This window comes from Paenibacillus ginsengarvi (assembly GCF_003626695.1).
Lineage (GTDB): Bacteria > Bacillota > Bacilli > Paenibacillales > NBRC-103111 > Paenibacillus_AB > Paenibacillus_AB ginsengarvi.
The window spans coordinates 1-114,435 of the sequence record NZ_RBAH01000004.1; the positions used below are offsets into that span (position 1 = coordinate 1).

109 protein-coding genes, 1 tRNA gene and 2 other annotated features (1 of these 112 only partly in view) are annotated in these 114,435 nt (G+C 54.6%); of the genes, 44 read left to right on the plus strand and 66 right to left on the minus strand.

The window, feature by feature from the left end:
- The first annotated feature begins 200 nt into the window (after positions 1-200).
- From D7M11_RS06760 to D7M11_RS06790, 7 genes are all read left to right on the plus strand, one after another.
- Positions 201-1,097, plus strand: coding sequence for a carbohydrate ABC transporter permease (locus D7M11_RS06760; RefSeq protein ID WP_120746416.1), 897 nt, complete (start codon positions 201-203; stop codon positions 1,095-1,097).
- Positions 1,098-1,241: 144 nt separating this feature from the next.
- The gene (locus tag D7M11_RS06765) at positions 1,242-2,024 is read left to right on the plus strand and encodes a carbohydrate ABC transporter permease (protein ID WP_240041006.1); all 783 of its coding nucleotides are present in this window, start codon (positions 1,242-1,244) and stop codon (positions 2,022-2,024) included.
- Between the two features lie 485 nt (positions 2,025-2,509).
- Positions 2,510-3,574 carry a sulfate ABC transporter substrate-binding protein gene (locus D7M11_RS06770; protein WP_120746418.1) on the plus strand — a complete coding sequence of 355 codons (1,065 nt, stop codon included), beginning with the start codon at positions 2,510-2,512 and terminating at the stop codon, positions 3,572-3,574.
- A 206-nt stretch (positions 3,575-3,780) separates the two neighbouring features.
- Entirely contained in the window at positions 3,781-4,641 is an 861-nt protein-coding gene (gene cysT / locus D7M11_RS06775; RefSeq protein WP_120746706.1) for a sulfate ABC transporter permease subunit CysT, read from the plus strand.
- Between the two features lie 12 nt (positions 4,642-4,653).
- On the plus strand, positions 4,654-5,565 hold the full coding sequence (gene cysW / locus D7M11_RS06780; protein WP_120746419.1) for a sulfate ABC transporter permease subunit CysW: 912 nt from the start codon (positions 4,654-4,656) through the stop codon (positions 5,563-5,565).
- A gap of 77 nt (positions 5,566-5,642) precedes the next feature.
- Positions 5,643-6,701 carry a sulfate/molybdate ABC transporter ATP-binding protein gene (locus D7M11_RS06785; RefSeq protein WP_120746420.1) on the plus strand — a complete coding sequence of 353 codons (1,059 nt, stop codon included), beginning with the start codon at positions 5,643-5,645 and terminating at the stop codon, positions 6,699-6,701.
- Between the two features lie 203 nt (positions 6,702-6,904).
- Positions 6,905-7,102, plus strand: a complete 198-nt coding sequence (locus tag D7M11_RS06790; protein WP_120746421.1) for a YezD family protein — start codon at positions 6,905-6,907, stop codon at positions 7,100-7,102.
- A gap of 20 nt (positions 7,103-7,122) precedes the next feature.
- Here D7M11_RS06790 and D7M11_RS06795 read toward each other — a convergent pair whose 3' ends face one another.
- Entirely contained in the window at positions 7,123-8,412 is a 1,290-nt protein-coding gene (locus D7M11_RS06795; protein WP_158606487.1) for a TolB-like translocation protein, read from the minus strand.
- Positions 8,413-8,551: 139 nt separating this feature from the next.
- Positions 8,552-8,805 (plus strand) — a binding site (T-box leader).
- An 80-nt stretch (positions 8,806-8,885) separates the two neighbouring features.
- On the opposite strand from D7M11_RS06795, the gene D7M11_RS06800 reads away from it, so the two are divergent.
- Together D7M11_RS06800 and D7M11_RS06805 are read left to right on the plus strand one after the other, a co-directional pair.
- A complete protein-coding gene (locus tag D7M11_RS06800) occupies positions 8,886-10,559 on the plus strand; it encodes a glutamine--tRNA ligase/YqeY domain fusion protein (protein WP_120746423.1) in 1,674 nt (557 codons plus the stop codon).
- Between the two features lie 127 nt (positions 10,560-10,686).
- On the plus strand, positions 10,687-11,166 hold the full coding sequence (locus D7M11_RS06805) for a DUF6530 family protein (protein WP_120746424.1): 480 nt from the start codon (positions 10,687-10,689) through the stop codon (positions 11,164-11,166).
- 74 nt (positions 11,167-11,240) lie between these two features.
- On the opposite strand, the gene D7M11_RS06810 is transcribed toward D7M11_RS06805, so the two are convergent.
- The 3 genes from D7M11_RS06810 to D7M11_RS06820 are packed head-to-tail and all read right to left on the minus strand — an operon-like array spanning position 11,241 to position 14,812.
- A complete protein-coding gene (locus D7M11_RS06810) occupies positions 11,241-12,314 on the minus strand; it encodes an alpha/beta hydrolase family protein (RefSeq protein WP_120746425.1) in 1,074 nt (357 codons plus the stop codon).
- A gap of 42 nt (positions 12,315-12,356) precedes the next feature.
- A complete protein-coding gene (locus D7M11_RS06815; RefSeq protein ID WP_158606488.1) occupies positions 12,357-13,736 on the minus strand; it encodes an aminoglycoside phosphotransferase family protein in 1,380 nt (459 codons plus the stop codon).
- On the minus strand, positions 13,733-14,812 hold the full coding sequence (locus tag D7M11_RS06820; protein WP_120746427.1) for a nucleotidyltransferase domain-containing protein: 1,080 nt from the start codon (positions 14,810-14,812) through the stop codon (positions 13,733-13,735). Before D7M11_RS06820 ends, D7M11_RS06815 begins: the two co-directional genes overlap by 4 nt.
- Positions 14,813-14,989: 177 nt before the next feature.
- On the opposite strand from D7M11_RS06820, the gene D7M11_RS06825 reads away from it, so the two are divergent.
- Positions 14,990-15,190 (plus strand): YezD family protein, encoded by a 201-nt coding sequence (locus D7M11_RS06825; RefSeq protein WP_120746428.1) that lies wholly within the window; start codon positions 14,990-14,992, stop codon positions 15,188-15,190.
- Between the two features lie 105 nt (positions 15,191-15,295).
- Here D7M11_RS06825 and D7M11_RS06830 read toward each other — a convergent pair whose 3' ends face one another.
- Positions 15,296-16,438, minus strand: coding sequence for a glycine-rich domain-containing protein (locus D7M11_RS06830; protein WP_120746429.1), 1,143 nt, complete (start codon positions 16,436-16,438; stop codon positions 15,296-15,298).
- Positions 16,439-16,588: 150 nt separating this feature from the next.
- On the opposite strand from D7M11_RS06830, the gene D7M11_RS06835 reads away from it, so the two are divergent.
- The gene (locus tag D7M11_RS06835; protein WP_120746430.1) at positions 16,589-16,825 is read left to right on the plus strand and encodes a hypothetical protein; all 237 of its coding nucleotides are present in this window, start codon (positions 16,589-16,591) and stop codon (positions 16,823-16,825) included.
- Between the two features lie 71 nt (positions 16,826-16,896).
- Here the strand turns inward: D7M11_RS06835 and D7M11_RS06840 are convergent, their stop codons facing one another.
- Positions 16,897-17,118, minus strand: a complete 222-nt coding sequence (locus tag D7M11_RS06840) for a YuzB family protein (protein ID WP_120746431.1) — start codon at positions 17,116-17,118, stop codon at positions 16,897-16,899.
- A gap of 29 nt (positions 17,119-17,147) precedes the next feature.
- Positions 17,148-17,450: an iron-sulfur cluster assembly accessory protein gene (locus D7M11_RS06845; protein ID WP_120746432.1), complete on the minus strand. Its 303-nt coding sequence runs from the start codon at positions 17,448-17,450 to the stop codon at positions 17,148-17,150.
- Positions 17,451-17,590: 140 nt separating this feature from the next.
- Here D7M11_RS06845 and ytvI point away from each other — a divergent pair, with 140 nt between their 5' ends.
- On the plus strand, positions 17,591-18,688 hold the full coding sequence (gene ytvI / locus D7M11_RS06850; RefSeq protein ID WP_120746433.1) for a sporulation integral membrane protein YtvI: 1,098 nt from the start codon (positions 17,591-17,593) through the stop codon (positions 18,686-18,688).
- A gap of 25 nt (positions 18,689-18,713) precedes the next feature.
- Here ytvI and D7M11_RS06855 read toward each other — a convergent pair whose 3' ends face one another.
- Positions 18,714-18,977 carry a hypothetical protein gene (locus tag D7M11_RS06855; protein ID WP_120746434.1) on the minus strand — a complete coding sequence of 88 codons (264 nt, stop codon included), beginning with the start codon at positions 18,975-18,977 and terminating at the stop codon, positions 18,714-18,716.
- 64 nt (positions 18,978-19,041) lie between these two features.
- Here D7M11_RS06855 and D7M11_RS06860 point away from each other — a divergent pair, with 64 nt between their 5' ends.
- Complete coding sequence (locus D7M11_RS06860; protein ID WP_120746435.1) at positions 19,042-19,428, plus strand: DUF3054 domain-containing protein; 387 nt, start codon at positions 19,042-19,044, stop codon at positions 19,426-19,428.
- 94 nt (positions 19,429-19,522) lie between these two features.
- Here D7M11_RS06860 and D7M11_RS06865 read toward each other — a convergent pair whose 3' ends face one another.
- On the minus strand, positions 19,523-20,425 hold the full coding sequence (locus D7M11_RS06865) for an amidoligase family protein (RefSeq protein ID WP_120746436.1): 903 nt from the start codon (positions 20,423-20,425) through the stop codon (positions 19,523-19,525).
- Between the two features lie 282 nt (positions 20,426-20,707).
- Between D7M11_RS06865 and D7M11_RS06870 the strand changes: the two genes are divergently transcribed.
- Positions 20,708-21,466, plus strand: coding sequence for an SDR family oxidoreductase (locus D7M11_RS06870; RefSeq protein ID WP_120746437.1), 759 nt, complete (start codon positions 20,708-20,710; stop codon positions 21,464-21,466).
- A gap of 62 nt (positions 21,467-21,528) precedes the next feature.
- On the opposite strand, the gene racE is transcribed toward D7M11_RS06870, so the two are convergent.
- The 3 genes from racE to D7M11_RS06885 form a co-directional block, all read right to left on the minus strand.
- Positions 21,529-22,341: a glutamate racemase gene (gene racE, locus D7M11_RS06875; protein ID WP_120746438.1), complete on the minus strand. Its 813-nt coding sequence runs from the start codon at positions 22,339-22,341 to the stop codon at positions 21,529-21,531.
- Positions 22,342-22,452: 111 nt separating this feature from the next.
- Positions 22,453-23,445 (minus strand): polysaccharide deacetylase family protein, encoded by a 993-nt coding sequence (locus tag D7M11_RS06880; protein ID WP_120746439.1) that lies wholly within the window; start codon positions 23,443-23,445, stop codon positions 22,453-22,455.
- Positions 23,446-23,520: 75 nt separating this feature from the next.
- Complete coding sequence (locus tag D7M11_RS06885; protein WP_240040984.1) at positions 23,521-23,949, minus strand: disulfide oxidoreductase; 429 nt, start codon at positions 23,947-23,949, stop codon at positions 23,521-23,523.
- Between the two features lie 203 nt (positions 23,950-24,152).
- Here D7M11_RS06885 and D7M11_RS06890 point away from each other — a divergent pair, with 203 nt between their 5' ends.
- Positions 24,153-25,274 carry a phosphodiester glycosidase family protein gene (locus D7M11_RS06890; RefSeq protein ID WP_120746440.1) on the plus strand — a complete coding sequence of 374 codons (1,122 nt, stop codon included), beginning with the start codon at positions 24,153-24,155 and terminating at the stop codon, positions 25,272-25,274.
- 76 nt (positions 25,275-25,350) lie between these two features.
- Here the strand turns inward: D7M11_RS06890 and D7M11_RS06895 are convergent, their stop codons facing one another.
- Together D7M11_RS06895 and D7M11_RS06900 are read right to left on the minus strand one after the other, a co-directional pair.
- On the minus strand, positions 25,351-25,722 hold the full coding sequence (locus tag D7M11_RS06895) for a YtxH domain-containing protein (protein ID WP_120746441.1): 372 nt from the start codon (positions 25,720-25,722) through the stop codon (positions 25,351-25,353).
- The gene (locus D7M11_RS06900; protein ID WP_120746442.1) at positions 25,715-26,200 is read right to left on the minus strand and encodes a DUF948 domain-containing protein; all 486 of its coding nucleotides are present in this window, start codon (positions 26,198-26,200) and stop codon (positions 25,715-25,717) included. The genes D7M11_RS06895 and D7M11_RS06900 overlap by 8 nt, the downstream gene beginning before the upstream one ends.
- 309 nt (positions 26,201-26,509) lie before the next feature.
- Here D7M11_RS06900 and D7M11_RS06905 point away from each other — a divergent pair, with 309 nt between their 5' ends.
- Complete coding sequence (locus D7M11_RS06905; protein WP_120746443.1) at positions 26,510-27,145, plus strand: bifunctional 4-hydroxy-2-oxoglutarate aldolase/2-dehydro-3-deoxy-phosphogluconate aldolase; 636 nt, start codon at positions 26,510-26,512, stop codon at positions 27,143-27,145.
- 125 nt (positions 27,146-27,270) lie between these two features.
- Here D7M11_RS06905 and D7M11_RS06910 read toward each other — a convergent pair whose 3' ends face one another.
- From D7M11_RS06910 to D7M11_RS36325, 3 genes are all read right to left on the minus strand, one after another.
- Positions 27,271-27,900, minus strand: a complete 630-nt coding sequence (locus D7M11_RS06910; protein WP_420817769.1) for a helix-turn-helix transcriptional regulator — start codon at positions 27,898-27,900, stop codon at positions 27,271-27,273.
- 185 nt (positions 27,901-28,085) lie between these two features.
- On the minus strand, positions 28,086-28,517 hold the full coding sequence (locus D7M11_RS06915; RefSeq protein WP_120746444.1) for a DUF86 domain-containing protein: 432 nt from the start codon (positions 28,515-28,517) through the stop codon (positions 28,086-28,088).
- 9 nt (positions 28,518-28,526) lie between these two features.
- Positions 28,527-28,667 carry a hypothetical protein gene (locus D7M11_RS36325; RefSeq protein WP_158606489.1) on the minus strand — a complete coding sequence of 47 codons (141 nt, stop codon included), beginning with the start codon at positions 28,665-28,667 and terminating at the stop codon, positions 28,527-28,529.
- A gap of 443 nt (positions 28,668-29,110) precedes the next feature.
- Here D7M11_RS36325 and D7M11_RS06920 point away from each other — a divergent pair, with 443 nt between their 5' ends.
- Positions 29,111-29,548 carry a LytTR family DNA-binding domain-containing protein gene (locus tag D7M11_RS06920; protein WP_120746445.1) on the plus strand — a complete coding sequence of 146 codons (438 nt, stop codon included), beginning with the start codon at positions 29,111-29,113 and terminating at the stop codon, positions 29,546-29,548.
- Positions 29,549-29,622: 74 nt separating this feature from the next.
- On the opposite strand, the gene D7M11_RS36330 is transcribed toward D7M11_RS06920, so the two are convergent.
- Together D7M11_RS36330 and D7M11_RS06925 are read right to left on the minus strand one after the other, a co-directional pair.
- Positions 29,623-29,799, minus strand: a complete 177-nt coding sequence (locus D7M11_RS36330) for a hypothetical protein (protein ID WP_158606490.1) — start codon at positions 29,797-29,799, stop codon at positions 29,623-29,625.
- 191 nt (positions 29,800-29,990) lie between these two features.
- Positions 29,991-30,389, minus strand: a complete 399-nt coding sequence (locus D7M11_RS06925; RefSeq protein WP_120746446.1) for a phage holin family protein — start codon at positions 30,387-30,389, stop codon at positions 29,991-29,993.
- Positions 30,390-30,712: 323 nt separating this feature from the next.
- On the opposite strand from D7M11_RS06925, the gene ilvD reads away from it, so the two are divergent.
- From ilvD to D7M11_RS06945, 4 genes are all read left to right on the plus strand, one after another.
- Entirely contained in the window at positions 30,713-32,398 is a 1,686-nt protein-coding gene (ilvD, locus tag D7M11_RS06930; protein WP_120746447.1) for a dihydroxy-acid dehydratase, read from the plus strand.
- A gap of 175 nt (positions 32,399-32,573) precedes the next feature.
- A tRNA-Ala gene (locus tag D7M11_RS06935) sits at positions 32,574-32,646 on the plus strand.
- Positions 32,647-32,995: 349 nt separating this feature from the next.
- Positions 32,996-33,583: a TetR/AcrR family transcriptional regulator gene (locus tag D7M11_RS06940; protein ID WP_120746448.1), complete on the plus strand. Its 588-nt coding sequence runs from the start codon at positions 32,996-32,998 to the stop codon at positions 33,581-33,583.
- A 70-nt stretch (positions 33,584-33,653) separates the two neighbouring features.
- Entirely contained in the window at positions 33,654-35,495 is a 1,842-nt protein-coding gene (locus D7M11_RS06945) for an alpha/beta fold hydrolase (protein ID WP_240040985.1), read from the plus strand.
- A gap of 336 nt (positions 35,496-35,831) precedes the next feature.
- Here the strand turns inward: D7M11_RS06945 and D7M11_RS06950 are convergent, their stop codons facing one another.
- Together D7M11_RS06950 and D7M11_RS06955 are read right to left on the minus strand one after the other, a co-directional pair.
- Positions 35,832-36,488: a transcriptional regulator gene (locus D7M11_RS06950; protein WP_120746450.1), complete on the minus strand. Its 657-nt coding sequence runs from the start codon at positions 36,486-36,488 to the stop codon at positions 35,832-35,834.
- A gap of 214 nt (positions 36,489-36,702) precedes the next feature.
- Positions 36,703-37,902 (minus strand): MFS transporter, encoded by a 1,200-nt coding sequence (locus D7M11_RS06955; RefSeq protein ID WP_120746451.1) that lies wholly within the window; start codon positions 37,900-37,902, stop codon positions 36,703-36,705.
- 132 nt (positions 37,903-38,034) lie between these two features.
- Here D7M11_RS06955 and D7M11_RS06960 point away from each other — a divergent pair, with 132 nt between their 5' ends.
- Positions 38,035-38,403: a winged helix-turn-helix transcriptional regulator gene (locus D7M11_RS06960; RefSeq protein WP_120746452.1), complete on the plus strand. Its 369-nt coding sequence runs from the start codon at positions 38,035-38,037 to the stop codon at positions 38,401-38,403.
- 76 nt (positions 38,404-38,479) lie between these two features.
- On the opposite strand, the gene D7M11_RS06965 is transcribed toward D7M11_RS06960, so the two are convergent.
- The 4 genes from D7M11_RS06965 to D7M11_RS06980 all read right to left on the minus strand — a co-directional run bounded on the left by D7M11_RS06965 (position 38,480) and on the right by D7M11_RS06980 (position 41,018).
- Positions 38,480-38,968, minus strand: coding sequence for a DinB family protein (locus D7M11_RS06965; protein WP_120746453.1), 489 nt, complete (start codon positions 38,966-38,968; stop codon positions 38,480-38,482).
- Positions 38,969-39,069: 101 nt separating this feature from the next.
- Positions 39,070-39,753 (minus strand): hypothetical protein, encoded by a 684-nt coding sequence (locus tag D7M11_RS06970; protein WP_120746454.1) that lies wholly within the window; start codon positions 39,751-39,753, stop codon positions 39,070-39,072.
- Between the two features lies 1 nt (position 39,754).
- Positions 39,755-40,624 carry an ATP-binding cassette domain-containing protein gene (locus tag D7M11_RS06975; protein ID WP_120746455.1) on the minus strand — a complete coding sequence of 290 codons (870 nt, stop codon included), beginning with the start codon at positions 40,622-40,624 and terminating at the stop codon, positions 39,755-39,757.
- A gap of 7 nt (positions 40,625-40,631) precedes the next feature.
- A complete protein-coding gene (locus tag D7M11_RS06980) occupies positions 40,632-41,018 on the minus strand; it encodes a GntR family transcriptional regulator (protein ID WP_120746456.1) in 387 nt (128 codons plus the stop codon).
- A gap of 160 nt (positions 41,019-41,178) precedes the next feature.
- Here D7M11_RS06980 and D7M11_RS06985 point away from each other — a divergent pair, with 160 nt between their 5' ends.
- Entirely contained in the window at positions 41,179-41,883 is a 705-nt protein-coding gene (locus tag D7M11_RS06985; RefSeq protein ID WP_120746457.1) for an ABC transporter ATP-binding protein, read from the plus strand.
- Positions 41,884-41,885: 2 nt separating this feature from the next.
- Entirely contained in the window at positions 41,886-44,216 is a 2,331-nt protein-coding gene (locus D7M11_RS06990; RefSeq protein ID WP_120746709.1) for an ABC transporter permease, read from the plus strand.
- A gap of 37 nt (positions 44,217-44,253) precedes the next feature.
- Here D7M11_RS06990 and D7M11_RS06995 read toward each other — a convergent pair whose 3' ends face one another.
- On the minus strand, positions 44,254-45,456 hold the full coding sequence (locus D7M11_RS06995; RefSeq protein WP_120746458.1) for an MFS transporter: 1,203 nt from the start codon (positions 45,454-45,456) through the stop codon (positions 44,254-44,256).
- 170 nt (positions 45,457-45,626) lie between these two features.
- On the opposite strand from D7M11_RS06995, the gene D7M11_RS07000 reads away from it, so the two are divergent.
- Positions 45,627-46,205 (plus strand): TetR/AcrR family transcriptional regulator, encoded by a 579-nt coding sequence (locus D7M11_RS07000; RefSeq protein WP_120746459.1) that lies wholly within the window; start codon positions 45,627-45,629, stop codon positions 46,203-46,205.
- Positions 46,206-46,286: 81 nt separating this feature from the next.
- Here D7M11_RS07000 and D7M11_RS07005 read toward each other — a convergent pair whose 3' ends face one another.
- The 3 genes from D7M11_RS07005 to D7M11_RS07015 form a co-directional block, all read right to left on the minus strand.
- Entirely contained in the window at positions 46,287-47,039 is a 753-nt protein-coding gene (locus D7M11_RS07005) for a MerR family transcriptional regulator (protein WP_120746460.1), read from the minus strand.
- Positions 47,040-47,275: 236 nt separating this feature from the next.
- Complete coding sequence (locus tag D7M11_RS07010; protein ID WP_120746461.1) at positions 47,276-48,310, minus strand: HD-GYP domain-containing protein; 1,035 nt, start codon at positions 48,308-48,310, stop codon at positions 47,276-47,278.
- Positions 48,311-48,364: 54 nt separating this feature from the next.
- Positions 48,365-50,725 (minus strand): hybrid sensor histidine kinase/response regulator, encoded by a 2,361-nt coding sequence (locus tag D7M11_RS07015; RefSeq protein ID WP_120746462.1) that lies wholly within the window; start codon positions 50,723-50,725, stop codon positions 48,365-48,367.
- A 222-nt stretch (positions 50,726-50,947) separates the two neighbouring features.
- Between D7M11_RS07015 and D7M11_RS07020 the strand changes: the two genes are divergently transcribed.
- Positions 50,948-51,472, plus strand: a complete 525-nt coding sequence (locus D7M11_RS07020) for an RNA polymerase sigma factor (protein WP_120746463.1) — start codon at positions 50,948-50,950, stop codon at positions 51,470-51,472.
- Positions 51,469-52,617 carry a hypothetical protein gene (locus D7M11_RS07025; RefSeq protein WP_120746464.1) on the plus strand — a complete coding sequence of 383 codons (1,149 nt, stop codon included), beginning with the start codon at positions 51,469-51,471 and terminating at the stop codon, positions 52,615-52,617. Before D7M11_RS07020 ends, D7M11_RS07025 begins: the two co-directional genes overlap by 4 nt.
- A gap of 64 nt (positions 52,618-52,681) precedes the next feature.
- Here the strand turns inward: D7M11_RS07025 and D7M11_RS07030 are convergent, their stop codons facing one another.
- Positions 52,682-53,272 carry a TetR/AcrR family transcriptional regulator gene (locus tag D7M11_RS07030; protein WP_120746465.1) on the minus strand — a complete coding sequence of 197 codons (591 nt, stop codon included), beginning with the start codon at positions 53,270-53,272 and terminating at the stop codon, positions 52,682-52,684.
- A 245-nt stretch (positions 53,273-53,517) separates the two neighbouring features.
- Between D7M11_RS07030 and D7M11_RS07035 the strand changes: the two genes are divergently transcribed.
- The 7 genes from D7M11_RS07035 (at position 53,518) to D7M11_RS07065 (ending at position 62,147) form a co-directional block, all read left to right on the plus strand.
- On the plus strand, positions 53,518-54,771 hold the full coding sequence (locus tag D7M11_RS07035) for an MFS transporter (RefSeq protein WP_120746466.1): 1,254 nt from the start codon (positions 53,518-53,520) through the stop codon (positions 54,769-54,771).
- Positions 54,772-54,968: 197 nt separating this feature from the next.
- The gene (locus tag D7M11_RS07040) at positions 54,969-55,994 is read left to right on the plus strand and encodes an ATP-binding cassette domain-containing protein (protein WP_120746467.1); all 1,026 of its coding nucleotides are present in this window, start codon (positions 54,969-54,971) and stop codon (positions 55,992-55,994) included.
- A complete protein-coding gene (locus D7M11_RS07045; protein WP_120746468.1) occupies positions 55,991-56,806 on the plus strand; it encodes an ABC transporter permease in 816 nt (271 codons plus the stop codon). Before D7M11_RS07040 ends, D7M11_RS07045 begins: the two co-directional genes overlap by 4 nt.
- A 245-nt stretch (positions 56,807-57,051) precedes the next feature.
- The gene (locus D7M11_RS07050; RefSeq protein WP_120746469.1) at positions 57,052-58,404 is read left to right on the plus strand and encodes an MFS transporter; all 1,353 of its coding nucleotides are present in this window, start codon (positions 57,052-57,054) and stop codon (positions 58,402-58,404) included.
- A 266-nt stretch (positions 58,405-58,670) separates the two neighbouring features.
- Positions 58,671-59,588 (plus strand): SDR family oxidoreductase, encoded by a 918-nt coding sequence (locus tag D7M11_RS07055; protein WP_120746470.1) that lies wholly within the window; start codon positions 58,671-58,673, stop codon positions 59,586-59,588.
- A gap of 50 nt (positions 59,589-59,638) precedes the next feature.
- Complete coding sequence (locus D7M11_RS07060) at positions 59,639-60,226, plus strand: TetR/AcrR family transcriptional regulator (RefSeq protein WP_120746471.1); 588 nt, start codon at positions 59,639-59,641, stop codon at positions 60,224-60,226.
- Between the two features lie 60 nt (positions 60,227-60,286).
- Positions 60,287-60,521, plus strand: a binding site (T-box leader).
- 93 nt (positions 60,522-60,614) lie between these two features.
- The gene (locus tag D7M11_RS07065; protein WP_120746472.1) at positions 60,615-62,147 is read left to right on the plus strand and encodes a 2-isopropylmalate synthase; all 1,533 of its coding nucleotides are present in this window, start codon (positions 60,615-60,617) and stop codon (positions 62,145-62,147) included.
- Positions 62,148-62,236: 89 nt separating this feature from the next.
- On the opposite strand, the gene D7M11_RS07070 is transcribed toward D7M11_RS07065, so the two are convergent.
- The 6 genes from D7M11_RS07070 to D7M11_RS07095 form a co-directional block, all read right to left on the minus strand.
- Positions 62,237-63,013, minus strand: coding sequence for a Cof-type HAD-IIB family hydrolase (locus tag D7M11_RS07070; protein WP_120746710.1), 777 nt, complete (start codon positions 63,011-63,013; stop codon positions 62,237-62,239).
- 131 nt (positions 63,014-63,144) lie between these two features.
- A complete protein-coding gene (locus D7M11_RS07075; protein WP_193556132.1) occupies positions 63,145-63,369 on the minus strand; it encodes a CLC_0170 family protein in 225 nt (74 codons plus the stop codon).
- 33 nt (positions 63,370-63,402) lie between these two features.
- On the minus strand, positions 63,403-64,674 hold the full coding sequence (locus tag D7M11_RS07080) for a Ger(x)C family spore germination protein (protein ID WP_240040986.1): 1,272 nt from the start codon (positions 64,672-64,674) through the stop codon (positions 63,403-63,405).
- Positions 64,613-65,764 carry a GerAB/ArcD/ProY family transporter gene (locus tag D7M11_RS07085; protein WP_120746475.1) on the minus strand — a complete coding sequence of 384 codons (1,152 nt, stop codon included), beginning with the start codon at positions 65,762-65,764 and terminating at the stop codon, positions 64,613-64,615. The genes D7M11_RS07080 and D7M11_RS07085 overlap by 62 nt, the downstream gene beginning before the upstream one ends.
- The gene (locus D7M11_RS07090) at positions 65,712-67,415 is read right to left on the minus strand and encodes a spore germination protein (RefSeq protein ID WP_120746476.1); all 1,704 of its coding nucleotides are present in this window, start codon (positions 67,413-67,415) and stop codon (positions 65,712-65,714) included. Before D7M11_RS07090 ends, D7M11_RS07085 begins: the two co-directional genes overlap by 53 nt.
- A gap of 173 nt (positions 67,416-67,588) precedes the next feature.
- Positions 67,589-68,596, minus strand: a complete 1,008-nt coding sequence (locus tag D7M11_RS07095) for a CobW family GTP-binding protein (protein WP_120746477.1) — start codon at positions 68,594-68,596, stop codon at positions 67,589-67,591.
- A 106-nt stretch (positions 68,597-68,702) separates the two neighbouring features.
- Here D7M11_RS07095 and D7M11_RS07100 point away from each other — a divergent pair, with 106 nt between their 5' ends.
- Positions 68,703-68,897 carry a hypothetical protein gene (locus D7M11_RS07100; protein WP_120746478.1) on the plus strand — a complete coding sequence of 65 codons (195 nt, stop codon included), beginning with the start codon at positions 68,703-68,705 and terminating at the stop codon, positions 68,895-68,897.
- 112 nt (positions 68,898-69,009) lie between these two features.
- Here the strand turns inward: D7M11_RS07100 and nrdR are convergent, their stop codons facing one another.
- Positions 69,010-69,480: a transcriptional regulator NrdR gene (nrdR, locus tag D7M11_RS07105; protein ID WP_120746479.1), complete on the minus strand. Its 471-nt coding sequence runs from the start codon at positions 69,478-69,480 to the stop codon at positions 69,010-69,012.
- A 175-nt stretch (positions 69,481-69,655) separates the two neighbouring features.
- On the opposite strand from nrdR, the gene D7M11_RS07110 reads away from it, so the two are divergent.
- Positions 69,656-69,880 (plus strand): alpha/beta-type small acid-soluble spore protein, encoded by a 225-nt coding sequence (locus tag D7M11_RS07110; protein WP_120746480.1) that lies wholly within the window; start codon positions 69,656-69,658, stop codon positions 69,878-69,880.
- Positions 69,881-69,954: 74 nt separating this feature from the next.
- On the opposite strand, the gene D7M11_RS07115 is transcribed toward D7M11_RS07110, so the two are convergent.
- The 5 genes from D7M11_RS07115 to polA all read right to left on the minus strand — a co-directional run bounded on the left by D7M11_RS07115 (position 69,955) and on the right by polA (position 75,511).
- The gene (locus D7M11_RS07115; RefSeq protein WP_120746481.1) at positions 69,955-70,542 is read right to left on the minus strand and encodes a lytic transglycosylase domain-containing protein; all 588 of its coding nucleotides are present in this window, start codon (positions 70,540-70,542) and stop codon (positions 69,955-69,957) included.
- Entirely contained in the window at positions 70,539-71,135 is a 597-nt protein-coding gene (coaE, locus tag D7M11_RS07120) for a dephospho-CoA kinase (protein WP_120746482.1), read from the minus strand. Before coaE ends, D7M11_RS07115 begins: the two co-directional genes overlap by 4 nt.
- A gap of 14 nt (positions 71,136-71,149) precedes the next feature.
- A complete protein-coding gene (ytaF, locus tag D7M11_RS07125; protein WP_120746483.1) occupies positions 71,150-71,848 on the minus strand; it encodes a sporulation membrane protein YtaF in 699 nt (232 codons plus the stop codon).
- 104 nt (positions 71,849-71,952) lie between these two features.
- Positions 71,953-72,807, minus strand: a complete 855-nt coding sequence (gene mutM, locus D7M11_RS07130) for a DNA-formamidopyrimidine glycosylase (RefSeq protein WP_120746484.1) — start codon at positions 72,805-72,807, stop codon at positions 71,953-71,955.
- Between the two features lie 52 nt (positions 72,808-72,859).
- A complete protein-coding gene (gene polA / locus D7M11_RS07135; protein WP_120746711.1) occupies positions 72,860-75,511 on the minus strand; it encodes a DNA polymerase I in 2,652 nt (883 codons plus the stop codon).
- Between the two features lie 113 nt (positions 75,512-75,624).
- Between polA and D7M11_RS07140 the strand changes: the two genes are divergently transcribed.
- Positions 75,625-76,377 (plus strand): HAD family hydrolase, encoded by a 753-nt coding sequence (locus D7M11_RS07140; RefSeq protein ID WP_120746485.1) that lies wholly within the window; start codon positions 75,625-75,627, stop codon positions 76,375-76,377.
- A 56-nt stretch (positions 76,378-76,433) separates the two neighbouring features.
- Here the strand turns inward: D7M11_RS07140 and D7M11_RS07145 are convergent, their stop codons facing one another.
- The 6 genes from D7M11_RS07145 to D7M11_RS07170 form a co-directional block, all read right to left on the minus strand.
- Entirely contained in the window at positions 76,434-78,668 is a 2,235-nt protein-coding gene (locus D7M11_RS07145; protein ID WP_120746486.1) for a GGDEF domain-containing protein, read from the minus strand.
- A gap of 32 nt (positions 78,669-78,700) precedes the next feature.
- Positions 78,701-79,360, minus strand: a complete 660-nt coding sequence (phoU, locus tag D7M11_RS07150; RefSeq protein ID WP_120746712.1) for a phosphate signaling complex protein PhoU — start codon at positions 79,358-79,360, stop codon at positions 78,701-78,703.
- Positions 79,361-79,380: 20 nt separating this feature from the next.
- A complete protein-coding gene (gene pstB, locus D7M11_RS07155) occupies positions 79,381-80,133 on the minus strand; it encodes a phosphate ABC transporter ATP-binding protein PstB (RefSeq protein WP_120746487.1) in 753 nt (250 codons plus the stop codon).
- A gap of 24 nt (positions 80,134-80,157) precedes the next feature.
- Positions 80,158-81,018 (minus strand): phosphate ABC transporter permease PstA, encoded by an 861-nt coding sequence (gene pstA / locus D7M11_RS07160; RefSeq protein WP_120746488.1) that lies wholly within the window; start codon positions 81,016-81,018, stop codon positions 80,158-80,160.
- Positions 81,015-81,944 carry a phosphate ABC transporter permease subunit PstC gene (gene pstC / locus D7M11_RS07165; protein WP_120746489.1) on the minus strand — a complete coding sequence of 310 codons (930 nt, stop codon included), beginning with the start codon at positions 81,942-81,944 and terminating at the stop codon, positions 81,015-81,017. Before pstC ends, pstA begins: the two co-directional genes overlap by 4 nt.
- A gap of 233 nt (positions 81,945-82,177) precedes the next feature.
- A complete protein-coding gene (locus tag D7M11_RS07170) occupies positions 82,178-83,044 on the minus strand; it encodes a PstS family phosphate ABC transporter substrate-binding protein (protein WP_338042481.1) in 867 nt (288 codons plus the stop codon).
- A gap of 332 nt (positions 83,045-83,376) precedes the next feature.
- Here D7M11_RS07170 and D7M11_RS07175 point away from each other — a divergent pair, with 332 nt between their 5' ends.
- Positions 83,377-85,182, plus strand: coding sequence for a methyl-accepting chemotaxis protein (locus D7M11_RS07175; RefSeq protein WP_120746491.1), 1,806 nt, complete (start codon positions 83,377-83,379; stop codon positions 85,180-85,182).
- A gap of 39 nt (positions 85,183-85,221) precedes the next feature.
- Here D7M11_RS07175 and mobA read toward each other — a convergent pair whose 3' ends face one another.
- From mobA to D7M11_RS07195, 4 genes are all read right to left on the minus strand, one after another.
- Positions 85,222-85,857 (minus strand): molybdenum cofactor guanylyltransferase, encoded by a 636-nt coding sequence (mobA, locus tag D7M11_RS07180; protein ID WP_120746492.1) that lies wholly within the window; start codon positions 85,855-85,857, stop codon positions 85,222-85,224.
- A 306-nt stretch (positions 85,858-86,163) separates the two neighbouring features.
- The gene (locus D7M11_RS07185; protein ID WP_420817791.1) at positions 86,164-87,834 is read right to left on the minus strand and encodes a b(o/a)3-type cytochrome-c oxidase subunit 1; all 1,671 of its coding nucleotides are present in this window, start codon (positions 87,832-87,834) and stop codon (positions 86,164-86,166) included.
- Between the two features lie 16 nt (positions 87,835-87,850).
- Positions 87,851-88,321, minus strand: a complete 471-nt coding sequence (locus D7M11_RS07190; RefSeq protein ID WP_120746493.1) for a cytochrome c oxidase subunit II — start codon at positions 88,319-88,321, stop codon at positions 87,851-87,853.
- A 31-nt stretch (positions 88,322-88,352) separates the two neighbouring features.
- Complete coding sequence (locus tag D7M11_RS07195) at positions 88,353-88,478, minus strand: cytochrome c oxidase subunit 2A (protein WP_120746494.1); 126 nt, start codon at positions 88,476-88,478, stop codon at positions 88,353-88,355.
- 225 nt (positions 88,479-88,703) lie between these two features.
- Between D7M11_RS07195 and D7M11_RS07200 the strand changes: the two genes are divergently transcribed.
- Positions 88,704-89,420, plus strand: a complete 717-nt coding sequence (locus D7M11_RS07200; protein WP_120746495.1) for a Crp/Fnr family transcriptional regulator — start codon at positions 88,704-88,706, stop codon at positions 89,418-89,420.
- 243 nt (positions 89,421-89,663) lie between these two features.
- Here D7M11_RS07200 and D7M11_RS07205 read toward each other — a convergent pair whose 3' ends face one another.
- Both D7M11_RS07205 and D7M11_RS07210 read right to left on the minus strand, forming a co-directional pair.
- The gene (locus tag D7M11_RS07205; RefSeq protein ID WP_120746496.1) at positions 89,664-90,029 is read right to left on the minus strand and encodes a cupredoxin domain-containing protein; all 366 of its coding nucleotides are present in this window, start codon (positions 90,027-90,029) and stop codon (positions 89,664-89,666) included.
- A gap of 93 nt (positions 90,030-90,122) precedes the next feature.
- Positions 90,123-91,016 (minus strand): SDR family oxidoreductase, encoded by an 894-nt coding sequence (locus D7M11_RS07210; RefSeq protein ID WP_120746497.1) that lies wholly within the window; start codon positions 91,014-91,016, stop codon positions 90,123-90,125.
- Positions 91,017-91,139: 123 nt separating this feature from the next.
- Here D7M11_RS07210 and D7M11_RS07215 point away from each other — a divergent pair, with 123 nt between their 5' ends.
- Entirely contained in the window at positions 91,140-92,171 is a 1,032-nt protein-coding gene (locus D7M11_RS07215; RefSeq protein ID WP_120746498.1) for a helix-turn-helix transcriptional regulator, read from the plus strand.
- Positions 92,172-92,226: 55 nt separating this feature from the next.
- A complete protein-coding gene (locus tag D7M11_RS07220; protein ID WP_240041009.1) occupies positions 92,227-93,384 on the plus strand; it encodes a DUF3626 domain-containing protein in 1,158 nt (385 codons plus the stop codon).
- 291 nt (positions 93,385-93,675) lie between these two features.
- On the opposite strand, the gene D7M11_RS07225 is transcribed toward D7M11_RS07220, so the two are convergent.
- Positions 93,676-94,614: a hypothetical protein gene (locus D7M11_RS07225; protein ID WP_120746499.1), complete on the minus strand. Its 939-nt coding sequence runs from the start codon at positions 94,612-94,614 to the stop codon at positions 93,676-93,678.
- Between the two features lie 129 nt (positions 94,615-94,743).
- On the opposite strand from D7M11_RS07225, the gene D7M11_RS36335 reads away from it, so the two are divergent.
- Positions 94,744-94,908: a hypothetical protein gene (locus D7M11_RS36335; RefSeq protein WP_158606492.1), complete on the plus strand. Its 165-nt coding sequence runs from the start codon at positions 94,744-94,746 to the stop codon at positions 94,906-94,908.
- Between the two features lie 103 nt (positions 94,909-95,011).
- Here the strand turns inward: D7M11_RS36335 and D7M11_RS07230 are convergent, their stop codons facing one another.
- The 6 genes from D7M11_RS07230 to D7M11_RS07255 all read right to left on the minus strand — a co-directional run bounded on the left by D7M11_RS07230 (position 95,012) and on the right by D7M11_RS07255 (position 102,059).
- Complete coding sequence (locus D7M11_RS07230) at positions 95,012-95,899, minus strand: methyltransferase domain-containing protein (RefSeq protein ID WP_120746500.1); 888 nt, start codon at positions 95,897-95,899, stop codon at positions 95,012-95,014.
- A 66-nt stretch (positions 95,900-95,965) separates the two neighbouring features.
- Entirely contained in the window at positions 95,966-96,439 is a 474-nt protein-coding gene (locus D7M11_RS07235) for a ferritin-like domain-containing protein (RefSeq protein WP_240040987.1), read from the minus strand.
- Between the two features lie 203 nt (positions 96,440-96,642).
- Entirely contained in the window at positions 96,643-97,359 is a 717-nt protein-coding gene (locus D7M11_RS07240) for a response regulator transcription factor (RefSeq protein ID WP_120746501.1), read from the minus strand.
- Positions 97,360-97,525: 166 nt separating this feature from the next.
- Positions 97,526-99,322, minus strand: a complete 1,797-nt coding sequence (pnpS, locus tag D7M11_RS07245; protein ID WP_120746502.1) for a two-component system histidine kinase PnpS — start codon at positions 99,320-99,322, stop codon at positions 97,526-97,528.
- Positions 99,323-99,510: 188 nt separating this feature from the next.
- Positions 99,511-100,497, minus strand: a complete 987-nt coding sequence (locus tag D7M11_RS07250) for a bile acid:sodium symporter family protein (RefSeq protein ID WP_240040988.1) — start codon at positions 100,495-100,497, stop codon at positions 99,511-99,513.
- A gap of 29 nt (positions 100,498-100,526) precedes the next feature.
- Complete coding sequence (locus D7M11_RS07255) at positions 100,527-102,059, minus strand: fumarate hydratase (protein ID WP_120746503.1); 1,533 nt, start codon at positions 102,057-102,059, stop codon at positions 100,527-100,529.
- Positions 102,060-102,297: 238 nt separating this feature from the next.
- Here D7M11_RS07255 and D7M11_RS07260 point away from each other — a divergent pair, with 238 nt between their 5' ends.
- Together D7M11_RS07260 and yfbR are read left to right on the plus strand one after the other, a co-directional pair.
- Positions 102,298-103,158 (plus strand): polysaccharide deacetylase family protein, encoded by an 861-nt coding sequence (locus D7M11_RS07260; protein WP_120746504.1) that lies wholly within the window; start codon positions 102,298-102,300, stop codon positions 103,156-103,158.
- A 16-nt stretch (positions 103,159-103,174) separates the two neighbouring features.
- Positions 103,175-103,768 carry a 5'-deoxynucleotidase gene (yfbR, locus tag D7M11_RS07265; protein ID WP_120746505.1) on the plus strand — a complete coding sequence of 198 codons (594 nt, stop codon included), beginning with the start codon at positions 103,175-103,177 and terminating at the stop codon, positions 103,766-103,768.
- Positions 103,769-103,874: 106 nt separating this feature from the next.
- Here yfbR and D7M11_RS07270 read toward each other — a convergent pair whose 3' ends face one another.
- The 5 genes from D7M11_RS07270 to D7M11_RS07290 all read right to left on the minus strand — a co-directional run.
- Complete coding sequence (locus tag D7M11_RS07270; protein ID WP_120746506.1) at positions 103,875-105,464, minus strand: type 2 periplasmic-binding domain-containing protein; 1,590 nt, start codon at positions 105,462-105,464, stop codon at positions 103,875-103,877.
- A 19-nt stretch (positions 105,465-105,483) separates the two neighbouring features.
- Positions 105,484-107,727, minus strand: coding sequence for a helix-turn-helix domain-containing protein (locus tag D7M11_RS07275; protein ID WP_120746507.1), 2,244 nt, complete (start codon positions 107,725-107,727; stop codon positions 105,484-105,486).
- Between the two features lie 183 nt (positions 107,728-107,910).
- A complete protein-coding gene (locus D7M11_RS07280) occupies positions 107,911-109,185 on the minus strand; it encodes an ABC transporter substrate-binding protein (protein ID WP_120746508.1) in 1,275 nt (424 codons plus the stop codon).
- A gap of 38 nt (positions 109,186-109,223) precedes the next feature.
- On the minus strand, positions 109,224-110,600 hold the full coding sequence (locus tag D7M11_RS07285) for a sulfatase family protein (protein ID WP_120746509.1): 1,377 nt from the start codon (positions 110,598-110,600) through the stop codon (positions 109,224-109,226).
- 205 nt (positions 110,601-110,805) lie between these two features.
- Positions 110,806-114,435, minus strand: the end of a protein-coding gene (locus tag D7M11_RS07290) for an S-layer homology domain-containing protein (RefSeq protein ID WP_240040989.1). The gene runs 4,095 nt beyond the window's last position; 3,630 of the gene's 7,725 nt are visible here — the last part of the coding sequence; its start codon lies off the right edge, out of view; its stop codon occupies positions 110,806-110,808.

Sequence of the window (114,435 nt, forward strand, 5' to 3'; positions counted from 1 at the left end):
GGCTTCCGTTCTAGTGGCAAGAGGTTTTTCAGTTTTTCCCATTGATCGTCACGTATCTCGTATCTTCTTCTCATGTGAGAAGTTTACCAAATTATAGGGCCTTTTGATAGTTTGAATACACGCCCTAGTTCGGCAGGGCGTAGGGTCAGAATTGGCTTCTGACCCTTTGTCGTATTTTCGGGGAAAGGTTCGTGGGACCCATGAAACAATGGAGAACGAATGCGGCGGGTGCTTTCTTCACCTTGCCCAGTCTTCTCTTGACGCTTGTGTTTACGGTTTATCCGATCTTCTGGGTATTCCGGTATATGTTTTATGATTACAAAGGGTACGGAACGCCGCGTTTCATCGGCCTGGACAACTTCCGCACCTTATGGACGGATCATTTGCTGTGGAATTCCGTCGTCCAAACATTCGTTTATGCGGGCGGGAAGCTGATTCTAACGCTGCCGCTGGCGCTCTTGCTAGCGGTCATCCTTAATCGTGCGATCAAAGGGCGACAGCTTTTGCGGGCGATTTACTTCTTGCCGACGATTATCAGCTCTGCGGTCATTTCCGTTGTGTTTTTCATCATATTCAACTCGTACAATGGGGTTTTGAACCAGTTTCTAATCAAGCTCGGCATCACCGACAAAGGCATTGAATGGCTCGGTCCGAAATACGCCATGCTGACGGTCATTCTCATCGCGGTATGGGGAGCGGTCGGCAACTATATGATTTTGTTCATCGCCGGTTTGCAGAACATTCCGCATGAGGTTCATGAAAGCGCGGATTTGGATGGCGCGGGCGTTTGGCAAAAGTTTTGGTATATCACGGTGCCGATGCTCGGTCCGGTGCTGCAGATGGTCATCATGCTGGCGATCATCAACTCGCTCAAAAGCTATGAAAGCATCATGGTGCTGACCGACGGCGGGCCGATTGGCAAAACCGAAGTCATGTTTCTGTACCTGTATCGTCTCCTGTTCCCGACGCCATCGGCCAGCAGTGTGCTGGAGCAGCAAATCGGCTATGGCAGCGCGGTCGGTTTCGTGACGGCGGTCATCGTCGGCGGCGTGACAGCCTTGTACTTTTATTTGTCCAGAAAATTAAATCAAATGTAATCCCGTTTATCTACCGTTTTTTTCTTGGAGGAATGGATCATGCAGCAAGCAACTGCGGGAAAGCCCAAGCCGAGCGCTTCGAGCGGCGTCCTTCCCGTCTTTCTACGTCCCGGAACGATCTTTTTATGGATCTTTTTGCTGGTCATGGCGTTTCTCACGCTATTTCCGGTGCTCGTGGCGATCCTCGGTTCGTTCAAATCGAACGCCGAGTTGACCGCCGGCGCTACCATACTGCCGAAGACTTGGCACTTCTCCAACTATGTGGAGGCATGGAAGACGGCCAATTTTTCCCGTTATACGTGGAACAGCTTGTTTATCAGTATAGGCACGACAGTGGGAACGCTGCTCGTCGCTTCGATGGCAGCCTATGGGGTGGATCGGCTGCGATTCGTGGGCAGACGGACGTATATTTTCATTCAAGCGGCCACGATGTTTATCTCTGTCGGTCCGCTGGTGCTGCATCCGCAATTCCGAATCATGGTCACACTGCACTTGCAAACTTCGCTGTGGGGCGTCGTTATTTTGCTGGTCAGCGCCCACGCAGCCACTTACTTTATCCTGTATAGCTTCGTCAGGGCCATCCCGCGGGAGCTGGACGAGGCCGCCAAAATCGACGGCAGCTCGATGCTGGGCACGTATTGGCGGATCATCCTGCCTTTGCTTGGGCCGGGTCTGGGGGTTTCGGCGCTGTTTACGTTCCGTGCCGCCTGGAATGAATACATTATGCCGCTTGTGTTCACGATGAGCCAGCCGAAATTGCAGCCGCTCACGGTAGGCTTGTCCAACTTGCGCTACGGCGCTTCTGCGGCAGCGCAAACGCACTATATGATGGCCGGCGCCTGTCTGTCGATCCTGCCCATACTCATCGTTTACATTTTTGCCAACAAATCGTTTATGCAGATGACGGCCGGTTCGCTCAAAGGATAATACGGTTTTCATACAAGCATTCAAGCCAGCCCTCGCTCTCGCGGGGGCTGTTTTCGCTGTCTGTCCGCAATTTGCCGCCAAGATGGCCAAGCTGTCCAAAAGGAACCGGAAAAGCACCAAACGGCTGTTTCTCACATATTGTAAACATCGAAAAACGGCAATCTTGCGAATCGGATTCGCAGGAACGAGCAGCTCTCGCCCATTTATTACTTTTTCTTATCGACTTGCAAAAAGTTCATTATGAACGGAAGGTGACAGGAATCTCGCGGAAATCCAGCCCTAGTTCCCTGAAACTTCTGGAAAAACGGTCGTCCACAACCCGACTTTCAACCAAAATAACATAATGTTTCAGCTGTATTGACAGCTTTCACCAGCGGTGTTACCATTGCACTCAACATAATACCAACTATGCTCATAGGATTAATTGGTCAACCGGACAGCCGGAGACTTTCGAACACAAACTAAAAAAAGGGAGTTTACATCGCATGAAAAAACCGATCCTGCTGTCCGTCTTATCCGCCATCCTGCTTATGGGCGTTACCGCTTGCGGAGGAGGAGCCGCATCCGGCACCGATAAATCCGCCGCCCCCGCCGGGGGAGCCGCAGCAAAACCTCCCGTGGAGCTGCTCAACGTCTCCTACGATCCTACTCGCGAATTATACGAAGCCTACAACAAAGCATTCGCTAAATATTGGGAAACGAAAGCCAATCAAAAAGTGACGATTAAGCAGTCGCACGGCGGCTCCGGCAGCCAAGGACGCTCGGTCATCGACGGCATCCAGGCCGATGTCGTAACACTCGCGCTCGCCTATGACATCGATGCCATCCAGGAGAAGGGACTGATTAACGCCGATTGGCAAAAGCGCCTGAAGGACAACAGCTCGCCTTATACGTCCACGATCGTGTTCCTCGTCCGCAAAGGCAATCCGAAAGGAATCAAAGACTGGAACGATCTGATCAAGCCGGGGGTCAGCGTCATCACCCCGAATCCGAAAACATCGGGCGGCGCGCGCTGGAACTACTTGGCCGCTTGGGGTTACGCGCTGAAGCATAACAACAACGACGAAACCGCCGCCAAAGATTTCGTGACGAAGCTGTTCAAAAACGTGCCGGTTCTCGATTCCGGCGCACGCGGCTCGACCACTACATTCGTCGAACGCGGCATCGGCGACGTGCTGCTTGCCTGGGAGAACGAAGCGTTCCTGTCGCTTAAGGAATTCGGCGAAGGCAAATTCGAGATTGTCGTTCCATCGCTGAGCATTTTGGCAGAGCCTCCGGTTTCCGTCGTCGACAAGGTCGCCGACAAAAAAGGCACGCGCGAAGTCGCGCAAGCTTATCTCGAGTATCTTTACACCGAGGAAGGCCAGGAAATCGCGGCCCAAAACTTTTATCGTCCCCGTCTCGAATCGGTTGCCAAAAAGTATGAGAAGCAGTTTCCAAAAATCGAGCTGCTGACGATCGATAAAAATTTCGGCGGCTGGCAAAAGGCGCAAACCACTCATTTTGCCGACGGCGGCACGTTCGACCAAATTTACAAACCGAGCAAATAAAGCGGCTTTCCGGAAACAAGCACCACTGCCACGCAGATAGGGCTCTGCCCTCTCGGAGCTTTGTCTGCAAGGCGGCGAATAGTTCGAAAAACGCCCAAGCACGATCATCCTATTAAAGGTGACAGGAGTGACCTGAGCCGATGGCTTCCTCCAATACCCCCCGCGAACCGCAAACGTCCCTCGGGACAACAGCGGAACAAACGACGATGGGGAACCCCGAGAGCAATAAACGCGGCAAAAGCCGCAAAAGACGTTCCGTCCTGCCGGGCTTCGGCTTGTCGATGGGCTTTACGATCACGTACCTCAGTCTCGTCGTGTTGTTCCCGCTCGCTGGTATCATTCTGAAATCGACGCAGCAAAGCTGGAGCAAGTTTTGGGAGACGGCGACCGACCCGCGCGTCATCGCTTCCATCGAGGTCAGCATGATGACCTCATTAGTCGCCGCAGTCGTGAATGCCGTATTCGGCCTCATCGTAGCCTGGGTGCTCGTCCGTTACAACTTTCCGGGCAAACGGCTCATCGACGGGCTGGTCGATCTGCCGTTCGCACTCCCGACCGCAGTCGCCGGTATCGCACTGACCGCGATTTACTCGCAAAACGGACTGCTCGGCAGCTTTTTCGCCAAGTTCGACATCAAAACGGCTTACTCGCCGCTCGGCATTACGATTGCGCTGCTGTTCATCGGCCTGCCGTTCGTCGTGCGGACGATCCAGCCGGTGCTGGAGGATTTGGAGAAGGACGTGGAGGAAGCGGCGGCCTCGCTCGGCGCCTCTCGCTGGCGCACGTTTCGCCGCGTTATTTTTCCGGCCGTGCTGCCTTCGCTGCTGACCGGCTTCGCGCTCGCTTTCGCCCGCGGCCTCGGCGAATACGGCTCCGTCGTCTTCATCTCCGGCAATATGCCGATGAAGACCGAGATCGCTCCGCTGCTGATCCGTACGAAGCTGGAGCAATACGACTACACCGGGGCCACGACGATCGCTTTGCTTATGCTGATCATCTCGTTCGTCCTGCTGTTCGTCATCAATCTGCTGCAATGGCGCGCAAGCCGGCGCACGATCGGCGCATAAGGAGGAAGATTCATGGCAGGAACCGTCACAGCACGCACATCCATGCCGCCATCGGCCGGCCCTCGCCCTATGCCCGCCGTAACGAGCGAATCGGCCGGCGTCAAATGGCTGCTTATCGCCATCGCACTGCTGTTCATCGGGCTGGTGCTCATATTGCCGCTTATTACCGTGTTTACCCAAGCGTTCAAGAAAGGCGCCGAAGTGTACTTCGCCGCCATAACCGAGAAGGAAGCGCTGTCCGCCATCCGGCTGACGCTCATTACCGCCATCATAGCCGTTCCGCTCAATACGCTGTTCGGCGTAGCGGCCGCCTGGGCGATCGCCAAGTTCAGTTTTCGCGGCAAACAGCTGCTGACGACGCTGATCGATTTGCCGTTCGCCATTTCCCCGGTCATCTCCGGGCTCATCTTCGTACTCCTGTTCGGGGCTCAAGGGTGGTTCGGGCCTTATCTCATCGAGCACGGCGTACCGATCATATTCGCCCTGCCCGGTATCGTCATCGCCACGATGTTCGTCACGTTTCCGTTCGTCGCCCGCGAGCTGATTCCGCTCATGCAGGCGCAGGGCAGTCAGGAAGAGGAAGCGGCCGTCAGCCTCGGCGCCGGCGGCTGGACCGTATTTTGGCGGGTGACGCTGCCGAATATCAAGTGGGGGCTGCTGTACGGCATTATCCTCTGTAACGCCCGCGCGATGGGCGAGTTCGGAGCGGTCTCCGTCGTTTCCGGACATATACGCGGCGAAACGAACACGATGCCGCTGCACGTCGAAATTTTGTACAACGAATACCAGTTTGCCGCTTCGTTCGCGGTCGCCTCGCTGCTCGTGCTGCTCGCGCTCGTCACCTTGATCGTGAAAAGCATAGTCGAACGGAAGCAGCATCAGGCTGCCGTCCAACCGGCCGTTCAAACGGTCTCGGGCGAGTAAGATGCCTGTACGACCTGCCCGTTCAGCTATAACACACGGCTTCGCTTTTGGGTTGATTACAAGGAGGGAACAAAGCCATGTATTTGGAAGTGAAGCAGCTCGTCAAAACGTTCGGCGGTTACACCGCCTCCGACCGCGTAAGCTTCGGCATCGAAAAAGGGCGGCTGATCGGACTGCTCGGCCCGAGCGGCGGCGGCAAAACGACGATTCTCCGCATGCTGGCGGGACTGGAGACGCCGGATTCGGGCGAAATTTACATCGACGGCAAGTTGGTTAACAACGTGCCCGCCCAGCGCAGGGGCATCGGCTTCGTGTTTCAAAGCTATGCATTGTTTCGCCATATGACCGTTTATGACAATATCGCCTTCGGTCTTACGATTCAGAAACGATCGAAGCGCGAAATTCAAGCCCGCGTGTCCGAGCTGATCGAGCTGACCGGCCTGAACGGCCTCGAGAAGCGTTATCCGAATCAGTTGTCCGGCGGGCAGCGCCAGCGCGTCGCCTTTGCGCGCGCCCTCGCCCCCGAGCCTCATCTGCTGCTGCTCGACGAGCCGTTCGCGGCGATCGACGCCAAGGTGCGCAAGGAGCTGCGTTCCTGGCTGCGGGCGACGATCGAGCGAATCGGCATCACCACGATATTCGTCACGCACGATCAGGATGAGGCCGTTGAGGTCGCCGACGAAATTATGATCGTAAACGGCGGGAGACTCGAGCAGAAAGGGACCCCGATCGATATATACAAAAACCCGCTTACGCCGTTTGTCGCCGGGTTTATCGGCGAATCGAGCCGGCTGGATCATCCGGCGAGCTTGAAAGGCTTCGAAGACGAGCTGCCGGACGCGAAAGCGATAATTCGACCGGAATTTGTAGAGATCGGAGCTTACGGCGAAATTTCAACGCCGCTGGCGGCGGAAGTCGGCTTCGTGCGCGACGTCTTTTTCCGCGGCAACAGCTGGCAGATCGAGGCGCAGATTGGCTCGCAATCGGTATCCGCCTACCGTTCTCTGGAGAAGACGCCGCTTAAGGCCGGGGACAAAGTCCAGGTGCTCATCCACCGGCTGATCCTGTTTAACGACAAACAGTCGCGTATCGTCGAAAACGGCATGAAAACCGACCCGATGCCGGTTAATATTTAAGGCAAAAAGTACTCGGAATATGCTACAACGCTTCACTTCACTTTTTGGGGTTCTTTTTTCGGGGCTCCCCGAAAAGTAACAGGAATAAGCTACAACGCTTCGCTTCACTTTTTGGGGTTCTTTTTCGGGGCTCCCCGAAAAGTACTCGGAATATGCTACAACGCTTCGCTTCACTTTTTGGGGAACATAAGGGAGGGATACGAATGAGCAACTCGGTGAACTTGGACGACACGTGGGCGGAACGCATCCTAAGCAGCGTGGCCGGTCTGGAGTATGGCAGCGTGCAAATTATCGTACACGACGGCAAAATCGTGCAAATCGAACGGACCGAGCGGAAACGGTTCGACACTCCCCTGCGCAATCAAAACGAACAGCCTCAGCAGCGAAGGAAAACGATATAAGGTGTGCAAAACAAGCGAGGTCATCGCCCCGGCTCATACCAGGCGATGACCTCTTCCCAGTTAAACGCTTCGTAATACGAGGCGGCTACGTCAAGCCCCTCAATGACCGGCTTCCCAAAGCCGCCTGCCGCCCCCGCGCCTGTGCCGCCTGTAGATCCGGCATCCGCCATCCATGCGGACGCATGCTCACGGTCGGTACGCACCCAAGCCAGCTTCCCGCTTCGCGGTAAATACACCGGATCGAAATCGCCGTTACGCGCTGGCGGGTTCGACAATTGCCTCGTTTCATTGCTGCCGATATCGACGCGAGTCAAGGCAGGCAGCGGCCGCGCAGCCGGTTCGTTCGACCATTCGGCCTCCTTCGATCGGGATACAACGATGAACCGGTCGTTCTCCCAGACGAAGTCCCGATCGGCGTACCCTTTCGGCGTATAAGGAACCCGGCGAATGACGGGAAATTCCTTAACCTGAAGCCGTTTGTTCTGGATGGCGAACCGCCCTTCCCCTTCGATATACCCGAGCAGGTTTTGCGAAGGCGCCCACCTTTGCCATTCGTTTCTGCGAATCATCGTCGCAACCGTCCGGAACGTCTTGCCATCGGCGGACAGCACGCACAGCGTATCGGCGTCGGCCGATAGCGATGCCGTCGGAACAGCGAGAAACGAGATCCACTTTCCGTCCGGCGACCATTTGAAGCTGCTCGTGCCTACGGCAAAAAAGCGATCCGACTGTGCAGGAAGCGTAAACAGCTTTTTTGCCTTTGCCGGGTCCATCCCTGCATCGACCGGTACCTTGAACAGCTCGACTCGGGACCAGCCGTCCGGCAGCAGCTCCGCCAAAGAAGAGACGAGGAAGCCTTTTCCGTTTTGCAGCCACGAATAATTGCCGACGCCTCCGGTCACATTTTGGAACGGCTGAATGCCTTGGGGGCCGACTTCCGCCACATTCAGGATCGTATCGATCGCGAAGGCGAGCGTATTGCGGTCCGGCGCCCACTCGTAAAAAGTCCCTCCGCTGTATACCGGAAACGTTCTGTCGCTATCCAGCGCATACACCGAAATATCCGTTCCATCCTCGCCGCCCGCGAACGCGATGAATCGGCCGTCGGCCGACCATTTGGGCGCCCGCACGTGGCCGCCCTTCGTAATTTGCCGCTCATCCGCTCCGCTTCTCTTCAGCCACAACTCGCCGCCGCGAACGAAAGCCGCCTGCCACGCCTCAGCCGGAGCAGGTTCCGCATAGCCGCCAGAAGCCGTCAAGGCGCACAGCACCACGGCCAGCAGCGCCCCGATCATCCTCTGCATAAACATAAGATTCCCCCTCCGAATAGCCACACCATGTATTATTTTCCAATCGCCCATCCGTTATGCATGTTTTTCCGCATTTCTCCGAGCCCCGCTGCAATTTACATCCGGCGGTTCTTTTGTTATCCTTTTGCTATAAGATCAATCAAGCGTTATGACGAGAAGAGTACAGGAAAACGATCCCGCACAGAGAGCTCCGGCAGCTGAAAAGGAGCCGGGAACGTTTCCTCGAAACAAGCCTCCGAGCGGCATGTCGGACCTTTCACGAGCGATGGCATGACGGGTGCTCCCGTTACAGGGCTAGAGTATAAGCATTCGTAGGAATGCCGTACTTGAAGAGATTAATATGGCGACATATTAATGAAGCTGGGGTGGCACCGCGAAAATTTCGTCCCCAAGACCAACGTCTTGGAGGTGAAATTTTTTTTATTTGCATTTCAAACGCGAACACTCATCACGCTCATTAGGAGGAGCCAACTATGGAAATAACGAATGACCATTTTTTATACGATCTAATCGCCAAGGAACTGGAGGCGAACCCGTTCGGCAGACCTATGTGCACCCGATTCCCACCCGAACCGAACGGCTATCTGCATATCGGAAGCGCCTATGCGATCCACACGAATTATATGCTGGCGCACAAGTACGGCGGCGCCTTTCACCTGCGTTTTGACGATACGAATCCGCTGAAGGAAGATATTGAATATGTGAACGCGATTATCGAGGACCTGAAATGGCTCGGGTACGATCCAGGGGAGTGCATCTTCTACGGATCGGACTATTCGGAGACGAATTATAACGCGGCCATCAAGCTGATCGAGCGCGGTAAAGCGTACGTATGCTACTTGTCGCCGGAGCAAATGACCTCCTATCGCGGAACGCTAACGGAGCCGGGAACGAACAGCCCGTACCGGGACCGGTCCGTAGAGGAAAACCTGGAGCTGTTCGGGAAAATGAAAAACGGCGACTTTCCGACCGCCTCCAAAGTGCTCCGCGCCAAAATCGACATGAGCTCGCCGAATATGAATATGCGGGACCCGGTCCTGTACCGGATCATTCATGCGGAGCATTACAGAACGGGCAGCGACTGGTGCATCTACCCGATGTACGACTTCGCTCATCCGATCCAGGACGCGATCGAAGGCATTACGTATTCGCTGTGTTCGATCGAATTTAAAGATCACCGCCCGCTGTACGAATGGGTGCTCCGGGAGCTGGAGCTTGAAGAACCTCCGCGTCAGCGGGAGTTTGGCCGGTTAAACTTGACGGGAGTCGTGACGAGCAAACGTTTTTTGCGGGAGCTGGTGGCGGGCGGTTATGTGGACGGCTGGGACGATCCGAGGCTGCCGACCATACGCGGGCTGCGGAGAAGAGGCTTCACGCCGGAAAGCATCCGCAGCTTCATAGCGGACATCGGCGGCATTCGGACCCAGGCAACCGTAGATATTGCGATGCTGGAGCATTCGCTGAGGCAGGATCTTAAAGCGAAAACGGCAAGCGTCATGGCGGTGCTCCGTCCGCTCAAGGTCGTCATTACGAACTATCCGGACGATACGGTCGAGCTGCTGCCGATTGAGAACAACAGCGAGAACGAAGCGCTCGGGAAACGGGAAGTCCCGTTCTCGAAAACGATCTACATCGAGCGCGACGATTATATGGAGCAACCCCCCGGCGATTTTCACCGGTTGGCGCCGGGAAAGGAAGTCCGGCTTAAGGGAGCGTACTTTATCCGCTGCGAAGAAGCGGTCAAGGACCCGGACACCGGCGAAATTACGGAGCTTCGCTGCACGTACGACCCGCTGACGAAAAGCGGCAGCGGCTTTACGGGGCGCAAGGTGAAGGGCACGATTCACTGGGTATCCGCAGCGCACGCGGTGCGGGCCGACGTATTTTTGTATGAGCCGCTCTTGCTGCATCAGGACGTGCCCTCGGACGAAGACGGCGACTGGAGCGGCTCGATCAATCCCGACTCGCTCGTCGTCGTATACGATTGCCTGCTCGAGGCGTTTGCGGGAACGCTAAAGCCGGAACAAAAGGTACAGTTTTTCCGCCATGGCTATTTTTGCGCGGACAGCAAGCTTTCCACGGACGAGAAGCTCGTCTTTAACCGGATCGTACTGTTAAAAGATTCGTGGCGCAAACGGACGACGTAACGCGCCTCCCTCCTCCCTATCGGTTTGACTTGGAGAGACCGCTGAATTATGATCGAAGTATTCGTTTATAAAATCAGTCCGCTAGTAATTTGATAAATTATTATCCCATCCAAAGTGAGGAAACTTTATGAACATACCAACAACGCTCAAGCATAAGCCGGTGATCGTCTCGGAGCATTACGAACGCATCGACGGGCGAAGCGCGATGAATACCGACGCCAAAGGCCTTTCGCTCGGCCTGGCTCAGTGGAACGATCGCGGCAAGGTCGACATTTCGGCCAAAGTATGGAGACATACCGGAGAAAAATGGTCCCGGCAGTCGGAGGAGCTGCCCCTGCATCGCGTGCTTGATCTCGCGATCCTGATCTGCCGCTCCATGGCCCATTTTCGCGAGGCGTACAGATACGAGCATTTATACGATCCCGCCAATCCCGTCATCGATCGGGTCGGATTGCAAGGGGACGCCCTAACCGTCGCCGTCTGCACCGAAAACGAGAAAATCAACGAAGATATCAAGCTGTTTAGTCAGGCGTTAAGCAACGACGATGAGCTGAATGGGGAGCGTCTGCGCACGTTATCGCGGATTTTGAAAGAGATGGGGTATTAAACCCTGAGGCTTACAACCTGAATAAGAGCCCTACTGCGGGCTCTTATTTATGTTTTTCAACTGAAGCACGGCTTCTAGCCCAGCGGATTTCCATCCGATCCAATCTCGCAAATGCCGGAAAACTCCTCGTTTTTCCCCTCGGTATACCGGCCGCCTTGCCCACACACAAATTCCTCGAAAAACGAGGAAGCCGCCTCCGTAATGGCCTGATGCTTCACTGCCACATCAGACTCGCCTAAGTGGAGAGGCACATCGCTAAACGTCAAATGATGGGCTCCGCATACTTTTACAAACGATCGGTATCCCTTCAAGACGTTCGCCAAAAACTGTTGACCGTCCCTCGTTTCGCGTGCGAGCCGCTCCTTCCAACCGTCCAGGATCACCAGCTCATAGGTCGACGATTGCTGCCGCATCAATAGAACCGGCGTGTTTATCGGCTGCCTGTCCGTACCGAAAAGATGAAGACTCGGGTCTAGCAGAACGGCCGCCTTCGGACGCGAATCCCGCTGTATCACCCGATAAACGGCCGCACCGCCGAGTGAATGGCCGATCAAGCCGATTCTCTGCGTATCAAGCCGATTGCGGAGCAGCTCATCTGTTTCGTCAAGTTTGGGCAACAGGTCTAGCACGTAACGAATATCATCGGCTCTGATCGTCAGCAGCCGTTCCCATTCGACGGAATCGTCGCTTGTCAGCTCGGCAAGAGGCTTCAATTGCTTCACATAGGCGCCTTCCGGAAAAACAGTAAATACGGATTCATACGTCGCTCCGACGGTTACCACAATAAACCCGCGAGCAACGAGCTTCGAGACGTGAAACCAGTACATATCCCTTTCGACGCCGAAAGCGGGAGCGTGTATAATGACAGGAAACCGTCTGGCGTCCTCCGGCAGGTTGAGATTATGGTACACATTCGTTCTTAACGCATTTAAGGCAGCCAAATCCGCACCCGACTGTTCGAAAAAACGAATCGCAGTCTCCTCGCCCGGATGGAACAACTCGGGATACACGAGTTTCCTAGCCCCTTGATCCGTGTCGCCGGAAGGATAATAAACGCTGATCATGAAGCGCCGTTTCGTGCCGTCATTTGCGAACGGATTGTCTCTGCCTGCATCTATTACTTCTCTAACCGTTCGGCCGATTCTCACAATCTGTTTCCTCCTTCCTGGATATCCGTTCTGATAGTTCCTTCATAGGGTGCGAATCAGTTTACGGATCACCCGCGCGTAGTAATATTGCCGCCGTTCGAGCGTCCATGCGTCCGGCGAGCCAAAGGGAGGGACGCGCCACTTCAGCGCTTCTCTGATTTCTCGCAGCCACACACTGTCTCCGATGGCGAAATACAAGTTCCTCGTCTCATCAACGAGGCTATAAAGCTCCGCTAAGCTTTCAGCCGTCCCGTAGCGGCTCCACTGCTGCAAATACGCATCCCGCACATAAGCCCGATCCGAATCGCTCACCGTCCTCCGTATCACGTTCAGAAATGCGGAAAGGCCGAAAAACGGATGGGAAATGTCCGACCATGCCCAGTCGAAAAACAGGATGCCCTGATCGGTAAAACGAATATTGCCCGGCCTCAGGTCGGCATGATTCAAGCAGTCGGGTATTGCAGAAGAAGCGATACGTTCGCACATGCTCCGCCAGTACGGCATGCTACCAGCCAGCTTCTCAAGCTCCTCCGCCGTCAGCCGATACGGGGAGTCCCCAAGCAGCAAAGCCGCCGTTTCGCTAACCGACTCCGCCAATTCGGCAAGCTGGGAGGTTCGATGCAAACGAAACGGATACGAAAGCTGCGGCGTTATGCGCTGGATGGAGGCGAGCTGAATCCGGGCGTATTCCCGCACGATCTCGGCAAGCTGCTCCTTGTCCGCGTGAGCCGGCAGGTCGCATCCCCCCATATCTTCCATCAGCACGCTGCCGCTGTCCGAATCGGCCGCAACCCAGACCGGAAGCGGTGCCATGTTCCACTCTCGCAGCACCTTCGTTATTTCCAGTTCGCGGACGAAAATGGAAGCGCTTATTTTCAAATAGCGATCGGCTCCATCCGCCCTGCAGCGGAATACCGAGGATACATAAGCATTTTTCAGTTGCTCGATCTCGGTACCCTTATCCCGGTCACGGATCGGCGTTTCCGCCGTAAAGCCGATCAAACGTTCCAAATAGGGTCGAAACCCCGTTTCCACCCAGGGCATCACCCGGCTGCTGCGGTAATGGTCCGGCAAATGCAACAGCACGTCCCGCAGCTGCGAATGCTCCGGATACGCAGCCGCCGCGGCCAAATACGGAATCCACGCGTCATCGGGGGCATCATCATCGCTGCCACATGCAGCTTCCAGCACCATTATGGTGATATCCGCCGCCGCCGACTCCAGCATATACGTTCTGAATACCGGAATCGCATACCGCTGTTCGAACCAGTACAAGTACGGAGCCGGATTATCGAAGCCAATCTGCTCGGCAACTCCGAATTCATAAACAGGGATGCGCATAACCCCATCGACAGGCGTCATAAAGACGCGGGTTCCGTTATCGCGCGCGAGCAAAAAGTATAGCGGCTTGGACGCCGTCATCTCGGCTCCCCTCCCTTCTCCAGCGAAAATATCGACCCTCCGAGCTGCACCATCCGCTCCCGCCATACGGCGAACTCATCCGCGTCCCGGGGAATGGCAAGCCATTCCGTATCGCCTGTCTCCGCCCCGTTCATGACGCTTCTCAGCTCATACCGCCCGAACACCCGCAGCACATCGCGGGCGTCCTGAATTTCGCTCACGTCTTCTCCAATCATCCGTCTGGACGCATACGACAGCCTGTGCCTCTCCCGGACCCACTCCGGCGAACGCTGTATTCGCTCCAGGACAGAACTGTCGTCCAGCTTTTTGAGCGTATGGAACCGTTCGGCCAGATCCCGGCAACCGCGAAGCTCCGCAAGCCGTTCGAATCTCGTCCCGAGACGGGCGAACGAGTTGTCGCGATCCCCCCAGCTTTCCAGCACATACGTCCGCAATAGCTCGATAGCTTCATGGCCGTAATACGCCGCTTTCGCCCATAGCCGGTTCTCAATCGCCTCGTCAAGCTCCAGCAGACTTATTTCAAAGCGTCTCCTAAGCTTACTCCGTCTTAACGCTGTCACTTCCGGAGCGAACCGATTCCGCCGAATCCATTCCAGCAGATCAGCGCCGATCCTTTCCGGATCGTAAACCGCTTGTCCCAGGTACGCTTTGTCCAGGCTATGATACACGGACAAATTGTCGAACAAGCCCTCGAAGACGGTACTGTCCACGTTCACGACATCGGCAGCCAGATCTGCGGACCAATAGAGCGTTCCTACATCGAGCGCGGTACGCCAGCCTTCCCGCTCCCACTCCTCGATCAGCTCTGCCCTGAGCTGCTTAATTCGCTCGTTCGCGGTGAGCTCCCGTCCCGGCTCGTAGATCGGGATGATATCGATGTCCGATAATGGCCACGGCTCCCCGCGTCCGAGGCTGCCCCCGAGAATAAGCGCCTTTACGCCCTCGCTGCGGCGAAACGTTTCCACCGTCTGCAGCGCTCTCCGTTCCAGAATGGCTTTCCAATCGGCCAAATAATCGATCTCGTTCATGTCCGCTCCCCCGTTTTCCCGTACGATATCCGATTTCTCAACTCCCATCTTATCCGTACCAGCTGCGCAAGGAAAAGGAATGATTCGCTATATTCATTTTGTATGGGGGTCTTAAATCCGATTGACAGGATGCGGCGGGGATGTTACGATCCCTTCATAGTATTCATAGTAAATTAATAGGAATAATGAGTATTGAAGATGACAGCTTGAATGGAGGCATTGCGAATGGGCAATGGGGTTCAGCTTGACGAAACGTGGACCAAGCGAATATTGGACACCGTCAAAGGAATGGAATACGGCAATGTGAATATTATCGTACATGCCGGCAAAATCGTACAAATCGAGCGCACCGAGCGGAAAAGGTTCGACACCCCTGCCCTCAGTCCGGTCCGCAATCCCTCCGGCACGCTCCAAAAGCGAGGGTAGCTGGCACGCCGCTCCAAGGCGCAGTACAGCTTGAACCCTGTTCGCCGCAAAAAAGCCCGCCTGTTCCAATAAAGGAACGGACGGGCTTGCCTTTTTAACCTCCGCTTAATCTCCGCCGCCTCCGCAGCCCGACGAAGAGCTGCAGGACGAGGAACCCGAATCGCCCGAGGACGAAGAGTCGGAGGAGGAAGAATCCGAGGAGGAATCCCCGGAGTCCCCTCCGTCACTGGTGCCGCCTCCGTCCCGGCCCAAGGAATCGTCCGCGATTAGGGTCGCCGTGCAGGAAGAACTGCCGCAAGAAGCGTTGTTCCGCTTCTCCTCCTCCGGCATGATTTCCTCCATCTGCTGCGTATAACGCTCGGGATCGAGAACGGAAAACATCAGCATCGACGACGCCAGCGCCCCGAAAGCGACTCCGCCTGCCGCCCCTGACATCGAGGACGTCACGGAGGAGCGGTTTGCCGTCATCCCGGAGCTGTCCGCTGCCGCACCCGCGCGGGTGATCTGCTCCTTCGCCATGTGGATGAGCAGCGCGATCGTCTCCTCCACTTCGGGATTGTACTCCGCCGCCCGCGCGTGGAACAGCGCCGCGGCGATCCTCTCCTCAGACTCCCATCCCAGCATATCGAGCTTTTCGCGGTCCAGCGGATAACGGAAAAATCCGCGCCATATGCGCCCGCTATACGGCGTCTGAGCGAACAGATGGCTGTACACCCAGTCGAACCAGGCCCGTTCCCCTTGCATCGACACCGGCTCACCGTGCGGGGCGTGATGAATCGTCCGCCCGTTCCAGTGCTGGCAAAACCGCTCGTATTCGCGGGTAAACATAAGCATCTCGTGCCATATATCGTCTACTTCGGGACTGAACATTGGCACCTGCTTCAAAACCGTATTCATCAGCAAATACCGTTTGAGCTCAAGCAGCTTCCACTCGTATTCGGCCTCGCTCATCCGCGCATATTTGCCGAGTACGCGGCGTTTCAGCATATCGCCGAAGTTTTCCGCAAATGCGAGCTCCAGCTGTCTCGCCGTTTCGTCGAGCGGTATGTCCGCCGCAAGTCCGAGCTGGTCCGGTATCGGGCCCGGCCGATACATACGTTCCGTCTCCGTCTGCGGGGGCGCCGCTTTCCGCGCTATTCCTTCCGCATGGCCAGGCATACCCGGCGATTTTTTCCTTTTGGCCGACACGACACTTAGAACTACCGCAACAAGAACTACAATAACGATAGCAATTACGATTCCTTCCAACTTTATCCACTCTCCTTCCGGACCTTCTATATGTAAGTACACCCCTATACAACCACTATATCATGCGAGGGGGGCGCGATGTACCCGGTAACGTCTTTTTCTGGTATGATAAAACTACATATTCGCCATAACCCCGCTTGGAGGCTTTTCATGCGCAGCAAACGAATCGTTATTCTCGTCATCGCCGAGCTTGTCATCGCGGTTGCATTTGCCTTCGCCTGCGCGCTTGTTCTGCTCTATGAGAAGGACGAGCCGTGGCTGCTCGCGCTGCTCGTGATTGGAGGAATCGCCGGTCTGCTGAACGGCGCTTACCTCCTGAAGCTGCGCCGCAAGCCGCCCGCGCGCAGACGGCCGGGAATGCCCCCAACAAAACCGGGCCGCGGCTGAACGCGGGCCTGTCTGAGCTTTCTCCCGGGAGAAGAAAAACGGTCCTGCCGACAACAGGACCGTCTCCGCTTTTATTTTATAAATTTACCGGCCTTTTCGACTGCCTCGTCCTCGGTCGGCGCCGTAATGTAGCGCCCGTTTACGAAGACGAACGCCGCCCGCGCGCACGGACCGCAGTACGATTTGCAGCCGACCTTGACGTCAGCGCCCGGAGCCAGCTTTTGCAGCTTGGGCAGCATCGTCTTCACTTTCATATGTTTGCATTTGTCGCATATGCGAATATCGTTGGCCATGATCCGATCCTTCTTCTTTGCGGCTTTCCTTAGTGGTCGCCGGTGTTCCCTTTGCTAGGGTTCGTGATGAAGAAGCCTTCGTTCGGCAAATATAAATAATCGATCTTGACGCCGTCAAGCATCGGTTCGTTTTTCTCGAGAATGACATCTATTCCTTTATCAGTCGAAACGACGATATCGTCTTCGCCGGCCTCGTCCAATCCGAGCGCATAATGCACGTGGTTGCCGTGCGTGAAGTCGACCTTGACCCGTACCTTCAGCCCGCTGTTTTCCTCCAGCGTCAGTTCATTCAGCAGCACTTTCGCCGCTTTCCTCGTTATTTTGACGTTCATGTAACGCTCAACTCCTTGTTTGTCGTGATTCACTTTCAAAATGATACCACGTTTTACGGGCATCGTCTAACTTTTGTGGACTTCCCCTGCGCAAAACGATAAAATGTGGGGAGAATCCAACATTTACCGAGGTGCGGCCGATGCTATCGTTTTACAAAAAATATTACAAGACCGTTTTCGACATTGCGCTTATGGCGCTGACGGTTTACTTGTTCATGCTCGCCTTCAGCTACTTGTACCGGATCGCCACCCCGATCTTCCTGGCACTTGTCATCTTCGCGATCATCGAGCCGCTGGCGAAATTTCTGAACCGGAAAGGCATGAAGAAGTCGCTGGCGACGACGATATCGACGCTGCTGTTCATCTTGATTCTGCTCAGCGTCATCATCGGAGCGGGCGCGATCTTTACGGCCCAGTTGTATCAGCTCACTCAGAAAATACCGGTCTATGCGGCCATCCTGCAGGAGCAGATCGTCGGCAATATGGGCTACTGGCAATCGAAGCTGGAGGCGCTGCCTCCCGACTGGCTCGATCGGGTCAAGGACTATTCGTCTATTATTACGAGCAAAGGCGCAAAGCTGGCGACTACGTTTCTAGGCGGACTGTTCGGCATGCTCACTTCGTTCTCCTCGTTCCTTTTCAACTTTGTGATCGGGATTATCCTGGCTTACTTCCTAAGCCTCGAGATCGACTCGTGGAAAAAGTTCGCGACGGACAAAACGCCGCGCACGTTTAAAAACGCGTTCTTTTTTCTGAAGGAAAACGTGCTGAAAGGAATCGTCTCCTATGTAAAAGCCCAATCGAAGCTTATTACGCTGACGTTCGGGATCATCTTTATTGCGCTGCTCGTGCTGCGCGTGGACAATGCTTTTTCGATCGCGCTGCTTTCCGCCATATTCGACGTGCTGCCGCTGCTCGGCGTTTCCACCGTGTTTATTCCGTGGATCATCTATTTGTTCGTCGTTGGCAATATCAAGCTTGCGATATCGCTGACCGTCCTGCTGGTGCTCGTCCTCGGGACGAGGCAAATACTCGAGCCGAAAATTACCGGCGACTCGCTGGGCGTTTCCGCCTTTACGATGCTTTCGTTCATGATCGTATCGCTGTCGCTGTTCGGCGTCGCGGGCGTCATTTTATCGCCGGTGCTCATTATATTGGTAAAAGCGCTGTACGATCAAGGCTACCTGCGCAGATGGATAAGACTGCCCGAGGAAGAATACGACAAGCATATCGTTTGACGCAGTTTGTGCGCTCGTCTCCCGGTTATTCGCGGGAAGCCTGCTTGCCGCTTTCGCCCGCACCATACTTTCGCTCCGCTCGAGAAGCGAACCAGTTCATCGCAAGCATAGTGACGGCAATGTCGTCAAGCGGGACAAACGGAAGCGCATCGGGCAGTACCCAGTACAATAGAACCGGAACGCCGAAAAGCAGCTTCTCCGCGAGCGGAACATCCGCTGAGCCAAGAAGACGGATGACGCGCCGGACAACGTGGCTCCAATGCTTATAGGACAATAGCTTGCGAATCATCCCTAGCCTCCCTTCCCGGTCTCCGCTGCTGAATTCAGGCTTACCCAAAGGAGATTTAGAACCCATGTTTGTACTGCTTATCGCCGGCGGAGATCTGCTTGTTCTCTTCCTGTTCGTGCTCGCCGGCCGGGAAGATCATGATATGGCGTTTTCATTGACCGACTCGCTGCAAACGGCTCTCCCGTTCGCCATCGGCTGGATCGTTGCTCTGCTTGCCTTCCGCACGTACAGGGAGAGGACCGTTTCCACGTTCGGCAAAGCGGCCGGATACGCGCTGCTCACGTGCTTGATAGCCGTTCCGCTTGGTCTGCTCATTCGCTCGCTTTTACTCGGAAGACCACCGGCAGGCACTTTCGCCTACGTAGCTTTCCCGCTTATCGCTTCCTTTATGATCGTCTGGCGCCTCCTCTGCGCGGTCTTATACCGGTGGGCCGGTCGTCACGGCAAGTAAAGCGCTGGCAGGCTCCTCGTTCGTTTGCAAAATAAAAGCCTCCGCTCCGCTTAAACTCAAGCGGAGACGGAGGCTTCAGCTTTTTACAGACGATCTAACAACGCCGCAAAAGCTCCCATCCGGTATTCGTCAATCGGCACACGAACTTGTGCAGCACCTCTTCGCCGGTTTCGATGGCGATCAGAATACCGTCCTCCACCGGTACGATATGATGGATTTCACCGTTCGGTACAAGATCCGCGGCGAACGGGGCGACAAGCGGAAGAAGCTGCTCCTCGAGCCATATACGCTCCTTGAACCACTGCGGCGGTGTCGCCGATGGCGGATATCCTTGAACGGGCGCCCCAAGCTCAAAGGCCAGCCGCTCCGGATCGTTCGGTAACTGCCTTCCCTCTCCTATGGCGGCTACGAAACGCAAACATAGCTCGATCGTATTCACGATCTCCTCGTAGTCCAGCGAGCCGTTCGCATAACGGATTTCCACCGTGCCGATATCGAACCAGGCGGCCGCATTGATTCCGCAGCGATGAGACTGCGGCCTTCCTCGATGGCGAATGTGCTGCGGACTAGGCTCGGCAGCAAACCGCTGCGCCATATCCGGCGTAATCGGCGGGCAAAAGAACAGGCGATGCTCGCTCGTTCGCAGCAAGAATCGCAAAGCGTCTTGTACTTGAGCGGCCGCTTCCACAAGCGGCACGACGATCGGATCGCCCCAACTCTCTAGGCCGACATGCACATGCAGGCCGCAGCTCCAATTCGCCTCCGCACCGCCAGCCTTCAACCGGGTCAGCATCTCGCGAATTTGGTCGCGCTGCTCCCACTGAATCGGCGGCGGCTTCAGCTCGCTTCCCGACTCCGCACCTGTCAGGTCGAGCTGCTTCTCATCCAGCGACATTTCCCAGCCGGGCAATAGTTCTACCTCTGTCGGCCGGCCTCCTACGAATTCGATCTCTACCCCGAATTTAAGCTGTTTCCAATCAACGATTTTCGGCCACATGCCGTATCCCCTCTTTCATCTGATTGTAATCGTAATTGCAAGGGGTTACATGCATGGAGGACCACGGGCTTAGCGGGGTACTTGTTCACGGTTCATATCGGTCACTCCTTCGCCTCTTATAGTCCGGCTCTATTATGGCGAATTACACACCCCAGCCCTCTGAATCGGACGGGCCGGCTGTTCGCATACTAAGATCGCATAAGTTTTATATGCTTCCATTGTACAATGAATGTAGGAATGGAATCCACTCCCAGATAGATAACGAACCAGGAGGCATGGACGATGATATTGGATGGCAAAGTAGCAATCGTTACGGGAGCCGGCTCCGGCATGGGCCGGGAGATCGCGATTCTATTCGCTAAGGAAGGAGCATCCGTCGTCGTATCGGACATTAACGAGGGGTCCGCGCGCGAAACGGTACTGCTGATCGAAGCGGCCCAAGGGACCGCAACCGACGTCGTCGCCAACGTGGCGAAAGAGGAAGATATCCAGCGACTGTTCGATGTCACACACGAAACGTACGGAACGCTGGACATTCTGATCAATAACGCAGGCATTATGGATGGCATGGTGCCGGCTCACGAATTGACCGACCAGCTCTGGGAACGCGTCTTCGCGATTAATGCGACGGGACCGATGCGGGCGATCCGCAAGGCGCTGCCTCACTTTATGGAGAAACAGAAAGGCGTCATCGTGAATATCGCTTCCGTCGGCGGATTGTACGGATCGCGCGCCGGAGCCGCTTATACCGCCGCCAAACATGCGGTTGTCGGGTTGACGAAAAACGTTGGCTTTCAATATGCGAAGCTGGGCATTCGCTGCAACGCGATCGCACCCGGCGGCGTGCAGACGAACATCGGCGTAGGCAGTTCGGAACCGAATACGTTCGGACTGGAGAGAGCGATGGCCGGCGTGCCGCTCAATCCGAGAACGGGAGAGGCGGGAGAAATCGCCAAGGTCGCGCTCTTCCTTGCTTCCAACGAATCGTCGTTCGTGAACGGTACGGTCATCACCGCCGATGCCGGCTGGACCGCCTACTGAGAGCTAAACAAACGGAAAAGGGATGAAAGCGGCGCTGCCGCTCCATCCCTTTTTTGCTGCTGTCACCTAGATAACCGCGTCATTTGCCAAAACACGGGCGACACTTTGATCTGCTCACCGAGCCATTCCAGCGCAATCGCCTGGAACGTTTCAGGATCGCCGCTGCAAAAGAAACGGTGAACCGGGACTTTACCCGAAGTCTCCAACTGGCCGCGATGATGCAGCAGCGTGCTGATTTCCCGGGCCGTTTCGTCAGCCGAGCTGATGATCGACACGCGGGGACCAACCGTCTCGGCAATCATCTGCGCCAAAAACGGGTAATGCGTACAGCCGAGAATGAGGCAGTCGATTGGACTGTTCAGCAGCGGCTGGAGCGATTGGCTGACGACTGTACGCGCCATATCCGAACGGTACAAACGTTTCTCTACGAGCGGCACCAGAGCCGGACAAGCCAGACTGACGACACTCGTATCCGGGTTCAGCTCCTGAAGCGCTCTTGGGTAAGCGCCGCTCGTTACCGTATTTTCCGTGCCGATAACACCGATCATCCCCGTCTTCGTGGCTTTGATCGCCGCCCGCGATCCCGGCTGGATGACGCCCACAACCGGTATGTTCACTTGCGAACGCACATGCTTAAGGGCGATGGCGGTCGCCGTGTTGCAAGCGATCACGATCATTTTCGGCTGGAATTGAAGCAGGTATTCGACGATTTGCTCCGTAAATTTCAACACTTCATCCGGGGCTCTCGGACCGTACGGCGCTCTTCCAGTGTCACCGAAGTAGACGATTTCCTCCTGCGGCAGTTGCCTCATCACTTCTTTGGCGACCGTCAGTCCTCCAACGCCGGAATCCAAAATGGCGATCGCTTGATGCACGTTATCGCTTCCTTTTCCTCGGCAGATGAAGACTTCATACTACAATATGAAGAGCCGGAAGGAAACGTACCAGCGGGCCGGCGGCGCATGCGCCGCCGCACCAGCCTTTCTTTACTTTTGCAGCTCCGCGAGCGTACCGAACTCGTACCCCTCGCTCTTGATCTGCTTCAGTATGCGATCCATTGCCTCGATGTTCTCCTTCGAGGCCTGATGCATCAAGATAACGTTGCCGTCGTGCAAGTTGCCGATAATATCGTTGTATGCGTCGTCGGCACCGTTCTTGCGCGGCTCCCAGTCCTTCATCGCAGTCGACCAGAAGTAGGACGTGTAACCGAGATCAGTCAGCAGCGTCAGCAGATGCGGGCTGTACGTCCCGTACGGAAAGCGGAAATATTTCGGCGAATCCTGACCGGTTATGCCTTTGTACAGCTTCTCGAAGTCGGTCACTTCCTGTTTGACCTGGTCGTCGGTCAGTGTCGTGAAATCTTTGTGCGTAATCGTATGATTGCCGACTGTGTGGCCTTCTTCAAGCAGAAGCTTGAGATAGTCCGGATTGTTTTTCAAATTATAGCCGGTAACGAAAAAGGTCGCCTTCACGTCGTTGTCCCGCAGCGCGCCGAGCAGCTTCTTGTAATCGAGCAGCTCGCCGCCGACGTCGATCGTCAAATACACTTTTTTACCTGTGCCGACCCATACCGCCTTTTGCCCCGGCTTGAGCTGCTTCACTTCGGCCGGGAATCCGGGCACTTCCCCTTTTTTCTTCTTCATGTAATACCAGGAAACGGCTTTTTTATCGGCAGCCGTCGGTTTGGCCGCCTCCTTCGGAGGCTGGTACGTTTGCGATTGCACCGATTGTTGGGCTGGCGTAGTCACGGGAGCCGGATCGGGCTCCTTCTTCGGTTCCTCCGCCGGCTTGCTTTCCTTCACCGGCTCGGGTGTTGGCTTCACGGGTTCCGGCGCCGGCTTGTTCTCGGGCTGCTGTGCCGGCAACGTTTCCTTGCCTCCTTGCGGCAAGCCCGAGCTTTCCTTCCCTGTATCCGAACACGCGGAGAGCAGCGTGCCGGCTGTCAAAGCTACGGCCAATAACGAACTAAGTTTGCGCATCCAATTCCTCCTCACGTTGCTATAGGCCTATATTCGCCGTCAGGGAATGATTTCCTCTCAGGCTCGTCCGATTGTTCAAGCCTTCTTCGACTTGTCTAAACGCCAGAGCGCGAGATGAATCGCCGTAATAAGCACGAATGCGGTCAGCGCCAGGAACGGAATCGTAACGAAGCCGAACCAGTTAATATACTCCGCGTCGCAAGGCACGATCCCGCACGAAAACGAATTCGACTTGAACAGATCCGTTTTCTCCATCAAGTAATGGTAGATGGAGATGCAGCCTCCCAGAATCGTCATCGGAAGCACGTACATGTACACCTGCTGCTTGCGCACCGCCGCAATGCCGATCAGGAACACTTGCGGATACATCAGGATGCGCTGGTACCAGCACAGCTTGCACGGCAAATACCCTTTTACCTCGGAAAAGTACAAGCTGCCCAGCATGGCGACGAGGGCGATCGCCCACGACAGATGAAGGCCGTTTTCGGCCATAAATTTACGCATGGTTACGGTCCTGTCTCCCTTCAAAAGACGTTTCCTCTACATTATAGAGGAAACAGGCCCTTCTTGGAAAGAAACGGGGGACATGTCTCCATTAGGGCGATAATTCCGTAAAAGCTACTATTTGGTTACCCGCGTTTGAAACTTTTTGTCGACTAATACGTTAATTGTATAGAATACCCATCAACTATTGGAAAGGATTTCTGATGGAACCGAAGCTTACGAATCGTACATCCGCCCCGGGACCAACCGTTCGTTCACCCAAGAAAAAAAAGAAACGGCGGGGCCTCCGGTTTGTGCGGAACTTATTTCTTCTTATGATGATTTCGGCCGCGCTGTTCAGCGGCTGGTTTTTCCTTACCGCCTCCGGCAATGAGCTGCGCTACTTGATGGCCGACACGCTGATCACGACTCAGCACCGGCATTGGGCGAAATATTTGATCGGTCAGGAAGGGCTCGACAGGCAAGTCGCCAAATATATGCAGCAGTTCGAGGAAATGTCGGAAACGACGAGCACAGTGAGCGTCCATGTGCCTCCGCCGCGGGAGGAAATCAAAAAACAGGAAGAACCGCTTGTCAAAATCGAGCCGATCGAAGGTGCGAAATTCAAAGGCCATCTGCTCATCGTCCGCGATCCGAAAAAAATACGTCTGGCCGTTCCGGACAAAGTCGGCAAAGGCGAGAAGGTGTCCAGCATGGTGAAGCGAACCGGCGCCATTGCGGGCGTAAACGCCGGCGGCTTCGTCGATCCGGAATGGATGGGCAACGGCTTCCAGCCGACCGGGATCGTGATTTCCGGAGGCAAAATTTATTACAACGACGGCGCTATGACAACGCCGACGTCCATTGTAGGCATCGATAAAGATGGGCGCATGGTAGCCGGCAAATATACGCCCAAACAGATGCTCGAGATGGGTGTACAGGAAGCGGTCACGTTCACGCCAAAGTTTATCAACGACGGCAAAGGATTGATCAAAAACCAGGCCGACGGCTGGGGCATCGCTCCGCGTACTTGTATGGCGCAGACGGCGGACGGCACGATTCTGTTCGCCATTATAGACGGACGCCAAACGCACAGCATCGGCGCCACCTTGTACGATATTCAGCAAATCTTTCTCGAGCGGGGAGCGGTCATCGCCGCCAATCTCGACGGAGGCTCCTCCACCGTGCTCGTTCATAACAACGAGATCGTCAACAAGCCGGCCAGCCCGCACGGCGAACGCTACTTGCCGACCGCCTTTCTCGTCTTCGACGATCCGGCCAAGGCGCCGATCCGCAACGTCTGGGAAGGGCTCGACATCAGCAAAATCGATCCGTCCAAATGGTAACGACGGGATAACCATGCAAAAAGAGGCTCTCCATCGGAAAGCCTTCTTTTTGTGTGCTTTTTAACGGACTCTTTTCTTATTTCAAATCGCGTCTGCCGAGCACTTCGGCATCAGCCGGCATCATTTCCTCGCTCGAAACGACCGCTTCCTTGCGGGCATCCTTCCATGCCTTCACTTCTTCGGATACCGAATCGACGACTTCCTTCGCCTTCTGCATCCATTCGCCCGTATGCTCCGATACCTGCTTCGCGATGACCTGCGTTTTGCCGCCGACCGTTTCCGCCAGCTCGTGCGTCTTCTCCCCGATCAGATGCGCCTGCTCGGAAAGGTCCGCTCTCAGCTCCTTGCCGCTTTTGGGAGCGAGCAGCAGCGCCGTGACCGCGCCGAGCACGCCGCCGACAATCGCTCCGAGCAAAAAGTCTTTCCCTCTTCCGCTATGTTCAGACATTGTGATCCTTCCTTTCGTCTGGTTGTTGTTGCTTTTGCTGTTGGATGTCTGGCCGTTTTCGGGACTGCCACTTGCGCCACAAGTGAAGAGCGAGCGACGCCCACTCCATCAGCTCCGCCGTCGTATTCCGTTCCCGGTTCACCTTATCGCCGGCGAGCCGGACCGAATTCGATACGGTCGCCGATACCTGCTTAACGGATGCCGTTACCTCACTGACCGATTCTCCCACTTGCCCGATGGAATGAAATAGCGTGTCGAGCGAATTCATTTTGCCTTGCACGTTATCCGCGATTTGCTGCGTCTGCTGCATCAGCTTGACGGTTTCTCCTGTTACCGCGTCCAGCTTGGCGTCGATATGGACGAGTGTCTCGTTTACCTGCTTCAAGGAAGCCCGGGCGGTTTGCAAAGCCGCGACGAGATAAACGACCAGCACGATAAAAGCTGTGGCGATGCAGGCAACGCTAATTTGAATGATCAAAACGGCTTCACCTCGCTAACTGCGTATTGGGGCTGAGAAAAACGGCTTGCGGGGAGCGGGCGGCTCCCGGTAATCATGCTTCTTTCTAGACGAATGCCCAGTTCTTACTCTCATTATAAGTACATCAACCATCGTTTGACACAGCTAAGGCTGAAAAAAATCGAAAAAATTGCCGACGCTTGGCAGAAACGCCTCTCTCCGCCGCTCTTCGTACTGCCGGACAGCCGGCGCGCCCGATTAGACGCCGCACCGGACTTAAGGCTATAATAATACCATATTCGCCATTTTATCCACAAAGGGAGTCTGGTCATGGAACGCGAACAAGGCTTGTCCGAAATCCAGCGCACGCGCATTATCGCCATCCTGCGCGGCGTGAAAGAAGCCGACATCGAGCCTCTAGCCGAAGCGCTGCTCGCCGGCGGCATTACCGTGCTCGAAATTACGCTTAATACGCCGGGGGCGCCGGATATGATCCGCCGGCTGCAAGCTACTCACGGCGACCGCCTGTTTATTGGAGCCGGAACCGTTCTGGATATGGACGATTTGCAGCTTGCGCTGGATGCGGGGGCTTCGTTCATCGTCACTCCGAACACAGACGAGGACGTCATTCGCCGCTGCCGCGACCAAGGGGTGCCGATTTATCCCGGCGCAATGACCCCATCCGAAATCGTCCGCGCCTGGAAGGCCGGCGCAACCGCCGTGAAGCTGTTCCCGAGCGCGAGCCTCGGGCTCGAGTACATTAAAGAGCTGCAAGGACCGCTGAAGCATATTCCTATGGTTGCCGTCGGGGGCGTTAACACCGACAATATAGCCGATTTTATCCGCACCGGCTGTCACGCGGTCGGAATCGGCAGCTACGTGATCAATTTGAAAGAAATCTGCGAAGGCAATTTCGACTGGGTAAAGGAGCGCGCCTCCCAGCTCACGAGCCGAACGATTGGATAACGGGACTTGCCTATCAGTCATAATAGGGCAATATGAAACTGCTGGCAGGAAGCCAAAAAACACCGGTCATGACCCCGGGAACGGGATCATGCCGGTGTTTTCCTTTGCCGGCTGCAACCAGCCGCTTACTTCGCTTTTCCTGCGGGCGTAATCCGGTAGACGCACTTGCCATCACCTTTGGCAAGACATTCCGTACGCTCCACGTCCGCCCCAAGCAGTTCCTCGAACAGCTGCTGCTCGCATTCGCAAGCATCGCCGTACCGATTGGCTACCTGGGAGATCGGGCAGTTAAACTCCTGAAGCACGAACCCGTTCTCGGTCCGATCCCAATCGACCATGTAGCCATTCGCGTTCTGGATATCCGCCAGCTTCTCGACCTTCTCTTCCAGCGACTTGCCTTCCATGCCCGGTTCATATTTCTGGACGAGCTTCTCCTTGCGTTTGCCGAACAGCTTGCCGACCGTCTCTTCGTCCCCCAGCTCGCCGAGGAGATCGAGCGCCAGCGTATGATAATTTTTGGGAAACAGATCTTCCGCTGCTTCCGTCAAACGATATACGTGCATCGGCCTGCCCATGCTTTGCCGAACGATATGCGAATCGATATAGCCGTCACGCTCCAGCGTATTCAAGTGGCGCCGTACGGCCATCTCCGTAATAGAGAGCCGTTTGGCCATTTCGCTTACGCCGAGAGGACCGCTCGTCTTGAGCATTTTGACAATCGTTCTTCTTGTGGAGGATTCTTGTTCCATATCCAAGCTCGGGTCACCCCCAGGTGGTCTATATATACAATTCGCACAGCCCGATATCGGGATCGGGATATGCGCTTATCGCCATTTTATCGCAAAATCGGACATAAGTAAATTAATAAACAACATTGTTTCAAAAATAGGCGGGCGACGGCGCCGATCCGTCCGGACACCGTAAACATCCGCCTGCCGCGTCAGGCTAGCTCCTTGAATATAAACTGCTTGACCGATTCACGGAACTGCGCCAGCAGCGCCGGAAGCTTGTCCGTAAGCGGGTGCAGCTCCTCGCGCCCGGCATGGGCGTACTCCTGAACGAGCGGCTTGCGTAGACGAACGAGCTGCTGCAGCGGTGCGTAGAGATTATCGGGAAAAACGCCCTCCACATGGAGAATGTCCACAATATCCTCGTAGCTGCTCGCATCGCGCATCAGAAATCCGTCGATAAGCAGACTGCCCACATCGGTAACGAGCTCGATGGACAGATGGAGCGTCCTCTCCTGGGCGAGCATGGCGATCAGATCCGGAGTCCCTCCGCGCCATTCCGCAGTCAGCTTCTCCGCCGCTTCGGACAGAACGGGGATCATATTCAGTCGATCGCCGATCTGTTCATGGTTGACATAATACATCGAAGTTCCCTACTTTCTGCTGCGCTTGCGCTTATTCCATTTGGCCCACAATATAACGGCGATAAAGGTCAGAGCGACGATTAGCACCACATACATCGCTTGTCCGATATCTTCCATTTCGAGCTTGGCTTGGAGCGGCCAACTATACATCGGGTTCACCATCCTACCTGCCTTAACCGGATGCCTGTATATGCGGCATTGGTCTTATCTCTACTTAGTTTAGCTTCGCGCGATGCAAGCGTCAAGAAACGCGGGCTCCGGTAGTTATCATCCGTACCCATCGGTCAATCCCAAATATACATTGGCATACATTTCTCTTACTTTCTCTGTAAATATACCTTTTTTATCAATTATCGTGTATAGTTAATGTTGCCAAGATAAGCTTTGACAGAAAGGAAGACCTTACATGATAGGAATATGGGTATTGCTCGGCATTTTGACGGTTCTCATTATCGGTATATTCATATATGCTCTAAATAAAGGCTATTCCAAAAAATGGGACGAATGAACCGCTATATACCGAGCGGGGATTGTCACCATTTGGGAATCGTTGTAAAATAGAGCCAGATCAGACTTTAACGGAGGAAAAGGCCATGATGATCCCCGTCCTGAAAGCGAAAAATGAGAACGAAACCGAACTCGTCATGCTTGATCTAAACGATGTTTTATATATCAACATTGAAAAACGAAACATCGTCTATCATACGATGGACGAAAAATATTATCATTTGTCCACGCTCTCCGAGCTTTACGACCATTTTTTTGACAGCGGTTTCGATCTGCTCGACAAAACGAATCTGGTCAATTTGAATAAAATCAAAAAGCTGGACAGCAAACAAGGAAAAATCTATTTCGAAGATCAGCCGTCGGCCGACAGCAAGTACGCCACGGTCGCCTTCATCAAGCAAAAGATGTTCCATAACGTCATTGCCCGCGCCATCGCGAACAACACGAATACGAGTCTTGAATATTCGTCCAAGCCGGCAGGCGACCGGTTTCGGATCGTTCCCCGCACATCGGAAGACGGATAAGTCCGTGCGGGCGAGCTTTACCGATTCGCTAAGTTCATTACAAGATGAAAGAACCTTTCCGAAGAAAGGTTCTTTCATTTTGTTTCCGCGAGCGGACGGGGCTGATAAAACGACCCGACGGCCTGCGGGGTTTCCTTTATGATCTCGAGCTGCTTGAAGCAGCGGCTCAAGACGAGCAGCTTCTCCTCCGCCTCGTGCTTGCTAAGCGGCGAGCCTAGTTTTTTACCTTTGTAGCTTATGTAGTAAGGCATAGTTCTCAGCCTCCTTTATGGTGATTCCGGACTACAGATTCGGCAAAATCTCAGCGCCCCCCGGTCCAAGCTCATAGAAGGCGCCGGGATCTTCTTACTAATACTGTATACGTAAGCTCGGTGAAAAATGTTACCGTAGCTTTAATATTTTTTTTCGTTTTTTGATATATTTCGACATAATTATCGATTCCTTAACGGTTTTCCTGTTTGTTTTTTAATATTTCTATCAGCTTGCGAAGCTTTTCCGGCAGCGGGACGCCGAGTATGCCGCAGTTTTCCGTAATCGAGATTAGCTCGTTGGCCATATAGAAATAGATGAATCCGGCCATAAACAGTTCCGTTTCAAGCAGCAGATCGAACCGGTGCCCGAGCATCACGATCACGATCATCAGCCCTTTTTTCCATATTCCCCAAAATCCTTTCGCGCTATTCAGTCCTGCACCCGATTTGAGCGAAGCAGCTACGCCGGTCACGTAATCGACTGCGATGAGTAGAAAAAAGAGCTGCACCAATTCATTCCAACCTCCGAACATATAGTTGAGTATGGCGCCGGCTACGCCTACCAGGGCATTAAAGCCGAACTGCTGCATGCGCACCCCTTCTTTTCTGTGGAAGCTTTTCTACTATAATTTTATGCGCCGAATGCTAGAAACGTGCCGGGGCGCTGTGCGGAATTTGCCGGAGCCGGGCTTTAAGGCCTAACTGTTTCCTTTTTCGACATCGTATCTTACGGCCGAAGCGTTTTCATGGCTTTTATTTTCCTCTATGCCTTGACTTTGGCAGGGCAAAGCAATAAAGTATACCGGAAGTAGAGCAAAATTCGTTTTTTTTTGATAAAATAATAGATAGTCATTTTGTTTCGGGCGCTATCGGTGCCGGACTACTTCACGACCCATTCAAGGAGGAAGCCATTATGCCTAAGGCTAAAATGAGATCAGATATGATCAAAAAAGGATTCGACCGCGCGCCTCACCGCAGCTTGCTGCGCGCTGCCGGCGTGAAGGAAGAAGACTTCGACAAACCGTTTATCGCCGTATGCAACTCGTATCTCGATATCGTACCGGGGCATGTGCATTTGCAGGAATTCGGCAAAATCGTCAAGGAAGCAATCCGCGAAGCGGGCGGCGTTCCGTTCGAGTTTAATACGATCGGCGTCGACGACGGCATCGCGATGGGCCATATCGGTATGCGTTATTCGCTCGCAAGCCGCGAAATTATCGCCGACTCGGTCGAAACGATGGTGAACGCCCACTGGTTCGACGGTATGATCTGTATTCCGAACTGCGATAAAATTACGCCGGGCATGATGATGGCCGCTCTGCGCATCAACATCCCGACCATCTTCGTCAGCGGCGGACCGATGAAAGCCGGACGGACGAAGGACGGCCGCGCCATCTCGCTCACTTCCGTCTTCGAAGGCGTAGGCGCGTACATGACCGGCAAAATCGACGAGAAAAGCCTGGAAGAGCTTGAGCAATTCGGCTGCCCGACATGCGGCTCCTGCTCCGGCATGTTTACAGCCAACTCGATGAACTGTCTCGCCGAGGTACTCGGCCTGGCACTCCCGGGCAACGGCACGATTTTGGCAATCGCGCCGGAACGCCGCGAATTCGTCAAGAAATCAGCCACGCAGCTCATGGAGCTGATCAAGAAAGATATCAAGCCGCGCGACATCGTGACGAAAGACTCGATCGACAACGCGTTCGCTCTCGATATGGCGATGGGCGGTTCGACGAACACCGTGCTGCATACGCTCGCGCTGGCGCACGAAGCGGATATCGACTATCCGATCGAGCGCATTAACGAAGTGGCGAAGCGCGTCCCTTATTTGTGCAAGCTCGCTCCAGCATCGGATCATCATATCGAGGACCTGCACAATGCAGGCGGCGTGAGCGCGATCATCAACGAATTGTTTAAAAAGGAAGGCTCCCTCGTCGGCGACGTCTTGACCGTTTCGGGCAACACGCTGCGCGAGAACGTCGCCGGCTGCGATATTACTGATTCCACCGTCATCCGCTCGGTGGAAGATCCGCACAGCAAGGAAGGCGGCTTGTCGGTTATGTTCGGCAACCTCGCGCCGAACGGATCGATCATCAAGGTCGGCGCGGTCGACAAATCCGTCGGCGGCTACCACCGCGGACCGGCTATCTGCTTCGACTCGCAGGAGGAAGCGTTGTCCGGCATCGCTAACGGCAAGGTGAAGGAAGGCCACGTCGTCGTCATTCGCTACGAAGGTCCGAAGGGCGGCCCAGGTATGCCGGAAATGCTCGCGCCTACGTCGCAGATCGTCGGCATGGGTCTTGGCACGAAGGTCGGTCTCATCACCGACGGCCGTTTCTCCGGCGCTTCCCGCGGCATCTCGATCGGCCACGTTTCCCCGGAAGCGGCCGAGGGCGGTCCGATCGCCTTCGTTCATGACGGCGATATGATCGAGCTGGACATGAACAACCGGACGATTACGCTCGAAGTGAGCGACGAAGAGCTGGAAAGCCGCCGCTCGCAATGGGCCGGCTTCGAGCCGAAAATCAAACGCGGCTATCTTGCGCGTTATTCCGCCCTCGTTACGAACGCCAGCAAGGGCGGCGTCATGAAAATGTAAGTGGATTTCGGAATGGAAGTTGCCCCCGGCCGACACGGCCGGGGCTTTCTTTTAGTACGTCATGAAAGGGAGTATATACTCTCCGATTATTCAGAATGTTTGCATTAGATTTACTTTTCGCCGACCGTTTGCAAAGCCTCGTCCTTCTGTTGTATACTTAAGAAGTCGCTTACGAGGGGCCTTAGCTCAGCTGGGAGAGCGCATCGCTGGCAGCGATGAGGTCAGGGGTTCGATCCCCCTAGGCTCCATAATAAACAAACGGACATCCTACAGGGTGTCCGTTTGTTTTTGGGCCTCAGGGGGATTGAACCCCTGAAAAGGGGTTCAGACCGCGCGCAGGGAGCGCAGCGAGTGAGCACGGCGTTTCAATCTACCGCTATGGTTGTCCTCGTTGAATAGGCTTTGTCAGCAAGTTCAATCAGAGATTGAAACATCCCCCTTGGCTCCACCATACATAAACTTCAAACACGCCAATCCAGCGTGTTTTTTGATTTGGCAATGTTGTTGGCGAAAGAGCGAACCCCATAATGTTCGAGCATCATTTCCAATCACATCCAGGGTTTGACATACATATTATTAGTACTGTATAGTAGTAACATGACAAACAAAAGATCAAGCATTTCAAACAAAGATATCGTCCTGAAGACCGCGTCGACCTTATTTCTAACAAAAGGGTTTCAAGTGACAAGCATGGACGAAATTGTTGCCCTCAGCAAAGTTTCAAAAACCAACATTTATTACCACTATAAAAGTAAGGAGGAGCTTTTGTTAGCAATTGTCGACCAATTGATCTCGCGGTATGAAGAACGAATATCCCGTACCTTGACGCAAGACATGTCCATTCCTGCAAAAATGGAGCGATTATTTCGAATCCTCACGGAGGATAATGAACAAATCGATTATGTTGGTGGATGTCCGTTCCTGACACTTTATACGCAGACTTCCCATTCCTCTTCGGAAGCGAGAGCTAAAATAAAAGCATTTTTCGATAAACAACTACAAGTTGTTGAGAAGCTGCTGGAAGAAGGCATGGAAAAGAAAGAATTGAGCCGGAATCTGCCCGTACATGAGACAGCGGCATTGATTGTCACCTCCATCGAAGGAGCTCTATTCCTAACCAAGGCCACCAACAATCCAATGCTAGCTCAGAATCTTATTCAAGCTTTTGCTTCGATGCTTAAGTGATTAGTTACTTAAGTCATTTTTTTTGCACCGACTAGCACTATTCAGTACTATTAAATGAATCGAAAGGCAGATGATTCAATTGAAAATATTCCTGACTGGCGGGACGGGTTATATCGGTAGCCATATTCTTGCCGAGTTAATATCCAAACATCACGACATTATTGTACTCGTGCGAAGTCTTGATCGCTTTCAACATACCCTCGGGCGGTTACATTTGCTTGAGGCGCAACACGTTACTGCAGTAATAGGAGATTTGTCGAAACCGAAATTAGGGCTATCCGCGAACGATTACAAACGAATACAAAATTCCGATATCATCGTTCATGCGGGCGGTCCCATGAATATTGAGTTAAGCCAGACTGAGGCAGAGCAAGCTTTTCTTAATCCTGCCATCGAATTGGCCGAACTTTCCGAAAAAATCCATATGAAGAAAGGATTGAAGCAATTCATTCATGTTGTTGGCTATATGAGTCCATATAACGAGCAAAATGCTATTCACAATCTGGATGCCGTTCTTGAGAAAGCTCCCCCGTATGAGAAGATGAAATTTCAAGCGGACTCCTATATACGAAAAGCACTAAAACCGTTAGGCATTCCGCTGTCCACGGTTAATCCCAGTACCGTCATCGGCCATTCTTACTCGGGAATTACGGAGCAGATTGGCGGTCTTAGTATACTGGTAGATGCTGTGAGAAGGAATCTTATGCCACTCGTTCCAGGAGGCAAGGACTACTGGCTGCCGATGGTACATATTGATCATGTCGCATCATTCATTGTTAACTTAGTGCAAACAAAGGAGCTTGCGAGTAATACGTATTTTTTATTGGATCCCAAGCAGGATAGTCCGTCGATCCGTTCATTGATCAGGCAAAATGCGATAGAGATGCGAGCGGCGCCGCCTTTCGGCACAATTCCGCTTGCTTTGTTGAAGTCTTTATTAAGACTTGGCATCGGCAAGCGATTGGGAATTCCCAAAGAATCGATGAATTTTCTCGTGAAATCGGAATTCCCGGTTACCTCGAAGTTTGAACTTGAGCGCAAGAACGGGGTACGGACATCCGTTGTTCCGACCACGCTTCCCTACGTAATCGCCGATCTTGATTTCCGGTTAAGCCATCCCTCATCCGAGCACCGCGAAGGGTTCGTGCAACGCAGAAGATCCAAACTGATTTCGTTGGAAAAAGAGAATCACGGTACACCGGTTATTTTTCTGCACGGAACATTCAGCGGGGCCGATTGTTTCGTTCCAATAGCGAAACAATTGAATGATGTCAATACTTGGCTGGTGGACCTTCCCGGATTCGGTCATTCACCGCGTCATCATCATCCTTCTCTGATGGACGGCTATGTAGAGGCTGTGATCGAAATGATTCACGAGCTGAATCGCCCTGTTATTTTGATTGGTCATTCGTTCGGCGGACTTATCGCTGCTAAGGTCATGGAAAGAATTGAGCAGCAGATCAGGCAACTCTTGCTATTGCAGCCCGTACTGCATCCCATTCATGCCAAATATAAATATGCAGGTGTTACCAGGTCGATTATGAAACTTATATCTCGCTCCGCGTTCAGAAAAACACTGCTGAAAGCCAATGACTTTATCGCGGACAGCGAACGACTGGATCACTACTCGAACTACGTCATTCATGATCTGCAGTCGACCCGCATTCGTTCTACCAACGCAATGGTCATGTCAGCGTTAACGCAAGTCCAGTCTTTCCAGCTAAAACCTGAATTATGGAACGCCCAAAAAGTACGAATCCATTGGGGTGACCGGGATGCAGCACATCATATTCCGGAACGATTCAAGCACATCGATACAACTTTCATCCCCTATGGTCATCAATACCCTTTGGAAGCTCCGCATCAGGTGGCTGAGTGGCTTCGTCAAGTTTTGGATCTTGAGTTGTCATAGAAGCATATTCTTCGGATGGCCATTCAATATGTCAAGTATAAATTTCATTGAAATTTGGGGCAGTGAAACCGACCAATGCGGGAGAGCGCATCGCTGGCAGCGATGAGGTCAGGGGTTCAGACCGCGCGCAGGAAGCGCAGCGGACGAGCACGGCATCCTGTGAAGTATAGCTCCTGTTTCGGACATTAGAGACCGTTATCATCGAAGATTCGAAATTTTGGCTTTCATATGGTCATTATTGTCCATTAGCGAGGGAATTGTCAGGGAAAACCGTGAAGAATTCCCCATAATGGTCATTAGTGTCCATAAGCACAAGGAATGTACTTTATTCTTGTTCTAAAGGTCAAGATTGACCACTTGATAGGTCCGATAACGCTGTTGTCCATTGTGAACAATTAATACATTCATTTCTACAAGCTTGTCCAATATACGTCTCGTCTGTCTAGTGGATCGATTCAGGTGCAAGGAAAGTTCATCGGAGCGAAAAGGTCGAATGATTCCGCGCGCAAACCGCAAAGCCTCTGCTTCAATCCAACTAAGCGAATGATTTGTTGAAATAGACACAAACTTACCGACAAAGGACAACGCCATCTGCTGGATAACCTCCGGCTCTTCCTCGATAGATAAATACGCAACAGGAAGGAACAGCCAATCTCCCAATACTAGATATGCTTGTTTCTTGCATAAATCCCTGAACCGCCATGGTTCGATATCTCTGGCGTGAGATCGGTAACCGTGGATTTCGATGCAACCTTTGGCTCCGCCGGGCATATAAGCAAGATCCAGATAACGATATCGGTTGCCATAATCCCGAACTTCCCATTCCGCATACAAATGATTAAAGTTACCTACGGCAGGAAACCATATCGTTCTCAAAAACTCTTTCGTGCCGTGTCCAATTTCCTTTTGAAGGATTTCGCGTCTTCTCGGATTTTTTTCTACAGCAAGTTGATCGTGAAGCCATTGGTTCATCTTTGTCTCAAAAGCACTCATTAGTATCCCTTCTTTCGATCTAGAAAATAAAATGCCGCCTTGATCCGGAATCGCAAGAGATTCCTTATAATCAAAGCGGCATGTGCTTCACGCCAATACATAATTTTACAATAGTATATTTCATGAATTCAGCTTTGGCAATAATTTTTCTAGGGGTCCAAGAAGTCATGCAAATTGGGGTAGTGAAACTAACAATAGCTATGCGGTCAAGGGTTCAGACCCGTGCAGGGTGCTTTACCCTCTCTGCTACAGAATCCACTTTCCTACCGCTTAGTGAAAAGCTGACCAATGTGGCTGCTAAGCCGAGTGTAAGAAGCGTTGCCGCGAGCCAAGGATGATGCTGCAGCGTAGCCGATTCACTCACCAAATATCCCCCCGCCCCCGCACCGCCAGCAATGCCGAGATGGATGACGGAGGTGTTCAAGCTTAAGACGAAGTTGGCGGACTTGGGCGCTTGCTGAATCATATAGCTCTGTACGGCTGGACCGGAAGCGAACAATGCGATAAATAAGACCGCGATCAGCCCGACTGCAAACGGGGTTGAGAACGTAAAGACGGGCAACAGCACCAAACAAAGCAAATGAATAAAAAGGCTGGCTCCTAACGTACGCGCAGATCCCCAGCGGTCCACCAAACTGCCCCCGAGCCGGGAAGCGAAAGCGCCGATCAAACCGAGAGCGAGCATCATAAACGCAATGTCGGCCGTTTCGAATCCCAATAATTGCTGCAAGTAAGGCGATATATAGGTTAAGAAAACGGAATTTCCACCTTCGCGAAACAGCGAAATCATAAAGGCAGTAAGAATAACGACGCTTCCTGCCTGCTTGAACTGGCGTGATAACGGAACCGGTTCATCGCCCTCCACAGCGGGCAAGAGGCGAAAAATGACTGTACCGACCAAGACGCTAAGCGCACCCAGGATCATAAAGATGGCCTGCCAATTCATCCAGTCGGCTATGCCGATGCCAAGCGGTACGCCCAGTATCATTGCACTGCTGAAGCCCAAAATAATCGTTCCGATCGAACGGCCAAGCCTATCGGCTGGCACAAGTTTGGCGGCGATGCCTAAAGAAACGACGAGGAAAATGCCGGAGCTGGCTCCTAACAGCACACGGGAAGCCATTAACATCTCGATGTTTGCGCTAAAGGCGGATAGTGCGTTCCCGGCGATAAAAACCGCCAGCGAACCAATAAGCAGCGATCTCCGGTTCACACGGCTCGTCATCACAATTAGAAGCGGGGTAGCAATGGCGAAGGACAAAGAATATGCGGTAATCAGTTGTCCGGCAATTGCCAAGGAAATGTTTGCATCATCTGCGATCCGGGGTAAAATTCCAGATACGACCAATTCAGACGTGGCGGTAAGGAATACGCCGACGGCGAGAATATAGATCGAGAAAACATTTGTTTTCATTGTGTATCGCTCCCTTTCGTTCCGTTACACGTATTATATTTAAGTTTCTTTCATTAAGTAAGTACGCAAAACAAATGGATGTAATCCAAAATAATGGACCTACTTACCATTCGGTAAGTGATAGGGGTGCGAATGGACAACTTAACGAATGAACAGCCGTTCCCAAGCGAGGAAGGGCGACACCACGAATCGGGGTATCCTCATATTTGCTCGGTCCTGGAAATACTCGGGGCCAAGTGGGCTTTTCTTGTCATCGCCGAACTGCACAGAGGGCCGCGAAGATTTCAGCAATTGCTGCGGGATATTGCCGTTGTACGCACGCAGTCATTAACAAACGTGCTTCGTCATCTGGAGAGAAGCGGGATCGTGCATCGCGAAGTATACCCGAGCGTCCCTGTAACCGTCGAATATTCTTTAACGGATAAAGGACGGGACTTTCAAGCGGCGCTCCGGGAGATGGAGAATTGGGCGATCCGGTGGGGAAATAGCGTTCGGGAGTAAAACAAAAAAATCGCAGAGTATCGGCAATTGCCGATGCCCTGCGATTTTTCTTTCCCATCCTAACTGCTCTATTCCCTTACTCGTCGGCCGAGGGGCCGTACAAGCCCGGTACCGGAATATCGAGCAGCCGCAAATAAACGCCGAGCTGCGCCCGGTGGTGAACCATATGGCTGAGGCCGAAAGTGCGAAGCGCGATCGCCCGCGGCTGACGCAAAATAATATGGTCGCCATTACGTAAAGTCCATTCCTCGCCGAGCGTTTTCTCGTCGCATTCGGCCAGCAGTTTCTCCAGCTTGGCGACATTTGCGTCAAACTCCGCCAGCACGTCCTCGCGTCTCTCCAGAGCCTCGCGCCGTAACGGTACGGTGGACAAATCGAATTCCGGGTACTGAAAAATGGCTACTTGCCAGTTGAGCAGATTAATCAGGTGCGTGGTCAGCCCGCCGAGCGTCATCGATTTCTCATGAGGCTTCCACCCCATATGCTCCTCGGGCAAGCGCTCCAGAATGCGCCTCGTACTGGCCAGCTCGTGTTTCGCGTCTCCGATGATCAGTTGTTTTACCATACAATCCCTCTCCTCCCTATATGGCTAGCATACTATAAACCCGTTGGAGTGTAAAAGGCTTGTCCCCTTAGTTTTTCCCCTCTCCCGACGACCTGCATGTATTAGTGCCTTCTTCCTCTGGTAAAAAGCCAGCCGCCAGCCGTGAACACCGAATAAAGGAGAAGGTTAAATCCGACGCCAAGCGCCAGCGAATCGTTGAATAACAGTGCTTGGAAAAAGGAGACGACATGGACGCGCAGCGAAGCAATCGCCGTCCCGACCGGGATCGCCGCAAGGAGCAGCGCCCACAGCAGCCAACCGCCAGGATGATAGGAGCCGGAGACGAGCATGCATAGAAGTGCCATAACCATCAAGTAAAAAGCAGTTTGGTAAACGAAAGAACCGGCCAAGCCGAAGCTATCCCAGTGAAACGCTTCGATCAGATCAATCGTGTTCATGTAATTCCGGAGCACATTCACTTCAAGCCCGTACCATAAACAATTGAGCAAAGCGATAGCCGCCGCCCATACGATAAAGACGAGTTGAAGCCCCTTGAAATAGTGCTCCCGGCTTGCGCCCAAATGCACGATCCGTTTGTAATAGCTGAGCGGCAGGACGATTGCGATAAACGGCAATATGAGAATGAGCATGTTGCCGTCCGACAGGCGGGTTCCCCCGCCGCTACTTATACTAAGACTGACGATGAGATCCGCAAGCCTTCCCAGCAGGATAAGGAGAATAACGCCCCAGATGTAAAACTTCACTTGCAAATACGTTGCTTTTAGATGAACGGCCCATCCACCCAAGTCAGGAACCTCCCTCGATCAAATACGAGAAAAACTTTTGAAGCGTCAAACGCTCCGTCGAAATGTCCAGCTTGCGAGCCTGCTCCATGTCCCCTTCGTCCAGTTCCTCGTAAATGGCGGCAAGAGTGCCGCGGCCGTACGCTTCCGTGTACAAGACTCGCTTTCCGGCAGTAAACGAAGCGACCGAATCCGCATGTCCCCGGAGCAAATGCGCAGCCTTATGTATGTTTTCCAGATCATCGTGAAACAGGAGAGAACCGGCTTCCAGGATCAATACCTTTTCTGCGACCGTAGCGATTTCGTCTATCAAATGCGTGGACAACACAATCGTACGAGGGTAGTTCGCGTAATCCTCCACAAGCGCTTTATAAAACCTCTCCCGCATCAAAACATCGAGTCCAAGCACCGGCTCGTCGTAGATCGTCAGCGGCGCCCGACTGGCGAGGCCGATGATGTTGCCTACGAGCGACTCCATGCCTCTGGAAAGCTGTCTCATTTTTTTATGCGGATCGAGCCGGAACGTTTGGAGCAGCCCCTGAGCGAACGTCCAGTCCCAATTCGGATGGAACTTCGCCGCGAACTGCAAAACCTCGAGAACCCGCGCTCCTCCGAAAGCTTTGTTTTTCTCCCGCACGTAGCAAAAATCCGCCGGAAGCTCCCCTTTGCGCAGCTTTTTCCCCCGAATCTCGATGGTGCCGCCATTCGGAAAAATGCCTCCCGCGATTAGATTCAGCAGCGTCGTTTTACCGGCCCCGTTTCGTCCGAGCAGACCGTAAATGACGTTTTCCTCCAGCTGCAGGTCCAGATTTCGCAAGGCGTATGTCCGGCCGTATGTTTTGTTCAAATTGCCGCAAGTCATCGCGATGCTCACAGTTCCTTCATTCCTTTCTCCGCTCTCTGATCATCTCGATAATCGTTTCAGTCGTCAGCCCTAGCTTATCGGCTTCATCCAGCAGATTGGACAACAGTTCCTTATAGAAACGCTCTTTTCGCTTGAGCTGAATTTGCTGCTTCGCATCGGCGGCGACATACATGCCGAGCCCTCTTTTTTTGTACAGAATCCCTTCATTTACAAGCAGTCCGATCCCCTTCACTACGGTTGCCGGATTGATTTGAAACCATTGAGAAAACTGAGCCACGGAAAGGACCTGCTCGTCCACGCGGAACGTACCGTTTAATATATCGTCCTCAATGATATAGGCGACCTGTTGAAAAATCGGCTGCTTATCGTCGAAAGTGACGTTCATGGCTTCACCATTCATCATATTAGTATGTTACCTGTCTAACATACCATAATTGGCGGGTTACCAGTTGTCAACATCCGCCGGTTATTGACAATTATTCGAGTCAGTATTACAGTATACTACATTAGTAACATACCGACATACACTAGGTCAATACATAAGGGACAAGGAGAGGAATAAAATGAAAACGGTCATCGAATTTCAACATGTAACGAAGCAATACCAAATAGGCGAAGTGCCGATCAAGGCGCTGGACGGCGTCGATTTTTCCATATCGGAAGGGGAATTCATCGTTATACTCGGCGCAAGCGGGGCTGGAAAAAGCACGATTTTGAACATACTCGGCGGTATGGATACGGCTACTTCCGGTCAAGTCATCGTTAACGGGCAAGACATCGCCAAATGGAACGAAAAACAATTGACGCGATACCGCGCAGAGAAAGTGGGCTTCGTCTTTCAATTTTATAACTTGATCCCGAATTTAAACGCGCTGGAAAACGTCGAATTTGCCGCAGAAGTTTGCAAGAACCATCTGGACGCCAGGTCCGTGCTGCATCAGGTCGGTTTAGCGAATCGCATGCAAAACTTCCCTTCCCAGCTCTCGGGAGGCGAGCAGCAAAGAGTAGCCATAGCCAGAGCCGTGGCCAAAAATCCTTCGCTATTGCTCTGCGACGAACCGACGGGAGCCCTGGATTATGTGACGGGCAAGTCGGTCTTGAAGCTCCTTCAGGATCTGAACAAGAACACGAAAAAATGCGTCGTTCTAGTCACCCATAATTCGGCCATTGCGCCTATGGCGGACAAAGTCATCAAGGTGAAAAGCGGTATAATCGAGAGCATTACGATTCACGATGAAACACAAAGTGTGGAAGGGATCGAGTGGTGATCATGAAATTAGGTATCAAGCTGATCAGAGATATGAAACAATCGGCCGGGCAGTTTCTGGCCTTCGTCCTGATCGTCGCTGTAGGAGCGTTTTTCTACACGGGACTAGTAACCTTAAGCGACAATTTGAGCGCATATACGAAAGCTTACTTTCAAGCCCATAATATAAGTGACCTGAATGTATACTACAGTCAAATTACCAAAGAAGAAGCCGCGGCATTAAGCAAAACGGAGGGCATCAAAAAACTGGAGGGCCGCTATACCTTCGATGCGACTCAATCGTTTGAAGGTTACAAAACCTCGATCAAAGTTCATTCGCTCCCCGCAAACAACGAAATCAACACGCCTGCCGTGACGGAGGGCGCTCTTCCGTCCAGACTGGGCGAAATCTTATTGGATTCTCACTACGCCAAAGAGCATCAATATCGTGTCGGCGACGAAATCCGCATTCGGACGAACGACAAATCGCGGACGTTTACCGTGAGCGGCTTGGGCGAAAACGTCGAGCATGCGAAAAAGAACGAAATCCAAGACCATCAAACGTACGGCTTCGCTTATGTTAGCGAAGAGACGATCCCTCTCCTTGCAGACGGCTTTTTCTACAACGAAATTATGATTGATGCCCAAGACGGCTACGACGTCGACAAACTGGGCAAATCGATTCAAGATCGGTCCCAATCGCAATCGCTGCCGTATTTGAACCAAATAAGCAAAGAGCGGACTTTCAGTTATTCGCAGCTGACCGCCACGATTCATAACAACCGTCTGATGAGCCAGGTTATCCCTATCGTTCTCTTTTTGATCGAAGCGATTATTTTGTTTCTTACGATGTCGAGGACAATCGATTCTCAAAGAAATCAAGTCGGGATCATGAAAGCGCTGGGTGTAAAAAACAGCAGCATTTTGCTTCACTATATGGGATACCCGGTGCTGGTAGGTGTTGCGGGCTCCCTCCTGGGCTTTGCCGTTTCCGCTTTCGTATTCGTTCCGTTCGTAACCGCGTCAAATGCTAGATCCTACTCGCTGCCGGGCATTGAATTTTCGCTTTCCGTGTATTCGCTGCTTCCTCCGATTTTATTTGCCAGCGCTTTTGGGATGATATCCTGTTACTTCAGCGGCAGAACGGTATTGAAGGAACGGGCCGCACAGGCGATCCGTCCGAAACCGCCAAAAGCGACGAAGCGCATTTTGATTGAAGCCGTGCCCGGCGTCTGGAGCCGTATTCCTTACAGCTACAAGCTTATTTTGAGAAATATATGGCTGAATAAACAAAAAGCTCTGGCGAGCTCGGTCGGCGTTGTCGGAAGCACCGTCTTATTGATAACGGCTTTTGGCACCCAAACGGCCTTGCAAAAAGTAGCGAACCAGATAGAGAAAGTATATACCTATGATCTAAGAGTTGATTATAAAGTAGGGTCTACTGCGAATACGATCACGCTCCCCTCCGGTATTGCAAATCGTTATGTTTTGGCTACCCTTCCCGTGGAACTCGTAAAGGAGAACCGCACCGAAAAGGCGGACTTGGTGGTCACTGAAAAAGAAAACAGTCTCGTTCATTTTTACGACGACAAGGACAACCGAATCGATTTGGAAGACGGCGGTGTGCTTGTACCGAAATCTTACGCGGACAAGTACCGAATATCCGAAGGGAACCAGATCCAGATCCGGTTTACTGCACCGGAGCTTGCACATAAAACGGTAACGATGAAGGTGCTGGGGATTTCCTCCCAGTATTCGAATCCGTCATTTTATATCACGCCCTCCTACTTAGAAAGCTTTGGGCTGGTTTACACGCCGACCTCGCTATTGGTGGCAGCGGACCGACCGGCGGACGTTGGCGGCATCCGTACGCTCTTCGAACAAGATCCTCAAGTGGAGGCCATTGCCGATAAGACGGATCTCCGGAAAGCGGCTCAATATATTTTGAAGCAAAACAGCTTTATTTTTATTATGTTTATCATCTGTGCCGTCGTTCTCTCTTTCGGCGCTATCTATACGATCTCTTCCATCAACATTTATGAAAGGAATCGCGAGCTTGCCACGCTCAAAGTACTGGGCTACCCGAAAAGCAAAATTAACCGGCTTATTTTTTTGGAAAATAGCATCCTGACCGCGTTAGCGATAATCATTGCTTTACCGATCAGCGGTTACATGTATGCGAATGTCATAAAAGCGCTGTCCAGCACCCATCAGCAAATCCCGGATAAACTGACTATTTCCGTATTGGCGATCTCATCTATTTTGGCTTTCCTGCTTACCGTTCTGTCTAACTTGCTGCTTAGAAGAAAAGTAGTCCGGATCAACATGATTGAGTCTTTAAAAAGTGTTGAATAGCGGAAATTAGAAAAAGAATCCGGCCGGTTCCAGCTGCTCATTCCGTTCCGGCCGTTCTCTTTTCGGTAAGGAAGTATACCAAAGCTATCAGAGGCAAAATCGTTCCGAATAGAGAGGTCAGACTCCAGCCGCCCTGAGCATACGACCAGCCCCCCAAAGAGGAGCCGGCGGCTCCGCCTAAGAAAAAGATAGCCATAAAAAGTCCGTTCAATCGTCCTCTCGCTTCGGCTCCCAATGAATAAATCTGACGTTGACTGACTACAAGATTGCCCGATACGGCCATGTCGAGTGTAACGGCGGATATAAGCAGCAATAGTAGAGCGAGGGTTGAAGAGCTTTGGAACAAATGGATCAGCAGAAAAGACAAACCGGCTACTACGATCGCTATTCCCGTTAACAGCTTGCCCCAGCCTTTATCCGCAAGCCTCCCCGCAATCGGCGCAGCTAGAGCCCCGCCCACGCCAACTAATGCAAACCAGGCAATGCCCGTCTGAGACATTCCGAAACTGTCGGCCAAATGTAAAGGAACGATAGTCCAAAATAAACTGAAAGCCCCGAATAAACAAGCTTGATACAAAGCCCGGCGCCGTAAAGCGGGAGTTTGCCGAAGTATAACGCCCAAGGAAACAATTAACTTTCCGTAACGAACCTCGGGCAATGGCTTACGAACCGGAAGGGCCAATGAAAGCAGCGCCATCAACAAAGCGATAGCAATAGCAGACCCTATAAAGATAGCCCTCCATCCCCATAGGCTGGTCATAAAGCTCGCCAAAGGCCTGGCGAACATAATGCCGAGCAAGAGACCGCTCATGACATTGCCTACGACCCGGCCGCGCTGATCTTCGGAAGCTAAATAAGCGGCGAACGGCACCAGAATCTGGGCCACGACGGCTCCAATGCCAATAAATAGCGATGCGATCAGAAACAGTGGTGCGCTAGGAGCAAATGCTACTGTTAACAAGGCGCCGATCAAAACGATAAGCACATAAATCGTGAGACGACGGTTTTCGACGATGTCGCTTAACGGAACGATGAACAGCAGACCGGCCACATACCCGATCTGGGTCACAGTAACGACGGAGCTTGCTGCTGCGGAAGTAAGACCGATCGCATCGCGGATTGGTCCGACGAGAGTTTGAGCGTAGTAAAGATTGGCAACAATGAGACCACATGCGGCTGCCAGCAAAAAAATCATCCAACTTGAAATATGGTAATCTTGATCCATTTGTTGATTCAACATAATCTCCTCCTCATTTAAAATACTGAACGTTTAGTTTATAAATTATTGATTACAAGCATATACTGAACGTATCGTTTTGTAAATACTCTTTTTTTTGAATCGTTTATTTTATATACTAAACGTATAGTATTATTCCGCGTTAAAACTTTAAACGGACAAGGGGGATTCACGTGCAGGGAAAAAGAGGGCGTCCGCGCAATGTAGAGGCGCAAAGCTCCATCCTTTCCGCTTCCTACGAATTATTGTTGGAAAACGGTTTTGGAGCTGTAACGGTAGATAAAATCGCCGAGCGTGCCCAAGTAAGCAAAGCTACGATCTACAAATGGTGGCCCAATAAAGCTGCGGTAGTGATGGACGGTTTTCTGTCTGCTGCGTCCGCCAGACTGCCTGTGCCGGACACGGGCTCCGTATTTCAGGACATTTTGGAACATGCCACGAACATGGCCCGGTTTATGACCAGCCAGGAAGGATCGATTTTTCTGGAGATTATTGGCGAGGGGCAGGTTGATTCTGCATTGGCCGAGGCTTTTCGAACCCGCTATATACAGCCTCGCCGGTTGGAGGTTCGCGGCATAATGGATCGTGGAATTCAGCGCGAAGAGCTGAAGAAGCATGTCGACATCGCCTTATGCACGGATCTGATTTACGGTCCGATTTTCTACCGCTTGCTAGTTACGGGTGACCGGGTGGATGAACATTATGTAGAACAATTGGTAACCCATGTCCTTGGCAGTATCCGTTCGGTTTGAAAATTAGCGAAAAAGAGCCATCAAAGGAATGGATGGCTCTCTCCGCATTGCCGGTCATATTCTCGCCTTCATGCCTTCTAATTACCGATGTTTGGCCGCAAAAGACTGCGCGGCTGCGCAAACGTAATAGGCCAGACCGGTTTGCTGATCCTCCAGCATGTTCAGATGAAAGTCGTCTTGCAGGAAAAAGCGGGTCTGAGCGGCAAAGCCATCGGGCGATACGGCGTGTCCGTGACCGCGCATAAACTCGAGATGCGTCCCGAGCAAACGCTCGACGGTTTCGCCGTCGCACTTGATCCCTTCCCTTAATGCAGCCGCCATTGCGTTCATAAAGGTCGCCGCTTCGGCGGCTTGTTCGTTCATGTCCGGAACGGCAGCCGCTTCCACCCGCAACGCCTCCGCCCCGTACGTTTTCTGCAAATGCACGTTTTGTTCGGCCAACGCCTCGTTCCACTCGTTCTCATTACCAAAACCTTTGAACAGTTCCTTGTTATCCATCGTTTTCCCTTCCTCCATACAAGTTATCGATGTGCGTAACGTCTGCATGATCTGCTCCAATCTTCTTTTGCGCTGAAGAAGCAGCTCCTCTTGCTGTGCGAGAATGGAGAGCCGGTCGGTTTGCCGGTCCAACAGCTGCTTGATGCGGGCTAAAGGAAATTCCAATTCCCGGTAAAACAAAATGTGCTGCAGTCTCTCCAGCTCTTCCTTGCCATACAGCCGGTATCCGGCTTCGCTTACTTCCCGGGGCAGCAGTAGGCCGATTTTGTGGTAATGGTGAAGCGTCTTGATCGTTACTTTCGAGATGTCGGCCACCTCATGCACCGTGTACAGCATGCTTCGTACCTCCCTTCCTTTCGCAGTTTAAGCTCTCCCCCAAGAGGAGAGTCAAGACACTTTTTTCGAGAATTTTTGTAAGTTTCTTGTAATGTTCTGGAACATGGGCAATTTGTTCAAAATCAACTGGTAACCGCAAGGCTTGCGGCTACCCCAAAAAAACGAGAGCGGTGTTCCCCCCTTCTGCACAAGCTACACATGCTTGCAGAGGAGGCGACCACCGCTCCTACGTACTTCTATACCAGTTTCGAAGCGTCATACAGCTGTACGAACGCATCCACAATTCGCGGATCAAAATGCTTCCCGCTTTGTTCCTTGATTTCGTTCAACGCTTCCTCCTTTGACCAAGCTCTCTTATACGGGCGCTCATGCGTCAGAGCGTCGTAAAAGTCGGCAAGTGCTACAATGCGCGCTTCTAAAGGAATGTCCTCCCCTTTCAACCCATGAGGATACCCGGTACCGTCCCACTTTTCGTGGTGGGATAACGCAATGAGTTTGGCCAGCTTCAAGAGCTTAAAGGAGCCCCCTTCTAAAATGCTGGAGCCGATCGACGTATGAGATTTCATACATTCAAACTCATGTGCCTCAAATCGTCCCGGCTTCAGCAAGATGGCGTCAGGGATGCCGATTTTACCAATATCGTGCAGGGGAGCCGCCAAACGGATCTGATCGGCCTCCTGCTCGGAAAGCCCTAACTGTTCCGCTAATAAGCCTGACAGCAGGCCTACCCGCTGCGTATGCTGGCCCGTCATGTCATCGCGATATTCCGACGCGCATCCGAGAAGCTGCAAAACTTCCTGTTGAGCTTGCCATAGTTCTTCCGTCCGTTGCCGAACTCTCTCTTCCAGCAGATTGTTCTGCTGCTGCAGTTGAATGTGAAGGTACCGTGTCCGAAGTAAATTCGTAATCCTAAGAATAACTTCCGTTCGGTCAAAAGGTTTGGTCAAAAAATCATTGACCCCTGCTTGCAGCCCCATCTGCCTGGCTTCGGCAGTTAAGTCTGCGGTAAGCATCAATACAGGCAAATAATTGTCGGTACCCGACTGATCGCGAATGAGTCTAAGAACCGAAATCCCATCCATCCCCGGCATATGTAGATCTAGCAGCACAATATCCGGAGTCACTTCCGCAAGCAAACGTTCGACCTGGAGAGAATCCATGGTACTAAATACATGTTTGAAGCCGGCTCGCTTCAAAATGCGTTCCAGCAGGCTGACATTATACTCCTGATCGTCGACAATCAGTATTTTCCCATCCTTAATCTCGTCCATAGATACTTCCCCAATCCTTTAACGTCCCCATCCCATTCGCTTGAAGGCAATCGTTCATATCGATTCCTTCGCAACAAATCGGCGGATTTCGGCCAATAACGATTTATGGTCAAACGATCCTTTTTGAACGACGCTTTTCACATATCCATTCAATCTGAGCCGCTCTGCTACCGTAACCGACTTCGCCGTGACCACTACAATCGGGATATCATTCCAAGCTTCCTTTTTCCGCAATTCTTCGACAAATTGAAAGCCGTCCATCTCCGGCATCATCAGATCAAGCAAAATCAGCTTAGGCTCCGCTTGCGCCACACATTCCAGAGCGAGCCGGCCATTTCTGGCCTGCGTAACGACATAACCTTCTTTTTGCAGCAGCCGCGTCATTAATTCGCTCGTCGCCTCATCGTCTTCGATCACCAGTACGTTATGATCGTTGCGATTGGAAATATAGCGATCCATAATACTGATCAGCCGTTCTCGATTGATCGGCTTGGTTAGAAATTCGGAAGCGCCGAGCGCATAACCCAGATGTTCGTCATTCGTCATAGACCAGATCACTACAGGCGTATTCTGAAGCTCCGGATCGCTCTTAATGGCCGACAAAACACTCCATCCATCCATACTCGGCATCAGGATATCCAGACAAATCACTTTCGGGCGCAGCTTTTTGGCTAGCTGCAATCCTTCCTGTCCGCTTTTAGCAAAAGCCAGCGTCCAATCTTCTTTGGCAAGATAACGCTTCATCAATTGATGGTTGTATGGCTCGTCGTCAATAAGCAGAATACTGGTCAGACTATCGCGTTCTTTCTCGTTATCGGCGGGCTCCGTTACGCTGATTTCCTCTCCGTTCATAGAAGCAGGCAGCCAGCATGTAAACGTGCTTCCCGCCCCTTTCTCGGACGCTACGTCAATGACTCCTCCTAGCATCTCGCAGAAGCTGCCGCTGATCGCCAGTCCAAGACCCGTTCCTCCATATTCGCGAGTAGTTGAGGAGTCCGCTTGCGTGAATGGTTGAAACAGCTTCCCGACTTGTTCCGCTGTCATCCCGATTCCGGTATCTCGAATGCGGAAACAGTAGCCGCTACGCAGGTCGCGATTTTCCCGATACACATCAAGAGCGACGATGCCATCTTTAGTGAATTTGCTCGCGTTACTGAGCAGATTAATCAGGATTTGTCTCAGCTTGGTGACGTCCGTTGTCATTTCCCCTTCGATCAAACAGGTTTCCAGCCGATTCCCGTTTTTATCGACGAGCGGTTTGACCGTAGTGATGACGTCCCGAATCAGCTCGGACAGATCGAAGGTTTCCGTATGGATTTCCATTTTTCCGGCTTCGATCTTCGAAATATCCAATATGTCGTTAATGAGCGACAGCAAATGCATACCGGCTTTTCTGATTTTCCCTAAATCTTCGACAAACATCTGTTCTCCAAGTTCCTCTGCTTCTTCCACTAACATCTCGCTGTAACCGATGATCGCATTAAGCGGCGTTCTCAGCTCATGGCTCATATTGGCCAGAAACTGGCTCTTGATCATACTCGCTTTGATCGCTTCGTCATGGGCTTGTTCGAGCTGCGCGGTTCGTTCCTTTACGAGCTCTTCCAAATTTTCATTTAACAGCCGGAGCTCCTGATTCATCAAATGAATTTCGTTCGCTTGCTCTTGAATTTCCGAATCTTTATGAGACATTTTATTGGAAATATAAATGCCGAGAAGCGACAATCCGAGCGTAAACAACGTTCCTCCGGAAATAAAATAGCCAAGCCAGTTCTGATTTAATACAATCCCCGAGGAGGACATGGATTCGTGCCCCATGCGGAAATGAGCCGCCGCCATCCCTGTATAATGCATGCCCGCTATTGCCGCGCCCATGATTAATCCGCTTCCAACCTTTTTCCACACTCCCGCACGTTTTCCGCCTTTGTGAAAATACAGCGATAACCACAAGGCAGCAATGGATGCAAGAAAGGCGATCACAACGGATAAGAGGAAATACAAGGGGTCGTACGAAATATCGATGAGCATGGCAGCCATACCTATGTAATGCATAGCCGAAATCCCGATAGCAAGCAGCACGCCGCCGACAAGCAATCTCCGCAGCGTTAATTCATCGCGAACAACCACATATAGGGCAAGGAAAGAAGCGATGATAGCTACAACAACGGACAAAAATACCGTAATCAAGTTATATGCAACCTGTACGGGTAATGAAAAAGCCAGCATGCCGACAAAGTGCATCGACCAGATGCCCATACCCATCGCAAAAGCTCCGAATAGCAGCCATAGCCATCGATTTCTCCCGACGGACGTGGCGATCCTTCCCGCCAGATCAAGGACGGTGTACGAAGCCACAACCGCGACCACATATGAAAATGCAACCAGGAGTGCATCATACGACCCGTGAAGATGCTCCATTTTGTTTCCCTTCTTCGCTTTAATTTTTCAATGAATCTTATAACATAGCCTATATTATACACGCTTTCGTGCAACATTCGATCTGAATACTCAAAAAATGCTAAATTTCTCCTGCAAAAATCGTCGAATTTCGTCACAATCCGCGGTTTCTATGCGTAGATGAACCGGCAGCCGAGTTATGACCATATAAAGGTGAATGGCCATTCAGAAAGGAGCAGCCACTTGGATATCGAGGAGCTGGACGATCTAATCAAGAAGCACGGCGGAGCGTTATACGGATTTTGTCACAGGCTCGCGGGAAACAAGGCGGACACGGACGATCTGTACCAAGAAACGTTTCTGAAAGCGATGGAACTACGCCATAGAATGAACTCGAGCCTCAATCCGAAAGCGTTCCTGCTCGCCATTGCGGCACGGTTACGCAAAAACAGCCGCCGGAAATGGGCATGGCGGCAAAGAATCGCGCCCACTGCCGAACTAAACGACGCCTCAAACAGAGCCTCTCTGGCCGCAAGCGAATTTTCGCCGGAGGAAGCCATTCTGTCGGGCGAGCTGCGCGGCACGATTCAGGCCGCCGCAGCGACGCTGGATGACAAGCTGAAAGTACCGCTCTACATGCATTACACCGCCGACCTGTCCATTGACGAGATAGCGGAGGCGCTTGGAATCCCGCCCGGCACGGTCAAGAGCAGACTGTACAAGGCGCGCAAAGCGATCAAATCCATATTGGAGGCGGAGCCCTTATGAACGAAACGGAAAAATGGGACCGGCTGCTCAGGCAGTCACTGGCTTCGGAGGCGGAAGCCGAGCCCGGACTGAATCAAACGCTTATCGATACATACAAGCGGACGAATCGCGTCAAACGAAAATCCCGAAGCAGACTTTCGCTGGGCTTACTGGCCGCCGTAATTGCGCTTGTCATGTCCGTGACGGCCTATGCGGCTACGAAGCTGTTTAGTTCCGGACAAGTTGCGGAGCATTTGGGCGAACGGATTTTGGCTGAGGCGTTCGCAAGTCATAACGCGATCGAAATTAACCGGACGATCGCATCCGGCAACTATCGCTTTACTTTGCACGGGATCGTCTCGGGATCGGGGCTGAAGGAATGGAACCGCGAGGCTCACGGCATAGCTCCGGATAGAACGTACGCCGTCGTCTCCATCGCCAAAAAAGACGGGAGCCGCATGCCGGCTACAAGCGACCCGGAATACGGGAAAGACCCGTTCTTCGTATCGCCGCTCGTCAAAGGGCTAAAGCCGTGGCAGGTTAATATCGTTACGATGAAAGGCGGGTACAGCGAAGTTGTCGTAGACGGAATTATGTACAGATTGATCGAATGCGACGGCGTCGAAATGTTCGCCGACAGAGGGGTGTACTTGGCGATAAGCAGCGGCGACGCGTTCTACAATAACGCCGCATTCGCCTATGACGAAAGCACGGGGGAAATAAGCGCGAGGACCGATTACGCGGGCACGTCGATTTTGTTCGAGCTGCCGCTGGACCAAAGCAAAGCCGACCGCGCCAAGGCCGACGCATATTTGCGGGAGCTGCTCCAAGAACCTTCGGCGGCCCGCGCCTCCGAACCGGCATCAGCACCGCAACAGGCCGAAGCGGAACTGGCGAGGCATCTGGAGCAATTGAAGAGCAAAGTTGCCGGCGGCACGCTCATCCCCGAATCCGTCAAAGCCGTGACCCATGACGAGTTAGGCCGTATCAACTACGAGTATGACGGCTGGACGGTCAAGCTTGCTCCGATCCTGCTGTTCACCGAAGGCCAGACGGGCTTCTCCGATGCGGTGCAATTCAGCGAAGCGGACGGACGCTACAAGGCGCTTCTATTTTCCCGGGACGCGGAAGGCGTCATTACCGGCAGAGTGATCGATCTGAACTAGAATGGCGCTGCGGCAAGAGCGAACAGGCTCTTGCCTTTTTTTTGTTCAGCCATCTGGCGGAGTGTCAGCCCAGCAAAGTTAACGCCGAAAAAACGGCGTTGTTTATAAACGAACGGTCGGGGCGCGATCTCATCATGACGGTAATTCCGATTAAGGTAACGACAAAGGTTTGCGCCAAAGCTCTCGGTTGGATAGTATTCGAAAGCTCTCCCGATCGAACGCCTCTTTCTATCGTTTCCTGGAACAGGGCGGACAAGTACATCTGGTGCTCCCTCGTCAAAATTTCAAACTTCTCGTCATGAGGTGCCAGCTCCACCATCGTATTGATGCAAAAACACCCTCGTCCGGCATCCTGCTCATCCGGACTATACTCCGCCGCAACCAGGTCTTCGAAAAAAGCCCGAAACGTTTCCTTTACGGACGCTTTGCCTTGAAAACGGCTTCGCACATAAGCGGCATGAAGATGTGTATATTTGCGAAGCGCGGCTTCAAACAACATTTTTTTGTCTCCGAAGGCGGCATAAATACTCGGACGTTGAATGCCCATCGCAGCCGTCAAATCGCTTAAAGAAGCAGCCTCGTACCCCTTTTCCCAAAAAAGCCGCATAGCTGCATGTAAAGCTTGCTCTTCGTCAAATTCCCGTGGCCGCACCATAATCTTGTTCCTTTCCTCGGTATCATTATGAACAGGATGCGGGGATCCCCAACCTTTAACAATCGAAATAACTTACCAAAAGGTATGTTATTATTTTAAATCATCAATTAAAATCAAGTCAACTCTTGTATATTTCACAATATATACGGCAATAAACTTGACAAAATCAATTATTTTCGTTATTTTCACTTTGAATCATTATGTACTGATTGGTACAAAATAATGAAACGGATGTGATAACAACAATGAATCGAACGGAAGAACACGTATCAAGCGGCACTAACAGTGAAGAACGAACCGACGTCCGGCCCGGCGCGCGGAGTTTAGTCAAACGGCGATCCGCTTCCGCCCAGTCACGTCATACAGCCTTTTTGCTTGCGTCCGCCGGCGGCATGGCGGTCGCTAATGTTTATTACGCCCAGCCGCTTCTGGACGCGATCTCGGACGACTTCGGCATGGCGCATTGGGCGATCGGCATCGTCATAACCGTTACGCAAATTTGCTACGCTTTAGGACTGATGCTGTTAGTGCCGCTTGGAGATTTACTGAATCAGCGACGTTTGATCATCACCCATATGTTTCTCATGGCGGTTGCCTTGATTGCGGTAGGAGCTTCCCCTTCAGGAGCAGTTCTGCTGCTAGGGATGGCCGCTGTCGGATTTCTTGCGGTTGTGACACAATCGCTTGTCGCATTTGCAGCGACCATAACCACCCCTGCCGAGCGGGGACGAATCATCGGATTGGTTACGAGCGGTATTGTGATCGGAATTTTGCTCGCCCGAACGGTCGCCGGCGTATTGACCGATCTAGCCGGCTGGCGTTCGGTCTACTTCGTCTCGGCCATCTTCATGCTCCTTATGGCCGCCGCGTTAGTTTGGGCTTTGCCGCATGTCGAGCGCAGACAAACTCCGTTATCGTATCCGCAGTTGATTCGTTCCGTCTTTGCCCTATTTGCACAGGAACCGCCCCTGCTGATCCGCGGCATGCTCGGGCTTTTCATTTTTACTGCATTCAGCAGTTTATGGACTTCGATGGTGTTTCCGCTCACCGCACCGCAGCATTCTTTGTCGCATAGCGCGATCGGGGCGTTTGGTCTGGCTGGAGTCGCGGGAGCGCTGGCGGCAGCCCAGGCGGGACGGTGGGCGGATCGGGGGTTAGGGCAAAAAACGACCGGCGGGGCGCTGCTTTTGCTGCTGGCGGCATGGGTGCCTCTTAGCTTTACCGAGCACTCCTTATGGTGGCTTCTTGTCGGTGTCATCGTGCTTGACTTCGCCGTTCAAGCGGTGCACGTCACGAACCAAAGCATCCTCCTCAGCGTTCGGCCGGAGGCGCGAAGCCGCCTAACCGCCGCCTATATGATATTTTATTCGGTCGGCAGCGCAACCGGTTCGATTGCATCGACCGCGATCTACGCCCGTGTTGGCTGGAGCGGCGTGTGCTTATTGGGGGCGGCGGTCAGCGCCCTTGCATTGCTCTTTTGGGCGGTAACCCGGCGTTAAGGCTGCGTCCTTCCTTTCCCCCGGTTCCTCCGCCTGGAGACCGAATCGCAAACCGTTCTGCAGGTGGTTTAACGGCCGCCCCCTACTGCTTACAATACAGTTATAAAACGGCGGCGAGGCGAGTCTTTTTCCGCCGTTCGAAAGAAGCAGTTCCCTAAAAGGGGACGAACGGCAACCGCTTAATCAGGAGGACAGGTATGGACGATATGCTCAGGAAAGCGATACGGGATCAAGGCGAATGGGCCGTGGAAGCGCATGGGCTGGTCAAAACGTTCGGCGACAATCGTGCGGTGGATGGCGTCGATCTGCATGTTCGCGCAGGCTCCATCTACGGTGTGCTTGGCCCGAACGGGGCCGGGAAAACGACTACGATCCGCATATTGGCGACTTTGCTTCGGCCGGATGCGGGGTCTGCGCTTATTTTCGGCCACGATGTGGCAAAGCAGTCGCATGTGGTGCGCCAATTGATCGGCGTGACTGGTCAATACGCCTCGGTTGACGAGTCGCTCAGCGCAACCGAAAATTTGATTATTTTTTCCAGACTGCTCGGTCTGGGGCGCGCCGAAGCGAAGCGCAAGGCGGCCGAGCTGCTGGAAGAGTTCGGACTGACCGAGGCGGCGAAGCGCCCGCTCAAAAACTTCTCCGGCGGCATGCGCAGGCGGCTGGACCTGGCGGCGAGCCTGATCGCCCAGCCCCCGCTTATTTTCCTCGACGAACCGACAACCGGACTCGATCCGCGTACGCGCGCCCAAATGTGGGGAACGATTCGCAGGCTGGTGAACACGGGTTCGACGGTGCTGCTCACAACGCAATATCTCGACGAAGCCGATCAGCTTGCCGATCGGATCGCGGTTATCGATCGCGGCCATGTCGTAGCGGAGGGCACGGTCGACGAACTCAAAGCGTCGGTCGGCACTTCGTCGCTGCATCTGCGAGTGCAGAACCCGCAAGATAGCGAGGAAGCGCGCCGGATCATCGAACAAGTGCTTCAGGTTCGCTCGAACGTATCGGCGGAAGCCGGAACCATCAACGCCCCGATGACGGAAGCAGGCCGCGTGACGGATCTGCTGATCGCCCTGCGCACAGCGGGCATTCCGCTGTCCGAGATCAGCGTGCAGAAGCCGACGCTGGACGAAGTATTCCTGACGATAACCGGTCACGGAGTAAGCGAGAACGCGGCGGGGACAGGTACGCCGAACGAGGCGGAAGGAGCGATCGTATGAGCGTCTCAGCGATGAAACACGAAGCCCGTCACGGGCTCAAAAACCATACCAGCTTTCGCCAGTCGGTGCGCCATTCGCTCACGATGGCGTATCGCGGGCTGCTCAAAATCCGGCGCACTCCCGAGCAATTGTTCGACGTTACGTTCCAGCCGATTATTTTCACGCTGATGTTCACCTACATTTTCGGCGGCGCGATTTCCGGAGACGTGCAAAGCTATTTGCCGATCATCATTCCCGGCATACTCGTCCAAACCGTCATCACGACCTCGATCGTTACCGGCGTTCAGCTTCGCGAAGATATGGATAAAGGGGTATTCGACCGGTTCAAATCATTGCCGATCGCCAGGATCGCGCCGCTTGCGGGAGCTCTCCTCGCCGACACGGTCCGATATGCGATCGCGACGACGCTCACCCTTGTAATGGGATTTATTATGGGCTATCGGCCCGAAGGCGGCCTGATGAACGTGGTCCTGGCAGCCGTTCTCGTCATCGTCTGCGCCTGGGCCATCAGCTGGATCTTTGCCTTTTTCGGTGTTATCGCACGTACCGCTTCGAGCGTTCAGGGGATCTCCATGATGGTGTTATTCCCGCTGACCTTTATTTCCAACGCCTACGTTCCGGTAAAAACGATGCCCGGCTGGCTGCAATGGTTTGTGAACGTCAACCCGATCACGCATTTGGTCACCGCCATTCGCGAATTGGCCAACAGCGGAACGGTCGGCATGGACCTCGTCTTCTCTCTTTTAGGCGCAGCCGTCATCGTGCTTATCTTCGCGCCGCTTACCGTACGGGCATATATGCGCCGGACGTAATGGCTGACGATACCAAAAGGGCCTTAAGGGTCCTTTTTTGTTATGGCTGCGGCGATGTTTTTTGATTATATATAAACAATCCCTCCTTGCGATTTCGCGGGTTTTGTATAATGGAATTCATACATGAATTTGGAGGCGGTACAATGAGGTACGTAACGGTCACAAGGGCACAACTGTCAGGGGAGCGCGCATCATTGGCCCTATAAACTGTGTGAGCCCCCCTATCAGACGAAGGGGTTATCCGGTTGAACGCATCATTTTCGCCCGCCCGCATTCCGAAGCCGTTAGCGTGGCTTTGCTTGCTTGCCTGTTTCAGCGTTCTGAATGAAACGATTTTTAACGTTTCGCTGCCCGATATCGCGGCCGATTTCGGCATAACGCCTGCGGCGGCGAACTGGATCAATACGGGGTTTATTTTAACGTTTGCGATCGGTACATCGGTGTACGGCAAGTTATCGGACATCTACGGTGCGAGGAAGCTGCTCTTGTTCGGCTTGCTGCTGTACGGCGCGGGCTCGTGTATCGGGGCGCTGCTTCATGCGTCGTATCCGGCCGTCCTGCTCGCGCGCCTTACGCAAGGGGCGGGAGTTTCGGCAGTACCAGCGCTGCTGATGACCGTCGTCGCCCGTTATGTCGCCCCGGAGCATCAGGGGAAAGCATTCGGCATCATCGGATCGGCGGTCGCTTGCGGAGAAGGACTCGGTCCCGTCATCGGAGGTTTGACGACCGGTTATTTGCACTGGCATCTTCTGTTCCTGATCCCGCTGGCGACACTGCTTACGATTCCTTTTTTCCTGCGGACGCTGCCTGCAGAGCCTCCGTCCAAAACGAAGATGGATGTTGTCGGCGCTTTCCTGTTAAGCGCAGGAGTCGTGTTTTTTACAGTATTTACGACCGTATACGGGTGGATGTATTTGGCCGCGGCGGCATTAATCTTCGGCGGATTCATCCTCCGTATCCGCTACGCGTCGCAGCCTTTCATCGAACCTACGCTGCTGCGAAATAGGCCGTTCGCCTCCGGTGTGGTTGCGGGAAGTATTCTGCTTGGAGCAGTGGCTGGCTACGTGTCGATGGTGCCGTACCTGATGAAAGCCATTCACCATATGCCGACAAGCCTGATCGGCATCGGTATTCTGTTTCCGGGCACCGCCAGCGTTATTCTGTTTGGAATGGCCGGCGGGGTGCTTAGCGATAAGCGCGGCACGCGACTGACGATGATTGCCGGTCTGGGCCTCATCGCCGCCGGGTTTGGCATCGTTTCGTTTTGGGCCGATCGCACTCCGTGGCTGATTACGGGCGCAACGATTCTCGCCTTTGGCGGGCTTTCGTTCGTCAAAACGGTTATTTCCGTAACCGTAGCCTCGGCGTTAAGTCCCGAACAATCCGGCTCGGGCATGGGGCTGCTGAATCTGGCCTGCTTCCTCGGTGAAGGAATCGGCGTAGCTATGGTCGGCGGACTGCTGACCGGACGCTCGTTATCCTTCCCGCTTCTGCCTACTGTAACCGATGCATCGGCCTTTCTGTATAGCAATTTGGCGCTCGTTCTGATTGCCGCCGCCCTGTTTGGCGGGGTCTTGTATGGATGGGTCCGTCGTTGATTTTGGTAGGATCTTGTTTCTGTTGATAGCCGTGGCTTTCCACGGATGATGGCTGGCGGGTTTTGCGTTGGGGCGCAGAACTCGCCTTTTTTGTTGCAACGGTTGTATAACGCAAAAGTTATTCGTCTCCGTAAGCGCAAGCGGGCAACACAGCGTTTTATTTTGGTGTTGACATTCGGAGCGAGCTGAAGTATGATTTCATCAACAAAAATGAATGAATGGTTCATTCATTTCCCGACTTGATGCGAAAAAGGAGATTTGCGATAATGGAACAAATCAATGAGCAGTCTAAATGGTCTGTCGAGGGCAAATATGTCGTCATTACGGGAGCGACTAGCGGTATCGGGCTGGCCGCAGCGAGAGAACTGGCCGTTCGCGGCGCAAACCTCGGCATCGTCGCTCGCAATCGGGTTAAGGCGGAAGAAACGGCCGCGCAGCTGAAAGCTTTGTCCGGCGGCCGCCGCGCCGTCGACGTGTTCGTGGCCGACATGGCGTCCCAGCGGTCCGTACGCGCCGTCGCTTCCGCCATTTTGGCCGCATGTCCGCGAATCGACGTATTGATCAATAACGCCGGCGCGCTGTTCGACTCGCGGCAGGTGACCGAAGACGGATTGGAGATGACATGGGCGGTCAATCATCTGGCCCCGTTTTTGCTCGCTTCCCAGCTGCTGGACCGAATGAAGCAAAGCGGGCAGGCCCGCATTATTACGACCGCATCCCACGGGCACAAAATGGCCAAACGCGGCATCGTTTTCGACGATCTCGGCGCCGAGCGGCCGTACCGATTCCCGCAAAGGTTGATGGGCGGCTCCACGTTTCGTTATGCCGAGACGAAATTGGCCAACATTCTGTTTACCGCCGAGCTGGCGAAGCGGCTGGAAGGGACCGGCGTCTCGGCCCACTGCTTCGATCCCGGACTCGTGGCGACCAACTTCAACCAAAACAACGGCTGGATGGCGCGAACGACGATGGCCGTCATAAACCGGTTCGCCCGCAGCCCGGAAAAAGGAGCGGAAACGCTTGTCTGGCTTGCCGATTCAGACGACTTACACGGCCAAAGCGGCCAATACTACGTCGACATGCGGCAGACGATGCCGTCCGAGCCCGCTCGGGATCAACAAGCCGCGAAACGGCTTTGGGACGTAAGCGAATCGCAAACTTCGCGATCGGCAAGCGACCGGTAACGGTTGCTCCGCTAACAATCCATTACGAAACGCTGGAGATGATAAAAGCGATGTCACCCGAAGAACGCCAAACCGAGTCCGTTCAAGACGAGCGCAGCGCGCGGATCAAGAGAGCCGCTCTGCAAGTGTTCGCCAAACACGGGCTCGCCGGTGCGAAAATGAGCATGATCGCCGCGGAAGCCGGCGTCAGCCAAGGGCTTTCGTACCGGTATTACAGCTCGAAGGAAGAGCTGTTCGCCCTACTGGTAGAGGAAGCGATCGAGGAAGCGCAGGCGGCACTGCGTGACGTCAAACATGGGCCCGGCACCCCGTTCGAGCAAATCCGGGCGATGACGATCCGGATGCTGGACGACAGCCATAAACATTACTTTATGCTCATGCGGCAGGCGCAATCTTCGGACGACGTTCCGGACAAGGTGAAACGGCTGCTCCAGCGGTATTCTCCGACGGATTCGATCGAGCATGTCGTTCCCGTTTTCGTTCAGGGCCAGCAGGACGGACAGTTTGGCCAAGGCGATGCCCGCGAGCTGCTGCTCTTTTACTTTTCCGTCATTTCCGGACTCATGCTGCAGGACGTTCCTGCCTCCCCGAGCGGTTGGTCGCGGCAGACGGACCGGCTGATGAAACTGCTGACATAGAAAAAAAGCGCTGTTGACATGGCCGTAAAAAGTAGCCTATAATACCGATTAACTGAAGATTGAAATGTTGCGATTAGAAATAGTAGAAATGAACCCAGCTTCCAGAGAGCCGTTGGCAGGTGCGAAACGGCAGTGACATTCATTTCGAACTCGTCTATGAACAGCTGCCCGAACGTTTGGCGTAGGGTAAGACGGAATTCCACCGTTACAGGGATAGATGGTGATGGCCATCGAAGAAGATCATTTCGCATGAAATGAATTAGAGTGGTACCGCGGGTTCAACCTCGTCTCTATACGTAGAGACGGGGTTTTTTGTTGATTAAATTCCGGGTTTAATCAACCCCGCTTCACATAGATCTTATACTCAGACCAATCGGGAGGAATGGATATGACACGGAATATTATCGTACTGGACACAACGCTGCGCGACGGCGAGCAGGTTCCTGGCGCGAAATTGAATATGCAGCAAAAGGTGGAAATCGCTCAGCAGCTCAGACGGCTGAACGTCGACATTATCGAGGCCGGCTTCCCCGCCTCTTCCGCCGGCGACTTCCGGGCCGTACAGGAAATTGTCCGTACCGTTGGCGATTCCGTTTCGATCACAGCGCTGGGACGCGCGGTGAAAAGCGATATCGATGCCGTGTATGAAAGCATCAAGCTGGCGCAGCATCCGCTGATCCATATCGTGCTCGGCACCTCCAACATTCACGTGGAGAAAAAGTTCAATCGTTCCAAGGACGCCGTCCTGCAAATGGGAGTCGATGCGGTCGCTTACGCGAAAACGCTGCTTCCTCATGTGCAATATTCGACGGAGGACGCTTCCCGTTCGGAATTCGAATATTTGTGGAAAACGATCGAAGCGGTCGTCAAAGCCGGAGCGACGATCATCAACGTGCCCGACACGGTCGGCTACGCGGTGCCGGAAGAGTTCGGCGAACTGATTCGCAAAATTAACGACAGGCTGAAAAACCTGGATGACCGCGTCATTCTGAGCGTCCATTGCCACAACGATCTGGGACTGGCGACGGCCAATACGCTGAGCGCCGTCAAGAACGGGGCGGATAAGGTGGAGTGTACGATCAATGGGCTTGGAGAGCGGGCGGGCAACACCTCCCTCGAAGAGGTCGTTATGGGGCTGAAAGTCCGCGAAAATGTGTACAACGCCCGTACGGGCATTATCACGCAGGAGCTGCTCCGCACGTCCAGACTCGTCAGCCATATGACCGGGCTCGATGTGCAGGTCAACAAGGCGATTACCGGCGAGAACGCCTTCGCGCATTCTTCCGGCATTCACCAGGACGGTCTGCTCAAAGACAAGGCGGTGTACGAGATTATGTCTCCCGAGGACGTAGGCGCCGAGAGCATGGAGCTGATCTTGACCGCCCGCTCCGGCCGGCACGCCTTCAAAAACGCGGTCGAGAAAATGAGCTTCGATACGTCCGACTCGGCGGACTTCGAGATGTTGTTCCAGAAGTTTCTGGCGCTTGCCGACGTCAAAAAAGAAGTGTACGACCATGACGTGTTTTATCTGGTGTCGGGCCACCGCACGACCAGGCAAAGCGAAAGCCATCTGTACACGCTCGAATCGTTCCAGGTCATTAGCAGCGACCAGACGCCTACAGCAACGGTCAAGCTGCGAAAAGGCGAAGAAACGATCGTCGGCAGCAGCGTCGGGGACGGACCGATCGATGCGTTGTACAGCGTCATCAAATCGCTCGTCGGCCTGGACGTAGAACTCAAGGACTACAAAATCAACAGCTTGTCCAGAGGCAAGGAAGCCGTCGGGCGGGTGAACATCCGTATCGAATACGAGGGCAAGACGTATTCCGGGCGCGCGATGGATACGGATATTATTAAAGCGAGCGCGACTGCGTTCCTGAACGGCATCAACGCCATCGTGCTGGATTTGGCCAAAGCCTAAACATCCAGCCGCTCAGCCGAAAGAAACCCTCCGAAACCGAAGCTTCGGTTTCGGAGGGCTCTCACGGTGCGGCTCCAACTGCCTGGCGATTAATCGATCAAGCCCGCATACCGCAAGCCGTTGCCAATCCCGTCTTCCTCGACATGGGTCGTGATATAATCCGCATAGGGCTTCAGCTCTTCATGGGCATTGCCCATCGCGATACCGAGACCGACCAGAGCGAGCATTTCTTTGTCGTTCAGACCGTCGCCGAAAGCGACCGCAGCTTCAGGCGAAACGCCGACATGCGCAAGCAGCGCTTCAATCCCCTGCGCTTTCGAACGGTCATCCGGCATAACATCCATTGCCTTCTCGTGCCAACGGATCATCTTCAAGCCGGGCACCGCGCGTTCGTATAGAGGCTCCTCGGCCGATTCGCAGTGGAGAAACATTTGATAGATCGGCTGCTTTTGCCAAAATTCCGGATCGTAGCCGGGAAGGTCCACTCGCAGCGAAGTAACGGACTCCAGCATCAGCGGATCGGAATCATTATTCGTATAAAAGGCGGAATGGCTCTCAAAAACGAGGCTGTGACGATGCCGGGCCGCATGGCTGACAAACGCCTTGACACTCGCCTGCGGGATTTCCCGGCTGAACACCGGCTCCCCCTTATAAACGACGTACGCCCCGTTCAAGCTCACATAGGAATCGATGCCCAGCGTCTCCAGGAGTGGAGCGAAAAAATAAGGCGCCCTTCCGGTAGCAATGACCGCCTCTACGCCGCGGCTTTGCAGTTCGCGAATCGCTTGCACCGTGCCCGGCGGAATTTGCTTGCGATCATCAACGAGCGTACCGTCGATATCGAAAAATACGATTTTGTAAGACATGCCGATTCTCCGTTCGTGTACCAAGCTGAAGGTGGCCGGTCGGACAACTTCGCAATTGCCGTTTTGCCCGCCGTACCCGTCCAACGATACCACGAATGGAGCGCTTCGTCCATCGCCTTTTTACATAACGATTACCACAAATACCGCTTATACACCCAACTGCCGATCATGACGATGACGCCCAGTACGAGATTAAGCCATCCTGAGAACACAGCGGTTTTGCGTTCTTTTTCCGTCCCGGGGTCCGCTTTGTAATGCTTGGCGTCAACCCATAACATGTACGCGCCCGAAGCTAGAAACAACCATATAATGTAATTCAGATAACCGATATAGCTGGAGCCCACCACTTGCAACACATCCGTTTCATGTATTCGCGCCGTGCTTGCCGATTATGTGATCTTGCCTCCGACTCTGCGGATGCTGTTGGTCACTTGCACTTCCACTTTAATATGTTTGTAAAGCTCCTCCCATTTATCCTTCGTGCCGATTTCTTTATTCCAATAACTCGGCTGTTTGGCCCGGACATATTCCCCGAAGCCGAAAATATCCGCCCCCTTCTGCTGAGTTTTGCGGATCAATTTTTTATAATAGTCAGGCGTATACTTGGACATATTCTTCTCGATCTCGGAGATTACTTCCGGCGATAGCTGTACCTCCTCGTTCGATTTCTCCTTCAGATTGCCTTCGTTATGGATTTTGACGTGAATTTCCGGCTTGTCTCCCACGATAGCTACATCGATGCGGGCTTTCCGGTGGGTAACCTGATACATAATGGCCGTGTTCGAACCGGGTATCGTGGCCAGCGTCGAATAGCCGCCCTCCTGCAAATTCCGGATGCCCATAAAAACGCCGATATCGAGCGGCTCCGTCGTTTCAACCAGCCGGTCCGAACGGAACAAGGCAAGTCCTGCAATCTGAACGCTGTTATCCTTGACCAATCTCGTATAAACGAGAAAAGGATCGGTTCCTTTGGACGATGCGGCGCTCCAAAACACCCCGGCAAAAGCGTTGGGCAGCTTTCCCATCTGGACGGCGTGGTCCATCGTGCTGAGCAGGTACAGGATCGGCACCCGCTCGAGCTGCGGCGTTATCCGCATATACGCACCGGCATCCCCCTCGGTCACAATCATCCACGTTGTTCGCCGCACATCGGGGTTGCGCCGCAAATACTCGTTAATGTTCGTAAGTCCGGTTTCGGCGACTTCCTTGGAAATGGCAATGACGCGCACATGCCCCCAGAATAGCTTATGCGGCACTTCCTGCTGGATCGTATTGAAGGCGTCGTCAATCGTAAGCCCGGTGGCGCTGTGGATCCACACCGGCTTTTGCCCCGGCCCGCTTCCCCCGCCCGATTCGCTTGGACCGAGCGGAATGCGTCCGGGCACCGCGAGCTGCAAGGTTACCTGAAGCGGCGGCGATTTCGTTACGGGCGGATCGCCGAAATACGTCAAGTTTTTCGATTGCTCGATTTTGTTATCCGGTGCCTTGTCGATGGCGATCCCTAGAATCATCGCCCGTTCCTCGATTTCGAGCCGGTCCCAGCAGCCGGTGACCAGCGTCGACAAAAGCGTGAGTACGAGCAGCGCGAGAGGTCCCGCCTTATGTCGCCTCCGGCTTCCGTTCGGAGCCGTCCCCGTTATATGTCGATGCAGGTCGTTCACCGGCATTCCCCCCTTTTCGTCGTATCAGCGCGACAACAAACAGCAGCATCGGGTAAACGATCGTAATCAGTAGCCCGACTTTGCCCACAAACGATATCGTGTAATACATGTCCGGAACGTTCTTCGGCATCATCGCCACCGTGAACACATACGGCAACAGCATGAACGAGAACAGCTTATGGTCTTTCAGCCTCAGCAGTTGGCTGACGGAATGGATGGTAAAATAGTAACCGGAAAACAGTGTCGTAAACACCGCGATAACCCACAAGCCCAGAAAAGCGGCATCCAGGCGCTCCAAAATATTGGCCGGCAGCGAGGTGACTTTGGCCAGCTCTAGCGTTGGCCAGAGCAGCTTCTTGGCCTCCTCCGGGCCGAATACGGATATGGTGGCCGTCACGATCAGCACGTATAACCCACCGGCGATGCACAGCCCCCACACCGCCGCACGGCCCGCCCTTGGCGGATTGCGCATGAACGGGATAATCATGGTCAGAACAAAGGCCCCGTTAAACAGCGAGGCAATCGTTGCAAGCTCATGCAGCATATTGTGGCCGTCCTGCCCCCAAATCGGCTGAAGGTACAACACGTTCGCATTTTTGAGCGACAAGGCGATAATGATCAATCCCGGAAATAAGACGAGCGGGACGTAAAATTGGTGGATATACACGAACGTCGTAATGCTTGTTCGGGTCGATAATGCAGCCAAAAGCAACATGACGATAACCGTAACGTCGAGCGGCGTTTTTTTCAGGACGTTTGTTACGACTACTTCTCCGAATTCGCGGGAGGTGAGCGCAGTCAGCTCGCCGAAAAACAAAATAATGAGCAAAGCGCCGATTCGGGCCGGCCATTTGCCGATCAACGCCTCGCTGTACTGCACAATCGTTTGACTCGGGAAACGCTGGCCGAGCTTCGTTATGAAATACAAGCCGAAAAAAGCGATAACCGCCGCTGCTGCTGTAAGCAGCGGCGCGCCGGGACCGGCCCCTCTGGCAGCGAACAGCGGAAGCGGAAGCACCCCCACTCCGATGATCGTGCTAGTGATGACGGTCGCCGCTTGAATCGCGGTCACTTGTCTGGGATTGTCCATCCCGCCCGCCTCCTTTGTCCGAATTTCCGACAGTCAGCGGATCCAGCGTATTGTGCTTCGATCTCTCCAGCTGTTCATAGCTTTGCGAACCGACTCTCGTTTTGTCCGGCGTATGCAGCATGGCCGGACGCCGCTTCATCCACCAGAGCGGAGCGCGGAAGACCGTATCCTTGAAGCCTTCGAAGTTGCCGGGCACAATCGGACTGAGGTACGGCACGCCGAACGATTTCAGCGTAAGCATATGGTTCGTAATCAAAATCAAACCGACCATGACCCCGTACAAGCCGAACATCCCGGCAATGATGATGATCGGAAAACGCAGCAGCCGAAGCGCCAATGCCGCATTGTAAGCGGGAGTGGCAAACGAGCCGATCGTCGTTAAAGCAATGATTACGACTGTGATCGGGCTGACGAAGCCGGCCGAAACGGCCGCTTGGCCGACAACCAGCACGCCGACGATCGACAGCGCTCCCCCGACCTGTTGCGGCAGCCGGATCGTCGCCTCCCGCAGCACCTCCATCGATATTTCCATGACGAGCACTTCGACTACGGTCGGAAACGGTACGCCCGACCTCCCTCCCGCAACCGCAACGGCAAATTCGGTCGGAATCAATTCCGGATTAAACGAAATGACCGCGACGTATAGCGCCGGGAACACAAGCGAGAACAGAAGCGCCACCAGACGGGCAATCCGAATGAAGCTGACCAGCAGGAACCGTTCCGCATAATCCTCGGTCGTCTGGTAAAACTGGCTGAACACCGTAGGCGCCAGTAACGCGATCGGCGAACCGTCGACCATTATGACGACGCGTCCCTCCAGCAAGCTCGCCACCGCCTTGTCGGGACGTTCCGTAACCTGGATTTGCGGAAACGGCGAATAGTGATTATCTTCGATGAACTGCTCCACATAACCCGAATCGATAATGCCGTCGATCTCGATTTTGGATAACCGGTGCTGCACTTCTTCCACCAATGCCGGATTTACGATACCATCCACGTAAATAACCGCTACGCAAGAACGCGTATATTTCCCGATTTTGTTGATTTTGATCCGCAGCTCCGGCGCTTGCAGACGGTAGCGGATGAGCGAAATGTTCGTCATTAAGTTTTCGATGAAGCCTTCCCGGGGACCGCGTATGACCTGCTCGGTTTCCGGCTGGTCGATCGAACGCTTGTCCACGTTTCTTGTGCAGAAGACGAACGCTTCCTTGATGCCTTCCACATGTACGACCGTGCTGCCGTTCAGCAGCTCCTCGATAACGCCTGCCATCGTTTCTTCCGTCCGTCCGTCGCATGAGAACAAATAATCGTTCAGCAGCTCCTGCTTCAGGTCGATTTCCGGCGCATCCCGGCGCCTCGTGCCGATTGTCATGAACGATTTGATCGCTTCCTGATGGCCTCCGTTCGTTAACGTCGGAAAATAAAACGCAACAGCCGGCGTATCGCCCATCACCTGAATTCGGCGAACGACAAAATCGTCGCTGATGTCGAAACGCTCCCGCATATAGGAGATCGTATGCTCGATGTTTTCCGTAAACGGCTCGTCGTCCGTCTGCTTTTCATCGCTCTTATGCCGAGCCCGAGCCTGTTCGTTCGCCCCGCTTTTTTTCTGCTTGCTCCAAGGAAACCTCAGCACCGGAATCACCGCCATCCCGTTTTCGTCGTTGTGCCCGTCTTCCTTTTATACCAAAAAGAGAACGAACTTGATCGCATTTAGTATGGTGAACGTTTCCACGTGATATGCATCGAACGTTTTTTTGAAAAAATGGCCAAAAAAAACAATCCCCACAGCGCTCTTCAAGCGCGCGAGAATCGTTAAAAAAGTCAGGAATATGGCGGTTCAGTCAGCTTCTTTAGTTCGTCCTCCAGCCAGGCTTTGTCGAAATGCTCACCGATGAAAACGGCGACATCCGGCACTTCACCCTGGGGATTGATTTTCATCAGATCCAGCTGTTTGTAAGCGTATTGGAACATGAACCGGGACGATGTATCCGTAAAAGATAAAATGCCCTTGGCCCGATAGATATCATCCGGCAGCCGCCCCATCATCGCCTCGAACCGCTCGCTATCGATTGCCTCGTCGAAGTAGCGCGTATAAGCCATGACGTGGGCGTGCGAATGATGGGCATGTTCCTCATGCGTGTGCGGGTCTTTGCGGCCGCAGCCGCACGCCTCTTCCGCTTGATGCCTTTCCGCTTGACCGATTGGCTGCCCCTGCCCTCCGTGCTCCAGCATGTCGATATCGATCTGCGCTTCCACGGTGCGGTAAATCGGAGCGAACGAATTCCACTCCCGCAGCAGCGTCTCAAGCTCGTCCGCCTGCGCCTCGCTCATATTGTCGACCTTATTCAGCAGCAGCACCGTGGCGCAGCGAATCTGCTCCTTCATCAGCCGGTAAGTTTGTCCTTTCCCTTTCTCCGCTTGACCATGCAGATGCACCGCATCTACAACCGTCACCACCTGCTTCAGCTCAACCTGCTTCAGCATCGACGCATCGCCGACGGCATCGATAATTTCAAGCGGATTGGCCGCTCCCGTCGATTCGATCAGCAGCAGATCGGGCCGGGACTCGTCGACCAGCTTCATCATCTCCAGCCCCAAATCGCCGCGGACGGTGCAGCATATACAGCCGCCGAGCATCTCCGCCATGCGCACCTCTTCTCCGATCTGGATGCCGTCCAGATTGACCTCCCCAAGCTCGTTCATAATAACAGCCGGCCTCAGCCCAGCCTGCTCGGCCGTTTCCAGCCATCGCTTCAATAAAGTCGTTTTGCCGCTGCCGAGAAAGCCGGACAGCAAATAAACCGGAATTGTTCCCGTCTGCTCCGTCATGTTCCCTCACCGTTCTTCCTTCTGTATTCTTTACTACTTTATTACAACGCGCAACATGAAGCAAAAACCGCGAAACCGGACAGCCTAAAAGCAAGGAGGCTGATCTATGATGGATGAACAAGAAATACGCGCGCTCGAACCGATCTATACGGGAAATACGCGTCATCTTACCGAAGGCGAAGCTTACGCCATCAAGAACGATCCGAATTACGTGAACGAATATGACGACGAAAGCTTGCTTGAAAATATTCCCGGCATTTTGCTGGCCGGCTCGCGCCTGCGTCCGAATCAGCCAGACTAACAGGACCCTATGGAACAGGTGTCTCGGTCAGCACAAATAGAGTCTTTCCTCGGGAGCAATCGCCCCTTATGAGAAAGGCTCTATTTTGCCGCGTACGGGCTTGCCAGGGTGCTTACTTGGAGGGATCGGTATGCTTGCCAAGCAGCTGATTCAATTCCTTCATAAACATGTTGATGTCTTTGAACTGGCGATATACCGAGGCGAATCGGACGTAGGCTACCTCGTCGACAGGATACAGCTGCTCCATGACGAGCTCGCCGATTTCCCTGCTCGCTACCTCCGCATACGCGTGGCTGCGCATTTCCTTCTCCACCTCGGATACGATGGCTTCGAGCTGCTCCGCCGATACCGGCCGTTTCTCGCAGGCGCGGATCAGGCCGCGCAGCATTTTGTCGCGGTTGAATTCTTCGCGGCTGCCGTCTTTTTTAATAACGATCAGCGGCGTTTCCTCCACCATCTCGAACGTGGTGAACCGGCGCTGGCATCTTTCGCATTCGCGGCGGCGACGGATCGACTTGTTGTCGTTAGCGGGCCTTGAATCGAGCACTTTTGTGCCGGAATAATCGCAATAAGGGCATTTCATGGGGGGTGTCCCTCCTAAGCAAAGCTGACTTCGTAGCGTGTACCGAACTTTTGCGGAGCAAAAGTTAACTTCATAAGCGTATACCGAGATTTTGCTGCGTTACCATACAATCCCTGTAATGAACGGCACGATTCCGCACATAATACAATTACAATCGACAAGGAGGTGAGACGAAATGGCACAAGGACAATCGCGTTCGAGCAACTCGCTTGTTGTTCCTCAAGCAAATGCTGCTCTTGACCAACTGAAATATGAAGTAGCTCAAGAGCTTGGCATTGCGATTCCGCAAGACGGCTACATGGGCAACATGGCTACTCGCGATGCCGGTTCTATCGGTGGTAACATCACCCGTAAACTGGTACAAATCGCTGAGCAACAACTCGCCGGCCGTCAAGCTTAATCGATGATAGATAGGAAAGTGCTGGGCTTTTCTCCTGCCGGAGATGAGTCCGGCACTTTTATTTGTTTGCCTGCTTACCGCGATAACGGCGCGGTGGTAAACTTGTCGGCATACAGCTCGGCGTATTTGTCATAGTAGTAGAGCACGCGCTGCACGTAATGCCTCGTTTCGCCGAACGGAATTTGCCCGATATTTTTGAGCGTTCCGTCCCACGTACCGTTGTCCAGCCATTTGCGGGTATTGCCCGGTCCCGCGTTGTACGCCGCGAGCACGGCATAACGATTGTTTTCAAATTGATTATACAACGATTTTAAATACCAGGCACCTACTTCGATATTAACATCGGCGCGATGCAGTAATTGCGACGTTTCCTCCGCATATCCCGCCTTCTTCACAATCCATTCCGCCGTATCCGGCATGAGCTGCATGAGCCCGATCGCGCCTTTCTTCGACAGCTTGTCCGGGTTAAAGTTCGTTTCCACCCGGATGATCGAAGCGACAAGCAGCGGATCGACGCCGTACGACTGCGCGCTAAGCGCGATATCCGTTTCGTAATGGATCGGATAAATCCATTTGCCGAGCCAATCCGAATTGTAAAATAACAACAAAACAAACAAAACGAACAGGAGCGCAAATACACGCTTTTTGCGTAAAAACCTCATTCCATTCCCTTTCGTTTGCAATATTCGGCCACTTGCTGCTCTGCCGCGGCCAGATCGCCGCTATTGTCAATGATGGTATCGGCCAATTCCCGTTTCGCCTCGATCGGCATTTGCGCCGCCAGCCGGCTCTCCGCCTGCTGAAGCGTAAGTCCGTCGCGCGCTTGCAGCCGCTTCAGCTGCAGCTCTCTCGGTATGTATACAAGCAGCGTCTCCTCGAACATCGCCTCCAGCTTCGATTCGAACAGAAGCGGAACGTCGACGACGACCAGCCTGTGGGGAAACTCTCGCTCAGACGATTCCATCCGCTCGCGCATCAAGGCGCGAATGCGCGGATGCAAAATCGCCTCCAGATCCTTGCGAGCCGCCGCGTCCCGAAATACGATTTCGCCGAGCGCCTTGCGGTTCAGCGTGCCGTCCAACATCAGGACGCCTTCTCCGAACCGCTCGGCGACAAGCCCGAGCGCAGGCGCGCCGGGAAGAACGACTTCCCTGGCTATTTGATCGGCGTCGATCAAAATCGCTCCGCGCTTCACGAGCATGGCGGCCACTGTGCTTTTCCCGCAGGCGATGCCTCCGGTCAGTCCGATATTCATGAGCATTCGGCCCTTTACATTAATTTCATAATCCCCATTACGATCAGTATACAGCCCGGCAGCACCGACAGCCGCTGCAGCCAGTTTATATGCGCAAAGGAAAGCCCCACCTTCAGGCCCGTGGCAATGAACAATCCGCTCGCCAGCGCTATGACGGCGGCCGTAGTCAGCGGCGCAAAGCCGATAAACGCGGCTCCGATACCGGCCCCGAATGCATCAAGAGACAACGCTACGCCGAGCAGCATCGCTTCCGAAGCGGATATGTAGCCCGAACGGTCTACGTCGGCAAGCGACGGCGTGCGCAAAATTTCAATCACCAGTCCGATCCGCCTCATCTCAATGCGCAGCACCGTGCGAATAGGACTGCTCTCTTCAGCCGGTGCGGAAGCTCCGGCGTTCCCGGTGTTTCCCTCCTTTGTCTCCCCCTCGCCTGCATGCGCATCCGAGCGCTGCCGCCATACTTGCGCAATCGCCCATAACCCGATGGCGATCAGAATGACGGCTCCGAAGGCCGAAGCAACCGAAGGAGATAAAAACCGGGCGATAAGCACACCGATCTGCATGGAGGCGAATATAACGACTCCCGAGCATAACGAAATGATAGCAATCGATACGAACGGAATCCGGATTTTGCGCAGCCCGTACGTAACGCCTACGCCGAAGCCGTCAATGCTGACCGCCAGCGCCAAAAACGCTAATGATAGAACAGGCATAGACACCCTCCTCTTCAAGGCCCCTTCGCTTAGGAGGCGACCGTCGATACGATCATCCTATGAAGCTGTGAAGGAATGGGTGTCTTACGCCGCAGCGATCCATTTTACGATTCCGAACGGGTACGAGGTTTCTTGATCGTCTGACATTTGGGGCAAAAGTGAGTGCCTCGTCCGCCGAGCACCGTCTTCACGATCGGCTCCGAGCAGCGGTGGCACGCCTCGCCCCTGCGCCCGTATACGGCGAGCTGCTGCTGGAACATGCCCATCTCGCCTTGGCCGTTCACATAAGATTTGATCGACGAGCCGCCCGCTTCCACCGCTTCCTTCAGCGTGGACACGATCGCCTCGTGCAAAGCGGCCAGCTCACGCTTCGTAAGCGAATGGGCTGTTCGCTCCGGATGAAGGCCCGCCTTATGCAGCGCCTCGTCTACATAAATATTGCCGAGACCGGCGACATATTCCTGATTCAGCAGCAGCGGCTTCAGCTTGGTCGGCCTGCCCGCAATCGTATCCTTCAAAAGCTCGTAGCTGAAATTGTCCGCCAGCGGCTCCAAACCGAGCTTGCTAAGCGGCGGCATCGCCAGATCTTCCCCCGGATGAAACAAATGCATCGTACCGAACTGACGAACATCCTTGTAGCGCAGCTCCGTTCGATCGGTAAATACGAAGACGACATGCGTATGCTTCTCGACCGGATCGGCCGCCTGATAAACGCCGTAACGCCCCTCCATCCGCAAATGCGAAACGAGCACCAGCTCGTCCAGCAGCAGCCGCAAAAACTTGCCCCGCCTCTCGACAGAGCGGATCGTTCTGCCCTCCAGCATCGCACAAAACACCATGATGTCGTCGGGACGCTGAATGATGCGCGGCAATGTAACGCGGACGCTTTCGATCGTTTTACCCGCCACAAGCTGTTCCAGCGTCCGCCGTACCGTTTCTACCTCCGGTAATTCCGGCATGGTCCGCTCCCTCCCGATAGTTCTCTATCTCTTTTCTATATGGAACCGTATCTTATTTCGCTTCGTACCAGTTTACTCCGTAATTGACGTCCACCTTCAGCGGCACATCGAGCTTAAGCGCGCTTTCCATCACTTCCGGCACGAGTCGTTTCATCAGCTCCAGCTCATCCTCCGGCACCTCGAAGACAAGTTCGTCGTGCACCTGCAACAGCATGCGGCTGCGCAGCTTCTCATCCTTCATCCGCTTGGAGATCTGCACCATCGCCAGCTTGATAATATCGGCCGCCGTGCCCTGAATCGGCGAGTTCATCGCCGTCCGTTCGGCGAACGAACGCAGATTGAAGTTGGAGGCGTTAATGTCCGGCAAGTACCGTCTGCGCTGCAGCAGCGTCGTCACATAACCGTTCGTCCGCGCCTGCTTGACGATATCGTCCATATAGCGGCGCACGCCTTGGAATACGGCAAAATACTGCTCGATAAACTGCGCCGCTTCCTTACGCGTAATGTTCAAGTTTTGCGACAGCCCGTAATCGCTGATGCCGTACACGATGCCGAAGTTGACCGCCTTCGCCTGACGCCTCATGTTCGCGTCGACTTCCTGGGCGGAAACGCCGAACACGTCCATCGCTGTCTTCGTGTGTACGTCCATATCGTTCAGGAACGCTTCCTTCATCTTCTCGTCGCCGGAAATATGCGCCAGCACCCGAAGTTCGATCTGCGAATAGTCGGCCGCCAAAATGAGCCAGCGGGGCTCGTCCGGGACGAATACTTTGCGGATTTTGCGGCCTTCCTCGAGCCGGATCGGGATGTTCTGCAGGTTCGGGAACTGGCTGCTGAGCCGCCCCGTCGCCGCGATCGTCTGCTGGTAGTATGTGTGCACCTTGCCCGTCTCCGGACGAATTTCCTTCAGCAGCCCTTCCACGTAAGTCGACTGGAGCTTGGCGAGCTGACGGTAGATCAGGATGCTCGAAACTACATCGTGGTACGGAGCCAGCTTCTCCAGCACCTCGGCATCGGTTGAATAGCCGGTTTTTGTCTTTTTGATCACAGGCAGACCGAGCTTCTCGAACAAAATATCGCCGAGCTGCTTCGGGGAGTTCAGATTAAACTCCGACCCCGCCCCCTTGTAAATCCCTTCCACAAGCTGATCGATGCTTTTGCCCAGCTCGGCTCCAAGCTGCCGGAGTCCGTCGCTGTTGACGCGAATGCCCATTTTCTCCATCGAAGCCAGCACACCGGCGAGCGGAAATTCCAGCTCGTAATACAGCCGGTTCATCTCGCTTTTTTCCAGCTCACCCTGAAGCACCGGCCGCAGCTTCGCCAGCAGCGACGCCTTGCGGCTCAAAAACTCGCCGAGCGTCTTCTCGTCGGGCACCTTAAACTTCGCCCCTTTGCCGAACACGGCATCGTCCGATTGCAGCGAAGGCAGCCCGTAACGGCCGGCCAGCTCGTCCAGCGTATGCGTCGATTCGGTCGGGTCGAGCAGGTAAGCGGCAATCAGCACGTCAAACGTCACGCCGCGAAGCGTGATTCCCTTCCAATGAAGCGCCACCTCGGCGCGATGCGTATCGTACACCGTTTTGGCGGCATTCTCGTCCGCGAGCCAGTCGCGCAGCGCTCCCGCTTCCGGCGAGTCCAGCAGCTCCCACGGTACGAACCAATTGTGGCCGTCCTTCGAATGCAGCGCAAACCCGATCAGTTCGGAGACATGCGGATTTTCGCCGGCCGCCTCGATGTGGATCGATTCGACATCGCGAAGCCGGTCCGCGAAGGAGCTGCCGAGGGTCGCCCTCGTAACCGTTTCGAACTCGATCGCTTCTTGATCCGCCCCGGAGCCCGCGCCCCCGGACAAATCCATCTTCTCGAGCAGCGACTTGAACTCGAGCTTGCGGAATATCGCCCCGAGCGTTCCCCCGTCGTAGCCGTCGTACTTCAGCTCATCCAGCTGAAGCTCCATCGGTACGTCGCGGTAAATCGTCGCAAGCTCCTTCGACATCCGCGCATCGTCCGCGTGCTCCACGATTTTTTCCTTGATTTTGCCGGATATTTCATCCGCTCTTGCCAGCACTTCCTCGACGGTGCCATACTCGTGCAGAAATTTCAGCGCCGTCTTCTCTCCTACGCCCGGAATGCCCGGTATATTATCGGAGGCGTCGCCCATCAGGCCTTTCAAATCGATGATCTGGGCCGGGACGAGCCCGTATTTTTCCTGTATCGCCTCGGGTGTGAACCGGTCGACCTCGCTGACGCCTTTGCGCGTAAGCGCGATCGTCACATGCTCGGAAGCGAGCTGCAGCATATCCTTATCGCCGCTGACGACGACGACGCTGAGCCCCTTCTCGTCGGCAAGACGCGTCATCGTACCGATGATATCGTCCGCCTCGTAGCCGGGCAGCTCGAATTTGGGAATGCCGAACGACTCGACCAGTTCCCGGATCAGCGGGAATTGCTCGGATAGCTCCGGGGGCGTTTTGGCCCGGCCGCCTTTGTACTCCTTATAGCCTTCATGCCGGAACGTAACTTTTCCCGCATCGAAAGCGACGAGAAAATGCGTCGGCTTCTCTTCCTCAATCAGCTTGAGAAGCATCGTCGTAAAACCGAAAACGGCATTCGTGTGCAGTCCGCTGGAATTGCTGAGCAGCGGGAGCGCGTAAAACGCCCGGCTGGCGATGCTGTTGCCGTCGATCAGGATCAATTTGTCCAAAAGCCACACCTCATTCCTAAAATCCTCCCTCCATCATAGCATAAACGGGTACCACATATGAACAACCCGTGCACGCATACCTATAAAGGAAAAGAAAGGAGGCGGAACCGCCCATGCGCCGGTTTCATCCGCGAAATACGAAGGCTGTTTTTTTTGATATGAACAACACGCTCATCGATCCGAAAGTGTCGTTCGACGCCTGCTTCCTGCACGTACTGGTCGATTTCGCCGGCCGCTGGGACGACGGCGACGGCAGGTGGAACCCGGACAACGTGCTTACGACGTACAAGTCCGAATGGAAAAAGGAGGCGCCCCGCCTGCGCGGCAAACCGCAGCTTGCGGAGAAGGCGAAACAAAAATGTATGGAGGTGGCGCTGCGCCATTACCCGTTTCAAGTAAACGAAACGTTCGTCAGCGCTTTTTTTCGCGAAATGCGGCATCAAATGCGCGACCGTGCGGTGCTGTACCCTCAGGCGCTTGAAACGGTGGGGGGGCTTGCGGGAACGTACAAGGTAGGAGTTATTACGAATGGAAGCAGGGAGCATCTGGAGCGGGTACTCGCCAGGGTGAAGCTGGACGATTACATCGCCGGCGACCGCCTCTTCGCCTCGGACAAAAGCGGCATCCGCAAGCCGAATCCGGCTATGTTTAAAGCGGCGGCCCGGACTGTGGGGGTCCGGCCGGGAGAGGCGGTCATGGTCGGGGATTCGTGGAAAAACGACATATCGGGAGCAGTCAAAGCCGGCATGAACGCCGTATGGCTGAATCGTGCGGGAGCAGGAGTGAAGACCGGCGTCCGGGCGGGGAGCACCGATGTATCCGTCGTGTCCGGGTTCAAGGAGCTGAGGGAGCTGTTCGAGACGTGAGGAGCGCGTTCGCGGTGATTTAGCGGACGGTGAACCGCCGCTCCGCCACAGCGTCTCTACAAGGCGTCCGGAGCCAGCTCGATCCGCTCGGAGTAATAAACGCTGCCGATATGGGCTTTCGCCCGCTTCTTCAGCTTCGCCGCCGTCATCGATATGTACTCGGCCGTAATGTTCGGGCTGCATTCGCACACGATCAGCGACAGCGAAATATTGACGCGGTCCGCATCGACCAGATTCCCTTCCCGGTCGAACACGCTGACGGGTCCGTCTGCATCCATGAAGGCGGATACGCCCTGGTCGAAGCGGCGAATAATATCCTCGCACAGCTTATCCGGGGCCGCCGCTCCCGACAACACGATAAAATCGTCACCGCCGATATGGCCGACGAAGTCGTCCGCCTCTCCCCGCCCCCGGCAAGCCTCCAGCAAGATGCCCGCCGTAAACTGGATCAGCTCGTCTCCCTTCTGAAATCCGAAACGGTCGTTGTACCATTTGAAGAAATCGAGATCCGCATAAATCACCGAGAACTTTCTTTCGGCCATGATCCGCATGTTCAGCTCGCGCTGAATTTGCAGATTGCCCGGCAAACCGGTTAGCGGATTGGCGATGCGCGCTTGCTCGACCCGAACCTTCGTAATCGATTCGAGTATCGAGCGTACCGAGGCTACGCCCGCATATCGCCCCGCGCTCGTAATGATAACGTAGTCGTACAGGTTGTTTGCTTCGCGCGCCGTCGACATTTGCGACACTTGATCGAGCGGCAGATGCTCGTCCACGATCAAGGGGCTGGGGTCCATCAGTTGTTTAATCGGCCTTTTCCAGTACAATGGAATGCCGTACTGCCCGGCCAGCTGCTGAAACAGCTTTTCCCGCATAACAAGTCCGACCGGTTCGCCGTCCTGTACGACCACCGCGGCCAGTCCGTTCTCGTTTTCTTTGAAAAACCGCGCCGCTTCGGATATAGGCGTATCCGGGCTGAACTCGCGAACCGGCGCCGCAATCGTGCCTACTGGAGGAAAGCCGCCCACCTCGCGCAATCGCCGGCGTAAACGGATTTGATCGATCTGGCGCGGTTCAAGCCCGCTAAGCTTCGGCGACGGCTTGGCGAGCAGGAAGCCTTGACCGAAATGGATACCCATCTGCATCAGCTTGTACAGCTCGTCGGCCTGCTCGATCCCTTCAGCGATGATCCGGATATTCATTTTGTCCGCGAACGTGACGAACGTCTCCAGCATATGTTCTTTAATTTTATCTTTATGGATGTTCCGGATCAGCGAACGGTCGACTTTAATATAGTCGGGCTGCAGCTCGGCTATTGCTTGCAGCGAGGAGTAACCCGCGCCGGCATCGTCGATGGCGATCTGATACCCTTGGCTGCGGTAATGCTGCAATATTTTTTTGGCCGTGGAAAAATCCTCGATCGAGCTGCGCTCGGTGATCTCGAATACGACATTGTGCGGCGACAAGCCGCGCCGCTCCAGCAGCCGCAGCGTACGTCCGGGAGTAAAATGCGGATCGTGGATGACCTGCGCCGGAACGTTGATAAACACCCGCTGCTCCTTCCGCAGCTCGCCGCAGCCGGCGATCGCTTTCTCCCGGGCGAGCCGGTCGAGCGTGTACAGAAAGCCTTCCTCCTCGGCGAATTTGAACAGCTCGAGCGGCGAGACGAAGCCGGAATGCTGCGGCCCCCGGCTGAGCGATTCGTAGCCGAACACCGATCCGTCCGCCAGCGAAACGATCGGCTGGTACACCGCATATAAAGACTGATTTTGCAATATCGCCAAAAACCGTTCTCCCCGGTCTCCGCGCGCAGCCAAGCCGCCTCCGGCAGGCTCGTGTTTCATCTCGCGAAGCGCCTGCTTGACCGCGTCGTACACGACGGTTGCAATCGGCTTCCGCGGCTGCTGGCTCCGCAGCAGCGAACACCCCATCCGGAATACCGGCGCAGCCGCGCCCAGTCCGTCCGACAATCGCCGCTCGAGCCGCAGCTTGATCTGCATGCCCGTTTCATGGACGTGCAGCCCGGCGTCGCGGACGCCGGGCTCCATAGCGATGAAAAAGTACATATCGTCCCCTGCCATTTTGCACATAAACACGTTCGGCCATTCCGGCAAGGAGGCCTCGGCCGCTTCCTTGACGGAAGCGATTATCCGCTGCCCGTACGAAGCGCCGCCCGCTTTCTCCAGCTCGTAAAGCCTTGCGATATCCAGCACGAGAAGTCCGGCGACGCCCTGGTCCAGCTTATGCGAAATCCATTCGAGCTCCATCTTGTTCAAACCCAGCATAGCCATCCCTCATCCGTATAGTCGTAGCCGTGCCGGTATCAGGCGTTCAGATCGGGCCGTTTGCCTCGGACCAGGTACACAACGCTCTCGCCGATGTTCGTCGCGTGATCGGCCATCCGCTCCAAATAGCGGCTGACGAAGCAGAGCAGCATCGATTGGCCGACCGTTTTCGGATTCTCGATCATAAATCCGAACAGCTCCCGCATAATTTGGCTGTGCAGATGGTCGACATCGTCGTCCATTTTCGCCATCCGATAGGCGAGATCGACATTTTCCTGCACATAGGCTTCGATGCTGTCGCGCGTCATCTGCTGGGCAATCTCGGCCATGCGCGGAATATCGACAAGCGGCTTGATCAGCGGCTCGCCGCCGATGCGAAGCGTTACTTTGGCGATATCGACCGCGAGGTCCGCCATCCGCTCCAGATCGCTCGCCATGCGGAAGGCGATGATGATGCGGCGCAAATCTTTTGCCACGGGCTGCTGCGTAGCGATCAGCTGCGTGCCGATATCGTCGATCCGTTCTTCCATCGCGTTAATCTCGGCGTCCTTCTCGATAATTTCCTTCGCCAGCTCCAGGTTGCCGTCCTTCAGCGACCGAACGGCGCGCTCGGTCGCCTCCTCCACCTTACCGCCCATCTCGATCAGCTGCTTGCGCAGCTCGCCGAGCGTTAAATCGAAATTTTGCCGTTTGGTCATCATAGACAATAGTCCCCCATTTACCCGAATCTGCCGGTAATGTAATCTTCCGTGCGCTGGTCTTCCGGATTCGAAAACAGCTTGACCGTATCCGCAAATTCGACGACTTCTCCGTTCAGGAAAAACGCCGTTTGACTGGAGACGCGAGCCGCCTGCTGCATGTTATGCGTGACGATGACGATCGTATAGTTATCCTTCAGCTCTTGAATCAGTTCCTCGATCTTCAGCGTCGAGATCGGATCAAGCGCCGATGTCGGCTCGTCCATGAGCAATATTTGCGGGCTGACCGCAAGCGCCCGGGCGATGCACAGCCGCTGCTGCTGTCCGCCGGACAAGCCGTAGGCGGATTTCTTCAAGTAGTCCTTCACTTCGTCCCACAGCGCGGCGGAGCGCAAGCTTTTCTCCACAATCTCGTCCAGCTCCGCTTTTCTGGTCGTTCCGTGAATGCGGGGACCGTAGGCCACGTTGTCGTAAATCGATTTCGGAAACGGGTTCGGCTGCTGGAACACCATGCCGACATTTTTGCGCAAAGTCTCGACGCCCGCGCCCGATTCGTATATGTTTTTACCTGAAATTGCAACCGATCCCTCGATGCGCACGCCCTTGATCGTATCGTTCATCCGGTTCAGCGTCCGCAGCAGCGTGGATTTGCCGCAGCCGGAAGGGCCGATGAAAGCCGTAATCGACTTTTCCTGGATATCCATGCGGATGTTTTTGAGCGCGTGAAACTCGGAATAATATAAGTTCAATTTCTCTATTTGAATGAGCGCCATATGGTTCGAACCTCCCTCTCTCGTTTATTTGTTACCCGACAGCTTCTTCTGGAGTATACGGCTCGGAATCGCAATCAGCAGGTTGAACACAAGCACGACGATAACCAGCAGCGCCGCGCTGCCCTGCGCAATCTGCTTCGCATCGGGAGCGAGCGAGCTGCCGCCGACGTACCACAGATGAACGGCCAGCGTTTCCCCCATCGCCATCGGATCGAAGTCGGGAAAAAATCTCGATACGCTCGTTCCGGCCGTGTAGATCAGAATCGCCGTTTCTCCGAGCGCCCGTCCGGCTACGAGCGTAATGCCGGTAATCAGCCCGGGCATGGCGGCCGGAAGCAGCACGCGGCGAATGCCCTGCCATCTTGTTGAGCCGAGCGCGAGACTAGCCGACCAGTACGAGCTAGGCACGGTCGACAGCGATTCTTCCGTTACCCGCACGAGAATCGGCAAGTTCAGCAGGGCGAGCGTCGCCGCGCCGCCAAGGATGGAAAACTTCCAGCCCATCCAGTTGACGAATATAAGCGCCCCGAACAAACCGAATACGATCGAGGGAACGGACGATAACGCTTCGACGGAAATGCGCACTAGGTCGGTAAACTTGTTTTTCTTCGCGTATATCGTCAAGTAAATGCCGGCTCCGATACCGATCGGCAGCGAGAACAGCATCGACAGCAGCAAAATGTAGAACGAGTTGAACAGATGCGGTCCGACGCCGCCTCCGGCCGTCAGCTCCTGCGGCATGCCGGTAATGAATTTCCAGCTTAGGTGCGGCAGGCCCGGCTCCAAAATCTGATACAAAAACCAGGCGAGAATGGCGATAATCGAAATGCCGATCGCCCAGAAATAGACGGTAGCGAGCCGGTTCGTCAGGTTGTTCCACTTCATTTCAGCTCACTCCTTTTCGCGAACATGCGGATGCCCAAGATGAGTGAAAGCGAGATAACGAGCAGCAGCAGCGCCATCAAATAAAGCGCGTTGTTCCAGGCCGTGCCGTAAAACGTGTTGGCCATATCCTTGACGATGGCCGTCGTTAGCACCGTTGTCGAATCGAGCAGCGAGCTCGGAATTTTCGGCGAGTTGCCGATGACCATGAATACCGCCATCGTTTCGCCGATAGCCCGTCCCATCCCGAGAATGATCGCCGTCATAATGCCCGACCTAGCCGCGGGCAGCAGCACTCTCCAGATCGTTTGCCAGCGCGTTGCGCCGAGCGCCATCGACGCTTCCTCCAGCCGTTTCGGCAGAGCGCGCAGCGTATCCTCGGATATCGACATGATCGTTGGCAAAATCATGACGGCGAGAATAATCGCCGCCGGCAGTATGCCGTACCCGATCCCCCCGAACCATCTGCCCAGCGCCGGTACGATAATCGTAAGCCCGATCAGCCCGTACACGACGGACGGAATGCCGACGAACAGATCGGCGGCCGGACGAAGAATTTCCCGCATCCATTTCGGCGCGATCTTCGCCATGAATACGGCTCCGGACAAGGCGAGCGGAACGGCCAGTACAACGGACAGCAGTGTCAGCAGCAGCGTACTGTACAAAAAGGCGAGAGCGCCATATCGGGGCTGCTCCGATGACGGCGACCAATCCGTCGAGAAGAAAAATTCAGCCGGCGATACGTCCCGGAACGTCAGCGAGCCTTGATACCCGACAAAGCCGATAATCGAGAAAATAATCAAGGTGACGAGTACCGAGCTGCCGACGAACACCCAGCGCATGGCGTCGTCCTTCCATTTTTGCCGCCGGGTCCAGCGGTCCAAAGCGTCCGGCTGAACGGCCGCGTCCATTTGCATCGATTTCTGCATGAGTGCCCCTCCTTCTATCTACGTTCCATGATAGGGGGGGAATGTTTTCACAATATTAATCTTTTGTTAAGGCAGTGTTAAAAACGTTCCCCCACAAAATAGCGTGCCTTTCGGCCTTATCGCGATTCACGCGCATAGGAAAACGGTCCTAGACAAATCCTAAGCGGAGAGGAGCCATAAAAACGGCAAAAAGACGACGCCCCTGAGGGACGACGCCTTTGGCCATTAACACCTTATTTCTTGATCAGGTCGGCCGGCAAAAATCCGAGATCGGTCACTTCCGGCTTGCCAAGAAATTCCTTGCTCATGATGAACTCGATGAACGCTTTAACGGCCGGGCTTTCCTTGTCCTTCTTCGTGTACATATGCTCGATGCCGTACAGCGGGTATTTGCCGCTCTTGATGTTGTCGGCCGAATATTCGACTCCGTCCATCTTCAGCGCCTTGATCTTGTCGTTGCCTTTGATGTAAGGAACGTCAACGTAACCGACCGAGCCTTCCGTCGAACCCACTGCTTCTGCTACCGTTTTGCTCGTGTCTTGCGTTACGCCGTCTTTCGTGAAGTCTTTGTTGTCGAGCACGATTTGCTTCACGAGCTTGCGGGAGCCGGAGCTGTCCGGACGATGTACGACCGTAATTTTCAGATCCTTGCCGCCCACGTCTTTCCAGTTTGTAATTTTACCCATAAAAATGTCGGCTGCTTGCGCTTTTGTCAGGTTGTCGATGCCGACGCTAGCTTTGTTGACGATCAGCGCGAAAGGCGCGATTACAACGATGTTGTCCTTCAGGCTGTCCTTATACTGGGCATCCGCTTCGACGTCGGAGTTGCCGATATCCGATACGCCGTCCGCTACGTTTTTCACGCCCGTGCCGGAGCCGCCGCCCGTTACGTTAACCGTTACTTTCGGGTTTTTCGCCATGAAATCTTGAGCCGCTTTGCTTACGAGCGGCTGGAGCGCCGTCGAGCCCGAAGCCGAAACCGTTCCCGTCAACTCCGCCGCTGCCGCAGGTTTGTTCGGCTCCGATCCGCCGCTTGCGTTCGTTTTATTGTCTTTCGCTCCGCAGCCTGCAAGTACCCCCACCGATAAAATTCCTACCATTGCAAAAGAAAACATTTTTTTCGACATCACTTGAAACATTGTGAATTGTCCTCCCTTTGTCTTTGTGTGTATCGATTCGGACCGTTTGTCCGAACCGTTCGTTGACGTTTCCCTTACAGCACCTATCGTACCAACCGATTGTTAATGCAAAACACGCGAAACGTTAAGCGGATGTAAATTTTCACGGCAAATTTTCGCGATATTTACTTGCCTTGTTTTTGAGCCGGCACGGAACGCAATTTTACACGTTCTTAACAAAGTAAGTCTTTATCGTTAATACTGCCGGGCTATACTTCCTCTTAGTAGGCCATTAGACATAGGAGGGGACACATATGGCAGGCAAACTTACATTCATGTGGAAAACGAAGCTGATGGTCGGATTCGCCGTCGTAGCCGCACTGTTCGCCGCGGCCGCTCTGTTCAACTTGCAGCAGGCCCAGGGCATAAAGGAGCAGCTGCACCGGCAAAACGCGAAGGTGAGCTTACAGCTCGAGGCGCTTGAGCTGAAGGTGCTCGTGCAGGAAATGAAGGATATTTCATCGGGGCTGATGATCTCCCGCGACGAAGCGTACGTCGCGAAGTTTATCGAGAAACGCCAAACGTTCCAGGACATGATTCGGGCAATCGGCGAAACGGCGTCGACGGACGATCAGCGGCAATGGAGAAGCCAGATGATTATGGCCGAGACGGAATTTCTCGACCTGTTCGACCGGGCGGTCAACATTATCCGCAATAACAGTCTGACGGAACGCGATATTCAGAAAAACACGGAATCGCTATATAAGGAAACGCAAGTGCAAAGAGACGTCATCTTCGACCTCGTCGGACGATTTTATCTCGATTACTCGACCGACGCCGATGCGGCCGTTGCCGCCACAAACGAAAAAATGAACGGCTCCGTCACCGTTCTTCTGATCGCAGCCGGACTCGTTCTGCTGCTGACGGTATTCGTCTCGCTTACGCTCGTCCGTTCCTTCATGAAGCCGATCCGCCGCATGCGGCACACGATGAGCCGGATCGGCGACGGCGATCTGCGCCACCGCGTCGATTCCGTCTCCTCGGACGAGTTCGGCCAGCTCGGACGCAGCTTCGATGCGATGATCGGCAGCGTGGCCGGCATGCTCGCCAGGCTTCGCGATATCGGCGAATCGCTGAATGAGCGTTCCGCTTCGTTCAAAACATTCGCCGGAACGACCGCCGCAGCCAATGCGGAAGTGATGAAGGCGTTTAACGAAATCGCCAGCGGCTCGAACGAGCAGGCCGCCTATACGGAAAGTAGCGCCGGACTCGTTGGCGAGCTCGGACAGGAGGTTCGGGAAATCGCCCGCTCCGCGGATGAGATGAAGCGGCTCGGCGAGCAGGCGGACGCACAGGCGAAGACGGGGGCGGAGGCCGTGGCGGAACTGGAGGGAGCGGCCGTTCAGGCGGAGGCGATGCTCCATCAGGCCGAGCAGGCGTTCGAGGCGTTTACGCTTGGAGCCGAACAAATCGGCAAAATCGTACATACGATTACGGCAATCGCCCAGCAAACGAACGTGCTGTCGTTGAACGCCTCGATCGAGGCGGCCCGCGCAGGCGCGTACGGCAAAGGCTTTCTCGTTATTGCGGACGAGGTCCGCTCGCTGTCCGAGCAGTCCAAAGCTTCGGCACAGTCCATAACCGGACTCGTTGCCGCCCTGCAAGCTCATATGACGAAGGTGACAGAGGCGATGACGGTAGCCGGAGACGCTTCGCGTGTCCAGGGCGCTAAGGTGCAGCACACGCTCGAAGCGTTCTGCTCTATCAAGTTGTCGATCGAAGCTTTGTACGACCGGGCCGATGAGATTCATGCCAAGGTAAAGAAGGCGGAGGAGAATGGCGCCGTCCTGACGGACGCGCTGCAGCATATGGCCGCAATCGCCGAGCAATCGGCCGCAGGCGCGCAGGAAGTGAATGTCGCCTCGGCGGAGCAGAACGAGTCGGTACGGCTGATCGCCCTGCAGGCGGATGCGATGCACGAGCTGGCCGAAAACCTGTTCGCCGAAATCGGCAAATTCCGTATCGGCGAGCAAGCGGCTCCTGAGCTTGCCGCTTTATCCGAGCCCGAGGGCGGCGAAGAGATACCTGGGGGCAGCCGTGCGGAGCCGGGCCGCCCGTAGGCGGCCTCCAGGCGGACGAATGAACGGTGCGGCCGCCGCTTACGGCCGCACGGCATCGCGCCGCTCCTCTCCGGTTTGGATGGTCTGCACGAACGTCGGCGGAATGCCGCGTTCGCGGAACATAAGCTCGTTCATTTCCGCCGTGCGCACCGATGCGAGCAGCATCTCCGGGCGAAAATCGGCCGAAGCCAGCATCGCGTTCAAGGGGGAGGTGCATGTTTTGCCGTAGACGCCGTGAAGCGGGTATTGTCTGCCGCCGATAACCGGAATAACCGCATCGTACCCGTGCTCCCGCTTCCACTCCAGCATCATGCCGGCAGCCTCCGGCGACAAGCTCGGCATCCCGCTCCCCACTACCCACAAATCGCCGAATCTGGAGAGCGACAAGGCGGCGTGCAGCCCGCCCAGCGGCCCTTTTCCCGGATAACGGTCCGTAATAATGCGAACGTCCCGGTCCACGAGCGGCAAGTACGTCTTCGGGTCCGGCGCGACGACGATCACCTCCTCGCAGCTCCGCTTCATGATACGAACTTGGCGCTGGAGGAGCTCCTCCTCCCCGTTCGGGAGCAAAGCCTTATTCGTCCCCCCTTGTCCGGCGCGGCGCGCTCCGGTCAAAATAACGCCGGAAAGCCCGTGCAGCCGGTACAGGTCCATCTCCGGGGCACCTCTCTCCATGTTCGAACCCTCCCCTCTTTCTGAATGGATGGCTTAGAAAAGCTTCCGCTTTGCCCGGTTAGTGACGTTCCTCCATCCATAGCGGAACTTCCGCTTCCGTTTCCCTGCCTTACCCCTGACCAGCTTCGATCTATATCGTTAAGAAAAACGTCTATCGACGTATTTCAAGGGGGAGCGACCGCGTTTTAGCGGAGGTTTTTCTTGGTATAGAATTTCCTCTTTTCGTTCAAACGGCCCGAAAACTTATATATTCCATATCGTTCAAAAAAACTACAAGCGTGCGAGCTTGTAGTTTTCGGGATCGTTTTACCACGTTACCCACGGCTTGGAGCCGGGTCCGGTATTATTCAGCATTTCGGTAAACGGAATCGTGTAAGCGAACAAAATGAGGACGACAAGCACCCCGACCCATACGCCCCAACGCTCGAACAGCTTCGGCGTCGGTTCGGCCGTCTCGGCCGTTTCGCCGAGCGGATATTCCGTATACCCTTTCGGCGCGCGCAGCAGGCAGACGATATTAAACATCAGCAGCAGCACGCCGGCAAACAGGATGATACCGCCGATCGCCATCGCCACATGGTACGGCATCCACAGCACCGCATCGGTATGATCCTGATACGTCGTATACGCCGTACGGCGGGGAGAACCGAGCAGCCCGACCGTATGCATCGAACCGGACATGAAGAACATGCCTACCATCCATATGATCGTTTGGATGATGCCCAGCCGGTTTACGGCGGGAGTGAGCACCCGGTTCGTCAAAGCCGGAATCAGCCAGTAGGCGATGCCGAAAAACGTAAGCGCAACGCTGCTTGCCACCGTCAAGTGAAAATGTCCCGTTACCCAAAGCGTATTGTGCACGACGGCGTTCATCTGATTGCTCGCATTGATAATGCCGCCCGCCCCTGCGGGAATAAAGATCAGCATCCCCATGAACGGAGCGAAGAAACGTACGTCTTTCCAGGGCAGCACCTTCAGCCAGCCGAACAGCCCTTTCGCACCTTTGGCTCTGCCGGTCGTTTCGAATGTCGCAAACAGTGAAAATGCGGTCATTAACGACGGAATGACGACCATAAAGGTCAAGACGACCTGAATATACTTCCATAGCGGCGAAATGCCTGGCTCCATCAGCTGATGATGAAAGCCGACCGGAATCGAGAACAGCAGGAACAGCAGAAACGAAAGCCGCGCAAGCGCATCGCTGAAGATGCGGCCGCCGATAATTTTCGGAATGACGACATACCAGCACATATAAGCCGGCAGCAGCCAGAAATAAACGAGCGGATGGCCGAAATACCAGAACAGCGTGCGGCTGACCATCACTTGAATCGTATCCACCCAGCCGAACGACCACGGAATAAATTGCAGCAGCACCGTGGCCGCGACGCCGATCGTTGCGATCATCCACATCAGCATCGTCACGACGGCCATGAACGAGAACAGCGGAGACATTCGGCCTTGATGCAACTTCCGCCAATGCCGGTAGCTCTGAATGATGCCGATGCCGCTGAACCAGCTGCCTACGATAACAAGAGCGAGGGCGATATAAAACCACGGAGACGCCTTCAGTGGAGCATAAAACGTATACAGCACCGTCGCCTTGCCGAGCAGGATCATAACGGTCCCGAGCGCGGTGCCGACCGACATCAGGATGAATCCGGCCCACCCCATTTTCCGGGAGGCGGGGAGCAGCGTTCCGCCGAGGCTTTTCGCCACGCCGGAGTACAGAAAGCCGATAATGAAATACGTTGTGAAGATTAATGCCATCAGTACGCCATGAGCGGTAAGCAGCTCATAATAACCGATGCCGGCCGGCAGTGTAATCGTGCCGCCCCGCACCATGCCTTGCAGCATCCCGGCGATCCCGCCGAGAAGCAGGGCCCCGAATGCAAACAGAATATGCGAAAGGACAAGCGCCGCGTCTTTGCGGTCAAACGGCTGCTGGTCCATCGCGCTTCCGGTCTTTTGGTTATGCATGTGTTGGTCCCCCCTTCTATTTGATGATTATCGTCGTCGACATAAATTCATGGCCCGTTCCGCAGTACTCGTTGCAAATAATCAAATATTCTCCCGGCTTCGTGAAGGTGTAGGAGAAATGGTTGACTTCGCCCGGCACGACCATCATATTAACCGTCGTACCCGGAATTTGAAAGCCGTGAACGACGTCGGTGCTCGTCACTTGAAAATGAATCGTCGAGCCTGCCGGTATTTCCATCTTCGGCTGCTTGTAGCCGAAGGCGTAGGCGATCATGTACGCGTTATACTCCTTGTCTCCGACCTTCTCCAGTCCGGGCTTGTCAAACGGCGCCGTCTGTTCGACCTTCTCCGGATCGATGGAGTGACGATGGCTTGTAGGCGGCTCCATCCCCATTGCGAACGCGCCGACTCCGACGACGGCCAGAAAGACGAACAGCATGGATATGCCGATCGCGAGCCAAATTTTTTCCAAACGGTGAATATGCATCTACCGATGACCTCCCCGAATCATAGTAAGCTTAAGAGCGGGCGATAAACAGCACGAATACGGCCAGCCACATCGCCGCAATACACGCTCCGAGCAGCAAAACAGACACAAACGTACCTTTTAACGACGGTTCGCCCTGAGGCTGCTTTTTGTTCATCTCGTTTCCTCCCCTCGTAACCCAAGTGTAAAACGGACGGCGTTGCCGCCACTGTGACAATCGTCACAATCCGGGTCTGTACCTGTTAAAAATTTGTTACGGGCGGCCGCTAACGGCTCGCAATCTTCGTTAACGTTCATGAAAGTGTGACATCGATCACACCCGTTTTCAGAAAACGCGAATATACTTGAGATATGGACGCTTTACGTCAAGGAGGAAAACGGTATGGAGAAAACCCGCCCGCTTTTGCAGCGCACATCTAACACGCTCATCTTCTCGGAGCCGAATATGGCCAAGCTGCACGACATTATGTACGAACATAAAGTTCCCGCCGGATCGTATTTATTTTTGGAGGGCGATTCCGCACGGAACTTGTACTACATCCGGCAAGGGCGGGTGAAGCTGACCAAGTCGACGAGCGACGGGAAAGAATTTGTGCTGTACCGGTTTCAGGAAGGGGATATCCTCGGGCAGTTCGACCCTTGCGGCAATTCGAAGCAAGGCTTCAACGCGAAGGCGATCGAGGATTGCGTGCTCGGGGTGATTCAGAAGTCCGATCTGGAGGTTCTGTTGTGGCAGCACGGCGATCTGGCGCTTGAATTTATGAAATGGATGGGGCTCATGCACCGCATGACGCAAACGAAATTTCAGGATTTGATGCTTTACGGCAAACAGGGCGCTCTGTGCTCGACGCTGATCCGTTTAACGAACTCGTATGGCAAGCCTCACGATGGCGGCATTCTCATCAGCGAGAAAATGACCCATACGGAGCTGGCCGACTATATCGGGGCCGCCCGGGAAAGCGTCAACCGGATGCTTAGCGACTTGAAGCAGGCGGACGTCATCCGCTGCGACGACGGCTACATCATCGTCCGGGATCTAGAATATCTCCGTACGATTTGCCACTGCGAGATGTGTCCGAAAGAAATTTGCCGCATGTAGCGGACAGCTAAAGGTTCGGTGAATAACTGAACGGAGGGTTTTGAATGATGCCGGAGAAACGTTAGTGTTCGCCTTTGTTCCCGAATTTTCACCTCATCGGGGTCTATTGAATGAGAAAATTTGGGAACAAGAGCGATCGGAGGCATATTCATAAACCTGTAGTGGAGTTATTCACCGGACTCTCAACAAAAACAGCCCTTGCGGACATTTCCGGCAAGAGCTATTTTTTTCGTATAAGGGCGATTATTCGACGATCAGTTTGCCCGTCATTTTATTGTGGCCGTCCCCGCAAAAGATCGAGCAGATGTAATTGAACTCTCCCGTTTTGCTGGCTACAAACGTAATCGTTTGATTGCCCTTCACTTCTTTGTTGTATCCTTCGAATTTGACAGCATGGTTGCCTTCGCTATTTTTCAGCGTGACTTTGACCGTGTCGCCTTTCTTTACCTTGATTTCCTTCACATCGAAATCAAAGTTTTTCGCGTCGATCGTAACTTCCTTCGTTTCTCCGCTTGCCGTACCCGACGCGCCTTCCTCCTGCTTGCCGCACGCAGACAGCAGCAGCAATACCGATAAAAGAACCCCCACCGAAACGATCCATGCTCTCATTTGCTCTCCTCCGCCCGTCAATGTAATACAATCTTTCGAACCGGTCGATGATTCCATTGTAGCCGCTGCGGACGGCGGAGGATGTGATTGTTGTCACAATTCGGGAGGCTGCTGGAACGTTTTTTTGTAATACGTATTCCAGTTCGGCCGCGAGCCGTCCGTATCAAAGAAGCCGTACTCCTCCGCGAGGTCTCCCGACATAAACGATTTGCCGGACTTCTCCCGGACGTTCGGATCGCCCGCCAAAGCAGCGACGGCTTTGCCGATATAAGAAGGCGTTTCCGACTGTGCGAAATGCTCGTCTTGCTCCACCCCATCCCGCCAATTGCTCTCCGTTACGCCGAAAATATCCAGCATCGCCTCGGAGCGCAAAAATCCGGGCGTGAGCGACAGCGCCGTTACGCCATGCGGCTTCAGATCGGCCGCCATCGCTTCAGCCAGGTGAATCGCCGATATTTTGGCCAAGCTGTAATACAAGGTGCCCCTATACCGGTAATCGGAGCCGTCCGTTATTTCGATGACGAGCCCTTCCCCCCTGCGCACCATAAGCGGGACTCCATAGTGGCTCGTAATGATATGCGAATGCACCGCTCGCTGCTGCATGAGCAGGCCGTTATCCAGCGAATGCTCCCAGAACGGGGTGTTCCACTGGCTGAGCGCATCCCCTCCCCATACGTCGTTGACGAGGATGTCGAGCCGGCCGTTCTGCTCGCGGTCGACTCGTTCGAACAGCGCCTTCACATCCGCTTCCACCGTATGATCGGTACGAACGGCAATACCGATTCCTCCGCGGGCGTTCACCATGTCCGCCGTTTCTTCGATCGTCTCCGGCCTGCCTTCGGTTTGCGGATTTCCTCTCGTGCTGCGTCCCGTGACGTATACGGTCGCACCCGCTTCGCCGAGCATGGTGGCGATGCCTCTTCCGGCTCCCCGCGTCGCTCCGGCCACGACGGCGACTTTTCCTGCAAGCGGTCTGTTTGGGGTCATAAGTTTGCTCCTTTTCGGACTCGTTTTGGGCCCAACTTTTTTTAGTGTATCGCATCATTGTTGACGTCTTTTGTCATATTGAATATAGTACAATTTATTGCATAAGGGAGTTGATTGCATCCGATGAGAGCAGACCGATTGTTGTCCATCCTGCTGCTGCTGCAAACGTACGGCAAAATGACGGCCGCCGAGCTGGCGCAGCGGCTGGAGGTGTCCGAGCGGACGATTCACCGCGATATGGAGTCGCTCAGCTCGGCGGGCGTACCGGTGGCGGCCGACAGAGGAACCGGCGGAGGGTGGCGCCTCATGAACGATTACCGCACGAACCTGACGGGGCTGCAGGAAAACGAAATCGCCTCGCTGTTCCTCTCCGTGCCGGATAAGGCGCTTGACGATCTGGGCTGGCGCCGGTCTTCCGAAGGCGCGCTCATCAAGCTGCTGGCCGCGCTGCCCGGCAAGGGAAGAAGTATGGCCGAGTTCGTACGGGAGCGTATCTACCTCGATTCGAACGGCTGGCGGAACTACTCGGAAGCGGCGGATGCGCTGCCGGTTTTGCTGGAGGCGACGCTGCAGGAGAGACAGATTATCATTACTTATGAGAAGAGCGGCGGTGCGTCATCGAAGCGGCGTCTTTCCCCGCTCGGACTCGTCATGAAAGGAACGGTATGGTACTTGATCGGCTCGGTCGAAGGCGAAGATGCCGGTAATGCCGGTAATGCGGGAGCGGGCGGTGATGTACGTACATACCGGGTATCCCGCATTGTCCAGTGCGGGTTGACCGAAGAGCGGGCGGTCCGGCCGCCGGACTTCCAACTGGCGTCGTACTGGGACGCGTCGAAGGAGCGGTTTGTCGCAAATTTGCCGCGATTCGAAGCGAAGCTTCGCGTTCGGGCGGAATCGGCTTATTTCGTGCAGATGTGGAAATATGCCACCGTTCTGGAACGTGGAGATGAACAGGACGGATGGAGCGTTTACCGGATTCGGTTCCAAACGGAGGAAGAAGCTTGCCGGCTGGCATTATCCCTCGGCGGGAACGGCGAGCTTATAGAACCTGCCGGGCTGCGCGCGCGAATTGCCGCCATGGCGGCCGAGGCGGCAGAATGGTACGGGAAGATTCAAGAGCCGAGCCGGGATTCCGGTGGTTCCCCGGAGTGAACCGGTTCGGGACCGGGAGCACACCTTCAGACGGCAAAGGAGGAGTATGGACGTGATGAACGAGGGATCGTACGGACGAGGAGGCGCTTCCGGTTCGGAGCGCTGCGAGGCGGGGACGCTGCCCGGCAGTTTGACGCCGGCACAAGCCGCAGCGCTGGGCTGTGTGCGCGCCGCCGCTCTGGCTGCGAGCGAGAGCGCTTGCGCCAAGGCTGGCGCCATTATGCAGCGCGCAGACGCGGAGGAGAGCGCCTTTGGCGTTTTGGTGCGGAATATGATCGCCCATGCCCGCGTCACGCTCAATTTTCATCCCGACCGAATCTCGTCTGCCGGGTATTCGGTCGCGGAGGGGCTTCTGCGGGAAGGCGTGTACCGGAGCCAGTTCGAAACCGGCGTTACGAACGGGAGCCGCACCGCCTATCCCGGCGGCAGTCGCGACGGGTGGGAACAATCGTTATTCGGCGGTGCCTATCAGGCTCCCGGCGTGCGCAGCGTTGAGCGGCCCAAATACGGCGCTCTTAACGTCATGAACTACGAGGACGGCGGCGCGCCGCGCTTCGGCTCCTGCTATTTCCGGCTGCGCCGCAGCGTGACGGACCGCTGCACGTTTACGTTCGGCGACAGCCATACCGGGCCCGAGCCTATCGGCACGGCCGATGCGTTCGAGCCTCTTGCCGCCGCTCTGCTCGAAGCGTGCGAGACGAACCAGGCCGCGCTTGGTACTTCCGGCGTAAACATCGTCTCGCTCGTGCGGCTGCTCGGCCGCCGGGAGCCAGACGGGCGCGGCGCCGGTATCGGCAGAGCGCTCGACGATTATATCGAAGCGCAGGTGCACGGAGCGATCGATTTGTCCGCCGACGTCGAAGCGCTCGTTGCCGACCCTTCGTTTCGGGGAACGGCTGTCGGCCGCGTGCTCGAAGCTTTGAGCACCAAATATGCGTTCGAGCTTGCCTGGCATCCCGGCTTCCGCCTCACCGTGGTTAGCGTGCCGGATGACTTCCGGGGGCCGGCCATGCCGCCGTTCGCTTTGCGGATCGACCGCGAATTCGGATCGGCGTCGGGCTGGCTGGACGCGCACGTCTTGGGGAAGGCGGCCGTTTCCCTTCACGAATCTCCCGGGAGTTGGCAAGACTGGGGGACGCCGGACGAGACGTTTCAGCACATTAAGCAGTTGTGGCACGTGCTTGTTCGTTACGGGCAGCCTTTCGAATCGTAGTCGTTTGACAGTGCGCTCAATCCCAACATTCAGCAGCATATTGACGCAGCTTAATGTTCAAAAGAGCACTAACCGCTCGCAAACCGTGACGTCTGCGCTGCGGTAGTGCTCGAAAGAGCGTTATCTGCTGCCGGATCGGGCTCAAGCCCATTTTTTGCCGCTCACTGACACTACTAATGCTCTTTCGAGCACTAAATACCCGCAAACTGTAGCCTTTGGTCCGTGGTATGCTCGAAAGAGCACTACTGCATGCAAAGCTCCATAATGGCGGCTTTGCTCACGCGCCGTACGCTAAGCTTGCTCAATCATCCCCGCTCGCCGCGCCCGCAGCGATGTAAGGCTCGCTTCCGCAGTCTTTCGCTCCCGCTCCAGCTCGGTGACGACCCGATCCAATTTCCTCCGCGCCGCCTGCACCTGCTCGAGCGAACGTTCGATTTTGCCCTGGACGATCCAGTCCGTAATGAGCCCGTCGAAAAAGTAGTCGGCAAATTCGAGACCGCCGCTAATATCGAAGCGGACGCCTGCATGTCTGCCGACATCGGCCAGCTCCTTCTCGAACTGCCGCGTCTTTCGCTGCGCTTCCTGCACGATGGAGCGGGCGTCGTCGATATGGCCGTGTTTGATGTAGGTGCTGATTGTGCCCCCGCCGAGCATATCCCACTTGCCCCATCCTTCCGCCTTGCTCAAGCTTTCGGCGGCTCTCCGCAGCAGCGCAAGCGCCCTGTTGCCGGCGTCCTCGGCCTCCCTAAGCTCGGCGAGCTTGCCGAGCTCGCTCTCGATATCCGCATCCAGCTCGCGAACGCGTCCGGCCAGCTGCGGCGAATGCGCCAGCAGCGCCGCTTCCTTCTCGTGCAGAAGCGCCGCGTATTCGTCCTCGGCCAGCCGCACGTCCGCGAGCCCGGCGCCGGCCGCCGCACGCTCCCGCTCCAGCTCGGCAAGCTGCTCCTTCGCCTCCTGCAGGCGCAAAGCGGCTTGGAGCGCTTGCTGGCGCTCCAGCTCGAGCTGCTCCTCCTTGCTGCGCAATATTGTATGAAATAAATTGGTCAGCGACAGCTTAGTGAGCTGCTCGACATCGCGATTTTCGCGTTCAAGCTGGAGCTCCAGCCCCGGCAAGCTGCGCTGCAGCTCCCGAATACGTGCCTCCGCACCGGCCAACTTTCGTTCCCATTTCAGCTTAAGCTGCCGTTTTTCGTTTGCTTCCTCCAGCCTTTGATTCAGCGTTTCCCACATCGGCAGTACCTCCCTATCGTTTCTATTCATACGTACTAGGAGATCAGGATGTTTCAGCGCTACGTATAATTGGGAATAGCGGCGGCAGTTACGGACAAGCTAAGGCAGGAAGAAGAAAGGAGGAAACCGATGGAAACGAACGATATTCGCCAAAAAGCGGTGCGGCGCGATATTCGCGAGGACGTGGAGGCGCACGAGCGGCTCGGCATGCTCGTGGACGACGATGGAGGCGAGCCGGTCGATATGGAGCCGGACGGCCGAATCAACACCAATCCGGACAGCGCTCCCCTTTGACCTGCGGCGACCAGATGCTTCGGGCGGCATAGCCGGCGTGGACTGCCCTGACAGGCAGCCCGCCATACTCCCGCTACTAGCCGGCCGGACTTTGCCGGTACAATCAAGGCGTTACATAAGTCACGTACCAGAAGCTTTGTCCGACGAAAACGGTCAAGTTGAGCGAGATCGGCTCGAACAGCTGCTTCAGTTCATCCTCGTTATAATAATTTTTTAAAATTTCGTGCTGCGAGCCGTCAGCCAGCACTCTTCGTTTGTACGTATCTTCGCTGTCTTCCTTCACGATCAGTTCGCCGCCCCTGCCTTCCACATAAACGTTATCCGCCATAAACACTACCGCGCCGCTGCCTAGTCGGGCGTGAAGCTTGTCCAGAAACGGCTCGATCTTATTTTTCGGAATATGCAAAAACCAGAAGCAGGCGACTCCCGCATCGAACGATCCGGGAATATCCTCCGGCTCGTACGCATCTCCGAGTCTAAAACGAACCTTCGGAGCGGGGAGCCGTTTCTCTTCGGCAATCTCGATCACTTCCGGCCGGATGTCAACGGCTGTGACGCTGCTAGCAGAGGGATACGCCCTTTCCGTCCAATAGCCGGTGCCGCAAGCGAGCTCCAGCACGGAGCGGTCCCGGACCGCATTCGCAAGCCGGTCAGCGAGCAGCGCGAGCTCGGCCTGATAGCCGGTATCGTCCCGCTCGTAGATGCTCTCGAACTCGCGGGCGCGAGCGCCGTAGTACATCTGCATGTCGCTCCTCTCCCGATTGACGACGGCCATGCGCTCCGCCAGGACACCCTGCTCTTTGCGGCCGGGCTCGATCAGGCTGGCAAAGAGGCCGCCGCCGTTCGCCTTATAGTTGGCAACGAGCCCGTGCGTAGCCATTACGATCAGTTGCGTCATCGACAACCCCGTCTCCTCCGCCATCCGGTTCAAATCGCTTTTAAGCCGATCAGGCAGGTAGACGGTCAGACGCTTCGTTTTGTCTTCAGACATAGATGCTCCTTTGAAATTACGACATATAATATATGGTATAATAACATATATTATATGTCAATCATATCACCCTTTTGCCCGATTCAACGAAATCAAGTAATTGTATTTGTCCGCATGCTTCAATTCGTCCCATACGATCCCGTTCACGGTATCTTTGTAAATGCCGGTCGGTAGTCCGAACCAAATTTTTCGATACTTTTCTACCGCCGCCAGTTCCCCTTGCAAGGCGCGGCTCAGCCCTTCCTCATACGACTGTACCTTCTCGTAACTTTCATCGCTGATCCCTTTAATCTCTTGACCGGTCATCGCTCTGAACATGTCGCGGAACATCCGGTTATGCCCCCGCTCGTCATTTCGTATCGATTCAATCATCTGCACTTGCTCTTTGGTCGGTGCGAGCCTAATCAGTTCGTCATAAAACAATTCGTCGTTTCGTTCTCCCTGAACCGCTTCCTTGATCAAGTCCAGCGCCTGCTGCATACTTACCGCCCAAACCGGCACAAACTCCATGCGGACCCAGTAAGGCAACAACCAATACAAAAGAAACTCCTCCTGTCATAGCAGCAATACTTTCATTTGTATGCGCCTATGCCGAAAAGGTTCGGAAGCGGGCCTGAAGCCGGTATTTGACGAAAGACCGCGCAATCGTCCTTTTCTATAAACGGTACTTGCGCGGAACAAACGCAAACAAGCCGAACGCTTGGCGTCCGACCTGTCCGATTGTCCCGATTTCCCGGGAAATGTCATTTTTTGTTGGTGTGAATGACGAGCTTATAACCGAGACCGCGAATCGAGTCGATTTGCACCGTCTCCTGATTCATCTCCAGCTTTTTACGCAGCGAGCTGACGTGTACGTCTACGGTGCGCTGGCCGCCGACATAATCAAAGCCCCAAACGACGTTCATCAGATCGTCTCTCGTAACAACGATTCCCGGCCGCTGAACCAAATAAAGCAGCACCTCGAATTCCTTCGGGCGAAGCTGAATTTGCTCGCCGTTCAGCACAACCTCGTATTTCTCCGGATAAATTTTCAAATCCGCAGCCTGAATCACTTTACCGGATTCCGGCTCGTCGGCGATGAGCGGCATATCGCTGCCCGATCTGCGCAAAACGGCGGATACCCGGGCCAGTAGCTCCGCTACGCCGAATGGCTTCGTAATGTAGTCATCGGCCCCGGCTCTGAGGCCTTGCACGACTTCTTCCTCCGCATTCCGCGCCGTCAAGATGATGACCGGCGTAAGAACGCCTTTTTGCTTCAGCTTGGCCAGCACTTCGAAACCGTTCATGCCGGGAAGCATAATGTCGAGTATGATCAAGTCGAACGATAACTCGAGAGCGGTCTGAAGCCCTGCTCCGCCATGATCGACCAGCGTAGTTTTGTAGCCCTCTTGCGATAAATTATAGGACAGCAGACGAGCAAGCGTCGGCTCGTCCTCAATAACGAGTATTTGTTTAGACATGCATGGCAACCCCCAGCGAACTTTGCAATTTGTTTCGCGCTATCCAAGCTTATCACAAGTTTGTAAAGATTGCATAAAGGTTATCGTAATTTTATTGTGTAAGAATATTCCCGTTTGCGTTTTTACCAACCCTCCGCAGTGTAAAGCTCTCCCTGCGAGAAGGCCGCTAGGAATGAATCACAGGCAGCTCCAAAATGAACTTGGAGCCGAGTCCGATGTCGCTTTCCACGCGGATTGAGCCCTTGTGCAGCTCGACGAGATGCTTGACGATCGACAAACCGAGCCCGGTCCCGCCGGAGCTGCGCGATCTAGCTTTGTCGACGCGGTAAAAACGCTCGAAGATGCGAGGCAGGTCTTTTTTCGGAATGCCGATGCCCGTGTCGGATATCGTGATGCGGATTTTATCCTCGCCCCCGTCTCCTGCGGCAGCCACTTCCTCGACCTGCACCTTCACCTTCCCGCCTTCCGGCGTATAGTTAATGCCATTGGACAGCAAATTGATCATAATTTGCCGCAGCCGATCCTCGTCCGCCTCCATATACAGCTCCGGGTCGACCTGCATGTCCAGGCTGATGTCCTTCTTGACCGCGGACGACTGCATCATATCGAGCGTTTTGCGGACGAAGCTGTTCAGATGGACGGGGGAGAACAGCAGCGGAACCCGTTTCGACTCCACTTTGGACAGCTCCAGAATGTCGCCGATCAGCCGATTCAGCCGTTCGCTCTCATCATAAATGATCTGCAAAAACGACTTCGCGATCTCCGGGTCGTTCATCGCACCGGCGAGCAGCGTCTCGGCAAAACCTTTAACCGCCGCTACCGGCGTTTTCAGCTCATGGGACACGTTGGCGACGAACTCGCTGCGCACCTTCTCCAGTCGCCGGATCGCCGTAATGTCGTGCAGCACGATGACAAGCCCGAGCCATTCCTCCTCCACGCCCCGCATCGGCACCAGATTAACCTCTACGATCCGTTCGTCGGGGAAATAAAAGTTGATTTCGTCGCGAATATGCTCTCCCCGGTCGATGCATTCCTTGATGAGCTGGACTAGCTCGTAAGGCTGCTTGGCGTTGTCATACGGCTTGCCGATCAGCTCGGACGATACATCGCCCAAAATATCTTCAACCGACCGGTTCATGAGCACGATCCGGCCGTCGCCGTCAATCATGACGACGCCGCTTACCATATTGTCGAGCACGCTGGATAACCGGCTTTCGTTCTCCAGAATGCGGTGCATTTGCTGCTGGAGGCTGTCCGCCATCGTATTGATCGCCTGGCCGAGCTGACCGACTTCATCGCGGTTGCTTATATAGACCCGCGACTTGTAGTTCATCTTCGTAATTTGCCGCGCGACGCGCGTTATTTTCTCGATCGGTCTCGTGAGCTGGTAGGCGATCCGGAAACTGATCAGGCCCGCAATGCAAAAAACAACGAGCAGGCCGCCGAGCAAGCCCAGCCAAATGTGGCGAATCGTGCTTTCGATCTCTCCGAGTCCCATCGACAGGCGCAAGTAGCCTACAACATCGGAGCCGCTTCGTACCGCCATGGCCACATAAAGCATATTGCCTCCGGTCGAGTCGCTGAACCGCTTCGAATATCCGACACCGTTTTCCATCGCTTCCCGAACTTCCTGACGGGCGGCATGATTGTCCATACGCTGCGGGTCCAGATCGGAGTCGCCGAGAACGGTTCCGTCCGCCGCGATAAAAGTCACCCTCGCGCCGGCTGATTGCTTGAGATATTCCGCTCTCTCGGTAAAAAAGAGGCTGTTGCGGTTTTCGTACTGCTTCGCGTTCTCCGGCATCGTCGCGAGAATGATCTGGATTTCCCGCTTCATGCTGTCCTGAAGCGCGCCCAGATGGGAACGCTCCAGCATAACGGCCACAAAAACGCCGGCGCACAGGACCGAACAGCCGATCAGCGCGATCATCAGCAGCGCCAGCCGCGTCCGAAACTTGTTCATGGAACAACCGTCCACTCCTTCACATGGGGCCTTATAAACACGATCGGTATTATATAGTTTGGACCAGCGTCCCCAAAAACACCCGAATGGAGCTTCGCTTCACTTTTAGGGGTGAATCGGGGGCTCCCCCAAAAGTATTTGGACTACGCTGCGAAGGCAGACTCCACTTTTGGGGGTGAATTGGGGTATCACTGCGTTATCGTACTCCCGGCCGTCCGCTTTTGCCAGTAAAGTTTTTGTAAACGATGCTGCAGCGTCGCCATCGGCTGCTGGATCAGAATGCCCATAACGACGGGGACGGCGGCAGCGGGATCAAAATATTGCAAGGCAATGACGATACCGAGCGAAATATTGCGCATGCCGGAACTGTACGTGATCGCGACGCTCACATCGCGACTTCGGAACGGCAGAGCACCGAACATGCCGAGCACATAGCAAAATGCCACAAAAACGAGTACGATCGGCACAAGCCGGAGCAGTTCCCCCTTCATCTCGAACACATGCGGCGCGATCGCGGCGGCGTTAATCAAAATAACGCCGACGAACGCGAGCTTCGAGGTCGGGGCCGTATAGTTCGCCGACCAAGGCTTCGCCCGTCCGCGCGTCAGCGCGTTTACCGTTACGCCCAGCACGGTCGGGATGAAAATAATAATAAGCAAATCTTTCATGACGGCCAGATGGTTAAAATGAATATCGGCGCCGAACAGCAGGTCGATCACAAACGGAACGACGAACGGACTGATGAGCGAATCGATAACGATCATGGACAGCACGAGCGGTACGTTGCCGCCCGTCAGCTCGACCCAAATGACGGAGGAGACGCCGAGCGGGATCACCGCGAACAAGACGAGCCCGACGATATACGGCGAGCCGGCCCCGAACAGCAGCGTCCCGGCTCCGTACGCGACTAGCGGCGCTATGACGTGCACGAGCACGAGCGTCATCAAGATCGGCAGCGGCATCCGCAGAGCGGCACGCACTTGGCTCGGGCTGCAGCCGAGCGCCATCACGAACGTCAAATAAGCGAATAGATACGGGACGAGCGCCGTACCGTTCTCGAACCATTTGTAAAAGAAAAACCCGAGTATCATCGATACCGGGATAATAACGAACATTTTCGCCTCGAACCAATTGTTGAAGCGGATGCCGAACGGCTTCTCTCTTATCGTTTCCATAACTTCGGTTTCATTCCCGTCCTATGGGCTTATTTGAATACCGGCTGCTTGAACTCGGCCAGCTTCTCCAGCGAGCTTTTGTCGACCTCGGCGTGCAGGCTGTTGCCGTGCGAATCCATTGTTACGATCGCCGCGAACCCTTCCACCTGCAAATGCCACATCGCTTCCGGAACGCCGAACTCCATAAAATGAACGCTGTCCACCTTCTTGATGCACTCTGCATAATATTGTGCAGCGCCGCCGATGGCGTTCAAGTACACGCCGCCATGCTCCTGAAGCGCGGCGAGCGTCTTCGGCCCCATACCGCCTTTGCCGATAACTGCGCGAAGTCCGAACTTTTTCAAAATATCGCCCTGGTACGGCTCCTCGCGAATGCTTGTCGTCGGCCCGGCGGCGCGCACATGCCACTCTCCGCTCTCGTCCTTCGACATAACCGGTCCGCAGTGGTAAATGACATGACCGTTCAAATCGATCGGCGCATCGTGATCCATCAAATATTTGTGCAGCGCGTCACGGCCGGTATGCATCGCCCCGTTGATGACGACTACATCGCCCACGCGAAGCTCGCGGATCTGCTCTTCCGTAATCGGCGCTTGCAGCACGAATTCGCGTCGTCCTTCCGAAGCGTTCTCGCGTTGGCCAGGCTCGGCCATTGCCACATTACTGCCGCCTTCGTACACCCAATCCTTGATTTCGCCCGTTGCCGCGTCGAGCACAACGCCTTGACGGCGGAACGCCCAGCAGTTATAGGCGACCGAGACGAAAAAGCTCGCCGGCAGACGGTCCATGACGCCGGCCTTGCAGCCGAGCAGCGTTACTTGGCCGCCGAAGCCCATCGTACCGATGCCGAGCTTATTCGCGTTCGCCATTACGTAGTCTTCAAGCTTCGCCAGCTCAGGATTCGCGTTAACGTCGTCCACGCCGCGAAGCAGCTGATGCTTGGCGAGCTCGTAGCCGGTCGTGCGGTCGCCGCCGATGCCGACGCCGATAAAGCCCGCGCTGCAGCCTTGACCTTGCGCCTGATAGATCGCATGCATGACGCATTTGCGGATGCCGTCCAGATCGCGGCCGGCTTTGCCGACGCCTTCCAGCTCCGCGGGCAAGCTGTATTGAATGTTTTTATTTTCGCAGCCGCCGCCCTTCAGAATGAGCCGCACGTCAATGTGGTCCTTCTCCCACTGTTCGAAGTGGATGACCGGAACGCCGGGACCGATATTGTCGCCGCTGTTCGCGCCGGTCAGCGAATCGACCGAGTTCGGGCGCAGCTTGCTGTTTTTCGTTGCCAGCCGCACCGCCTCGATAATGTCCTTCTTCATCTCGATCTGGTTCGCTCCGACCGGACAATGCACGAAAAAGGTCGGCATTCCGGTATCCTGGCATATCGGAGAAACGTTGCATTCCGCCATCGTGATGTTCTCGGAAATCGTCGAAAGCGACAGCGCCGCGCGCGTGCCTTCGTCTTCATGCTCCTGAGCGCGCTGAATGGCCCGGCGCACGTCCGCGGGCAAGTTGGTCGACGTTTCTACGATAAGTTTGTACATGCTTTCCTGGAACTGCTTCATGCTCTGGGAATGCTCCTTTCGGGCGTAAAAACTAGAATGAATTCTCTTCATTCGATCATACCACTTTAGAATTATTTTTGACAACGACCGGGAAGGATTTCTGTGAGCATTTGTCGAATTCGTGTAGGCTGTGGCCGAGAAACGCCATATCGCTATTCCTGTTGTATAATATAGAAAAGCTTCGGAACTTTAACGATAAAAAAAGGGACGCCCTCGTCCCGGCAAGGAGCGGCAAACGATGAAAAAATCTACGATAACGGCCCTGCTCTTGCTCCTGATCGGGATCACGCTGCTGCTGCCGTCCTTGAACGCTACGCGCGGCGGCGCCTATTACTCCGACCAGGTAGCGGTCCTTATGTATCATCATATCCATGATACCGACGAGAGCTCCTCGACGATCACCTCTGCCCTGTTCGAGCAGCAGCTTACGTATATGCGCGACAAAGGTTATCAGTTTATTTCGCTCGCTGAGTTCGAAAACTTCATGAAGGGCGGCGCCGTGCCGGACAACGCCGTGTTCGTCACCTTTGACGACGGCTACGAAAGCTTTTACAGCCATGCCTACCCGATTCTGGGTAAGTTTGGCGTGCCCGCCACCGTGTTCGTCATTACCGACAAGCAGGACAATCCGCAGGAGTACCAGCCGCCGTATATGACCCCCGTCCAGGTTTGGGAGATGACGTCGGCCCGGCCCGGCATCATCAGCGCGCAGTGCCATACGCATGGCATGCATAACGATCCGGTCACTCCGTATATGACGCACAGACTCGTAATCGACGGCGCCAAGGAGACGGAGGAGCAGTACCGCAGCCGTATCGCCGCGGATACAGCTGCATGTATCGAACGAATGACCCCGCTCGGGCCGGAGCCTATCAATGCGCTCGCTTATCCGTATGGCGTATACGATCGCACCTCGGCAGAGCTACTGAAGGAAGCGGGCATCGACTTCGCCTTCACGATCGTGCCGGAAATGGCCACCAGAAGCCGCAATCCGCTGCAAATTCCGCGCATTAACGCCGGAAGCCCGAACATATCGCCGGAGCGGCTGCATCAGACGATACTGCGCCGCATCGTGGCGAATCCGAAAGCTGCTTCCTAAAAGAGGTGATCCGTTCATGGACAGTCATTTGTTCGCTTACTTGTACCGGCTAAGATATATCGAGCGCTGGAGTCTGATGCGCAACGTGGTCCGGGAGAACGTCGCCGAGCATTCGTTCCACGTCTGCCTGCTTACCCATGCGCTGTGCACGATTGCCAACACCGTGTACCAGAAAAATGTGCCGACGGAGTCGATCGTAACCGAAGCGCTGTTCCACGATGCAACCGAAGTGATCACCGGCGACATCCCGACCCCGGTCAAGCATCATAATCCGAACATCCTGCGCAACTTCCGCGAGATCGAGCAGCTTGCCGCCGAGCGCCTTGTCGGCATGGTGCCGGATCATTTGCAGCCGGTATACCGCCCGCTGATCGAAGCGAAGAAGTCGAACCCCGAGCACGCACGTTATATCAAAGCGGCCGATCTGCTGGACGCCTACTTGAAGTGCGTCTCCGAGCTGTCGGCGGGCAACCGGGAATTCGCCGTCGCCAAAAAGCAGATCGAACAGTCGATCGAAAAGCTCGACATGCCGGAAATCCGCTATTTTTTGCAGCACTTTGCCCCGAGTCTCGAAAAAACGCTGGATGAACTGAACGGAGACGAAGCTTAAGAGACGCGGAAAAGAAAAAAACGGCCGGTTTGGCGGTATGAAGCGATAGACGCTCCCATGCCGCATAAATCGCCGCCCTTCATCAGCCGTTCCGCCGGGACCGGCTTTATTTGCCTTTATAGCGGGCATACGCCTGCTCATATACGTCCATCACTTGACCGAGGCCCATATCCCCCAGCTTCCTGACGTATTCGTCCCATTCGCTGTCGACGCCGCCCTGCACGATCCACTTGACGAGCATAGCCGATACGTAAGCGTCGATATCGGTATAATACCGCGACCGCTTCTCGTTTTCCTCCGCCGTAAAGTAAACGTTCGGATAGATGTCCTTCTCCATGTACGGCGCGTACAACCGGTCGAGCGCCTTCTTTTCTTTGCTGGCCGGCGACTCGAGCAGCTTGGCCGAGATGTCCTTCGTCACGGCGAACACGGACGTCGAGCCGGGCGACACCAGGTGCCGGTACTCCCCTGCCGTCATCCCTTCCGGCGCCGGCACGATTTCGAGCGAACCGTCCTCGCGATCGCGGACGTTCCCGTTCATCGCCTGAAGGCTGACCAGCGGATCGTACATATAATCGATCCAGCGCATCGTCACTTCCGGGTAGCGGTTCGACGAAGTGATCGCAAATGCGCCCTTGCTGAGCAGACCGACCGCCCCGCGGTTCCACAATCGATCTCCCTTGGGCCCTTGAAGCGGCGGCAGCGGCACATAATCGCTCGTTTCGATCGATTCGAAATACGAGTGCAGCGACCAGCCGGAGAAGGCGCCGATTTTGCCGAGTCCGGTTCGGATTTTCGTGCTGTACACATTGCTGTCCTGGGTAAAAGCTTCCCGGTCGATCAGGCCTTCCTCAAACAGCCGCCTGAAATAGCGGACCGCCTCGCGGTATTCGGGCTGAACGGGGGAAAACAGCACTTTGCCGTCGCGCAGCACGATATGGTCCTGCTTATCCGTAAGCCCGAACGAACCGAACATCGAATAAATGCCCGTGTTCCCGTGAATGCGGAACGTGAACGGAATTTCGTCCGGTTTGCCGTTTTTGTTCATATCGTTTGCCTTGAACGCGCGCAGCGCCTCGAGAAACTGCTCCGTCGTTTCCGGCAGCGGAAGGCCGAGCTGGTCGAGCCAGCGTTTGTTGATAAACAGGCTGTCCTTGGACGACGGATAACTCTCGTCGATTGTCGGAAGCGAATAAATATGACCGTCGGGCGCGGTCAACTCCTTGCGGTATTCGGGACTGCGCTCCAAAATACGGTTTAAGTTCGGCGCGTACTGCTCGATCAGCTTCTCCAGCGGAATGAGCACGCCCTGCGTCCCATAACGGATCACTTCCTGATTCGACAACGCATAATGGCCGTAAAAAGCGTCCGGCAGCTCGCCGCTGGAAAACATCAAGTTTTTTTTCTCCGGCCAGCCGTTCGCGCCGTTCATCAGCCATTCGACCCGCACGTTCGTCCGGCGTTCCGCCTCTTGAAAAAACGGCAGCTGCCCGAACGGCTTCTGTCCGGATAAGCCGTACAAGCCGGCCATTTGCAGCGTTACCGGCCGCTCCGTAATCGGCAAACCGGTTGCGCGCAGCGTCACGGAGCCCGGTTGCTCCGTTTGCAGAGGCGTTTTGCCCGAGCAGCCCGCGAGGCTTCCCGCCAGCCATATAGCGCCCATTACGCCCGCCAGTCGGGCCGATACGTTGTTCATGAAGGTCCCTCGCCACCGTTTAGGTTTTGTGCAGCTTGCGGTACTCGCCCGGGGTCATGCCGACAAGCGCCTTGAACTTGCGAATAAAGCTGGAATCGTCGTAATAGCCGACCTGCTGCACGATCTCTTTGATGGAGAACACTTCTTCCTTGAGCATTTCCTTAGCCGCTTCGATACGAATATGGTTCAAATAATCCGTAATCGTGCGTCCCGTCCTCTCCTTGAAGTAGCGGCTTATATAAGACATCGACAACGACAGATCGTCCGCCATTTTCTGAACGGAGAAATCGCTTCCGTTGTAGTGGGTCTTCATATAACCGATCAAGGAAGCCATCAGCCTGTCCTCTTCCGGCGATTCGTTCTGTTCCTTCGCCAGCGCCAGCTCCACGCATGCTTCCGTTATCAGCTCGGCCAGCTCTTCTACCGTATCGAATTGCATCAGGGTAAGCACATCCGGGAATCGGGCCGGCCGCTCGGGAAATTGTTCCCGAAACGCGTAAGCCGTATCCATCACCGTATTAATGATGTCGTAGCAAACGCAGCGGGCTGCGAAAAGCGTCATTTCGCTTTGCTTGATCTTGTCCGCGATGCCCTGCACGGCCGAAGCGATTTTGTCCGATCCGCCCTGACGCAGCAGCAAATTAAACTGCTCGAGCTCCTGTCTCGGAAACCAGTCGCCGAACGATTGGTCGTACGGAATGTCGCCGAAGTGGATCACTTTGTTGCTGCCGCGGATCAGCTTGTAGTCGATCGCCGTCGACGCTTCAATGAACGATCTTCCGACAAAGGTCAGATCGGCGTAGGACCGGCCGACGCCGATCGTCAGCCTGGACGCGAACGTCTCCCGCAGCCTCTGGTGCAGCCGCTCGAACCAGCCGGTAAGCTCGTCTCCCGTACAATCCGTGCAGGCGATATAAATATGCCGGGACTGCTCCAACCCTTCCTTGCGAAACGTATGGATGCGTTCCTCGCCCGCGCCTTGCATCTGTTCCGCCAGCTTGCCCAGCGCCTGCTCGTCGTGATCGATCCCGTCCAGCATAAATACGAGAAATTCGCCGTATTCGAAACGGATGCCGGCATCCGCGCACCGCTCCGCCAGCTTCTCCGGCGTTTCGATCTCGCCCTTGAGCAGACTAAGCAGCAGATGCTGCCGGATCGCTTCGCGGTTCTGCTCCATCGTTTGCCCGAGCTGGCGGTTCGATTCCGCCATCGAACTGATCAGCTTTTGCACGGCGTCAAGCTCGTTTTTCGGCCTGGGTCCTCGTCCGAGATACGCCTCGGCGGTTTTGGCCAAACGCCGGATCGGATTGTAATTGTAACGGACCACGAAGTACGTAATCGCCCCGCCCAGCAAAAAGATGAGCAAAATCGATTCGCCCCAGCGCACGGCCGCCTCGGTAACCGGATTCATCACGTCGGCAACCGGAAGCAGCGTCGCAAACGTCCATCCGGACTGGTCGGAATGCGTGTAAGACAAGTAGTAATCGCTTTCAAACAGCGAAACGATCGAGAAATTGGGGTGTGCCGTAATTTGCTCGTACAGATCATCCAGGCGCATCGATTCCGCTGCCGACGACGAAACGAGCCGGTGACGCTCATCGAACGCGTAAACCGCTCCTTTGGCGAGCATACTGGGCAGCCCCGCCGTATTCAGCAGGGCGTCCTCCTTGATTAGAAACAGCACCGTTCCGTACGGATTTTGGCTGCCGACCGGGATCGGCACCATGTAAGTAACGAAGCGGATTTCGTTTTGCGAGGACATCTTCACGGGCTCGGCAGGACGCAGAGCGGGCGATGACGACGTGTTCAGATCGCGGCGGAACCGTTCTTCGTTCCAATCGGAGTAGCGGTAGATGTCGTTGATATACAGCGGCAGCTGATACGTGCTAAGGGGCGAGTACAAAACCTCGTCCCCCCGGATGTACAAAAACAGCTCGTGAATAAAATCGTCCGTCATCTTATATTCCAGCAGCCGCTTCGCCTGGTAGCCGTTGTACAAACTTTGTCCGAGCGCATACGGGGTCAGCTCCGGATTCGAGGCGATGCGTCCGGCAATTTTGTTCATCGCAATCAGTTTGTCGTTGGCGCCCCGCCCAATCTGTTCCAGCATCTCCCTGTTACTCTGCTCGACCGTCCTGTTGATCATGCCTACAAGCTGGTTATAGCCGGAATAACCGAGCAGCATAAGCGGGAAAACGAGCAAAATGGCGGAGGAAACCATGTATTTATAGTAAATCGAGGTTTGCTTTAATTTCGCTCTCATCGAACGATTCCCCTTGCATCGACGGTAACGGTTCGTTTGTCTGGTTGTCCCGTTTAGACGATTTTAAAGCGGTTTCGCTGCGCTGTCAATCGAACCGGTCTGTGCAAATGCAGGCAGTCGCCTTACAGGCAGGAATGCACCTACCCGCCCTGCGACTGCCCTGCTCTATTCTGTACCGCGCCGTTATTGCTTCATCGACGCGATTTCCTTTGTTGCCGCTTCCTCCGCGTCCCGGAGCGCCGTGTTGACATCTTTTTTGCCCGCCGCAACGTCGGCATAAGCGTTATTCATATGCTTCGCGATCGCATTGTCATACTTGGTGACGAAGGAGGGCGTCGGCCGTTTGTCCGGGAAGAACGCTTTGACGTTTTTGCCCTTAAACCGTCCCGCATCCTGGTCGAATGCTTTCACGACGTCCGGCGTCCGTACGACCGGAATGGAGCCCCCTTGGGCGAACTTCTTCTGTACGGCATCGGAGGACAAATGCGCGAGCACCTCGAAGGCGAAATCTTTGTTTTTGCTCGTAGCGGCTATGTTCATATAGGTCCCGTAGCCTTGCGGGCCCACTCCGGGAGCATCCTTGAAGCTAGGCATCGATACCATGTCCCAGCTGTCGAAATCCCATTTCCCCGACTGGTACGCCATCATCGCGACGCGTTTTTCCTTGTTGAACACATCGGTGTTTACCTTCTCGTTGCCCGGAATTTGCTCGAAGCGGGCGAAATTTTCGATGAACGTTTTGAACAGATCGTTGTTGACGGTAATTTTGTTCGTCTGTAGGTTGTAGTAGGACAGCGACAGCTGGTTCACATTGTACATGAACGGATAACGCGTCGCGAAGCCGTAATATTGCACGCCGCCGTCGGTTCGGGTCAGCTTTTTCGCCAGGTCGTACGTCTGGTCCCAGGTCATCCCGTCTTTCGGGTAGGCTACGCCGAACTTGTCGAAAATATCTTTGTTGTAAAACAGCGCCACGCCGGCATTCGCCGTAGGCAGGCCGTACACTTTGCCGTTTTCGAGCAGCCGCTGGGAATCGATAAACGCCGGCTCGATCCGGTTCAGATCGTAGCCGTACTTTTTGATCAGATCGGAAATGTCCGAGATCAGCTTCGTTTCTACCAGCACCGGGTACGAGAATACCGAGTTAATGATGATGTCGATCGGATGGCCGGAGGCGATGATGTCCTGCGGCTCCAGTCCTTTGCCCGTAGCGAGCAGCTTGATGGACAGATCCGGGTATTTCGCCTTGATTTCCTTGCCTTGATCACTGTCGAGAAATGCCTCGAGCGTCGCGTTCGAGTTGGATGCATTGTAAAATACGAGCTCCTTCGGCTGCTCGACCTTCGGAGCCGCCGCCGGCTTGTCCGCTGTCTTCGGCGCTTCTTTAGTACCGGCCGACCCGCAGGCCGCCAGCAGCGAGATCCCGATCACCGAAGCGAAAACGTTTGCATATTTCATGAAAAAACCTCCCTTTTTGTAGGAAACGATGTGCGTTTTTACTTAAGAATGAACGGATCTCCGATCCGGCTCAGCCAGCCCGCAAGCTCCTGCTCCAGCCGTGCCGCCTCGCCCGATGCCGGACTATCCCCGAGCTGCTCAGGTGCAAGCTGATACGGGTCGGCGATGTTATCATACAGCCACCGCTCGGCAGTAGGGGCGCCGAAGCTTCTGCGGACAACGTACGTATACCGCTGCGTGCGGATGCCGCGATAGCCGAATGCCGCAATCGGCACTCCGAGCCGCTCCGCTTCCTCATGCTCCCGTATGCTTCCGGGATATTGGCAGATGAACGCCGAGGTCGGCCGTTGCCCTTCCAGCCCTTGAAAAATCGCAGAATAGTCCGTTCCCTGGATCGTGTCCGGCCGAGCGATGTCCATCAGTCCGAGCAGTGTCGGCACGATGTCCACGCTGTTGAATAGCATGTCCTCTTGTCTCGCCGCAACCTGACCTGGCCAGCGGAGGAAGAAGGGTACGGCGATCGCTTCCTCGTACCAGATGTTTTTATGATCGTTGTAGCCGTGAGCCCCCATTAGCTCTCCGTGGTCGGATGTGAGCACGACGATCGTATCGTCTACAAGCCCTTCGTCCTCCAAATGGCGAAGCAGCCTGCCGAACTGGTCATCCGTCCCCGTGACGGCGGCAAAATAGTTGCGCAGATGCTTGTCGCAAGCCGCGACTCCGTCTCCTGTCACGTTCGGTCGGTACGTAATGTCGGCGTCCTTGTACATCTCTTTATAGCAGTCGGGCACTTGCTCGAACGGCTGATGCGGCGGGTTCCACGACACGAACAGGGCGAACGGGCGGTCGCGGTCGCGGCTGCGAATAAAGTCGATGGCGACGTCGGTTTCATGCTCGGTCGACCATACGGCGGGCGTTATTTTGTCCGGCGTAATCTCCCAATAATGCGGCGACATATGCCGGTCGTTGGCGTTGTACGCATGCCAGAAGTCGAAGCCGAATCTTCTCGGTCCCGGCGGAATATAAGCATCCCAGTTCCGTGCCCCGGACTGCGGGGCCGAAACGGTATTCAGCTCCGGCAAGTCGAGATGCCATTTGCCGATATACCCGGTGCTGTACCCTTCCTCTTTCAGCACGTTGCCGATCGTAACGGCGTCGTCGTTCAATTTGATGGGTAAGCCGGTTTTACAGTTCGTCGTCACCCCTGTCGTCAGCGGGTAACAACCGGTCAGCATGCACGAACGGTTCGGCGAGCAGAGCGGGAAGCAACTGATCGCATGCGTCAGCGTCACACTGTCCGCGGCAAACCGGTCGATGTTCGGCGTGAGGACCGGATCTTCCTGAAACAAGCCTACCGCCTGCTTCCGCCATTGATCCGGGAATACGAACAACAAATTCGGTTGTTTCTGTTTCACTTGGTCTTTTCCCCCCTCGCACTAACTGTAATAAAAAACGCTTCCGCGCCGCCATAGGCCGCTTTTGGCCGCGATATGCGAGTTTTGACATAGGCCCTTTTTGCCCGCTGGAAGGCGGTTGAATGAGGGAAAGGAGCAACGAGCGCGTGCCGTCGCAGAAAAAAGAGCCCCATTAGGTTAGGGGCTCTTGCTCTTACCAACTTTCCTATTTATCCGTTTGGAGAAGCCGCTTCATCATCGCGGCCGCTTGCGCTCTTGTCGCATCGCCCAGCGGATCGAAGGAATCCGGAGCGCTTCCGAAGATGAGACCCGATTCGACCGAGAGAGCGACCGCTTCAGCGGCCCAAACGCTTATGCTGCTCCGGTCCGCGAACTTTTGCAGCAAGCTGTAATTCGCGTCTTTTCCCTTACTCTTATGAAGGTGTACGTAGGCCCGCCACATCATGACGGTCATTTGCTCCCTTGTAAGATGAGCATTAGGCTCGAAACGTTCCAGCGAAACGCCGTCTACCAATCCCGCCTTGGCAGCCGCTTTTACATATCCGCTAAACCAAGCTGCTTCGCCAACATCTTCAAAGCTGCGGCCGCCACCTGCCGACGAAGCTTCCAAACCGAGCGCCCTTACGAGCATAGCGGCGAATTCGGCCCGGGTAACCGTCTGATCGGGCATGAACGCCCCTGAGGCCGCTCCGTTGACGAGTAGCCGCTGGCCCATCCAGCTTATGTCGGCCGCTCCCCAATGTCCGGCAATATCCGCGAACGGATTCGTATAGGCCATAACGGCATAAGTGCCAGAGGACAGCACTTCAAACGACGTCTTGCCGCCGCTTGCGTTTCTTTGGCTCCATACGTACTTCCAGCCCGCATTGGCTCCCCCCCAGACGTATACCGCTTCTTGGCGGTCCGGTACTACGCCTGCCGGAAGCTCCACGATAATCGGATGCGAAGGCGATCCTACCAAGCCTGCCGTTTCTCGGCCACCCAGCGTTTCAAGCCATACCCTAATGGCATGCCCGACCGGCTTCAGACCGTTTCCGCTTTGACGTGCCGCTTCTTCATACGCCGACTTCTCCTCCGAGGCCGATGCCGCACCGAAGCCCAGCGAAACGGAAGCGCCCGGCGGAACGGATCCGGCCTCGAAAAGCTCCCACGGTATCGAAGCTTGCAGCGTCTTTGTTTTGAAGACTACGGTAGCTTTGCTGCTTTTCAGCTTTTCTTGAACATTCGTCGGAAGCTGAAGAACATACTCATCTCCTGCTTCCGTCACTTCGACGATCAGCTGCTTCTTCCCGTCCGCACTTGTTTGCAATGCTTTGGCAATCGCATCGCTCTGCAGTGTAACGCGCAGCCCCGATCCGCCGTTTCCGCCGGCGAACGATTCGGTTTTGGTTAATGCAGGTTCTGTCGGCGTGTAGCCTCCTCCGGAATAACCTCCCGGATTCGAGCCCTCCGTTGTTCGTTTCACTTGGATCGAGTATCCCCGGACGGTCTTGCCGTCCTCGGCCATGACGCGAACCGCAATGTCGCCTTGGTTCGGAATGTTTACCGTTTTCGACTTGCCGCTTACCGATTGGACGCCATCAATAAAGAGTAACGCACGCGAATCGGCGGTTTCCGCGGTGATTTGCACCTGCCCGGCTGTTAACGGCACCGAGACGGAATAAGCCAGCGTGTCGGGATTGAAAGTTGGAGACAGCGTGCCTTCCTCGACTCGCAACGATTGCAATCGTGCCTCTCCCGACAAGACGGCGTTTGTGACCGAAAGCGAAGCTTCCGCCGCTCCGTTGCCCGCGGCGTCAAACACGGCTCCCGGCAATACGGTTATAGTCCCCCGGTCTTCCATCGGCTCGGTTAATGTGATCAGAATCGTTCCGGCTTGTTCTTTATAAGCGCTTCTCACCGCGGAGTCGATCAGATCGCCGCTGCCGTTCCATAACATTTTAGAAACATCGACCGCAGCGGAAACATTCTCGTCGAACATAAGGCGCACGATTCTGCCACCCGCCTCGGCGCTTGCGCTCACGGCGAGCGGTCCGCGATCGTCGCGTACGCCAACCGCAAACGTACCTTCATACCCTTCATTCATCCACACGCCTGAATAGCTTTGGAAATAATTCGGATTCACCTTCACGGTATAGCGGTCGCCGGCAGAAATTGCCGCTTTCGGCATGAATCGGACCATTCGCGCTAAATCTGCGCCGTACGGATCCACCGGATTATCGACCGGATTGACGAAAGCGAGCGCACCTTCTATCGTCCTGCCATCCGCTCCCGTCACCGTCACGGCTTGCGAAGGAAGTGCCGGGTCCGAAACCTTTACATACTTCGTAAACCCGATATCCACATAGCTGCCTCCGGCATAGGTTACACCGGTGACGGTCTGCACCTTGGGCGCCTCCCACGATACGAGTCCGGCGTTCACCTCGGTACGAGGCGGAGGAACGTCCAATTCCGCACTCTCCTGCGTGACGTATCCGTCCTTCTGCCAGACGACCTTCCACTTGCCTTCCGGCACGTCCCAGCCATACTTGCCGTAATCGTCGGTATCGTGCGGATTCGCTTGCTCGTACGGTCTCGAATCCCACACCGCCCATTCCTTGCTGTCCGGGTTTTGGTACAGAACAGTCGCTTTCACGCCGCCGAGCCGGTTTTCCGGAACGGCTTCATAAATATATCCGCTCGGGTCGTATATCCAGCGGGGACGCGCTATTTTGTACCGTTTGCGTTTGACCGGGTCTACATCCTCGTTCAGACATTGATTGTAGCCGGTGCCGATCGCGTTAATCTGTTCGTCGACGTAATTGTCGATCTTCGCCCCGATTACGGCCGATGTACCTGCTGCGGCCACCGCTCCCCCGCCGGTAAAGCCCATTGCTGCGGTCCACACGCCCAGCCCGAACTTGGCTACCTCGCCCCCGACGAGCGAGACTAACGCTTTGCCTGCCTGTTTGACGGTGCGCGGCAGCTCGGCGAGGCAATCCATTCCGCCCACTTGAACATTGTAAGTAATTTTATTAACTTTTTCGGCGAATCCTTTCATGCCGTCGTACTGGCTTTTGATCGAATTGAAGGTACCGAACTTATCGCCATCCGGTCCAAACTGCACGTAGGACTCCGTTACAACCGCGGCAAAGACGGGGTCCGCGTCGAGCACCTTTACGCCGCCAAACGAAGTTTTTAATTCCGCAGGCATCCCTTGCGGGAAAAGTACGCTCATCGGCATATAGCCCTTCGAAACGGTTTTGAAGCCGTCCGTCGTTTCCGTAAGCTCGAAGGAGCTATTGTACATCGGCACCCCCGAATGCTCGGCCTGTGCGACTTCTTCGCTAGTCGCCCTATAATTCGCATTCGGCTCGAGCTGTAGCGTTACGGTCATCGTCATGTTGTCCATCTGCGGGAAGGTCAGCTTCACCGTACCCGAATATTTCCCGTCCTTGAGCACGAACGGAGAGAGGACTTCCACCGTAAAATCACGCATCGCCAGTGGGACGGATGCCCGCAGCTCATCCATCGTCCTAGGCTTGCCGTCAAGCTGCACCGGTTCCGGCTTAGCCTCGAACTCTACATAAACGCTGCCCAGAGCTCCCCGATTGGTTGGAGCAAATGCCCGGAAAACCCCTCCGTCCCGAACCGCCTTTACAGGCTCTCCGGCCTGGCCGTCCAAATAGACATACGCGTTCTCGATACTGTCCGGCTTATCGAACTTCAGCTCAAACTGAAACGGATTGCCCGGTACGACCGTGTATAAAGGATTTGCGATTCCGTTCTTCGTATCGATCGTGATCCACTTGCCGTCGGGCGCTTGCGCCATAGCCATCTCCAGCAGGCTCGGCTT

What these genes read in the sequence shown, in the direction of transcription:
- D7M11_RS06760 (WP_120746416.1), top strand. Translation starts at nt 201, where the DNA reads ATGAAACAATGGAGAACGAATGCGGCGGGTGCTTTCTTCACCTTGCCC.
- D7M11_RS06765 (WP_240041006.1), top strand. Translation starts at nt 1,242, where the DNA reads ATGGCGTTTCTCACGCTATTTCCGGTGCTCGTGGCGATCCTCGGTTCG.
- D7M11_RS06770 (WP_120746418.1), top strand. Translation starts at nt 2,510, where the DNA reads ATGAAAAAACCGATCCTGCTGTCCGTCTTATCCGCCATCCTGCTTATG.
- cysT (WP_120746706.1), top strand. Translation starts at nt 3,781, where the DNA reads ATGGGGAACCCCGAGAGCAATAAACGCGGCAAAAGCCGCAAAAGACGT.
- cysW (WP_120746419.1), top strand. Translation starts at nt 4,654, where the DNA reads ATGGCAGGAACCGTCACAGCACGCACATCCATGCCGCCATCGGCCGGC.
- D7M11_RS06785 (WP_120746420.1), top strand. Translation starts at nt 5,643, where the DNA reads ATGTATTTGGAAGTGAAGCAGCTCGTCAAAACGTTCGGCGGTTACACC.
- D7M11_RS06790 (WP_120746421.1), top strand. Translation starts at nt 6,905, where the DNA reads ATGAGCAACTCGGTGAACTTGGACGACACGTGGGCGGAACGCATCCTA.
- D7M11_RS06795 (WP_158606487.1), bottom strand. Translation starts at nt 8,412, where the DNA reads ATGTTTATGCAGAGGATGATCGGGGCGCTGCTGGCCGTGGTGCTGTGC.
- D7M11_RS06800 (WP_120746423.1), top strand. Translation starts at nt 8,886, where the DNA reads ATGGAAATAACGAATGACCATTTTTTATACGATCTAATCGCCAAGGAA.
- D7M11_RS06805 (WP_120746424.1), top strand. Translation starts at nt 10,687, where the DNA reads ATGAACATACCAACAACGCTCAAGCATAAGCCGGTGATCGTCTCGGAG.
- D7M11_RS06815 (WP_158606488.1), bottom strand. Translation starts at nt 13,736, where the DNA reads ATGACGGCGTCCAAGCCGCTATACTTTTTGCTCGCGCGCGATAACGGA.
- D7M11_RS06820 (WP_120746427.1), bottom strand. Translation starts at nt 14,812, where the DNA reads ATGGGAGTTGAGAAATCGGATATCGTACGGGAAAACGGGGGAGCGGAC.
- D7M11_RS06825 (WP_120746428.1), top strand. Translation starts at nt 14,990, where the DNA reads ATGGGCAATGGGGTTCAGCTTGACGAAACGTGGACCAAGCGAATATTG.
- D7M11_RS06835 (WP_120746430.1), top strand. Translation starts at nt 16,589, where the DNA reads ATGCGCAGCAAACGAATCGTTATTCTCGTCATCGCCGAGCTTGTCATC.
- D7M11_RS06840 (WP_120746431.1), bottom strand. Translation starts at nt 17,118, where the DNA reads ATGGCCAACGATATTCGCATATGCGACAAATGCAAACATATGAAAGTG.
- D7M11_RS06845 (WP_120746432.1), bottom strand. Translation starts at nt 17,450, where the DNA reads ATGAACGTCAAAATAACGAGGAAAGCGGCGAAAGTGCTGCTGAATGAA.
- ytvI (WP_120746433.1), top strand. Translation starts at nt 17,591, where the DNA reads ATGCTATCGTTTTACAAAAAATATTACAAGACCGTTTTCGACATTGCG.
- D7M11_RS06855 (WP_120746434.1), bottom strand. Translation starts at nt 18,977, where the DNA reads ATGATTCGCAAGCTATTGTCCTATAAGCATTGGAGCCACGTTGTCCGG.
- D7M11_RS06860 (WP_120746435.1), top strand. Translation starts at nt 19,042, where the DNA reads ATGTTTGTACTGCTTATCGCCGGCGGAGATCTGCTTGTTCTCTTCCTG.
- D7M11_RS06865 (WP_120746436.1), bottom strand. Translation starts at nt 20,425, where the DNA reads ATGTGGCCGAAAATCGTTGATTGGAAACAGCTTAAATTCGGGGTAGAG.
- D7M11_RS06870 (WP_120746437.1), top strand. Translation starts at nt 20,708, where the DNA reads ATGATATTGGATGGCAAAGTAGCAATCGTTACGGGAGCCGGCTCCGGC.
- D7M11_RS06880 (WP_120746439.1), bottom strand. Translation starts at nt 23,445, where the DNA reads ATGCGCAAACTTAGTTCGTTATTGGCCGTAGCTTTGACAGCCGGCACG.
- D7M11_RS06885 (WP_240040984.1), bottom strand. Translation starts at nt 23,949, where the DNA reads ATGCGTAAATTTATGGCCGAAAACGGCCTTCATCTGTCGTGGGCGATC.
- D7M11_RS06890 (WP_120746440.1), top strand. Translation starts at nt 24,153, where the DNA reads ATGGAACCGAAGCTTACGAATCGTACATCCGCCCCGGGACCAACCGTT.
- D7M11_RS06895 (WP_120746441.1), bottom strand. Translation starts at nt 25,722, where the DNA reads ATGTCTGAACATAGCGGAAGAGGGAAAGACTTTTTGCTCGGAGCGATT.
- D7M11_RS06905 (WP_120746443.1), top strand. Translation starts at nt 26,510, where the DNA reads ATGGAACGCGAACAAGGCTTGTCCGAAATCCAGCGCACGCGCATTATC.
- D7M11_RS06915 (WP_120746444.1), bottom strand. Translation starts at nt 28,517, where the DNA reads ATGTATTATGTCAACCATGAACAGATCGGCGATCGACTGAATATGATC.
- D7M11_RS36325 (WP_158606489.1), bottom strand. Translation starts at nt 28,667, where the DNA reads ATGTATAGTTGGCCGCTCCAAGCCAAGCTCGAAATGGAAGATATCGGA.
- D7M11_RS06920 (WP_120746445.1), top strand. Translation starts at nt 29,111, where the DNA reads ATGATGATCCCCGTCCTGAAAGCGAAAAATGAGAACGAAACCGAACTC.
- D7M11_RS36330 (WP_158606490.1), bottom strand. Translation starts at nt 29,799, where the DNA reads ATGCCTTACTACATAAGCTACAAAGGTAAAAAACTAGGCTCGCCGCTT.
- D7M11_RS06925 (WP_120746446.1), bottom strand. Translation starts at nt 30,389, where the DNA reads ATGCAGCAGTTCGGCTTTAATGCCCTGGTAGGCGTAGCCGGCGCCATA.
- ilvD (WP_120746447.1), top strand. Translation starts at nt 30,713, where the DNA reads ATGCCTAAGGCTAAAATGAGATCAGATATGATCAAAAAAGGATTCGAC.
- D7M11_RS06940 (WP_120746448.1), top strand. Translation starts at nt 32,996, where the DNA reads ATGACAAACAAAAGATCAAGCATTTCAAACAAAGATATCGTCCTGAAG.
- D7M11_RS06945 (WP_240040985.1), top strand. Translation starts at nt 33,654, where the DNA reads ATGATTCAATTGAAAATATTCCTGACTGGCGGGACGGGTTATATCGGT.
- D7M11_RS06950 (WP_120746450.1), bottom strand. Translation starts at nt 36,488, where the DNA reads ATGAGTGCTTTTGAGACAAAGATGAACCAATGGCTTCACGATCAACTT.
- D7M11_RS06955 (WP_120746451.1), bottom strand. Translation starts at nt 37,902, where the DNA reads ATGAAAACAAATGTTTTCTCGATCTATATTCTCGCCGTCGGCGTATTC.
- D7M11_RS06960 (WP_120746452.1), top strand. Translation starts at nt 38,035, where the DNA reads ATGGACAACTTAACGAATGAACAGCCGTTCCCAAGCGAGGAAGGGCGA.
- D7M11_RS06965 (WP_120746453.1), bottom strand. Translation starts at nt 38,968, where the DNA reads ATGGTAAAACAACTGATCATCGGAGACGCGAAACACGAGCTGGCCAGT.
- D7M11_RS06980 (WP_120746456.1), bottom strand. Translation starts at nt 41,018, where the DNA reads ATGATGAATGGTGAAGCCATGAACGTCACTTTCGACGATAAGCAGCCG.
- D7M11_RS06985 (WP_120746457.1), top strand. Translation starts at nt 41,179, where the DNA reads ATGAAAACGGTCATCGAATTTCAACATGTAACGAAGCAATACCAAATA.
- D7M11_RS06990 (WP_120746709.1), top strand. Translation starts at nt 41,886, where the DNA reads ATGAAATTAGGTATCAAGCTGATCAGAGATATGAAACAATCGGCCGGG.
- D7M11_RS06995 (WP_120746458.1), bottom strand. Translation starts at nt 45,456, where the DNA reads ATGTTGAATCAACAAATGGATCAAGATTACCATATTTCAAGTTGGATG.
- D7M11_RS07005 (WP_120746460.1), bottom strand. Translation starts at nt 47,039, where the DNA reads ATGCTGTACACGGTGCATGAGGTGGCCGACATCTCGAAAGTAACGATC.
- D7M11_RS07010 (WP_120746461.1), bottom strand. Translation starts at nt 48,310, where the DNA reads ATGGACGAGATTAAGGATGGGAAAATACTGATTGTCGACGATCAGGAG.
- D7M11_RS07015 (WP_120746462.1), bottom strand. Translation starts at nt 50,725, where the DNA reads ATGGAGCATCTTCACGGGTCGTATGATGCACTCCTGGTTGCATTTTCA.
- D7M11_RS07025 (WP_120746464.1), top strand. Translation starts at nt 51,469, where the DNA reads ATGAACGAAACGGAAAAATGGGACCGGCTGCTCAGGCAGTCACTGGCT.
- D7M11_RS07030 (WP_120746465.1), bottom strand. Translation starts at nt 53,272, where the DNA reads ATGGTGCGGCCACGGGAATTTGACGAAGAGCAAGCTTTACATGCAGCT.
- D7M11_RS07035 (WP_120746466.1), top strand. Translation starts at nt 53,518, where the DNA reads ATGAATCGAACGGAAGAACACGTATCAAGCGGCACTAACAGTGAAGAA.
- D7M11_RS07040 (WP_120746467.1), top strand. Translation starts at nt 54,969, where the DNA reads ATGGACGATATGCTCAGGAAAGCGATACGGGATCAAGGCGAATGGGCC.
- D7M11_RS07045 (WP_120746468.1), top strand. Translation starts at nt 55,991, where the DNA reads ATGAGCGTCTCAGCGATGAAACACGAAGCCCGTCACGGGCTCAAAAAC.
- D7M11_RS07055 (WP_120746470.1), top strand. Translation starts at nt 58,671, where the DNA reads ATGGAACAAATCAATGAGCAGTCTAAATGGTCTGTCGAGGGCAAATAT.
- D7M11_RS07060 (WP_120746471.1), top strand. Translation starts at nt 59,639, where the DNA reads ATGTCACCCGAAGAACGCCAAACCGAGTCCGTTCAAGACGAGCGCAGC.
- D7M11_RS07065 (WP_120746472.1), top strand. Translation starts at nt 60,615, where the DNA reads ATGACACGGAATATTATCGTACTGGACACAACGCTGCGCGACGGCGAG.
- D7M11_RS07070 (WP_120746710.1), bottom strand. Translation starts at nt 63,013, where the DNA reads ATGTCTTACAAAATCGTATTTTTCGATATCGACGGTACGCTCGTTGAT.
- D7M11_RS07085 (WP_120746475.1), bottom strand. Translation starts at nt 65,764, where the DNA reads ATGGACAATCCCAGACAAGTGACCGCGATTCAAGCGGCGACCGTCATC.
- D7M11_RS07090 (WP_120746476.1), bottom strand. Translation starts at nt 67,415, where the DNA reads ATGGCGGTGATTCCGGTGCTGAGGTTTCCTTGGAGCAAGCAGAAAAAA.
- D7M11_RS07095 (WP_120746477.1), bottom strand. Translation starts at nt 68,596, where the DNA reads ATGACGGAGCAGACGGGAACAATTCCGGTTTATTTGCTGTCCGGCTTT.
- D7M11_RS07100 (WP_120746478.1), top strand. Translation starts at nt 68,703, where the DNA reads ATGATGGATGAACAAGAAATACGCGCGCTCGAACCGATCTATACGGGA.
- nrdR (WP_120746479.1), bottom strand. Translation starts at nt 69,480, where the DNA reads ATGAAATGCCCTTATTGCGATTATTCCGGCACAAAAGTGCTCGATTCA.
- D7M11_RS07110 (WP_120746480.1), top strand. Translation starts at nt 69,656, where the DNA reads ATGGCACAAGGACAATCGCGTTCGAGCAACTCGCTTGTTGTTCCTCAA.
- D7M11_RS07115 (WP_120746481.1), bottom strand. Translation starts at nt 70,542, where the DNA reads ATGAGGTTTTTACGCAAAAAGCGTGTATTTGCGCTCCTGTTCGTTTTG.
- coaE (WP_120746482.1), bottom strand. Translation starts at nt 71,135, where the DNA reads ATGAATATCGGACTGACCGGAGGCATCGCCTGCGGGAAAAGCACAGTG.
- ytaF (WP_120746483.1), bottom strand. Translation starts at nt 71,848, where the DNA reads ATGCCTGTTCTATCATTAGCGTTTTTGGCGCTGGCGGTCAGCATTGAC.
- mutM (WP_120746484.1), bottom strand. Translation starts at nt 72,807, where the DNA reads ATGCCGGAATTACCGGAGGTAGAAACGGTACGGCGGACGCTGGAACAG.
- D7M11_RS07140 (WP_120746485.1), top strand. Translation starts at nt 75,625, where the DNA reads ATGCGCCGGTTTCATCCGCGAAATACGAAGGCTGTTTTTTTTGATATG.
- D7M11_RS07145 (WP_120746486.1), bottom strand. Translation starts at nt 78,668, where the DNA reads ATGGCTATGCTGGGTTTGAACAAGATGGAGCTCGAATGGATTTCGCAT.
- phoU (WP_120746712.1), bottom strand. Translation starts at nt 79,360, where the DNA reads ATGACCAAACGGCAAAATTTCGATTTAACGCTCGGCGAGCTGCGCAAG.
- pstB (WP_120746487.1), bottom strand. Translation starts at nt 80,133, where the DNA reads ATGGCGCTCATTCAAATAGAGAAATTGAACTTATATTATTCCGAGTTT.
- pstA (WP_120746488.1), bottom strand. Translation starts at nt 81,018, where the DNA reads ATGAAGTGGAACAACCTGACGAACCGGCTCGCTACCGTCTATTTCTGG.
- pstC (WP_120746489.1), bottom strand. Translation starts at nt 81,944, where the DNA reads ATGCAGAAATCGATGCAAATGGACGCGGCCGTTCAGCCGGACGCTTTG.
- D7M11_RS07170 (WP_338042481.1), bottom strand. Translation starts at nt 83,044, where the DNA reads ATGGTAGGAATTTTATCGGTGGGGGTACTTGCAGGCTGCGGAGCGAAA.
- D7M11_RS07175 (WP_120746491.1), top strand. Translation starts at nt 83,377, where the DNA reads ATGGCAGGCAAACTTACATTCATGTGGAAAACGAAGCTGATGGTCGGA.
- mobA (WP_120746492.1), bottom strand. Translation starts at nt 85,857, where the DNA reads ATGGAGAGAGGTGCCCCGGAGATGGACCTGTACCGGCTGCACGGGCTT.
- D7M11_RS07185 (WP_420817791.1), bottom strand. Translation starts at nt 87,834, where the DNA reads ATGCATAACCAAAAGACCGGAAGCGCGATGGACCAGCAGCCGTTTGAC.
- D7M11_RS07190 (WP_120746493.1), bottom strand. Translation starts at nt 88,321, where the DNA reads ATGCATATTCACCGTTTGGAAAAAATTTGGCTCGCGATCGGCATATCC.
- D7M11_RS07195 (WP_120746494.1), bottom strand. Translation starts at nt 88,478, where the DNA reads ATGAACAAAAAGCAGCCTCAGGGCGAACCGTCGTTAAAAGGTACGTTT.
- D7M11_RS07200 (WP_120746495.1), top strand. Translation starts at nt 88,704, where the DNA reads ATGGAGAAAACCCGCCCGCTTTTGCAGCGCACATCTAACACGCTCATC.
- D7M11_RS07205 (WP_120746496.1), bottom strand. Translation starts at nt 90,029, where the DNA reads ATGAGAGCATGGATCGTTTCGGTGGGGGTTCTTTTATCGGTATTGCTG.
- D7M11_RS07210 (WP_120746497.1), bottom strand. Translation starts at nt 91,016, where the DNA reads ATGACCCCAAACAGACCGCTTGCAGGAAAAGTCGCCGTCGTGGCCGGA.
- D7M11_RS07215 (WP_120746498.1), top strand. Translation starts at nt 91,140, where the DNA reads ATGAGAGCAGACCGATTGTTGTCCATCCTGCTGCTGCTGCAAACGTAC.
- D7M11_RS07220 (WP_240041009.1), top strand. Translation starts at nt 92,227, where the DNA reads ATGAACGAGGGATCGTACGGACGAGGAGGCGCTTCCGGTTCGGAGCGC.
- D7M11_RS07225 (WP_120746499.1), bottom strand. Translation starts at nt 94,614, where the DNA reads ATGTGGGAAACGCTGAATCAAAGGCTGGAGGAAGCAAACGAAAAACGG.
- D7M11_RS36335 (WP_158606492.1), top strand. Translation starts at nt 94,744, where the DNA reads ATGGAAACGAACGATATTCGCCAAAAAGCGGTGCGGCGCGATATTCGC.
- D7M11_RS07230 (WP_120746500.1), bottom strand. Translation starts at nt 95,899, where the DNA reads ATGTCTGAAGACAAAACGAAGCGTCTGACCGTCTACCTGCCTGATCGG.
- D7M11_RS07240 (WP_120746501.1), bottom strand. Translation starts at nt 97,359, where the DNA reads ATGTCTAAACAAATACTCGTTATTGAGGACGAGCCGACGCTTGCTCGT.
- pnpS (WP_120746502.1), bottom strand. Translation starts at nt 99,322, where the DNA reads ATGAACAAGTTTCGGACGCGGCTGGCGCTGCTGATGATCGCGCTGATC.
- D7M11_RS07250 (WP_240040988.1), bottom strand. Translation starts at nt 100,497, where the DNA reads ATGGAAACGATAAGAGAGAAGCCGTTCGGCATCCGCTTCAACAATTGG.
- D7M11_RS07255 (WP_120746503.1), bottom strand. Translation starts at nt 102,059, where the DNA reads ATGAAGCAGTTCCAGGAAAGCATGTACAAACTTATCGTAGAAACGTCG.
- D7M11_RS07260 (WP_120746504.1), top strand. Translation starts at nt 102,298, where the DNA reads ATGAAAAAATCTACGATAACGGCCCTGCTCTTGCTCCTGATCGGGATC.
- yfbR (WP_120746505.1), top strand. Translation starts at nt 103,175, where the DNA reads ATGGACAGTCATTTGTTCGCTTACTTGTACCGGCTAAGATATATCGAG.
- D7M11_RS07270 (WP_120746506.1), bottom strand. Translation starts at nt 105,464, where the DNA reads ATGAACAACGTATCGGCCCGACTGGCGGGCGTAATGGGCGCTATATGG.
- D7M11_RS07275 (WP_120746507.1), bottom strand. Translation starts at nt 107,727, where the DNA reads ATGAGAGCGAAATTAAAGCAAACCTCGATTTACTATAAATACATGGTT.
- D7M11_RS07280 (WP_120746508.1), bottom strand. Translation starts at nt 109,185, where the DNA reads ATGAAATATGCAAACGTTTTCGCTTCGGTGATCGGGATCTCGCTGCTG.